This window comes from Streptomyces sp. NPDC104106 (assembly GCF_055584345.1).
Genome location: NZ_JBVJMF010000008.1, coordinates 115,343 through 228,721, shown reverse-complemented (window position 1 = coordinate 228,721; position 113,379 = coordinate 115,343). Strand labels below are relative to the sequence as shown.

The 113,379-nt window shown below is 72.1% G+C and carries 106 protein-coding genes and 1 pseudogene (2 of these 107 only partly in view); 72 read left to right on the top strand and 35 right to left on the bottom strand.

Annotation, left to right across the window (positions count from 1 at the left end; all coding sequences use genetic code 11):
- The 4 genes from leuC to ACZ60X_RS21015 all read left to right on the top strand — a co-directional run.
- Nucleotides 1-1,402: the 3' portion of a 3-isopropylmalate dehydratase large subunit gene (gene leuC, locus ACZ60X_RS21030; RefSeq protein ID WP_469600475.1), read on the top strand. It extends 23 nt beyond the left edge of the window; only the last 1,402 of its 1,425 coding nucleotides appear in the window; its start codon lies beyond the left edge, outside the window; its stop codon occupies nucleotides 1,400-1,402.
- A gap of 6 nt (nucleotides 1,403-1,408) precedes the next feature.
- Nucleotides 1,409-2,002, top strand: a complete 594-nt coding sequence (gene leuD, locus ACZ60X_RS21025; RefSeq protein ID WP_469600473.1) for a 3-isopropylmalate dehydratase small subunit — start codon at nucleotides 1,409-1,411, stop codon at nucleotides 2,000-2,002.
- Between the two features lie 241 nt (nucleotides 2,003-2,243).
- Nucleotides 2,244-2,474: an SCO5555 family protein gene (locus ACZ60X_RS21020; protein WP_158925195.1), complete on the top strand. Its 231-nt coding sequence runs from the start codon at nucleotides 2,244-2,246 to the stop codon at nucleotides 2,472-2,474.
- Nucleotides 2,475-2,610: 136 nt separating this feature from the next.
- Complete coding sequence (locus ACZ60X_RS21015; RefSeq protein WP_469600471.1) at nucleotides 2,611-3,267, top strand: HU family DNA-binding protein; 657 nt, start codon at nucleotides 2,611-2,613, stop codon at nucleotides 3,265-3,267.
- A gap of 70 nt (nucleotides 3,268-3,337) precedes the next feature.
- Here ACZ60X_RS21015 and ACZ60X_RS21010 read toward each other — a convergent pair whose 3' ends face one another.
- Together ACZ60X_RS21010 and cofC are read right to left on the bottom strand one after the other, a co-directional pair.
- Nucleotides 3,338-3,541 carry a hypothetical protein gene (locus ACZ60X_RS21010; protein ID WP_469600469.1) on the bottom strand — a complete coding sequence of 68 codons (204 nt, stop codon included), beginning with the start codon at nucleotides 3,539-3,541 and terminating at the stop codon, nucleotides 3,338-3,340.
- A 10-nt stretch (nucleotides 3,542-3,551) separates the two neighbouring features.
- Nucleotides 3,552-4,187 (bottom strand): 2-phospho-L-lactate guanylyltransferase, encoded by a 636-nt coding sequence (gene cofC, locus ACZ60X_RS21005; protein WP_469600466.1) that lies wholly within the window; start codon nucleotides 4,185-4,187, stop codon nucleotides 3,552-3,554.
- A gap of 154 nt (nucleotides 4,188-4,341) precedes the next feature.
- Between cofC and ACZ60X_RS21000 the strand changes: the two genes are divergently transcribed.
- The 3 genes from ACZ60X_RS21000 (at nucleotide 4,342) to ACZ60X_RS20990 (ending at nucleotide 7,380) form a co-directional block, all read left to right on the top strand.
- Nucleotides 4,342-5,112, top strand: a complete 771-nt coding sequence (locus ACZ60X_RS21000) for a lysophospholipid acyltransferase family protein (RefSeq protein WP_469600463.1) — start codon at nucleotides 4,342-4,344, stop codon at nucleotides 5,110-5,112.
- Nucleotides 5,109-6,119, top strand: a complete 1,011-nt coding sequence (locus ACZ60X_RS20995; protein ID WP_469600461.1) for an NAD(P)H-dependent glycerol-3-phosphate dehydrogenase — start codon at nucleotides 5,109-5,111, stop codon at nucleotides 6,117-6,119. Before ACZ60X_RS21000 ends, ACZ60X_RS20995 begins: the two co-directional genes overlap by 4 nt.
- A 103-nt stretch (nucleotides 6,120-6,222) precedes the next feature.
- Nucleotides 6,223-7,380 carry a D-alanine--D-alanine ligase family protein gene (locus tag ACZ60X_RS20990; RefSeq protein WP_469600459.1) on the top strand — a complete coding sequence of 386 codons (1,158 nt, stop codon included), beginning with the start codon at nucleotides 6,223-6,225 and terminating at the stop codon, nucleotides 7,378-7,380.
- Nucleotides 7,381-7,392: 12 nt separating this feature from the next.
- Here the strand turns inward: ACZ60X_RS20990 and ACZ60X_RS20985 are convergent, their stop codons facing one another.
- Complete coding sequence (locus ACZ60X_RS20985) at nucleotides 7,393-7,914, bottom strand: DUF3515 domain-containing protein (RefSeq protein ID WP_469600457.1); 522 nt, start codon at nucleotides 7,912-7,914, stop codon at nucleotides 7,393-7,395.
- Nucleotides 7,915-7,935: 21 nt separating this feature from the next.
- A complete protein-coding gene (locus ACZ60X_RS20980; RefSeq protein ID WP_307622642.1) occupies nucleotides 7,936-8,169 on the bottom strand; it encodes an Lrp/AsnC family transcriptional regulator in 234 nt (77 codons plus the stop codon).
- A gap of 271 nt (nucleotides 8,170-8,440) precedes the next feature.
- On the opposite strand from ACZ60X_RS20980, the gene ACZ60X_RS20975 reads away from it, so the two are divergent.
- Nucleotides 8,441-9,406: a thiamine-phosphate kinase gene (locus ACZ60X_RS20975; RefSeq protein WP_469600452.1), complete on the top strand. Its 966-nt coding sequence runs from the start codon at nucleotides 8,441-8,443 to the stop codon at nucleotides 9,404-9,406.
- Complete coding sequence (gene thiD, locus ACZ60X_RS20970) at nucleotides 9,406-10,197, top strand: bifunctional hydroxymethylpyrimidine kinase/phosphomethylpyrimidine kinase (RefSeq protein ID WP_469600753.1); 792 nt, start codon at nucleotides 9,406-9,408, stop codon at nucleotides 10,195-10,197. The genes ACZ60X_RS20975 and thiD overlap by 1 nt, the downstream gene beginning before the upstream one ends.
- Nucleotides 10,198-10,286: 89 nt before the next feature.
- Here thiD and rpmB read toward each other — a convergent pair whose 3' ends face one another.
- Nucleotides 10,287-10,472 carry a 50S ribosomal protein L28 gene (rpmB, locus tag ACZ60X_RS20965; protein ID WP_009190838.1) on the bottom strand — a complete coding sequence of 62 codons (186 nt, stop codon included), beginning with the start codon at nucleotides 10,470-10,472 and terminating at the stop codon, nucleotides 10,287-10,289.
- A 250-nt stretch (nucleotides 10,473-10,722) separates the two neighbouring features.
- On the opposite strand from rpmB, the gene ACZ60X_RS20960 reads away from it, so the two are divergent.
- Nucleotides 10,723-12,507, top strand: coding sequence for a DAK2 domain-containing protein (locus tag ACZ60X_RS20960; RefSeq protein WP_469600449.1), 1,785 nt, complete (start codon nucleotides 10,723-10,725; stop codon nucleotides 12,505-12,507).
- A gap of 56 nt (nucleotides 12,508-12,563) precedes the next feature.
- Here the strand turns inward: ACZ60X_RS20960 and ACZ60X_RS20955 are convergent, their stop codons facing one another.
- Together ACZ60X_RS20955 and ACZ60X_RS20950 are read right to left on the bottom strand one after the other, a co-directional pair.
- Entirely contained in the window at nucleotides 12,564-15,587 is a 3,024-nt protein-coding gene (locus tag ACZ60X_RS20955; protein WP_469600446.1) for a tetratricopeptide repeat protein, read from the bottom strand.
- Entirely contained in the window at nucleotides 15,587-17,437 is a 1,851-nt protein-coding gene (locus ACZ60X_RS20950) for an HSP90 family protein (RefSeq protein WP_469600444.1), read from the bottom strand. Before ACZ60X_RS20950 ends, ACZ60X_RS20955 begins: the two co-directional genes overlap by 1 nt.
- A gap of 170 nt (nucleotides 17,438-17,607) precedes the next feature.
- Between ACZ60X_RS20950 and ACZ60X_RS20945 the strand changes: the two genes are divergently transcribed.
- The 8 genes and pseudogenes from ACZ60X_RS20945 (at nucleotide 17,608) to mutM (ending at nucleotide 25,975) form a co-directional block, all read left to right on the top strand.
- The gene (locus ACZ60X_RS20945) at nucleotides 17,608-20,850 is read left to right on the top strand and encodes a helicase-related protein (protein WP_469600441.1); all 3,243 of its coding nucleotides are present in this window, start codon (nucleotides 17,608-17,610) and stop codon (nucleotides 20,848-20,850) included.
- 76 nt (nucleotides 20,851-20,926) lie between these two features.
- Nucleotides 20,927-21,523, top strand: a pseudogene (gene rsmD, locus ACZ60X_RS20940) (16S rRNA (guanine(966)-N(2))-methyltransferase RsmD); the annotation flags it as partial.
- Between the two features lie 26 nt (nucleotides 21,524-21,549).
- Nucleotides 21,550-22,029, top strand: coding sequence for a pantetheine-phosphate adenylyltransferase (gene coaD / locus ACZ60X_RS20935; RefSeq protein ID WP_469600750.1), 480 nt, complete (start codon nucleotides 21,550-21,552; stop codon nucleotides 22,027-22,029).
- A gap of 57 nt (nucleotides 22,030-22,086) precedes the next feature.
- A complete protein-coding gene (locus tag ACZ60X_RS20930; RefSeq protein ID WP_469600438.1) occupies nucleotides 22,087-23,211 on the top strand; it encodes an ATP synthase F0 subunit B in 1,125 nt (374 codons plus the stop codon).
- Between the two features lie 132 nt (nucleotides 23,212-23,343).
- Nucleotides 23,344-23,988: a YceD family protein gene (locus ACZ60X_RS20925; protein ID WP_469600748.1), complete on the top strand. Its 645-nt coding sequence runs from the start codon at nucleotides 23,344-23,346 to the stop codon at nucleotides 23,986-23,988.
- Between the two features lie 2 nt (nucleotides 23,989-23,990).
- The gene (gene rpmF, locus ACZ60X_RS20920; protein ID WP_003951102.1) at nucleotides 23,991-24,164 is read left to right on the top strand and encodes a 50S ribosomal protein L32; all 174 of its coding nucleotides are present in this window, start codon (nucleotides 23,991-23,993) and stop codon (nucleotides 24,162-24,164) included.
- 8 nt (nucleotides 24,165-24,172) lie between these two features.
- Nucleotides 24,173-25,012, top strand: coding sequence for a ribonuclease III (rnc, locus tag ACZ60X_RS20915; RefSeq protein ID WP_469600436.1), 840 nt, complete (start codon nucleotides 24,173-24,175; stop codon nucleotides 25,010-25,012).
- Nucleotides 25,013-25,114: 102 nt separating this feature from the next.
- Nucleotides 25,115-25,975, top strand: coding sequence for a bifunctional DNA-formamidopyrimidine glycosylase/DNA-(apurinic or apyrimidinic site) lyase (mutM, locus tag ACZ60X_RS20910; protein WP_469600434.1), 861 nt, complete (start codon nucleotides 25,115-25,117; stop codon nucleotides 25,973-25,975).
- Here mutM and ACZ60X_RS20905 read toward each other — a convergent pair.
- The gene (locus ACZ60X_RS20905) at nucleotides 25,948-26,349 is read right to left on the bottom strand and encodes a winged helix-turn-helix transcriptional regulator (RefSeq protein WP_469600430.1); all 402 of its coding nucleotides are present in this window, start codon (nucleotides 26,347-26,349) and stop codon (nucleotides 25,948-25,950) included. The two genes, mutM and ACZ60X_RS20905, sit on opposite strands and share 28 nt — an antisense overlap.
- A 128-nt stretch (nucleotides 26,350-26,477) precedes the next feature.
- On the opposite strand from ACZ60X_RS20905, the gene ACZ60X_RS20900 reads away from it, so the two are divergent.
- Together ACZ60X_RS20900 and ACZ60X_RS20895 are read left to right on the top strand one after the other, a co-directional pair.
- On the top strand, nucleotides 26,478-27,062 hold the full coding sequence (locus ACZ60X_RS20900) for a flavodoxin family protein (protein WP_469600427.1): 585 nt from the start codon (nucleotides 26,478-26,480) through the stop codon (nucleotides 27,060-27,062).
- Nucleotides 27,063-27,117: 55 nt separating this feature from the next.
- Nucleotides 27,118-27,597, top strand: coding sequence for a GNAT family N-acetyltransferase (locus tag ACZ60X_RS20895; RefSeq protein ID WP_469600425.1), 480 nt, complete (start codon nucleotides 27,118-27,120; stop codon nucleotides 27,595-27,597).
- Between the two features lie 12 nt (nucleotides 27,598-27,609).
- On the opposite strand, the gene ACZ60X_RS20890 is transcribed toward ACZ60X_RS20895, so the two are convergent.
- The gene (locus ACZ60X_RS20890) at nucleotides 27,610-28,998 is read right to left on the bottom strand and encodes a CAP domain-containing protein (RefSeq protein ID WP_469600422.1); all 1,389 of its coding nucleotides are present in this window, start codon (nucleotides 28,996-28,998) and stop codon (nucleotides 27,610-27,612) included.
- Nucleotides 28,999-29,180: 182 nt separating this feature from the next.
- Between ACZ60X_RS20890 and ACZ60X_RS20885 the strand changes: the two genes are divergently transcribed.
- The 4 genes from ACZ60X_RS20885 to ACZ60X_RS20870 all read left to right on the top strand — a co-directional run bounded on the left by ACZ60X_RS20885 (nucleotide 29,181) and on the right by ACZ60X_RS20870 (nucleotide 35,582).
- Nucleotides 29,181-29,462, top strand: a complete 282-nt coding sequence (locus tag ACZ60X_RS20885) for an acylphosphatase (protein WP_469600420.1) — start codon at nucleotides 29,181-29,183, stop codon at nucleotides 29,460-29,462.
- A gap of 383 nt (nucleotides 29,463-29,845) precedes the next feature.
- On the top strand, nucleotides 29,846-30,049 hold the full coding sequence (locus tag ACZ60X_RS20880; protein WP_023546484.1) for a hypothetical protein: 204 nt from the start codon (nucleotides 29,846-29,848) through the stop codon (nucleotides 30,047-30,049).
- Between the two features lie 245 nt (nucleotides 30,050-30,294).
- A complete protein-coding gene (smc, locus tag ACZ60X_RS20875; protein WP_469600417.1) occupies nucleotides 30,295-33,900 on the top strand; it encodes a chromosome segregation protein SMC in 3,606 nt (1,201 codons plus the stop codon).
- Nucleotides 33,901-34,163: 263 nt separating this feature from the next.
- Nucleotides 34,164-35,582 (top strand): sugar porter family MFS transporter, encoded by a 1,419-nt coding sequence (locus tag ACZ60X_RS20870; protein ID WP_469600414.1) that lies wholly within the window; start codon nucleotides 34,164-34,166, stop codon nucleotides 35,580-35,582.
- Between the two features lie 134 nt (nucleotides 35,583-35,716).
- Here the strand turns inward: ACZ60X_RS20870 and ACZ60X_RS20865 are convergent, their stop codons facing one another.
- On the bottom strand, nucleotides 35,717-36,688 hold the full coding sequence (locus tag ACZ60X_RS20865; RefSeq protein WP_469600410.1) for an LLM class flavin-dependent oxidoreductase: 972 nt from the start codon (nucleotides 36,686-36,688) through the stop codon (nucleotides 35,717-35,719).
- A gap of 317 nt (nucleotides 36,689-37,005) precedes the next feature.
- Entirely contained in the window at nucleotides 37,006-38,457 is a 1,452-nt protein-coding gene (locus tag ACZ60X_RS20860; protein WP_469600407.1) for a cytosine permease, read from the bottom strand.
- Between the two features lie 170 nt (nucleotides 38,458-38,627).
- Here ACZ60X_RS20860 and ftsY point away from each other — a divergent pair, with 170 nt between their 5' ends.
- Complete coding sequence (gene ftsY, locus ACZ60X_RS20855; RefSeq protein ID WP_469600405.1) at nucleotides 38,628-39,833, top strand: signal recognition particle-docking protein FtsY; 1,206 nt, start codon at nucleotides 38,628-38,630, stop codon at nucleotides 39,831-39,833.
- A 92-nt stretch (nucleotides 39,834-39,925) separates the two neighbouring features.
- On the opposite strand, the gene ACZ60X_RS20850 is transcribed toward ftsY, so the two are convergent.
- Nucleotides 39,926-40,588 (bottom strand): bifunctional DNA primase/polymerase, encoded by a 663-nt coding sequence (locus ACZ60X_RS20850; RefSeq protein WP_469600402.1) that lies wholly within the window; start codon nucleotides 40,586-40,588, stop codon nucleotides 39,926-39,928.
- Between the two features lie 470 nt (nucleotides 40,589-41,058).
- Between ACZ60X_RS20850 and nsdA the strand changes: the two genes are divergently transcribed.
- The 6 genes from nsdA to ftsH all read left to right on the top strand — a co-directional run bounded on the left by nsdA (nucleotide 41,059) and on the right by ftsH (nucleotide 50,815).
- On the top strand, nucleotides 41,059-42,537 hold the full coding sequence (gene nsdA, locus ACZ60X_RS20845; protein ID WP_469600400.1) for a transcriptional repressor NsdA: 1,479 nt from the start codon (nucleotides 41,059-41,061) through the stop codon (nucleotides 42,535-42,537).
- Between the two features lie 318 nt (nucleotides 42,538-42,855).
- A complete protein-coding gene (locus ACZ60X_RS20840) occupies nucleotides 42,856-44,199 on the top strand; it encodes an ammonium transporter (RefSeq protein WP_469600397.1) in 1,344 nt (447 codons plus the stop codon).
- Nucleotides 44,196-44,534 carry a P-II family nitrogen regulator gene (locus tag ACZ60X_RS20835; protein WP_071370669.1) on the top strand — a complete coding sequence of 113 codons (339 nt, stop codon included), beginning with the start codon at nucleotides 44,196-44,198 and terminating at the stop codon, nucleotides 44,532-44,534. The genes ACZ60X_RS20840 and ACZ60X_RS20835 overlap by 4 nt, the downstream gene beginning before the upstream one ends.
- Nucleotides 44,535-44,564: 30 nt before the next feature.
- Nucleotides 44,565-47,012: a [protein-PII] uridylyltransferase gene (locus ACZ60X_RS20830; RefSeq protein ID WP_469600395.1), complete on the top strand. Its 2,448-nt coding sequence runs from the start codon at nucleotides 44,565-44,567 to the stop codon at nucleotides 47,010-47,012.
- Nucleotides 47,013-47,228: 216 nt separating this feature from the next.
- Complete coding sequence (gene ffh, locus ACZ60X_RS20825) at nucleotides 47,229-48,779, top strand: signal recognition particle protein (RefSeq protein WP_469600393.1); 1,551 nt, start codon at nucleotides 47,229-47,231, stop codon at nucleotides 48,777-48,779.
- Between the two features lie 98 nt (nucleotides 48,780-48,877).
- Nucleotides 48,878-50,815: an ATP-dependent zinc metalloprotease FtsH gene (gene ftsH / locus ACZ60X_RS20820; RefSeq protein WP_469600391.1), complete on the top strand. Its 1,938-nt coding sequence runs from the start codon at nucleotides 48,878-48,880 to the stop codon at nucleotides 50,813-50,815.
- A gap of 5 nt (nucleotides 50,816-50,820) precedes the next feature.
- Here ftsH and ACZ60X_RS20815 read toward each other — a convergent pair whose 3' ends face one another.
- Nucleotides 50,821-51,741, bottom strand: a complete 921-nt coding sequence (locus tag ACZ60X_RS20815; protein WP_469600389.1) for a class I SAM-dependent methyltransferase — start codon at nucleotides 51,739-51,741, stop codon at nucleotides 50,821-50,823.
- A gap of 513 nt (nucleotides 51,742-52,254) precedes the next feature.
- Here ACZ60X_RS20815 and ACZ60X_RS20810 point away from each other — a divergent pair.
- From ACZ60X_RS20810 to ACZ60X_RS20730, 17 genes are all read left to right on the top strand, one after another.
- On the top strand, nucleotides 52,255-52,851 hold the full coding sequence (locus ACZ60X_RS20810) for a hypothetical protein (RefSeq protein ID WP_055704355.1): 597 nt from the start codon (nucleotides 52,255-52,257) through the stop codon (nucleotides 52,849-52,851).
- Between the two features lie 314 nt (nucleotides 52,852-53,165).
- Entirely contained in the window at nucleotides 53,166-53,585 is a 420-nt protein-coding gene (gene rpsP, locus ACZ60X_RS20805; protein WP_171152431.1) for a 30S ribosomal protein S16, read from the top strand.
- A gap of 5 nt (nucleotides 53,586-53,590) precedes the next feature.
- On the top strand, nucleotides 53,591-53,830 hold the full coding sequence (locus ACZ60X_RS20800) for an RNA-binding protein (RefSeq protein ID WP_003973401.1): 240 nt from the start codon (nucleotides 53,591-53,593) through the stop codon (nucleotides 53,828-53,830).
- A 106-nt stretch (nucleotides 53,831-53,936) separates the two neighbouring features.
- The gene (gene rimM, locus ACZ60X_RS20795) at nucleotides 53,937-54,557 is read left to right on the top strand and encodes a ribosome maturation factor RimM (RefSeq protein WP_469600386.1); all 621 of its coding nucleotides are present in this window, start codon (nucleotides 53,937-53,939) and stop codon (nucleotides 54,555-54,557) included.
- Nucleotides 54,557-55,390, top strand: coding sequence for a tRNA (guanosine(37)-N1)-methyltransferase TrmD (gene trmD, locus ACZ60X_RS20790; protein ID WP_469600383.1), 834 nt, complete (start codon nucleotides 54,557-54,559; stop codon nucleotides 55,388-55,390). Before rimM ends, trmD begins: the two co-directional genes overlap by 1 nt.
- Nucleotides 55,391-55,525: 135 nt before the next feature.
- The gene (rplS, locus tag ACZ60X_RS20785; RefSeq protein ID WP_070022289.1) at nucleotides 55,526-55,876 is read left to right on the top strand and encodes a 50S ribosomal protein L19; all 351 of its coding nucleotides are present in this window, start codon (nucleotides 55,526-55,528) and stop codon (nucleotides 55,874-55,876) included.
- A 45-nt stretch (nucleotides 55,877-55,921) separates the two neighbouring features.
- Nucleotides 55,922-56,632 (top strand): signal peptidase I, encoded by a 711-nt coding sequence (gene lepB, locus ACZ60X_RS20780; RefSeq protein WP_469600380.1) that lies wholly within the window; start codon nucleotides 55,922-55,924, stop codon nucleotides 56,630-56,632.
- Nucleotides 56,625-57,716 (top strand): signal peptidase I, encoded by a 1,092-nt coding sequence (lepB, locus tag ACZ60X_RS20775; protein WP_469600378.1) that lies wholly within the window; start codon nucleotides 56,625-56,627, stop codon nucleotides 57,714-57,716. The genes lepB (ACZ60X_RS20780) and lepB (ACZ60X_RS20775) overlap by 8 nt, the downstream gene beginning before the upstream one ends.
- The gene (gene lepB / locus ACZ60X_RS20770) at nucleotides 57,604-58,617 is read left to right on the top strand and encodes a signal peptidase I (protein WP_469600376.1); all 1,014 of its coding nucleotides are present in this window, start codon (nucleotides 57,604-57,606) and stop codon (nucleotides 58,615-58,617) included. Before lepB (ACZ60X_RS20775) ends, lepB (ACZ60X_RS20770) begins: the two co-directional genes overlap by 113 nt.
- Before the next feature lie 100 nt (nucleotides 58,618-58,717).
- On the top strand, nucleotides 58,718-59,503 hold the full coding sequence (gene lepB / locus ACZ60X_RS20765; RefSeq protein ID WP_469600372.1) for a signal peptidase I: 786 nt from the start codon (nucleotides 58,718-58,720) through the stop codon (nucleotides 59,501-59,503).
- Nucleotides 59,493-60,017 (top strand): NUDIX hydrolase, encoded by a 525-nt coding sequence (locus tag ACZ60X_RS20760; protein WP_469600369.1) that lies wholly within the window; start codon nucleotides 59,493-59,495, stop codon nucleotides 60,015-60,017. Before lepB (ACZ60X_RS20765) ends, ACZ60X_RS20760 begins: the two co-directional genes overlap by 11 nt.
- Nucleotides 60,018-60,073: 56 nt before the next feature.
- Nucleotides 60,074-60,382 (top strand): DUF2469 domain-containing protein, encoded by a 309-nt coding sequence (locus tag ACZ60X_RS20755; RefSeq protein WP_004924843.1) that lies wholly within the window; start codon nucleotides 60,074-60,076, stop codon nucleotides 60,380-60,382.
- Between the two features lie 134 nt (nucleotides 60,383-60,516).
- Nucleotides 60,517-60,879 (top strand): YraN family protein, encoded by a 363-nt coding sequence (locus ACZ60X_RS20750; RefSeq protein ID WP_469600364.1) that lies wholly within the window; start codon nucleotides 60,517-60,519, stop codon nucleotides 60,877-60,879.
- Entirely contained in the window at nucleotides 60,880-62,505 is a 1,626-nt protein-coding gene (locus ACZ60X_RS20745; RefSeq protein WP_469600361.1) for a YifB family Mg chelatase-like AAA ATPase, read from the top strand.
- Nucleotides 62,502-63,659 carry a DNA-processing protein DprA gene (gene dprA, locus ACZ60X_RS20740; protein WP_469600360.1) on the top strand — a complete coding sequence of 386 codons (1,158 nt, stop codon included), beginning with the start codon at nucleotides 62,502-62,504 and terminating at the stop codon, nucleotides 63,657-63,659. Before ACZ60X_RS20745 ends, dprA begins: the two co-directional genes overlap by 4 nt.
- 338 nt (nucleotides 63,660-63,997) lie before the next feature.
- The gene (gene whiG / locus ACZ60X_RS20735) at nucleotides 63,998-64,840 is read left to right on the top strand and encodes an RNA polymerase sigma factor WhiG (RefSeq protein WP_469600357.1); all 843 of its coding nucleotides are present in this window, start codon (nucleotides 63,998-64,000) and stop codon (nucleotides 64,838-64,840) included.
- A gap of 91 nt (nucleotides 64,841-64,931) precedes the next feature.
- Entirely contained in the window at nucleotides 64,932-65,489 is a 558-nt protein-coding gene (locus ACZ60X_RS20730) for a TetR/AcrR family transcriptional regulator (RefSeq protein ID WP_469600745.1), read from the top strand.
- 71 nt (nucleotides 65,490-65,560) lie between these two features.
- Here ACZ60X_RS20730 and ACZ60X_RS20725 read toward each other — a convergent pair whose 3' ends face one another.
- Entirely contained in the window at nucleotides 65,561-66,112 is a 552-nt protein-coding gene (locus ACZ60X_RS20725; protein ID WP_469600353.1) for a peptidoglycan DD-metalloendopeptidase family protein, read from the bottom strand.
- Between the two features lie 302 nt (nucleotides 66,113-66,414).
- Between ACZ60X_RS20725 and rpsB the strand changes: the two genes are divergently transcribed.
- The 5 genes from rpsB to ACZ60X_RS20700 all read left to right on the top strand — a co-directional run bounded on the left by rpsB (nucleotide 66,415) and on the right by ACZ60X_RS20700 (nucleotide 71,229).
- Entirely contained in the window at nucleotides 66,415-67,335 is a 921-nt protein-coding gene (gene rpsB, locus ACZ60X_RS20720; RefSeq protein WP_469600351.1) for a 30S ribosomal protein S2, read from the top strand.
- Between the two features lie 184 nt (nucleotides 67,336-67,519).
- Nucleotides 67,520-68,356: a translation elongation factor Ts gene (gene tsf / locus ACZ60X_RS20715; RefSeq protein ID WP_469600349.1), complete on the top strand. Its 837-nt coding sequence runs from the start codon at nucleotides 67,520-67,522 to the stop codon at nucleotides 68,354-68,356.
- Nucleotides 68,357-68,584: 228 nt separating this feature from the next.
- The gene (gene pyrH / locus ACZ60X_RS20710; protein WP_469600347.1) at nucleotides 68,585-69,343 is read left to right on the top strand and encodes a UMP kinase; all 759 of its coding nucleotides are present in this window, start codon (nucleotides 68,585-68,587) and stop codon (nucleotides 69,341-69,343) included.
- 174 nt (nucleotides 69,344-69,517) lie between these two features.
- Nucleotides 69,518-70,075 (top strand): ribosome recycling factor, encoded by a 558-nt coding sequence (frr, locus tag ACZ60X_RS20705; RefSeq protein ID WP_469600344.1) that lies wholly within the window; start codon nucleotides 69,518-69,520, stop codon nucleotides 70,073-70,075.
- Between the two features lie 137 nt (nucleotides 70,076-70,212).
- Nucleotides 70,213-71,229 carry a phosphatidate cytidylyltransferase gene (locus ACZ60X_RS20700; RefSeq protein WP_469600341.1) on the top strand — a complete coding sequence of 339 codons (1,017 nt, stop codon included), beginning with the start codon at nucleotides 70,213-70,215 and terminating at the stop codon, nucleotides 71,227-71,229.
- Between the two features lie 279 nt (nucleotides 71,230-71,508).
- Here ACZ60X_RS20700 and ACZ60X_RS20695 read toward each other — a convergent pair whose 3' ends face one another.
- Nucleotides 71,509-72,174, bottom strand: coding sequence for a YceI family protein (locus ACZ60X_RS20695; protein WP_469600338.1), 666 nt, complete (start codon nucleotides 72,172-72,174; stop codon nucleotides 71,509-71,511).
- A 157-nt stretch (nucleotides 72,175-72,331) separates the two neighbouring features.
- Here ACZ60X_RS20695 and rlmN point away from each other — a divergent pair, with 157 nt between their 5' ends.
- From rlmN to ACZ60X_RS20670, 5 genes are all read left to right on the top strand, one after another.
- Nucleotides 72,332-73,438 carry a dual-specificity RNA methyltransferase RlmN gene (rlmN, locus tag ACZ60X_RS20690; protein ID WP_469600335.1) on the top strand — a complete coding sequence of 369 codons (1,107 nt, stop codon included), beginning with the start codon at nucleotides 72,332-72,334 and terminating at the stop codon, nucleotides 73,436-73,438.
- Between the two features lie 212 nt (nucleotides 73,439-73,650).
- Nucleotides 73,651-74,730, top strand: a complete 1,080-nt coding sequence (locus ACZ60X_RS20685) for a thiamine ABC transporter substrate-binding protein (RefSeq protein ID WP_469600331.1) — start codon at nucleotides 73,651-73,653, stop codon at nucleotides 74,728-74,730.
- A gap of 47 nt (nucleotides 74,731-74,777) precedes the next feature.
- Complete coding sequence (locus ACZ60X_RS20680; RefSeq protein ID WP_469600743.1) at nucleotides 74,778-76,379, top strand: ABC transporter permease; 1,602 nt, start codon at nucleotides 74,778-74,780, stop codon at nucleotides 76,377-76,379.
- Nucleotides 76,380-77,423, top strand: coding sequence for an ABC transporter ATP-binding protein (locus ACZ60X_RS20675; protein WP_469600329.1), 1,044 nt, complete (start codon nucleotides 76,380-76,382; stop codon nucleotides 77,421-77,423).
- 24 nt (nucleotides 77,424-77,447) lie between these two features.
- Nucleotides 77,448-78,248, top strand: a complete 801-nt coding sequence (locus ACZ60X_RS20670) for a maleylpyruvate isomerase N-terminal domain-containing protein (RefSeq protein WP_469600326.1) — start codon at nucleotides 77,448-77,450, stop codon at nucleotides 78,246-78,248.
- Between the two features lie 86 nt (nucleotides 78,249-78,334).
- Here the strand turns inward: ACZ60X_RS20670 and ACZ60X_RS20665 are convergent, their stop codons facing one another.
- The 11 genes from ACZ60X_RS20665 to ACZ60X_RS20615 form a co-directional block, all read right to left on the bottom strand.
- Nucleotides 78,335-79,030 (bottom strand): LAETG motif-containing sortase-dependent surface protein, encoded by a 696-nt coding sequence (locus ACZ60X_RS20665; protein WP_469600324.1) that lies wholly within the window; start codon nucleotides 79,028-79,030, stop codon nucleotides 78,335-78,337.
- Between the two features lie 163 nt (nucleotides 79,031-79,193).
- Complete coding sequence (locus tag ACZ60X_RS20660; protein ID WP_469600321.1) at nucleotides 79,194-79,943, bottom strand: GNAT family N-acetyltransferase; 750 nt, start codon at nucleotides 79,941-79,943, stop codon at nucleotides 79,194-79,196.
- A gap of 308 nt (nucleotides 79,944-80,251) precedes the next feature.
- Complete coding sequence (locus ACZ60X_RS20655) at nucleotides 80,252-81,502, bottom strand: MFS transporter (RefSeq protein WP_469600319.1); 1,251 nt, start codon at nucleotides 81,500-81,502, stop codon at nucleotides 80,252-80,254.
- 2 nt (nucleotides 81,503-81,504) lie between these two features.
- Complete coding sequence (locus ACZ60X_RS20650) at nucleotides 81,505-82,497, bottom strand: 2-methylaconitate cis-trans isomerase PrpF family protein (protein WP_469600316.1); 993 nt, start codon at nucleotides 82,495-82,497, stop codon at nucleotides 81,505-81,507.
- On the bottom strand, nucleotides 82,494-84,284 hold the full coding sequence (asnB, locus tag ACZ60X_RS20645; RefSeq protein ID WP_469600741.1) for an asparagine synthase (glutamine-hydrolyzing): 1,791 nt from the start codon (nucleotides 84,282-84,284) through the stop codon (nucleotides 82,494-82,496). The genes ACZ60X_RS20650 and asnB overlap by 4 nt, the downstream gene beginning before the upstream one ends.
- A gap of 36 nt (nucleotides 84,285-84,320) precedes the next feature.
- Nucleotides 84,321-85,415: a glutamate-cysteine ligase family protein gene (locus ACZ60X_RS20640; protein WP_469600312.1), complete on the bottom strand. Its 1,095-nt coding sequence runs from the start codon at nucleotides 85,413-85,415 to the stop codon at nucleotides 84,321-84,323.
- 99 nt (nucleotides 85,416-85,514) lie between these two features.
- The gene (locus tag ACZ60X_RS20635; protein WP_469600309.1) at nucleotides 85,515-86,735 is read right to left on the bottom strand and encodes an ATP-grasp domain-containing protein; all 1,221 of its coding nucleotides are present in this window, start codon (nucleotides 86,733-86,735) and stop codon (nucleotides 85,515-85,517) included.
- Entirely contained in the window at nucleotides 86,732-87,973 is a 1,242-nt protein-coding gene (locus tag ACZ60X_RS20630; RefSeq protein WP_469600307.1) for an ATP-grasp domain-containing protein, read from the bottom strand. Before ACZ60X_RS20630 ends, ACZ60X_RS20635 begins: the two co-directional genes overlap by 4 nt.
- Before the next feature lie 120 nt (nucleotides 87,974-88,093).
- Nucleotides 88,094-89,137: an LLM class flavin-dependent oxidoreductase gene (locus ACZ60X_RS20625; protein WP_469600304.1), complete on the bottom strand. Its 1,044-nt coding sequence runs from the start codon at nucleotides 89,135-89,137 to the stop codon at nucleotides 88,094-88,096.
- Nucleotides 89,134-90,039: a Fe(II)-2OG oxygenase family protein gene (locus ACZ60X_RS20620; RefSeq protein WP_469600302.1), complete on the bottom strand. Its 906-nt coding sequence runs from the start codon at nucleotides 90,037-90,039 to the stop codon at nucleotides 89,134-89,136. Before ACZ60X_RS20620 ends, ACZ60X_RS20625 begins: the two co-directional genes overlap by 4 nt.
- Nucleotides 90,040-90,043: 4 nt before the next feature.
- Entirely contained in the window at nucleotides 90,044-90,187 is a 144-nt protein-coding gene (locus ACZ60X_RS20615; RefSeq protein WP_469600300.1) for a hypothetical protein, read from the bottom strand.
- A 172-nt stretch (nucleotides 90,188-90,359) separates the two neighbouring features.
- Here ACZ60X_RS20615 and ACZ60X_RS20610 point away from each other — a divergent pair, with 172 nt between their 5' ends.
- On the top strand, nucleotides 90,360-91,388 hold the full coding sequence (locus ACZ60X_RS20610) for a helix-turn-helix transcriptional regulator (protein WP_469600298.1): 1,029 nt from the start codon (nucleotides 90,360-90,362) through the stop codon (nucleotides 91,386-91,388).
- A gap of 4 nt (nucleotides 91,389-91,392) precedes the next feature.
- Here the strand turns inward: ACZ60X_RS20610 and ACZ60X_RS20605 are convergent, their stop codons facing one another.
- The 5 genes from ACZ60X_RS20605 to ACZ60X_RS20585 form a co-directional block, all read right to left on the bottom strand.
- Nucleotides 91,393-91,800, bottom strand: coding sequence for a VOC family protein (locus ACZ60X_RS20605; protein ID WP_469600296.1), 408 nt, complete (start codon nucleotides 91,798-91,800; stop codon nucleotides 91,393-91,395).
- A 98-nt stretch (nucleotides 91,801-91,898) separates the two neighbouring features.
- Entirely contained in the window at nucleotides 91,899-93,311 is a 1,413-nt protein-coding gene (locus ACZ60X_RS20600) for a hypothetical protein (RefSeq protein WP_469600294.1), read from the bottom strand.
- Complete coding sequence (locus tag ACZ60X_RS20595) at nucleotides 93,293-94,033, bottom strand: ABC transporter ATP-binding protein (RefSeq protein ID WP_469600292.1); 741 nt, start codon at nucleotides 94,031-94,033, stop codon at nucleotides 93,293-93,295. Before ACZ60X_RS20595 ends, ACZ60X_RS20600 begins: the two co-directional genes overlap by 19 nt.
- Before the next feature lie 206 nt (nucleotides 94,034-94,239).
- Nucleotides 94,240-95,622 carry an aspartate aminotransferase family protein gene (locus ACZ60X_RS20590; RefSeq protein ID WP_469600290.1) on the bottom strand — a complete coding sequence of 461 codons (1,383 nt, stop codon included), beginning with the start codon at nucleotides 95,620-95,622 and terminating at the stop codon, nucleotides 94,240-94,242.
- Nucleotides 95,607-96,128, bottom strand: coding sequence for an Lrp/AsnC family transcriptional regulator (locus ACZ60X_RS20585; protein ID WP_469600288.1), 522 nt, complete (start codon nucleotides 96,126-96,128; stop codon nucleotides 95,607-95,609). Before ACZ60X_RS20585 ends, ACZ60X_RS20590 begins: the two co-directional genes overlap by 16 nt.
- A gap of 170 nt (nucleotides 96,129-96,298) precedes the next feature.
- Here ACZ60X_RS20585 and ACZ60X_RS20580 point away from each other — a divergent pair, with 170 nt between their 5' ends.
- Together ACZ60X_RS20580 and ACZ60X_RS20575 are read left to right on the top strand one after the other, a co-directional pair.
- Entirely contained in the window at nucleotides 96,299-97,738 is a 1,440-nt protein-coding gene (locus ACZ60X_RS20580) for a gamma-aminobutyraldehyde dehydrogenase (protein WP_469600286.1), read from the top strand.
- 240 nt (nucleotides 97,739-97,978) lie between these two features.
- Nucleotides 97,979-99,172, top strand: coding sequence for an ABC transporter substrate-binding protein (locus ACZ60X_RS20575; RefSeq protein ID WP_469600284.1), 1,194 nt, complete (start codon nucleotides 97,979-97,981; stop codon nucleotides 99,170-99,172).
- Nucleotides 99,173-99,261: 89 nt separating this feature from the next.
- On the opposite strand, the gene ACZ60X_RS20570 is transcribed toward ACZ60X_RS20575, so the two are convergent.
- The gene (locus ACZ60X_RS20570) at nucleotides 99,262-99,696 is read right to left on the bottom strand and encodes a VOC family protein (RefSeq protein ID WP_469600282.1); all 435 of its coding nucleotides are present in this window, start codon (nucleotides 99,694-99,696) and stop codon (nucleotides 99,262-99,264) included.
- A 76-nt stretch (nucleotides 99,697-99,772) separates the two neighbouring features.
- On the opposite strand from ACZ60X_RS20570, the gene ACZ60X_RS20565 reads away from it, so the two are divergent.
- Nucleotides 99,773-100,297: a hypothetical protein gene (locus ACZ60X_RS20565; protein WP_469600280.1), complete on the top strand. Its 525-nt coding sequence runs from the start codon at nucleotides 99,773-99,775 to the stop codon at nucleotides 100,295-100,297.
- Nucleotides 100,298-100,536: 239 nt separating this feature from the next.
- Nucleotides 100,537-101,049 (top strand): hypothetical protein, encoded by a 513-nt coding sequence (locus ACZ60X_RS20560; protein WP_469600278.1) that lies wholly within the window; start codon nucleotides 100,537-100,539, stop codon nucleotides 101,047-101,049.
- A gap of 81 nt (nucleotides 101,050-101,130) precedes the next feature.
- Here ACZ60X_RS20560 and ACZ60X_RS20555 read toward each other — a convergent pair whose 3' ends face one another.
- On the bottom strand, nucleotides 101,131-101,817 hold the full coding sequence (locus ACZ60X_RS20555; RefSeq protein WP_469600276.1) for a glycerophosphodiester phosphodiesterase: 687 nt from the start codon (nucleotides 101,815-101,817) through the stop codon (nucleotides 101,131-101,133).
- A gap of 36 nt (nucleotides 101,818-101,853) precedes the next feature.
- A complete protein-coding gene (locus ACZ60X_RS20550; RefSeq protein WP_469600274.1) occupies nucleotides 101,854-102,924 on the bottom strand; it encodes an adenosine deaminase in 1,071 nt (356 codons plus the stop codon).
- A 201-nt stretch (nucleotides 102,925-103,125) separates the two neighbouring features.
- On the opposite strand from ACZ60X_RS20550, the gene ACZ60X_RS20545 reads away from it, so the two are divergent.
- A complete protein-coding gene (locus ACZ60X_RS20545; RefSeq protein ID WP_469600272.1) occupies nucleotides 103,126-103,917 on the top strand; it encodes a DUF4190 domain-containing protein in 792 nt (263 codons plus the stop codon).
- Nucleotides 103,918-104,091: 174 nt separating this feature from the next.
- Here the strand turns inward: ACZ60X_RS20545 and ACZ60X_RS20540 are convergent, their stop codons facing one another.
- Entirely contained in the window at nucleotides 104,092-104,649 is a 558-nt protein-coding gene (locus tag ACZ60X_RS20540) for an NADAR family protein (protein WP_469600270.1), read from the bottom strand.
- Nucleotides 104,650-104,856: 207 nt separating this feature from the next.
- On the opposite strand from ACZ60X_RS20540, the gene ACZ60X_RS20535 reads away from it, so the two are divergent.
- The 8 genes from ACZ60X_RS20535 to ACZ60X_RS20500 form a co-directional block, all read left to right on the top strand.
- Complete coding sequence (locus tag ACZ60X_RS20535) at nucleotides 104,857-106,389, top strand: gamma-aminobutyraldehyde dehydrogenase (RefSeq protein ID WP_469600268.1); 1,533 nt, start codon at nucleotides 104,857-104,859, stop codon at nucleotides 106,387-106,389.
- 49 nt (nucleotides 106,390-106,438) lie between these two features.
- Nucleotides 106,439-107,686 (top strand): ABC transporter substrate-binding protein, encoded by a 1,248-nt coding sequence (locus ACZ60X_RS20530; protein ID WP_469600266.1) that lies wholly within the window; start codon nucleotides 106,439-106,441, stop codon nucleotides 107,684-107,686.
- Entirely contained in the window at nucleotides 107,683-108,843 is a 1,161-nt protein-coding gene (locus ACZ60X_RS20525; protein WP_469600264.1) for an ABC transporter ATP-binding protein, read from the top strand. The genes ACZ60X_RS20530 and ACZ60X_RS20525 overlap by 4 nt, the downstream gene beginning before the upstream one ends.
- Nucleotides 108,843-109,772: an ABC transporter permease gene (locus ACZ60X_RS20520; RefSeq protein WP_469600262.1), complete on the top strand. Its 930-nt coding sequence runs from the start codon at nucleotides 108,843-108,845 to the stop codon at nucleotides 109,770-109,772. Before ACZ60X_RS20525 ends, ACZ60X_RS20520 begins: the two co-directional genes overlap by 1 nt.
- Nucleotides 109,773-110,576 carry an ABC transporter permease gene (locus ACZ60X_RS20515; protein WP_469600260.1) on the top strand — a complete coding sequence of 268 codons (804 nt, stop codon included), beginning with the start codon at nucleotides 109,773-109,775 and terminating at the stop codon, nucleotides 110,574-110,576. It begins immediately after the preceding gene.
- A 48-nt stretch (nucleotides 110,577-110,624) separates the two neighbouring features.
- A complete protein-coding gene (locus tag ACZ60X_RS20510) occupies nucleotides 110,625-112,055 on the top strand; it encodes an NAD(P)/FAD-dependent oxidoreductase (RefSeq protein WP_469600258.1) in 1,431 nt (476 codons plus the stop codon).
- Nucleotides 112,056-112,189: 134 nt separating this feature from the next.
- Nucleotides 112,190-112,651, top strand: a complete 462-nt coding sequence (locus ACZ60X_RS20505) for a bifunctional DNA primase/polymerase (RefSeq protein ID WP_469600256.1) — start codon at nucleotides 112,190-112,192, stop codon at nucleotides 112,649-112,651.
- Nucleotides 112,652-112,732: 81 nt separating this feature from the next.
- On the top strand, nucleotides 112,733-113,379 hold the start of the coding sequence (locus ACZ60X_RS20500) for a chitinase (protein WP_469600254.1). 1,168 nt of this gene lie beyond the right edge of the window; only the first 647 of its 1,815 coding nucleotides appear in the window; the start codon lies at nucleotides 112,733-112,735; its stop codon lies off the right edge, out of view.

Genomic DNA, 113,379 nt, shown 5'->3' with positions numbered 1-113,379 from the left:
GGTCTGGGACGACCATGTCGTCCGGCGCGCCGAGGGCGAGCCCGACCTCCTCTACATCGATCTGCACCTGCTGCACGAGGTGACCAGCCCGCAGGCCTTCGACGGGCTGCGCAAGAGCGGCCGCCGGGTGCGCCGCCTCGACCTCACCATCGCGACCGAGGACCACAACACCCCCACCCTCGACATCGACAAGCCCATCGCCGACCCGGTCTCCCGCGCCCAGCTGGAGACGCTGCGCAAGAACTGCGCCGAGTTCGGCGTGCGCCTGCACCCGCTCGGCGACGTCGAGCAGGGCGTCGTCCACGTGGTGGGCCCGCAGCTGGGCCTGACCCAGCCGGGCACGACCGTCGTCTGCGGCGACTCGCACACCTCCACCCACGGCGCCTTCGGCGCGCTGGCGTTCGGCATCGGCACCTCGCAGGTCGAGCACGTGCTGGCCACCCAGACGCTGCCGATGGCCCGCCCGAAGACCATGGCGATCACCGTCGAGGGCGAGCTGCCCGAGGGCGTCACCGCCAAGGACCTGATCCTGGCGATCATCGCGAAGATCGGTACGGGCGGCGGCCAGGGCTACGTCCTGGAGTACCGCGGCTCCGCCATCGAGAAGCTCTCGATGGAGGCCCGGATGACGATCTGCAACATGTCGATCGAGGCCGGCGCCCGCGCGGGCATGATCGCCCCCGACGAGACCACCTTCGCCTACCTCAAGGGCCGCCCGCACGCTCCCGAGGGCGCCGACTGGGACGCCGCGGTGGAGTACTGGAAGACGCTGCGCACCGACGAGGACGCGGTCTTCGACGCCGAGGTCGTCATCAACGCCGCCGAGCTGTCCCCGTTCGTCACCTGGGGCACCAACCCCGGCCAGGGCGCGCCGCTTTCGGCGTCCGTCCCCGACCCGGCTTCGTACGAAGACGCCTCGGAGCGCCTCGCCGCCGAAAAGGCCCTGGAATACATGGGGTTGGAGGTCGGCCAGCCGCTGCGCACCATCAAGGTGGACACCGTCTTCGTAGGCTCCTGCACCAACGGCCGCATCGAGGACCTGCGCGCCGCCGCCGACATCCTGCGCAGCCGCAAAGTCGCCGACGGCGTACGGATGCTGGTCGTCCCGGGCTCCGCGCGCGTGGGTCTGCAGGCCGTCTCCGAGGGCCTGGACGTGGTCTTCAAGGAGGCCGGCGCCGAATGGCGGCACGCGGGCTGCTCGATGTGCCTCGGCATGAACCCCGACCAGCTGGCCCCCGGTGAGCGCTCCGCGTCCACCTCCAACCGCAACTTCGAGGGCCGGCAGGGCAAGGGCGGTCGTACGCACCTGGTGTCGCCGCAGGTCGCGGCGGCCACCGCCGTCCTGGGCCACCTGGCCTCCCCGGCCGACCTGACCGACGTCGTCACGCCCGCTGGAGTCTGAGAAATCATGGAAGCCTTCACCACGCACACCGGCCGGGCCGTGCCGCTGCGCCGCAGCAACGTCGACACGGACCAGATCATCCCTGCTCACTGGCTCAAGAAGGTGACCCGGGACGGGTTCGAGGACGGGCTGTTCGAGGCCTGGCGCAAGGACCCCGAGTTCGTCCTCAACCGCCCCGAGCGGCAGGGCGCGACCGTCCTGGTCGCCGGCCCCGACTTCGGCACCGGCTCCTCCCGTGAGCACGCCGTCTGGGCGCTGCAGAACTACGGCTTCAAGGCCGTGATCTCCGCCCGCTTCGCGGACATCTTCCGGGGCAACTCGCTGAAGAACGGCCTGCTCACGGTGGTCCTGGACCAGAAGGTCGTGGACGCGCTGTGGGAGCTGACCGAGGCCGATCCCACGGCCGAGATCACCGTCGACCTGGAGAGCCGTGAGGTGCGAGCCGAGGGCGTCACCGCCTCCTTCGAGCTGGACGAGAACTCCCGCTGGCGGCTGCTGAACGGCCTGGACGACATCTCCATCACGCTGCAGAACGAGACCGACATCGCCGCCTACGAGGCCAAGCGGCCGGGCTACAAGCCGCGCACGCTCCAGGGCTGATTTCGGCCACCGCAACACCCCCTCTGTACCCCCGATCGCCACGATTGGGGGTACAGCCATGTCCGGCCCCGGACCGACCTGCGGGATTCTTACGGTCTGCTCAACTTCCCACGTTAGACAGGGCGTTGACCGGGTAGGTGAGTGCAGTGATCGCGCCCTCCGCAAGTGCCTGGAAGGCCATTTGAGGCGGCAGTTGCCCCCTGCGCAGGCGACAACTCGCCCCAGATGGCACAATCTGTGCATGGAACACGACGGCCAACTCCAGCTCTATGCGGCGGTCGCGAACCAACTCAAGGAAGCGCACGCAAGGGTGCGCGCACTGCAAGTCCCGGAGGGCGTACGGATGGCGCTGACCCGGAAGCTGCTGGTCATTACGGCCGCGGCCAAACACGATCTCGCCGCTGCGGCGAGGCGGCTCGAGCGGTTCAACGCGGACCTCGACGAGGGACGGATCCCCGAAGAGGACCGCTGAACAGCCCGGGAGCGCCGAATCCGTTGCGGCACAAGGGTGATAAGCCCGTTTCGTGTTTGATTTGCGGTATATATCTGCCTAACGTGCGAAAAAGCTTGAACACTTTCGTTCTGGCGATGTCTCCGAAGGGGAAGACGTGAACAAGGCGCAGCTCGTAGAAGCGATTGCCGACAAGATGGGTGGCCGCCAGCAGGCTGCCGATGCTGTCGATCATGTCCTGGACGCCATCGTCCGCGCGGTCGTCGCGGGCGAGCGGGTCTCGGTCACCGGCTTCGGGTCCTTCGAGAAGGTGGACCGCCCCGCCCGTTACGCCCGCAACCCCCAGACGGGCGAGCGGGTTCGGGTCAAGAAGACCTCCGTGCCGCGCTTCCGCGCCGGTCAGGGCTTCAAGGACCTGGTCAGCGGCTCGAAGAAGCTGCCGCGCGGCGGCGAGGTCGCCGTCAAGAAGGCGCCCAAGGGCAGCCTGACCGGCGGTGCTTCCGTGACGGTCAAGAAGGCCGCCGCGAAGAAGACCACCAAGGCGGCCGCGAAGAAGACCACGGCCAAGAAGGCGGCTCCGGCGAAGAAGACCACCACCGCCGCCGCCGCGAAGAAGGCGGCCGCGAAGAAGGCGCCCGCCAAGAAGACCACGACGGCCGCCAAGACCACCGCGGCGAAGAAGACCACCGCCAAGAAGGCGACGGCCAAGAAGGCCCCGGCGAAGAAGGTCACCGCGAAGAAGGCGCCGGCCAAGAAGTCGACGGCCCGCAAGACCACGGCGAAGAAGACCGCCGCCCGCAAGGCGACGTCGTAAGTCCACCAGGGCACTCACGCGCCGGGCCGGACTCCCTCGGGAGTCCGGCCCGCGGCGTGTGCGGGGGCGGTCACAGCGTCTGCAGGGTGACGAGCGTGATCCGCAGGGCCTCGCCCTCGCCCTCGGTCTCGATCCGTACGCGCTGCCCGGGGCGCAGCAGCCGCAGGCCCCCCGCGTCGAACGCCGCCGTGTCGTACGGCACCGGGGTGCCGTCGTCGAGCAGCACCTGTCCGCTGCGGGTCTCGGGGTCGTAGGTGTATGCGGTGGCCTGCATGGACTTCAGCCTACGGGGCGATCGGCAAACCCGCCGCGGCGGCCGCCGAGTAGCGCCCGACCCCCAGCGCCAGCGCCGCCCGCAGATCGTCCCCGGTGTCCACGTCCTGCCGTACGGAATCCACCTCCGCCAGCGTCAGTTCCGTCGCGCCCGAAGCCCGGTGCCGGGCGCGGGAATCGATACCGAATGCCGGCCGCAATTCCTGTTCCGGCGCCGCCGCCAGCAACGTCGTGCCGATCCCCGCCGCGTCCGCGAGGAATGCGCGCGGGAAAAGCGCCGCGGCGTCCAGGACCCGTGCCAGTTCCCGTGACCGCAGCGCCGGCAGATCGGCGTTCAGGGCCGCGACGGCGCCGCCGGGGCGCATTGCGCGTACCGCCGCCGCACCGTGCGCCAGAGCGGCGTTCAGGCCGTCCGCCGGGGTGTCCGGCACGATGCGGGCGCCCAGCGCCGCCAGCTCGCGCCCGGCCCGTTCGTCGTCCGTGACGACCGCCACACCCGCCACCGCCTCGCAGCCGAGCGCCGCGGCCACGGTGTCCTGCGCGAACGCGAGGGCCAGCCCCGGGCGCACCCCGTCCGCGGCCGTGTCCGACAGCCTGCTCTTGGCCCGCGCCAGGGGCTTCAGGGGGATGACCAAGGTCCACTGCACCGGCGTACCGCCCCTCTCTCGTCGCGCCCATTGTCGCCCGGCCCCTGCGGGGACACGGGGGCCGGGGCGTACGGTGTCCTCGACAGACCGGCGGCCCGGGGCGACACTTGTGCGGCCCCCCGCCGGGGGTGGCGTCCTAGAGGAAGGTGTCCTTGTGCCCCGCCGCAGAATCGGCTTCTGGTACCGCTTCGCCGCGGTGATCTGCAAACCGCCGCTGGTGGTTCTGATCAAGCGGGACTGGCGCGGAATGGAGCACATTCCGGCCGAGGGCGGATTTATCACCGCGGTGAACCACAATTCCCACGTGGACCCCTTCGCGTACGCGCACTATCAGTACAACACCGGGCGGGTTCCGCGATTCCTGGCGAAGAGCGGGCTTTTCAAGAAGGGATTCGTCGGCGCCGCCATGCGCGGTACCGGGCAGATCCCCGTCTACCGCGAGTCCACCGACGCGCTCAGCGCCTTCCGGGCCGCGATCGACGCCGTGGAGCGCGGCGAGTGCGTCGCCTTCTACCCCGAGGGCACCCTCACCCGCGACCCGAACGGCTGGCCCATGACCGGCAAGACGGGCGCCGCGCGCGTGGCCCTGCAGACCAAGTGCCCGGTCGTCCCGGTCGCCCAGTGGGGCGCCAACGAACTGCTGCCGCCGTACGCCAGGAAACCGGACCTCTTCCCGCGCAAGACCCATCACGTGCTCGCGGGGCCGCCCGTGGATCTCTCGCGCTTCTACGGCAAGGAGATGACGCCGGAGGTGCTGAAGGAGGCCACCGAGGTCATCATGGCGGCCATCACCCGCCTGCTGGAGGAGATCCGCGGCGAGAAGGCGCCGGAGACGCCCTACGACCCGCGCCGCGAGCGGATCGAGCAGCGGCGCCGCACCCAGGCGCAGACGCAGGGCAAGGAACCGGAGGGGCAGGGCAAGTGAGCAAGGCGGTCAAGACGGCGGTCTTCAGCGCCGGTTCGTGGGGCACGGCCTTCGCGATCGTGCTCGCCGACGCCGGGTGCGAGGTCACCCTGTGGGCCCGGCGCGCCGAGGTCGCCGAGGCGATCAACACCACCCGTACCAACCCCGACTACCTGCCGGGCGTCGAACTCCCCGAGAACGTCCGGGCGACGACCGACCCCGCCGAGGCCCTCGCCGGCGCCGACTTCACGGTCCTGTCCGTGCCCTCCCAGACCCTGCGCGAGAACCTCGCCGAGTGGGCCCCGCTGCTCGCCCCGGACACCGTGCTCGTCTCCCTGATGAAGGGCGTCGAACTCGGCTCCGCCATGCGGATGAGCGAGGTCGTCCAGGACGTCGCCAAGGTCGGCCCCGAGCGCATCGCCGTCGTCACCGGGCCCAACCTGGCCCGGGAGATCGCCGCCCGGATGCCCGCCGCAGCCGTCGTGGCCTGTGCCGACGAGGCCGTCGCCCGGCGCCTGCAGGCCGCCTGCCACACGCCGTACTTCCGGCCCTACACCGAGACCGACGTGGTGGGCTGCGAGCTGGGCGGTGCCGTGAAGAACGTCATCGGGCTCGCCGTCGGCATCGCGGACGGCATGGGCCTCGGCGACAACGCCAAGGGCTCGCTCATCACGCGCGGGCTCGCCGAGACCGCGCGGCTCGGGGTCGCGCTCGGCGCCGACCCGCTGACCTTCTCCGGCCTCGCGGGCCTCGGTGACCTGGTCGCCACCTGCTCCTCGTCGCTCTCGCGCAACCACACCTTCGGCTTCAACCTCGGCAAGGGGATGAGCCTCGCGGAGACCATCGCGGTCACCAAGCAGACCGCCGAGGGCGTCAAGTCCTGCGAGTCCGTGCTGGATCTGGCCCGCCGGCACGGCGTCGACATGCCCATCACCGAGACGGTCGTCGCCATCGTGCACGAGGGCAAGTCGCCCGTGACCGCCGTCAAGGAGCTGATGTCGCGCAGCGCGAAGCCCGAGCGACGCTGAGCGAACCCGCTCGCCTCTGTCCGTTCCCGTCCGGGACTTTGTCCGTTCCCAGGCGGAGTCGACGCTGTATCCGGGCTCTACCAACGGGTACCCTCAAGCCGATATGAGCACCGAGAACCTTCCCCAGAGCCCTGAGCAGCCGTCGCGGAAGCCGCGCGTGGCCGTCGTGTTCGGCGGGCGCAGCTCCGAACACGGGATCTCCGTGGTCACCGCCGGCGCCGTCCTCAAGGCCATCGACCGGACGAAGTACGACGTCCTGCCGATCGGCATCACCCGGGACGGCCGTTGGGCCCTCACCGCCGACGAACCGGAGCGGATGGCGATCACCGACCGCCGTACCCCCGCCGTCGAGGAACTGGCCGAGTCGCACGAGGGCGGCGTGGTGCTCTCCGTGGACCCCGCGAACCGCGAGGTCGTCTACAGCGAGCCCGGCTCCGTGCCCAAGGCGCTCGGCGAGGTCGACGTGGTCTTCCCGGTGCTGCACGGCCCCTACGGCGAGGACGGCACCCTCCAGGGCCTCCTGGAGCTGTCCGGCGTGCCGTACGTGGGCGCCGGGGTGCTCGCCTCGGCCGTCGGCCAGGACAAGGAGTACATGAAGCGGATCTTCACCTCGTTCGGGCTGAAGGTCGGCCCCTACCTGGTGATCCGCCCCCGCGAGTGGGCGCAGGACGAGTCCGCCGCCCGCAAGAGGATCGTCGACTTCGCCGGCGAGCACGGCTGGCCGCTGTTCGTGAAGCCCGCGCGCGCGGGCTCGTCCATCGGCATCACCAAGGTCGAGGACCTGTCCGGCCTGGACGAGGCGATCGCCACCGCGCAGGCCCACGACCCGAAGATCCTGATCGAGGCCGCCGTAAGGGGCCGCGAGATCGAGTGCGGCGTCCTGGAGTTCGAGGACGGCCCGCGCGCCTCCGTACCGGCCGAGATCCCGCCGCCGGACGCGCACGCCTACTACGACTTCGAGGCCAAGTACATCGACTCCACGCCCGGAATCGTCCCGGCGCCGCTGACGGCCGAGGAGACCGCCGAGGTGCGCAGGCTCGCGGTCGAGGCGTTCGAGGCGGCCTCCTGCGAGGGCCTGGTCCGCGCGGACTTCTTCCTCACCGAGGACGGCGAGTTCGTGATCAACGAGATCAACACCCTGCCCGGCTTCACGCCGATCTCGATGTACCCGCAGATGTGGCAGGCCACCGGCGTCGGCTACCCCGAGCTGATCGACCGCCTGGTGCAGGCGGCGCTGCGCCGCCCGACCGGCCTTCGCTGACCGGCCGGCCGGTCACCCGCGCATGGAGGCGATCCCCGTGGGGATCGCCTTCCTGACGGCCCCCGCGAGGCCCGTGAGCACGACCGTGCCCTGGTCCTGCGCGGACATCCCCTTGGGCAGGCCGATCTGCACATAGGCCACGCGGCCCGCCGTGGTGAACCGCCAGGTGCCGTCGGCCTGCTTCTCCATCAGCCAGTCGACGCCGTCCACCTCGCCCGCGATCGCGTCCGGGTCGGCCCCCTGGGCCACCTTCGGGTCGACCATCTTCGGCGGCCGTACGACACCGCAGCGCAGTATGATCGCCGGGCTTCCCCAGCCCGCCGTGTAGGCGGACCGGGGTGCGGGGTCGTTACGGCTCCGTCCGTCGAGCTTCCGCGGCAGCAGCTTGTGCAGGTCCCGGCACACCGGGGCCGTCTTCGCGTCGGGGGTGGGAACCGCCACCGAGGCGCTGTCGTCCCCCGCGGAACAGCCCGCGACCGCGATCAGCAGCGCGGGCGCGAGCAGGGCGAGGGGCCGGTGACGGAAGAAGTTCACCGGGCCAAGCGTAGACGGGGGCTAGATGTGCACGACCGGACAGGTCAGGGTGCGCGTGATGCCGTCCACTTGCTGGACCTTGGCGACCACCATCCGGCCGAGGTCGTCGACCGTGTCGGCCTGGGCGCGCACGATGACATCGTACGGACCCGTGACGTCCTCGGCCTGGATCACTCCAGGGATCTTGCTGATCGTCTCGGCGACGGTCGACGCCTTGCCGACCTCCGTCTGGATCAGGATGTACGCCTGTACCACGGAACCTCCAGAGCGGCCACGAGGATCATGTGGGGAAAAGGAACGCCACGGTATCGCGTCGCCGCTCCCCGAGGGGAGACCCGCGGGCACCGGGCTTGCGCGCCAGGGTGCAGGCACGACGGAAGTTGACGGTCGTCCTCGACCGCAACGGACGGTCGTCCCGGCCGGACGGCGGCCGAAGGCGACCGCGCCGACGGTCATCTCGACCGTATCGGGGACACTGATGACGCGCGACCGGGCACGACCAGGGAGAGAAGGGGAGCCAAGGGAAATGAAGGGCACTGTTGGTGAGCTCGGGGAGTTCGGGCTCATCAGGGAGCTCACCTCCCGTCTCACCACCACCCCGGCGGTCCGGATCGGCCCCGGCGACGACGCCGCGGTGGTCGCCGCGCCCGACCGGCGTGTGGTGGCCAGCACCGACATCCTGCTGGAGGGCCGGCACTTCCGCCGCGACTGGTCCACGGCCTACGACGTCGGCCGCAAGGCCGCCGCCCAGAACCTCGCCGACATCGCCGCCATGGGCGCCGTGCCGACCGCGCTGCTGCTCGGCCTGGTGGTCCCGGCCGAACTCCCGGTGACGTGGCCCAGCGAGCTGATGGACGGCCTGCGCGACGAGTGCCAGGTCGCCGGCGCCTCCGTGGTCGGCGGGGACGTCGTACGCGGTGACACGATCATGGTGTCGATCACCGCGCTCGGCGATATGCGGGGCCAGGAGCCCGTCACGCGGGCGGGCGCCCAGCCCGGCGACCTGGTGGCCGTCACGGGCTGGCTGGGCTGGTCCGCGGCCGGCTACGCGGTCCTGTCCCGGGGCTTCCGCTCCCCGCGCGCGTTCGTGGAGGCCCACCGCCGCCCCGAGCCGCCGTACCACGCGGGACCGGCCGCCGCCGGGCTCGGCGCGACCGCCATGTGCGACGTGAGCGACGGGCTGATCGCCGACCTCGGGCACATCGCCGAGGCCAGCAAGGTCCGCATCGACATCCGCTCCGGCGCGATCGACATCCCGACCCAGATGAACGACATCGGCCAGGCCGTCGGCGTCGACCCGCTGCAGTGGGTGCTGACCGGGGGAGAGGACCACGCGATCGTCGCGACCTTCCCGGCGGACACCAAGCTCCCGGCCCGCTGGAAGGTCATCGGCGAGGTCCTCAACCCCTCCGCGCTGCCCCAGGTGACCGTCGACGGGGCGCCCTGGACCAGCAAGGGCGGCTGGGACCACTTCGGGGACATCGAGTCGTGATCCCGCCCAGGGTCCTGACGGTGGCGGGCTCCGACTCCGGGGGCGGGGCCGGCATCCAGGCCGACCTGAAGACGATGGTGGCGCTCGGCGTGCACGGGATGAGCGTGATCACGGCCGTGACCGCGCAGAACTCGCTGGGGGTGCAGGGCGCCTGGGAGCTGCCCGTGGAGGCGGTACGCGCCCAGTACCGCAGCGTGGTGGACGACATCGGCGTCCAGGCGGTCAAGACCGGCATGCTGGGCTCGGCGGAACTGGTCGAGGCGGTCGCCGAGTTGATCTCCGGCACGGACGCCCCGGCCGTGGTGGACCCGGTGGGCGTCTCCAAGCACGGCGATCCGCTGCTGGCCGCCACCGCACTGGACTGCGTGCGCACGCAGCTGCTGCCGGCGGCGACCGTGGCGACCCCGAACCTGGACGAGGTGGCCCGACTCACGGGGGTGCGCGTCGCATCAGAGGCCGATCTGCGGCGGGCGGCGGCCGCGGTGCTGGCGTACGGGCCCCGGTGGGCGCTGATCAAGGGTGGTCATCTGCCCGGCGCCTCGGACGCCGTGGACCTGCTGACGGACGGCTCGGCGGAGTACTGGCTGCGCGCCCCGCGCCACGACAACCGGCACACGCACGGCACGGGCTGCACACTGGCCTCCGCGATCGCGTCGGGGCTGGCGAAGGGGCTCGGCGTGCCCGAGGCCGTCGCGCGGGCCAAGGAGTACGTCACGGGCGCGATCGCCCACGGCTTCGCCCTGGGGGCGGGGATCGGGCCGGTGGACCACGGCTGGCGCCTGCGGGACTGACGACGGGCTACGGCAAAAAGCCGGCCCACCCTCGGGTGGACCGGCTCAGTGCAGCGAACCAGCAGTGGCCGCGCGCTCAGCTGTTGGCGTCAGCGCGAGACCTTGCCGGCCTTGATGCACGAGGTGCAAGCGTTCACGCGCTTCGGCGTCCCGCCGACCACGGTACGCACACGCTGGATGTTCGGGTTCCAGCGGCGGGACGTACGGCGGTGCGAAAACGAGATGTTGTTGCCGAAGCCCGGCCCCTTGCCGCAGACGTCGCAGTTGGCAGCCACGGGTCACTCCAAAGACTTCAGATGCACTTACGGTTGATCCCGGCATGCCGGGATCGAGATCTGAGATCTGAGTGGCGCTGCCAGGGGAATGGCCCGATCTGGATCGGGCAACCGGAGCAGCATACAACGACTGCGTCCGTGCAACGAAACTACCATGGCGGCCCGGACCCCCGCCCGCGGCCCTCTTCCGCCGGGGACCGGCTCGGGGTCTACGCTGCGTCCCACGTACGGCCGGCTCAGGGAGGCGCAGGTGGCGCAGGTGCCGCAGACATTCTTCGATGCTCTCGCGGTGCGCACCTGGTGCGGTCTGGCGCTCGGCGCGCTGGGGCGGGCGCGCGAGGAGATCGACGCGATCAACGTCTACCCGGTGGCCGACGGGGACACCGGCACGAATCTCTACCTCACCCTGGAGTCGGCGGCGACGGCCGTGGAGGCCGTGTTCGCCGGGTACGAGACGGGCTTCGGCGCGGGTACGGGTCCGCACGCCGCGCCGGGCGCGGGCTCGGGGTCCCAGGCGGCCGGCTCCGGTGCCGGCCCGGGGAGCGCGGAGCCGTCTCTCGCGGACGCCGTGCACGCGATGGCCCACGGAGCGCTCATCGGGGCCCGGGGCAACTCGGGGACGATCCTGGCGCAGCTGCTGCGGGGGATGGCCCAGGTGCTCGCGCGGGGCGACGAGGCGTCGCGCGTCGACGGCGCCGGGCTGCGGCTGGCGCTGCGGCGGGCCGCCGACTCCGCCCGGCAGGCGGTGGCGCACCCCGTCGAGGGCACCGTGCTGACCGTCGCGTCGGCCGCCGCCGACGCCGCCGAGGCGGCCGAGGGCGACTGCGGGGCGGTCGCGCGGGCGGCCTACGAGGGCGCGCGAGCGGCCCTGGCGGCCACTCCGGACCAGCTGGAGGTGCTCGGCAGGGCAGGGGTGGTCGACGCCGGCGGACGCGGCCTCGTGGCGGTGCTGGGCGCGCTGGTGGAGGCGTTCACGGGCGAGGCGGTACGGGAGCCGCCGGGGGCCTCGGGCGTCACGGGAGCCTCGGGTGTCTCAGGGGCCGTGGGCGAGGGGCACGCGCGCGGGGCGGTCGTCTCCCAGGCCGGGCCGTGCGCGGACAGTACGGGCACGGACGGGCCCGCGTACGAGGTGATCTATCTCCTGGAGGCCGACGACAGGGCCGTGGCCCGGCTCCGGGAGCGGCTCGACGCCCTCGGCGACTGCCTGGTCGTGGTCGGCGGCGACGGGCTGTGGAACGTCCATGTGCACGTCGACGACGCGGGCGCCGCCGTGGAGGCGGGCGTGGAGGCCGGGCGGCCGTACCGGATCCGGATCACGCACTTCGGGCTCGGGGACGTGCACACCGGGCGGGGGCGGCCCCCGCGCGAGCGCGTGCAGCGGGCCGTCGTCGCCGTCGTGCCCGGCGAGGGCCTGGCCGGGCTGTACACCGAGGCCGGCGCCACCACCGTCCTCGCGCGCCCCGGGGAGCCGCCCGCCAGCGGTGAGCTGGTCCAGGCGCTGCGGCGGGCCCACGCGCGCGAGGTCGTCCTGCTGCCCAACGACACCGAGCTGCGCCACACGGCCGCCGCGGCCGCCGAGCAGGCCCGGACCGAGGGCATCCGCGTGGCCCTGATCCCGACCCGCTCGGCGGTCCAGGGCATCGCCGCGCTCGCCGTGCACGAGCCGGGGCGCCGGTTCGACGAGGACGTCGTGCAGATGACCTCGGCGGCGGGCGCCACCCGGTACGGCGAGGTCGTCGTCGCCGAGCACGAGTCCTGGACGACGGCCGGGGTCTGCCAGGCCGGGGACGTCCTCGGGCTGATCGACGGGGACGTGGCGGTGATCGGCCCCGACGTCTGCGCCACCGCCGGCACGGTCCTGGACCGCATGCTCCAGGCCGGCGGCGAGCTGGTCACCCTTGTCGTCGGCGACGAGGCCCCCGAGTCCGTCGCCGACCACCTGCGGGGCCGGGTCCGGGACTCCTACCTCGCCGTCGACACCGTGGTGTACCGGGGCGGCCGGCAGGGGGCGCTGCTGCTCATCGGCGTGGAGTGACCCACGCACGCGGCAGCGGGCACGCGCGCGGGGTCACCGCTCCGGCCCCGGTGGGGTCACCGCTCCGGCTCCAGCAGCCGCGCCGCCTGCGCCCGCCGCTCCCGCACCGCCTCGTCCCCGTCGTCGGCGCCCTCGTAGGCCGCGAGCACGGCACGCGCGCGTGCGACCGCCGAGGCCCGCCTGCCGAGGCCGGCCTCCAGCCGCGCGGCGGCGAGTTCGGCACCGGTACGGCCGTGCAGCCCGTCCGTGCCGAGGGCGCCGAACAGCGCGGCCGCCCGGTCCATCTGTGCCAGCGCGGCCTCGCACGCCGCCCGGACTTCGCCGTCCGCGTCCGCCGCGCCCTGCGGGCCGGTCCCCTCGGCCGCCGCGCGGACCAGCAGATCGCCGAACTGGCGGTGGGTGGTGGCCAGTTCGGCCACCAGCTCGTCCCTGGCCTCCGGCTCCGCCGCAGCCTCCAGGGCGCCCTCGCAGGTGCGCACCGCCCGCGCCATCAGCTCCCGCGCGTCCTGGGTGCCGGACTCCGCGCGCAGCGCCAGCCATGCGCGGGCGCGCAGCGAGCGGACGAGGAACGGGGCGTTGCCCAGGGTCCGCCACAGCTCGCCCGCGCGCGCGTAGGCCCGCTCCGCCTCGTCCAGCAGGCCGGCGTTGCCCAAGGACTCGGCGGCGAGATGGGCGAGCGTGGCATGGTCCTGCTGCTCGGGCCAGTGCCGGGCGATCTCGGCGGCCCGTAGCCGGCGTTCCGCGGCCGCCCGGTGGTCGCCCAGCTCGCTCAGGCAGTCGCCGAGCCACCACATCGCCTGGACGACGGGCCCGTCGCCGTGCGTGTCGACGGACAGGTCCGCAAGCGCCGACTCCAGCACCTCGGCGGCTTCCGCGCACCGCCCCTGGCGCAGCAGGAACCCGCCGAGCTGCTGGCGCGCCCACGCGCCCAGCGTGCCGCTCTCACCGGCCTCGTCGGCCCAGTGCGCGGCCTCCAGGGCCTGCTCGGCTGCCTCGACGGCGCCGCCGCGCCCGCCGACGACCTCGGCGAGCTGGAGGTGCAGCTGGGCCCGGCCGACCGGCTCCACGTACGGCCCGCCGTGCTCCAGGGCGGCCCGCAGCGCCCGCTCGGCCCCGGCCGCGTCACCGGCCTGGTGCACCAGCGCCGCGACCTGCACCTCGTACTCGACGGCGAACCACGGCAGTCCGGCGCCCACATACGCGTCGGCGGCCTCGCGGAACAACTCGGCGGCCCGCCCGGCGTCACCGCGCACCCCCGCCAGCTCGGCGAGCATCGCCCGGCCCTCCGCGCCCCGCGCCGCCAGCCGCACGTCCTGCGCGCCCCGCCCGTCCACCAGGGCCAGCACCTCCCGTACGCCCCGCTCGGCCCGCGCCACGGCCGCCGTCCGGGCCCCCTGAGCGGGTCGTGCCGGAGTCGTGCTCCCGGACCCCGGCGTCTCGAACACCGCCCCCTCGTGCACGCCCCGCATCAGCACGCGCGCCCGGCTCATCGCCACCGAGGCGGTCTGGCGCACCCCGGTGCCCCCGCCGGCGTACAGGGCGAGGATCTCGTCGTACAGCTCCGTGACCGCGGCCAGGGCCGGGGCGACCTCGCCGGTGAGCGCGCGGACGTACGCGGCACGCGCGCGTGCGGCCAGGGCCTCGCCGGGGTCGCCGGCCTGCGCGTAGAGGGCCGCCGCCCGCTCGAACAGGGGGATGCCCCCGGGGCCGCGGGACATCGCCTCGTGGTCGAGGATCTCCGCGCGGTCACGCGGCTCCAGTGCCACGCCCTGCGCCGCCCGCGCGGCCGCCGCCCAGGCCTGCAGCGCGTGCGGGCGCAGCGTCTCCGACAGGCGGCGGGCCTCGGCCAGCAGGGTGGGGAGGCCGGGTGCGGGGCCCGCCTCAGGGGGTGCGGAAGGGGCCGTCGGGGCCGGTGCCGTGCGCGGCGTGCGGACGCCCAGGGGCAGGCGGTCCACCAGCGGCCGCTGCGCCATACGCGCGCGTGCCCGGTCGCCGACGTACGACGTCCCGTTGCGGCGGTCGAACCGCTCGGCCAGTTCCAGGGCCTCCACGCGCGCGTGGCCGGCGAGTTCGCCCGCCGTCCAGCTCCGCCCGGCCGGTCCCGGCACCGGCTGTGCGCGAAGGCCCCGCTCGGTCAGCCGGTCCATCAGCAGCGCGACGACCGTCAGGAACTCCAGCCGGCTGCGCGGATGCCCGGTGTCCGTGAAGTACGCCGGCCGCTCGGCGAGCAGCTCCAGGCCACGCGCCTCGTTGCCGGTCAGCGCGCAGAACTCCACGTGGTCGGCGTAGGCGCCGCGCATCGACTCCATCGGGCGTACGAGCCGCAAGCCCCGCAGGTGATGCGCGCGGGCCTCGGCCAGGCGGCCCACGCGCAGCAGCGGGGCCAGCGAGGACGCCAGCACGGTGTGCGGTTCGTGCGCGCAGGAGAACTCGCCCTCCAGCACCGGCCGCCACAGTTCCAGGGCCTCGGCGTCCCGGCCGAGCGTGGCCTGCCAGTCGCCCTGCCCGTGCAGCTCGCACGCGTGGCAGTCGGCCGTCTCGTCCCGGTCGGCGGCGAGCCACGCGGCGTACGCGCGCTCCGCGCGCGCGTGGTCGCCGATGTGCGCGGCCACACTGAACTCGGCGCTGCGCACTGCCCGTTCGGAGTGCCCGGCGAGCCGGTAGCGGTGCGCCATCTCGCCGAGCCAGGTCTCGATCGAGGCGAGCGGGATGTGCGGCTGGTCCAGCATGCCCGCCGACACCCACTTGAAGACCCAGTGCAGCGCGTGCGCCTCGTACGCGTCGAAGTCCGCCGGCCGCTCGTCCCACATGCGCAGCAGCCGCGCGAACGGGACGAACATCCTGTCCTTCTCGGAGCTGTAGTTGTACACCTTCAGCTGGTGCCCGAGCGCCTCGATCACGGCGAGCGGGGTGTCCAGCCGCTCGGCCGCGGCGAGCAGCCGCTCCGCGCGCGCGTTGCGGGCCGGTCCCTCCGGCTGTTCGCCGTTCTCCGCGATGGCCCGGCGCAGCGCGTCGATCCCGTCGATCCCGTCGATCCCGCCGGTTCCGTCGATCCCGCCGGACCCGTCCGTCCCGTCCATCAGTGATCGCCCTCCCCGGCGGCGCGCTCCCCGTGCGTGGCCCATTCCAGGAGGCCGATGAAGGCGCGGTTGAGCAGCGCCGTGTCGGCCGGCCTGAGCGGGCGCTGCGCCATCAGCAGGGCCTGGCCGTACAGCGACTCGGTGGCGGTGCCGATCAGTTCCGGGTCCCGCAGCGAACCGATGCGCCGCACCAGCGGGTTGAGATGGTTCAGTACCAGCCGGGCGCGCGGGGCGCTGCCGCGCAGCGAGCCCAGGATGCCCGCCCACAGGTCGTCGGCCTGCTCCTCGGCGGCCGCCCGGGCCTGCTCGTGCCGGGTGGTCCGGTCGTCCAGGTGCAGCGCGGGCACGGAGAGCGGGTGGAAGGCCCGCAGCACGACGTCACAGCCCAGCGGGTCGAGCTTCGCCCGCGCGGCCGCGAGGAAGCCCGACAGCGCCAGCTCCTCGGCCGCGTCCACCGGGTCCAGGTGCGCGGTCACGGTGTCCGCGTCCAGCTCGGCGACCACCGTCCCCGGCCGCGCCGACGGCAGCGCCTCGACCAGCTCGCTGTCGTAGGTGTAGCCGCCGTTGACCACGCCCACGCCCTGCGCGGAGGCGATCGCCGCGACCTGCCGGTACTCCTCGACCGTCCGCGTGAAGTGCACCACCGGGTGCCGCCGCGCGAACTCCTCCAGGGACAGCGGTCCGTCGGTGGTCTCGAACGGAAGCCACGGCAGCATCGTGCGCAGCATCCCGCCGTCGTGCCGGGCCAGGGACTTGACCCCCAGGTGGTGCACGGCGAGGAAGGCCCGCAGCCGCTCCGGATCACCGGCCGCGAGCCCCGTGAGCCAGGAGCGAATCCTTTCGCCGAGCGCGTCCCGGACGGCGGCCAGCGTCTCGTCCTCGTACAGCGACTCGCGCGAGGCCGTGGGCCGCAGGCTGTCGGTGTCCAGTACACAGCGCACGAAGAACGCCCAGTCCGGCAGCAGCTGTTCGGCCCGCTCGGTCAGCAGCATGCCCTTCAGATGCACCCGGTGACGCGCCCGCTGGGCCGGGCCGACCGCGGCCGGCAGCACGTACGCCACCCCGCGGATCCCGGCCAGCGGCACGTCCAGCCCGATCGAGTCCAGCGGCGTGAACCCGAACAGCTCGTGACAGTGCCGGGCCAGCGCCAGCCGCCGGGCCGCCGGGCTCGGATACGGCCGGTCCCAGGGCGCCGGCAGCTCGGTGACGGACTGCTCGCCGACCCGGACGTCGTACGGCAGCAGCGAGCCGAAGTCCCGGGCCAGGGCGAGCACCCGCTCGGGCGCGAGCCACTCGGCGGCGCCCGCGCGCGCGGTGAGGTACACGGTGGTGCCCGGCTCGGGCCGCGCCGAGCCGTCGAGCGTGCGCACGGTGTACGACCCGTCGTCGCGCGCCGTCCACTCCACCGGCGGGGCGTCGCGCGTGCGGGCGCTGCGGCTGACCACGCGGATCCGCTCGGCGACCACGAAGCACGCGAGCAGGCCGATGCCGAACTGGCCGAGGAAGCCGGAGCGCGCCTCCCGCAGGCCCTCGGCCCGCTTCGAACTGCGCCCGATGGTGGCCAGCAGCTCGTGCACGTCCGCCTCGGTGAGCCCGATGCCGCTGTCCTCGACGCGCAGTGCGCCGTCCGCCGGGTGCAGCCGGACCAGCGCCGGGGCGTCCGGCTGCTCGGCCCGCCGGGCGGTGACCGCGTCGACCGCGTTCTGCAGCAGCTCGCGCAGATAGACCTTGGGGCTGGAGTAGAGGTGATGGGAGAGCAGGTCCACCAGACCGCGCAGGTCGACCTGGAACGTGTGGGGTGGATGGGGTGACCGGGATGCCTGGGATGACTGCGAGGTCTGGGAGTCCATCGTCACTGCGCCGCAGGGGGAAGCGCGTACGGCGCGGGGTCGGGCGGTCCCGGAGGGGCGGTGACCGCGGGTAGAGGGGGGGCCGGAGCGCGCCATCCTAGGGCCCGGACGACCCGCCTGACCAGGACTTTCCCAAGACATTTACGGCATTGTCGGTGCCGTGGTGTGCAATGGATCTCGTGCCCGCACTGGAAGAACCACTGAAGCAGCCCCTGAAGTCAGTGCTCGGCCCCGCCACCGCGAAGGTGATGGCCGAGCACCTCGGCCTGCACACCGTCGGCGACCTGCTCCACCACTACCCGCGCAGATACGAGGAGCGCGGCCAGCTCACCCACCTCGCCGACCTCCCGATGGACGAGCACGTCACGGTGGTCGCCCAGGTCGCCGACGCCCGGCTGCACAGCTTCGCCTCCGCCAAGGCCCCGCGCGGCAAGGGCCAGCGCCTGGAGGTCACGATCACCGACGGCAGCGGCCGGCTCCAGCTGGTCTTCTTCGGCAACGGCGTGCACAAGCCGCACAAGGAGCTGCTGCCGGGCACCCGCGCGATGTTCGCAGGCAAGGTCTCCGTCTTCAACCGGCGCCTCCAACTCGCCCACCCCGCCTACGAGTTGCTGCGCGGTGACGGTGACGAGACGGTCGAGGCCTGGGCCGGCGCCCTGATCCCGATCTACCCGGCCACGGCCAAACTGGAGTCCTGGAAGATCGGCAAGGCGGTCCAGACGGTGCTGCCGACCGCCCAGGAGGCCGTCGACCCGCTGCCGCCGTCCCTCCGTGCGGGCCGCGCCCTCCTCCCCCTCCCCGAGGCCCTGCTCAAGATCCACCGCCCGCACACCAAGCAGGACATCGCCGACGCCCGCGCCCGCCTGAAGTGGGACGAGGCCTTCGTCCTCCAGGTGGCCCTGGCCCGCCGCCGTCACACGGACACCCAGCTCCCGGCCGTTGCCCGCGTCCCCGGCCCCGACGGGGTCCTCGCGGCCTTCGACGACCGCCTCCCCTTCACCCTCACCGAGGGCCAGCAGAAGGTCTCCCGCGAGATCTTCGACGACCTCGGAACGGAACACCCGATGCACCGCCTGCTCCAGGGCGAGGTCGGCAGCGGGAAAGCCCAGCCACTGGACTCGCTCGTGCTCACGCCTGGCGGTTTTCGGCGGATGGGCGACCTGGAGGTGGGCGACGAGGTCATCGTGCCGGCCGGCGAGAGGGCTGTGATCGACGGGGTGTTTCCCCAAGGCGACCGAGACGTCTGGCGCATGGTGCTCTCCGACGGAAGTTCGGTGGAATGCGATGACGAACACCTCTGGATCGTCGGCACGAGCTGTGGTCCCGACCGCGGTCAGCCCCCCGACGTCCTCACCACGCGGGAAATCCGGCACGACCTGTTGAAGCCCGACGGATCGTCGAAGTGGTACATCCCGGCGGCAGCCCCCGTGGACCTCGGTGACGACTCCGGGCTCCCCCTGGACCCCTATCTGCTCGGACTCCTGCTGGGTGCCGGCTCGTTCCGGCACGATCTGCGCTTCTCGACCGTCGACGCGGAACTCCGCGACGCGTTGGCGGCTCTGGTGTCTGCGGAGTGCCGCCTCGTTCCCGTGACCGGTTCGCGGTGCGACTACACGATTCAGCCGGCCCACCGCTCGGGCGCCGCGCGTCATCCCGTCATGCGGACCCTCCGCGAGCTGGGCCTGTGGGGACTGACGTCCCACGACACGTTCGTCCCCGAGCGGTACAAGAACACCTCGATCAAGAACCGCCTCGCCCTCCTGCAGGGACTCATGGACACCGGCGGCACGGTGGACCACGACGGCACGAGCATGTCCGTGTGCCCGGCATCGCGGACGTTGGCGGACGACGTGGCCTGGCTTGTCCGTTCCCTGGGGGGCCAGGCACGTGTACTGCCCGGGAAAGCCGCCTTCGACGTCTCCGTGGCGCTGCCCGACGGCTGCCCCCCGTTCCGGCTCACCCGCAAGGCCGAACGCGTACGCCCGCGGCCGAAGGACCACACCTTCCGCCGTGGCATCCGCTCCGTGGAGCACGTGGGCCGCAAGCCGGTCCAGTGCATCAGCGTCGCCCACCCCGCTCACGCCTACGTCACCGATCACTTCACGGTGACTCACAACACGATGGTGGCCCTGCGCGCCATGCTCGCCGTGGTCGACGCGGGCGGACAGGCGGCCATGCTCGCGCCCACCGAGGTCCTCGCCCAGCAGCACCACCGGTCGATCACGGAGATGATGGGCGAGCTGGCCGAGCCGGGCATGCTGGGCGGCGCCGAGCGGGCCACCAAGGTCGTGCTGCTCACCGGCTCCATGGGCGCCGCCGCCCGCCGCCAGGCCCTGCTCGACCTCGTCACGGGCGAGGCCGGCATCGTCATCGGCACGCACGCGCTCATCGAGGACAAGGTCCAGTTCCACGACCTGGGCCTGGTCGTGGTGGACGAACAGCACCGGTTCGGCGTCGAGCAGCGCGACGCCCTGCGCGGCAAGGGGAAGCAGCCGCCCCACCTCCTCGTCATGACCGCGACGCCGATCCCGCGCACGGTCGCCATGACCGTCTTCGGCGACCTGGAGACGTCGGTCCTCGACCAGCTCCCGGCCGGCCGCTCGCCCATCGCCACCCATGTCGTCCCCGCCGCCGACAAGCCCCACTTCCTGGCCCGCGCCTGGGAGCGGATCCGCGAGGAGGTGGCGAACGGCCACCAGGCCTACGTCGTCTGCCCCCGCATCGGCGACGACATCGAGGAGGCGGCCGGTCCCCAGAAGGCGGGCAAGCAGAAGTCCCCGGAGGACGAGGCGGAGAAGCGCCCGCCGCTGGCCGTGCTGGACGTGGCCGGCCAGCTGGGCAAGGGCCCCCTCCAGGGCCTCACGGTGGAGGTGCTGCACGGCCGTATGCACCCCGACGACAAGGACGCCGTCATGCGCCGCTTCGCGGCCGGCGAGACCGACGTCCTGGTCGCCACCACGGTCATCGAGGTCGGCGTCAACGTCCCCAACGCGACGGCCATGGTCATCATGGACGCCGACCGCTTCGGCGTCTCCCAGCTGCACCAGCTCCGCGGCCGTGTCGGCCGCGGCTCGGCCCCCGGCCTGTGCCTGCTGGTCACCGAGATGCCCGAGGCCAGCGCGGCCCGACAGCGCCTGAACGCGGTCGCCGCCACCCTCGACGGCTTCGAACTCTCCCGCATCGACCTCGAACAGCGCCGCGAGGGCGACGTCCTCGGCCAGGCCCAGTCCGGCGCCCGCTCCTCCCTGCGCGTCCTCGCCGTCATCGAGGACGAGGAGGTCATCGCGGAGGCGAGGCAGGAGGCGACGGCGCTGGTGGCGGCGGATCCGGAGCTGGCCAGTCTCCCGGGCCTGCGCACGGCGCTGGACGCCCTGCTGGACGAGGAGAGGGAGCAGTACCTGGACAAGGGATGAGGGCCCTGCCCGGACGAAGTTGAGAGTTCGCGGGCGCGAGCGGCCACAATGAACCGTAAAGCCGCCCACGCAGAAGGACCTCCCCATGACCCGCGTGATCGCCGGCGCAGCCGGCGGACGTCGCCTCGCAGTCCCGCCGGGGACCGGCACCCGCCCCACCTCGGACCGCGCACGCGAAGGTCTCTTCTCCACCTGGCAGTCCCTGCTCGGCGGCCCCCTGGACGGCGAACGCGTCCTCGACCTCTACGCCGGCTCGGGCGCCGTGGGCCTGGAGGCGCTCTCCCGGGGCGCGAGCCACACACTCCTGGTCGAAGCGGACGCCCGAGCGGCCCGCACCGTCAGGGAGAACGTGAGAAACCTCGGCCTGCCCGGCGCCGAGGTCCGCGCGGGCAAAGCGGAACAAGTCATCAGAAGCGCACCGCCCGCCGAGCCGTACGACCTGGTCTTCCTCGACCCCCCGTACGCCGTCACGGACGACGATCTTCGCGAGATTCTGCTCACACTCCGCTCGGAACGCTGGCTCACCGAAGAAGCCCTCGTCACCGTGGAGCGCAGCACCAGAGGCGGGGAATTCCGCTGGCCCGACGGATTCGCACCACTGAGGTCCCGTCGCTACGGCGAGGGAACGTTTTGGTACGGTCGCGCCGCCTCTACGTGCGAAGACGCACGATGACCGGACCGGAGAGCGAGGGATCACAAGTGCGCCGCGCCGTCTGTCCCGGGTCGTTCGACCCGATCACCAACGGACATCTCGACATCATTGCCCGCGCCTCCCGGCTGTACGACGAGGTGTACGTCGCGGTGATGATCAACAAGGCCAAGAAGGGCCTGTTCGAGATCGACGAGCGGATCGAGCTGATCCGCGAGGTCACCGCCGACTACGCCAACGTCCGGGTCGAGGCCTTCCACGGCCTCCTCGTCGACTTCTGCAAGCAGCGCGACATCCCCGCCATCGTCAAGGGCCTGCGTGCCGTCAGCGACTTCGACTACGAACTGCAGATGGCCCAGATGAACAACGGCCTCACCGGCGTCGAAACGCTCTTCGTGCCCACCAACCCCACCTACAGCTTCCTGTCCTCCTCCCTGGTGAAGGAGGTCGCGGCCTGGGGCGGCGACGTCTCCCACCTGGTGCCCGCCCCGGTCCTTCAGGCCCTCAACAAGCGTCTGCGCAAGGACTGATGGGGCTACAGTCGTCCCGTCCGTCTCCAACCCGGCTGTAGAGAGTGGCGAGCACAGGTGGACGTGCAGAAGAAGCTCGACGAGATCGTCTCCGCGGTCGCCGGCGCCCGGGCCATGCCCATGTCGGCGTCCTGCGTGATCAACCGCGCCGAGCTGCTCGCGATGCTGGAGGAGGTGCGCCAGGCGCTGCCCGGCTCCCTCGCGCAGGCACAGGAGGTGATCGGCGACCGTGAGCAGATGGTCGAGCAGGCCCGCATGGAGGCCGAGCGGATCATCGAGAGCGCGCACGCCGAACGCGGCTCGCTGATCTCCGACACCGAGATCGCCCGCCGCTCCCAGGCCGAGGCCGACCGGATCCTCGCCGAGGCCCGCCAGGAGGCCGAGGAGGTCCGCGCCGAGGCCGACGACTACGTCGACTCCAAGCTCGCCAACTTCGAGGTCGTCCTCACCAAGACCCTCGGCTCGGTCGGCCGCGGCCGCGAGAAGCTGCTCGGCACCGGCCCCGGCCTGGACGAGCACGGCTACGAGGACGAGGACGCCCCCGAGCGCAGCCAGGACCCCGAGACCCTGCGCCACAACGCCGACGCCTACGTCGACGCCAAGCTGGGCGCCTTCGAGGCGGTCCTCGCCAAGACCCTGGAGGCCGTCGGCCGCGGCCGGCAGAAGCTGCACGGCCGGACCGCCACGGACGACCTCGGCGCCCTCGCCGACGACACCACGACCTTCCAGCACTCCAGCGACGCCGACTACCTCGCCGACCTCGCGGCCCTCGCCGAGCGGGACGCCCCGGCCGAGCGCCCGGACCGGCCCGCGCAGACCCCGCGGCAGCCGTCGTACGAGCCGCAGCCGGCCTACGCCTACGACCAGCAGCAGCCGGACCCCTACGGCGGCTTCCCGCAGCAGCCGGCCTACGGCCAGCAGGACTCGTACGGCTACCAGCAGGCCGACCCTTACTCCCCCGCCTTCAACTACGCTCAAACAGGAGGGGCCCCCACCCAGAACCCGTACGACCCCCAGCAGGGCGCCTACGACCCCCAGCGGGCCGCCTACGACCCTCAGCAGGCCCATCAGCAACAGCAGCCCCAGCACCAGGGCTATGCGCTGGACGAGACCAGCCTCTTCGACACGAGCATGATCAGCGCGGAGCAGCTGCGGGCGTACGAACAGGGCCGGGGCCTGTAGGAAGGCACCCAATTGGGCCGAGAGCGAAAGGTCCAGTATCCTGGCTCTTCGGTCGCGCGTATGTCGGCGATCACCGCTGCCCGGGAACACCGACGGGTGGCGTCCCTTCGAGTTCGAAGATCGAAAGCAGGAATGGCTCCCAACGCCCGCCTCGACCACCGCAAGCCTCTCGTGTTCGACACACACGAGCTGGGGCGGCGTCCTGGCGCGCTCCAGCGCCTGACCCGCACGATCGACGCCCCCGCGGATCTCGGCATCCAGGGAGTCATCGGAGTGCCGGAAGGCGCCCCGCTGGAGCTCGAACTCCGCCTTGAGTCGGTCATGGAAGGGGTGCTCGTCACAGGCACCGCCCGTGCACGGGCCGCGGGGGAGTGCGTAAGGTGTCTGGAGCCGGTCGAGCAGCAGCTCGAAGCGGACTTCCAGGAGCTGTTCTCGTACCCTGACGCCGACGACCGGGGCCGCGTGATCGCGGAACCGGGCGACGACGCCGAGGACGACGAGGACAGGTTCTTCCTCGAGGACGGACTCTTCGACCTCGAACCTCTGCTGCGTGACGCGGTGGTGCTCGCACTGCCGATGCAGCCGGTGTGCCAGGAAGACTGTCCGGGCCTGTGTTCCGAGTGCGGAGCGCGGCTCGCGGACGACCCGGACCACCACCACGACGCCGTCGACATCCGTTGGGCGGCTTTGCAGGGACTCGCCGGTTCACTCGAAGACGGCGAGAAGGACGAGATGAGCGGCGCCGAAGCGGGCGTCGACGAGAAGCAGGAGAAGTAGCCGTGGCTGTTCCGAAGCGGAAGATGTCGCGCAGCAACACGCGCCACCGCCGGTCGCAGTGGAAGGCTGCGGTCCCCACCCTGGTTGCGTGCGAGCGCTGCCACGAGCCCAAGCAGCAGCACATCGCGTGCCCGTCTTGCGGCACCTACAACAAGCGCCAGGTCCTCGAAGTCTGAGCGGGCTGGTGAGAGGCACTGTGTCCACGCCCAAGAAGAACTCCTCCCGCGCGAGCGGGGGCCCGGCGGACAACCAGGCCTCGTCCCACACGCTTCTGGAAGGGCGGCTCGGCTACCAGCTCGAGTCCGCCCTTCTGGTGCGCGCGCTGACCCACCGTTCCTACGCGTACGAGAACGGCGGTCTGCCGACGAACGAGCGGCTGGAGTTCCTCGGGGACTCCGTGCTCGGCCTCGTCGTGACGGACACGCTGTACCGCACCCACCCCGACCTGCCCGAAGGCCAGCTGGCCAAGCTGCGGGCCGCGGTGGTCAACTCGCGTGCGCTGGCGGAGGTCGGCCGTGGCCTCGACCTGGGCGCCTTCATCCGGCTCGGCCGTGGTGAAGAGGGCACAGGCGGCCGGGACAAGGCGTCCATTCTCGCCGACACCCTGGAAGCGGTGATCGGCGCGGTCTACCTCGACCAGGGCCTCGACGCGGCGTCCGAGCTGGTCCACCGGCTCTTCGACCCGCTGATCGAGAAGTCCTCCAACCTCGGTGCCGGCCTGGACTGGAAGACCAGTCTCCAGGAGCTGACCGCGATCGAGGGGCTCGGCGTGCCCGAGTACCTGGTCACGGAGACCGGCCCCGACCACGAGAAGACCTTCACTGCTGCCGCCCGCGTCGGAGGCGTCTCGTACGGCACCGGCACCGGCCGCAGCAAGAAGGAGGCGGAGCAGCAGGCCGCCGAGTCCGCCTGGCGGTCCATCCGGGCCGCGGCGGACGAGCGCGCCAAGGTGGCCAAGGAGCCCGTCAAGGAGACGGCCGACGAGGCCGTCGAGAACGACGAGGCGTCCTCCGCTCCCGCCTGACCCACAGCAGCACCGAGCGCCCGCCCCCGCCGGGATCCACCGGGGGTGGGCGCTCGGCTCATCCACCGCCGCGCCGCACGAGCGCTCCGTACGGGGGTCCTGATGCCCGAGTTGCCCGAGGTCGAGGTCGTCCGGCGCGGTCTTGAGCGCTGGGTCGCCCACCGCACCGTCGCCGATGCCGAGGTGCTGCACCCGCGCGCCGTACGCCGGCACCTCGCGGGCGCCGACGACTTCACGCACCGGCTCAAGGGCCGGCACATCGCCGCCCCCCGCCGGCGCGGCAAGTACCTGTGGCTGCCGCTGGAGGAGACGAACCAGTCGGTCCTCGCCCACCTCGGCATGAGCGGCCAGCTGCTGGTGCAGCCGCACGAGGTGCCGGACGAGAAGCACCTGCGGATCCGCGTCCGGTTCGCCGACTCCCTCGGCACGGAACTGCGCTTCGTGGACCAGCGCACCTTCGGCGGGTTGTCGTTGCACGACAACACCCCCGAGGGGCTGCCCGACGTCATCGCGCACATCGCCCGTGACCCCCTCGACGAAGTGTTCGACGACGAGGCCTTCCACCAGGCGCTGCGCCGCAAGCGCACCACCATCAAGCGGGCGCTGCTGGACCAGTCGCTGATCAGCGGCGTCGGCAACATCTACGCGGACGAGGCGCTGTGGCGCTCCCGCATCCACTACGAGCGCCCGACGGCGAACTTCACCCGCCCGGTCACGGCGGAACTGCTCCGCCACATCCGCGACGTGATGAACGCGGCGCTCGCCGTCGGCGGCACCAGCTTCGACAGCCTGTACGTCAACGTCAACGGCGAGTCGGGCTACTTCGACCGGTCCCTGGACGCGTACGGCCGTGAGGACGAGCCGTGCAAGCGCTGCGGTACGCCGATCCGCCGCCGGCCGTGGATGAACCGGTCCAGCTACTTCTGCCCGACGTGTCAGAGGGCGCCGCGCGTCTCGTCGTAACGCGCGCGGGCCGCGAGGACGTCGTCCATCGCACCCTCCACGCAGTGGATGAGCGCCAGCAGCCGCTCGGCCACCTGGCGGCCCAGGGGAGTCAGTTCGTAGTCGACGCGCGGCGGGTTCGTCGGCTGCGCCTCGCGGTGCACCAGCCCGTCGCGCTCCAGCGCGTGCAGCGTCTGGGACAGCATCTTCTCGCTCACCCCGTCGACCCGGCGGCGCAGCTCGTTGAAGCGCAGCGACCCCTCGTACAGCGCGCCGAGCGTCAGCCCGCCCCAGCGGCCGGTGACGTGCTCCAGCGTGCCGCGCGACGGGCAGGCCTTGGCGAAGACGTCGTACGCGAGGTTGTCGAGGTCCTGGTCCGGGGTGGTGGCGGTCATGGCACAAGGGTACGCCCGCGCAGCGCTAACCGCGAGGTTGCACTAACTGGAAGTTAGTGCTTTCCTGAGGTCACTGCTTTTGAGCTGCTCACTCGCTTTCCAAGGGCCGTCCGATCGAGGAGTCTTCTGTGACCACCCCTGTCGTTTCCATCGCCTACCACTCCGGCTTCGGCCACACCGCCGTCCTCGCCGAGGCCGTCCGCGCCGGTGCCGCCGACGCGGGTGCCGAGGTGCACCTGATCAAGGTCGACGAGATCACCGACGAGCAGTGGGAGACGCTGGACCGCTCCGACGCGATCGTCTTCGGCTCGCCCACCTACATGGGCACCGCCTCGGGCGCCTTCCACGTCTTCGCCGAGGGCACCTCGAACCGGTGGTTCACCCGCGCCTGGCAGGACAAGCTGGCGGCCGGCTTCACCAACTCGGCCTCCAAGAGCGGCGACAAGCTGCACACCCTGCAGTTCTTCCAGACCCTCGCCGCCCAGCACGGCATGACCTGGGTGAACCTCGGCCTGCTGCCCGGCTGGAACGCCAGCACCGCCTCGGAGAACGACCTCAACCGCCTCGGCTTCTTCTCCGGCGCCGCCGCGCAGAGCAACAACGACCAGGGCCCCGAGGGCGTCCACAAGGCGGACACGGCCACCGCCGAACACCTGGGCCGCCGGGTGGCGCAGACCGCGCGGGCGTTCGCGCTGGGCCGGGCCGCCGCCTGACGTCCGCGGAAAAAACCGGGGGACGCGGGCATGCCGGGGCGCCTACAGTCCCGGCATGCCCGAGCTGTGTCTGCTCCACCCGGACCACGCCGCCGCGCTCCTCGTCTTCGAGCGGCAGAACCGGGCGTACTTCGCCGCGTCGGTCCCGGACCGGGGCGAGGACTACTTCGCCCGGTTCACCGAGCGACTGCACGCCCTGCTCGCCGAGCAGGAAGCGGGCATCTGCTACTTCCACGTGGTGACCGGCGCCGACGGCGAGGTGCTCGGGCGGGTCAACCTCGTGGACGTGGCGGACGGCGAAGCCGCCCTCGGCTACCGCGTCGCCGAGCGCGCGGCCGGACGGGGACTCGCCACCTGGGCCGTGCGGGAGGTGTGCGCCCTGGCCGCCGAGCGGTACGGACTCACCGCCCTGAGGGCCGCCAGCAGGCTTGAGAACGCGGCCTCGCGGGCCGTGCTCGCCCGCACCGGCTTCACCGTCGTAGGCGAGACGCGGCTCAGCGGCCGCCCCGCACTGACGTACCGGCGCGCACTGTGACGCCCCGCGGCGTCAGTACCCGAAGTCCTGCGTCCACCAGGGGCCGCCCGAACCGAAGTGGACGCCGACACCGAGGGTCTTGAAGTCGCAGTTCAGGATGTTGGCCTTGTGGCCGGGGCTGTTCATCCAGGCCTGCATCACGGCCGCCGCGTCCGCCTGGCCGCGGGCTATGTTCTCGCCGCCCAGGTTGCTGATCCCGGCAGCCGCAGCCCGGTCCCACGGCGACTTGCCGTCCGGGTCGGTGTGGTCGAAGAAGCCCCGCGCGGCCATGTCGTCGCTGAACACCTCGGCCAGCTTGGTCAGCGAGGAGTTCGCCGCCAGCGGGGTGCACCCGACCTTCGCGCGCTCCTCGTTGACGAGTTTGAGCACCTCGGCCTCGGCGGCGGTGGCCTGCGCCGACACCGGCGCGACGCCCGCCGCGGGCGCCCTGCCCGCCGTACCCGACGGGGTGCCCGGCGGCTGCGAGGCGGTGTCCGCGGGCGCCGGCTTCGCGGACGCGGACTTCGGCGGGGTGGGCGTCGGGGAGGCCGACGCCGAGGGGGAGGCGGTGGGGGACGTGGAGGCGGACGCGGAGGCCGACGGGCTCGGGGACCCCGGGCGGGTGGCGGTCCGGTCGGCGCCGGAGCCGCCCTCGCGGACGCCCGCGCTGCCCGACATCCCGCCCTGCTCGGTCGCCGTGTCGCTCGGCACGTCCGCCGCCTGCACCCGCTCGCCGCCGGTGGTGTCCGTGCCGCCGCCGAGCCGGTAGTGCTCCAGGCCCGGCACCACACCGGTGGCCACGGCCGCCGTGCCGAGCGCGAGGGCCGCGGCCGTACCGAGGAGCCCCGCCCGCACCGGCCGGCCGCCCTTCCTGCGGCGCCGGTGGCCGGGGGCGTCGCCGGACGGGGTGAAGCCGCCGCCCGCGCGGGGGTAGCCCGGGCTGTCGTCGTCGGCGAAGAGATAGGCGTGCGCCCTGGTGTCCCCGTCGGTGTACGCCGTGGAGTACGCCTCGGGGTTCAGGTACGGCGCTATGCCCCGGGGTGCCCGGTCATCCCGGTAGACGTCCAGCGCGTACGGGTCCCGCGGCCGCGGGTCACCGGGGGAGGAGTCCGCCGAGGAGGACCGCACGTACGAGCCCTGCAGGTACGAACCCTGCACGTACGAGCCGCGCGGCGGCGGGTCCTCGGGGTACGGGGTCTGCGAGGCCGGGTCCTGCGGGTACGGGTCCTGCGGCTGCGGGCGCTGCACGACGTACGAGCCCCGCAGGTACGTGCCTCGCTGCGGGGAGTCCGGTATGTGCGCGTCCCGGGGGTGCGGGACCTGCGGCCCGTCGCTCCCGGCGGCGGAGCCGCTCGTCTGCGTACCCCCCGCGGCGCGGCCCGTGGCGGCGCGGCCGGCGGCGGAGCGTCGGTGCCGTCCCATGTCCTTGCCCTCTTCCTCGTCCTCGCGGGCGACCCGGCGGCTGGTGGCGAGCGCCTCCCTCTGGCCAACCCGACTTCACTCGATCGAGTGAGTTTCATATGAGATTCATCGGGTGCGGACGCTACCCCATGGCGCCCGACGGCGATGTGTTCCGCACGACATCGGCCGGTTAGGTTGCACCCATGAGCGAGGATGTACGGCTGGTCGCCTGGGTGCGTGGACACGTGCAGGGCGTGGGATTCCGCTGGTTCACGCGAGCCAAGGCGCTGGAGATCGGCGGCCTGAGTGGTTTTGCTCTCAATTTGGCCGACGGCCGGGTCCAGGTGGTCGCGGAAGGGCCGCGCGAGGGCTGCGAGGGGCTGCTCGACTGGCTCCTGGGCAGCGACACGCCCGGGCGTGTGGAGGGCGTCACCGAGATCTGGGACACACCCCGCGGCGGCTACGACGGCTTCGCCATTCGCTGACCCGGGGCACGCGGTGTCGCACGAGTGGGCGTACGGGGAGCCGCCGGGGGCGTGCGCGGAAAGCGGAAACGGCCTGGTGGTTGCCAAGAAGAGCCCGGCATGGCAGGCTCCCCTGCTACGACTGATCGACACGCCCCGAGGCACCGGAAGAGTCGCCGCGCCGCCGATTTCCCGGCCGCGTGCCCCCGGTTCGCCCACCAATACGGGGCGTGATCGTGTTGACCGTCAAACTTTTTGGTGAGACGCTGAAAGCCCCGCGCACCTTAGCTGTTTGGCATGAAGCAACAGCAGAGCAACACCCGGATGTGCCAAGCACCGCGGGTGCGAATCCCTCACGACCCACACCGCATCGGTCGGTCACTCAGTGTGGAGGACCATCCATCATGGCAAAGGCGCTTCTCGGTTACGTCGGCGGCTCCGACCCTCGACTCCTCGCCGAGATGCGACGGTTGCAGCAGCGCGTGCAGGACCTGGAGTCCGAGCTGGTACGGATCCAGGCGGAGAACGACGCGCTGACGGCTGCCGCCTCTCAGGACAGGATCATGGAGAGCATCGACGCACACCAGGCGGAGCCTGCGCTCACCTGATTACTGCATCGCTCCACGACAGCAGTCGCAGTGATCGGGCTGCCGTATCAACCGCTCAGTTGATCGGACGGCTGCGACCCAGCCGTCTCAGAGTTGCAAGGGACGCTTCGGCGTCCCTTCGTTCTTTTCCCCCGCATCCTTTCACCCTCTTCAACGTACGGTGTGCCCTGCATGTTCACCGGCGAAACCGCGCGGCCCGGAGGGTTCATGGAGCGAGACAGCGGCGCCCGGTAGAGTCCGGCGGCGTGCACCTCAAGGCCCTGACCCTCCGTGGGTTCAAGTCGTTCGCCTCGGCGACCACACTCCGGTTCGAACCGGGCATCACGTGTGTCGTCGGACCGAACGGCTCGGGCAAGTCCAATGTCGTGGACGCGCTCAGCTGGGTCATGGGCGAACAGGGCGCCAAGTCGCTGCGCGGCGGCAAGATGGAGGACGTCATCTTCGCCGGCACCACCGGCCGCCCGCCGCTGGGCCGCGCCGAGGTGTCGCTGACCATCGACAACAGCGACGGCGCCCTCCCGATCGAGTACGCCGAGGTCACCATCACGCGGATCATGTTCCGCAACGGCGGCAGCGAGTACCAGATCAACGGTGACACCTGTCGGCTCCTCGACATCCAGGAACTCCTGTCGGACTCCGGCATCGGCCGCGAGATGCACGTCATCGTCGGCCAGGGCCAGCTCGACTCCGTCCTGCACGCCGACCCCATGGGCCGCCGCGCCTTCATCGAAGAGGCGGCCGGCGTCCTCAAGCACCGCAAGCGCAAGGAGAAGGCGCTGCGCAAGCTGGACGCGATGCAGGCCAACCTCGCGCGCGTGCAGGACCTGACGGACGAACTGCGCCGCCAGCTCAAGCCACTCGGCCGCCAGGCGGCGGTGGCGCGCCGCGCGGCCGTCATCCAGGCGGACCTGCGTGACGCCCGGCTGCGCCTGCTCGCCGACGACCTCGTACGCCTCCGCGAGGCCCTCAAGACCGAGATCGCCGACGAGGCGGCGCTGAAGGAGCGCAAGGAGGCCGCAGAACAGGACCTCAGGAAGGCCCTGCAGCGCGAGGCCCTCCTGGAGGACGAGGTACGGCAGCTCGCGCCCCGCCTGCAGCGCACCCAGCAGAGCTGGTACGAGCTGTCGCAGCTGGCCGAGCGCGTGCGCGGCACGGTCTCGCTGGCCGACGCGCGCGTGAAGAGCGCGACGTCCGCGCCGCCCGAGGAGCGGCGCGGGCGCGACCCCGAGGACCTGGAGCGCGAGGCCGCCCGCGTCCGCGAGCAGGAGGCCGAGCTGGAGGCCGCCCTGGACGCGGCCCAGCACGCCCTGGACGACACGGTCGCCCACCGCGCCGAGCTGGAGCGGGAACTGGCCGTCGAGGAACGCCGGCTGAAGGACGTGGCCCGCGCCATCGCCGACCGCCGGGAGGGCCTGGCCCGGCTGTCCGGCCAGGTCAACGCGGCCCGCTCACGCGCGGCCTCCGCCCAGGCCGAGATCGACCGGCTGGCGGCGGCCCGCGACGAGGCGCGGGAGCGGGCGGTCGCCGCGCAGCAGGAGTACGAAGCCCTCAAGGCCGAGGTGGACGGCCTCGACGCCGGCGACGCGGACCTCGCCGAGCAGCACGAGGCGGCCAAGCGGCGACTGGCCGAGGCGGACACCGCCCTGAGCACGGCCCGCGAGGCACTCACCGCGGCCGAACGCCGCCGCGCCGCGACCCAGGCCCGCCGGGAGGCATTGGCCCTGGGGCTGCGCCGCAAGGACGGCACCGGCATACTGCTGGGCGCCCGCGACCGCCTGACGGGCGTCCTCGGGCCGGCGGCGGAACTCCTGACCGTCACGCCGGGCTACGAGATCCCCCTCGCCGCGGCGTTCGGCGCGGCGGCGGACGCGATCGCCGTATCCACCCCGGCGGCGGCGGCCGAGGCGATCCGCCTGCTGCGCAAGCAGGACGGAGGCCGGGCGGCACTGCTGCCGGCGGGGGACGCGGGCAACGGCGCCGCCGCCCCCGACGCGCCCGCGGAGGCAGACCTCCCCGCCACGGCCCTCCCCGCCACGGCCCTCCCCGCCGAGCGACTCGTGCGCGGCCCCGCCGATCTCATGCCCGCCGTCCACCGCCTCCTGCGGGGCATCGTCGTCGTCGGCACCCTCGAAGACGCCGAAGACCTGGTCTACGCCCACCCTCACCTCACCGCCGTCACCGCCGAGGGCGACCTCCTCAGCGCCCACTTCGCCCACGGCGGCTCCGCGGGCGCGCCCAGTCTGCTGGAGGTGCAGGCCTCCGTCGACGAGGCCGCCGCCGAGCTGGCCGAGCTGGCGCTGCGCTGCGCGGAGCTGACCGAGGCGCAGCGGGCGGCGGCCGGGCGGCGCACCGAGGCCGCCGCCCTCGTGGAGGAACTCGGCGAGCGGCGCCGGGCCGCCGACCGGGAGAAGTCGGCCGTCGCCCAGCAGCTCGGCCGGCTCGCCGGGCAGGCGCGCGGTGCCGCCGGGGAGGCCGAGCGGTCCGCCGCCGCTGCCGCGCGTGCGCAGGAGGCGCTGGACAAGGCCGTACAGGAGGCGGAGGAGCTGGCCGAGCGGCTGGCCGTCGCCGAGGAGGAAGCCCCTTTCGGGGAGGACGGTGCGGAGGAGCCCGACACCTCGGTGCGCGACCGGCTCGCCGCCGACGGCGCCAACGCGCGGCAGACCGAGATGGAGGCCCGGCTCCAGGTCCGCACCCACGAGGAGCGGGTCAAGGGGCTCGCCGGGCGGGCCGACTCGCTCGACCGCGCCGCCCGCGCCGAGCGCGAGGCACGCGCGCGTGCCGAGCGGCTTCGTGCCCGGCTGCGGCACGAGGCGGCCGTCGCCGGGGCCGTCGCCTCCGGCGCCCGCCAGCTGCTCGCCCACATCGAGGTGTCCCTCGCCCGCGCCGAGCGGGAACGCTCCGCCGCCGAGGCGGCGAAGGCGCGGCGCGAGCAGGAGCTGACCGCCGCGCGCACCGCAGGCCGCGAACTGAAGTCGGAACTCGACAAGTTGACGGATTCGGTGCACCGCGGCGAGGTACTCGGCGCCGAGAAGCGGCTGCGGATAGAGCAGCTGGAGACCAAGGCGCTGGAGGAGCTGGGTGTCGAGCCGGCGGGACTGGTGGCGGAGTACGGGCCGCATCTGCCCGTGCCGCCCTCGCCCCCCGCCGACGGCGAGGTGCTGCCCGAGGACCCGGAGCATCCGCGCAACCAGCCCCGGCCCTTCCACCGGGCCGAGCAGGAGCGGCGGCTCAAGGCGGCCGAGCGGGCCTACCAGCAGCTGGGCAAGGTCAACCCGCTGGCGCTGGAGGAGTTCGCGGCGCTGGAGGAGCGGCACAAGTTCCTCAGCGAGCAGCTGGAGGACCTGAAGAAGACCCGCGCCGATCTGCTGCAGGTGGTGAAGGAGGTCGACGAGCGCGTCGAGCAGGTCTTCACCGAGGCCTACCGGGACACCGCCCGCGAGTTCGAGGGCGTCTTCAGCCGGCTCTTCCCGGGCGGTGAGGGGCGGCTGATCCTGACCGACGCGGACAACATGCTCGCTACCGGTGTCGACGTCGAGGCCCGGCCGCCGGGCAAGAAGGTCAAGCGGCTCTCCCTGCTGTCCGGCGGCGAGCGCTCGCTGACGGCGGTCGCGCTGCTGGTGTCGATCTTCAAGGCCCGGCCGAGCCCCTTCTACGTCATGGACGAGGTCGAGGCCGCGCTCGACGACACGAACCTGCAGCGGCTGATCCGGATCATGCAGGAGCTGCAGGAGGCCTCGCAGCTGATCGTGATCACCCACCAGAAGCGCACGATGGAGGTCGCCGACGCGCTCTACGGCGTGTCGATGCAGGGCGACGGGGTGTCGAAGGTCATCTCCCAGCGGCTGCGGTAGCGGCTGCCCCGACCGCTTCAAGATCCATTCAGAGATCAACTCACCTCGTGTTCACTTCTTGAACAGGAGGTGAGCGGGCATATCTGAAAACTCACAGCCGTTGAACTATTGACTTCGAAACTTGAAGGCATAGTCTCTGCAACGTTGCTTTTACCTTCAGGTGTAAGCGGCGTGAACGTATGCGCCACTGGAACCCAGAGATCCGGACACCTGGAAGGGCTCGCCCCCACCCGGCAGCGTTGCCGTGGCCCGAGGAGATTCACGTGACCAGCACAGCGCAGGCACCTCAGTCAGGAGCCGGAACGGCTCATCCCGATCACCTCGGGCACGTCATCTTCATCGCGGCGGCTGCCGCCATGGGCGGCTTCCTCTTCGGCTACGACAGCTCCGTGATCAACGGCGCGGTCGAGGCCATCCGCAGCCGCTACGACATCGGCTCCGCCGCCCTCGCCCAGGTCATCGCGATCGCACTGATCGGCTGTGCCGTCGGCGCCGCCTACGCCGGCCGCATAGCCGACCGGATCGGCCGCATCCGTGTCATGCAGATCGCCGCCGTCCTGTTCACGGTGAGCGCCATCGGCTCGGCGCTGCCCTTCGCGCTGTGGGACTTCGCCCTGTGGCGCATCGTCGGCGGCTTCGCCATCGGCATGGCCTCCGTCATCGGCCCCGCCTACATCGCCGAGGTCGCCCCGCCCGCCTACCGCGGCCGGCTCGGCTCCTTCCAGCAGGCGGCGATCGTCATCGGCATCGCCATCTCGCAGCTGGTCAACTGGGGTCTGCTCAACGCGGCGGGCGGCAACCAGCGCGGCCACCTGATGGGCCTGGAGGCCTGGCAGGTCATGCTCGGCGTGATGGTCGTCCCCGCCGTCCTGTACGGCCTGCTCTCCTTCGCGATCCCCGAGTCCCCCCGCTTCCTGCTCTCCGTCGGCAAGCGTGAGCGCGCCAAGGGGATCCTCGCCGAGGTCGAGGGCAAGGACACCGACCTGGACGCCCGCGTCGCCGAGATCGAGCACGCGATGAGGAGCGAGCACAAGTCCACCTTCAAGGACCTGCTCGGCGGCGGCTTCTTCTTCAAGCCGATCGTCTGGATCGGTATCGGCCTGTCGGTCTTCCAGCAGTTCGTCGGCATCAACGTCGCGTTCTACTACTCCTCGACGCTGTGGCAGTCGGTCGGCATCAACCCGACGGACTCGTTCTTCTACTCCTTCACGACGTCGATCATCAACATCATCGGCACCGTGATCGCGATGATCTTCGTGGACCGCATCGGCCGCAAGCCGCTCGCCCTGATCGGCTCGGTCGGCATGGTCGTCGGCCTCGCGCTGGAGGCCTGGGCGTTCAGCTACCACCTGGTCGACGGCAAGCTGCCGAGCACCCAGGGCTGGATCGCCCTGATCGCCGCCCACCTGTTCGTGCTCTTCTTCGCCCTGTCGTGGGGCGTGGTGGTCTGGGTCTTCCTCGGCGAGATGTTCCCCAACAAGATCCGCGCCGCCGCCCTGGGCGTGGCCGCCTCCGCGCAGTGGATCGCCAACTGGGCCATCACCGCGAGCTTCCCGTCGCTGGCCGACTGGAACCTGTCCGGCACGTACGTGATCTACACCGTCTTCGCGGCGCTCTCCATCCCGTTCGTCCTGAAGTTCGTCAAGGAGACGAAGGGCAAGGCGCTGGAAGAGATGGGCTGATCCTCCCCGAGGACGCCCTCCCGGACCGAGGAGAAGGGGCCAAGTCCCCGCTGCCCCTCTCCTCGTACCATCCGCCGCCCCCGCCCCGGCCACTGCCCGGAGCGGGGGCGGCGGTGTCGTACCCGCGTACCGGGTCAGCCGCCGAGCGCGGGCAGCACCCGCTGCGCGAACAGCCGGAGGCTGCGCCACCCCTCGTCCACCGGCATCCCGCCCGCCAGCGGATGCAGGACGAGGTTGTCCAGCCCCTGCGCCAGGCACTGCTCCGGCGTGAGGACGCGGTACACGCCCTCCGCGCGCAGCTCCGCCACCGTCGTGGCCGCCGACCGCACCGCCGAGCGGATCCGCCCCGACTGCCAGGAGGCGTACGTCCGCGCCTCGTGCAGGAAGTGCTCGCCGTACCGGGCCCACGCCCGGTCCGGGTCCTCGGCCAGGTGCAGCAGGGGCGTCTGCGGCCCGGGCATCATGACCCAGCCCTGCGTGCCGTACTCGGTGAGCTTCTCCTTGTAGTACGCCTCCAGCTCCGGCAGGTGCGCGCTCGGGAAGAACGGCAGGCCCAGCCGGGCGGCCCGGCGGGCCGCGGCCTTCGAGGAGCCGCCGACCAGCAGCAGCGGGTGCGGCTCGGTGAACGGGCGCGGGGTGAGCCGTACCGTACGGCCCCGGTACGTGAACTCCTCGCCGGACCAGGCCGCCAGCAGGGTCCGCAGCAACTCGTCCTGGAGCCCGCCCCGGCGCGTGAAGTCCACGCCGAACAGGGCGTACTCCTCGGGCCGGTAGCCGATCCCGGCCACCGTCACCAGTCGCCCACCGCTCAGCAGATCCAGTACGGCGATCTCCTCGGCCAGCCGCAGCGGGTCGTGCAGCGGACCGATCACCGCCGACACGGTCACCGCGATGTTCCGCGTCGCGCCGAACACCGCGCCCGCGAAGACGAACGGCGACGGCAGCCAGTTGTTCCCGGCGCCGTGGTGCTCCTCGGTCTGCACGGAGCTGATCCCGTGCTCGTCGGCGTAGGCGGCCATCTCCACGGCGGCCCGGTACCGGGCGCTGAGGGCGGCGGGCGTGGCGCCCGGGGCGACGAGGTTGAAACGGACGACCGTGACGGGCATGGAAAAGTCCCCCTCCGGTGCGATGCGGTGGAGGGGGACGCTAGCTGACGTGGCGTCAGATGGCCATGGGCGGGCGGAGGCAGGCTCGCGGGACGACCGAGACCGGATCCAGAGCCGAATCCGCACCCACCGGTCCCCGGGCGGAGTCCGAGCGGGGCCGGATCGCCCTGTGGCTCGTGCCGGAGGACCTGCGGTGGCTCGCCGGCCACTGCTGCTGTCCGGACGATGCCGGCCAGGAGGCGAAGGACCGCTGCTCACGCCTCCGGTTCCGGGCGAGCGCGGCCCTGCAGCAGAGCGGCCGGCCGGGCTGAGAGGCGTCAGACGCCGACGGTCGCGCGTTCCCCGGCGGGCTCGGCGGCCGGTACCGGCTTCGCCGCCGCAGGCTTCGGCAGAACCAGGTACAGCAGGCCCGAGATCACGATCGTGGCGACCCAGCCGAGGCCGTACTGGCCGATCACGTTGTTCTTCGCGAGCGGGCCGGTGAACCAGTCCGAGGTGGTGAACATCAGGCCGGCGACCAGGCCGATCGCCCAGGCGGCCACGGCCGCGGGGGAGAAGCCGCCCTTGTACCAGTAGGCGCTGGTGCGGGTCGTGTCGGCCATCGCCCGGCCGTCGTACTCGGTACGGCGCAGCATGTCCGCGCCGAACACGCCGACCCACGCGGAGAAGGCCACCGCGAGCAGGGAGAGGAAGGCGATGAACGATCCCATGAAGCTCGTCGCCACCAGCATCAGCACCCCGCCGAAGGCCAGCGAGATCACCGCGTTGACGGAGACGGCCCAGTGCCGGGGCACCTTGAAGCCGAGGGTCTGCGCGGTGAAGCCCGCCGAGTACATCGACATCGAGTTGATCAGCAGCATGCCGATCAGCGCGATGCACAGGTACGGAACCGCGATCCAGGTCGGCAGGATCTCGCCGAGGAAGGACACCGGGTCGGTCGCCGAGGCCAGGTCCGGCGTGGAGACCGCCATCACCGCGCCCATCAGGACCATGGGCAGCACGACGATGCCGGCGCCGCCCACCGCCGTACCGACGATCGCCTTCGAGGACGCCGTGCGCGGCAGGTAGCGGGTGAAGTCCGGCGCGGTCGGGATCCAGCTGACACCGCCCGCCGCGATCATGCCGACACCGGTGATCACCGCGGCCGTGGAGCCGCCGCCGTGGTGCAGCACCTTCGACCAGTCCGTGTTCGCCACCAGGTAGACGAGGACGAGCACCGAGAAGACGCCGAAGAGGTAGGTCGCGTACTTGTTGCACTTCTGCACGGCGTTGATGCCGAGGCCCGAGATCGCGAAGGTGGCCACCACGAACACCAGCAGCGTCACCATGTCCAGCACGCTGTTGGCCTTGATGCCGAACAGGATGTCCAGGATGGTGAGCATCGCGTAGGCGCCGGTGACCGCGTTGATCGTCTCCCAGCCCCAGCGCGCGACCCAGATCAGTGAACCGGGCAGCAGATTGCCGCGCTGGCCGAACACCGCGCGCGACAGCGCCATGCCGGGCGCACCGCCCCGCTTGCCCGCGATGCCGATCAGGCCGACCAGGCCGTACGACACGATCGGCGCCGCCGCCGCGACCACGAGCGCCTGCCAGATGTCCAGGTGGTAGGCCACGACGAGGCTCGCGCCCATCGTCAGCAGCAGCACGCTGATGTTGGCGCCGACCCAGGTCGGGAACAGCTCACGGGTCTTCGCGGTGCGCTCGTGATCCGGGACCTGCTCGATGCCTCGGGTCTCGAGAGCGCCTTCGGTCTCGACGGTTTTGCTCATGGAAAAGGGGCCTGCCATGGGGGGAAGGGGAACGGTCGGGACTCTACGCGCGTCAATGGAGTCGCCACCATCGTACTTTGCTCCGACTCCACGCCGTATGTGGCGTTTGTCTCTGGGAGGAAGCCACAAACGGGGTCCCGCCGCGACCCATGGCTGATACTGGAGCCGTTATGGAAACCGTCATCCTTGCTGTAGTCATCGCCGTGGTCGTGCTCGGCGCGCTCGGCGGGCTGATCGTGGGCACCCGGCGCCGCAAGCCGCTGCCTCCGCCGCCCCCGAAGACGCCCGACATCACCGCGCCCCCGGCCGAGCCGCACGTCGGCGACGAGGCCGAGACACCGCGCGACGAACCGCGCCGGACCATTGAGGAGGTGGATCTCCCCGGCGGCCCCGCACCGGTCGCCGTGGAGGAGCCCCCTGCCGCCGTCGAGGCCCCCGAGATCGAGATCCCGGAGCCCACCGCGGGCCGGCTCATCCGGCTGCGCGCCCGCCTGTCCCGCTCCCAGAACGCCCTCGGCAAGGGCCTGCTCACGCTCCTGTCGCGCGAGCACCTGGACGAGGAGACCTGGGAGGAGATCGAGGACACGCTGCTCACCGCCGATGTCGGCGTGCAGCCCACCCAGGAACTGGTCGAGGGCCTGCGCGAGCGCGTGAAGGTCCTCGGCACCCGCACCCCCGAGGAACTGCGCGGCCTGCTGCGCGAGGAGCTGCTCAAGCTCGTCGGCACCGAGGTCGACCGCACGGTCAGGACCGAACCCGAGGACCGCAAGCCCGGCATCGTGATGGTCGTCGGCGTCAACGGCACCGGCAAGACCACCACCACCGGAAAGCTCGCGCGCGTGCTCGTCGCCGACGGCCGCAGCGTCGTCCTCGGCGCCGCCGACACCTTCCGCGCCGCCGCCGCCGACCAGCTCCAGACCTGGGGTGAGCGCGTCGGCGCCTACACCGTGCGCGGCCCCGAGGGCGGCGACCCCGCCTCCGTGGCCTTCGACGCGGTCAAGGAGGGCAAGGAGATGGGGGTCGACGTGGTCCTCATCGACACCGCCGGCCGTCTGCACACCAAGACCGGCCTCATGGACGAGCTGGGCAAGGTCAAGCGGGTCGTGGAGAAGCACGCGCCGCTCGACGAGGTGCTCCTGGTCCTCGACGCCACCACCGGCCAGAACGGCCTCGTCCAGGCCCGGGTCTTCGCCGAGGTCGTGGACATCACCGGCATCGTGCTGACCAAGCTCGACGGCACCGCCAAGGGCGGCATCGTCGTCGCCGTCCAGCGCGAGCTGGGCGTGCCGGTCAAGCTCGTCGGACTCGGCGAGGGCGCGGACGACCTGGCGCCGTTCGAGCCGGAGGCGTTCGTGGACGCGCTGATCGGCGACTGACCGCACACGACGTCCGCCGTGCCGCGAGAAGCGCCCGACCCCAAGGTGCAGTGGGGGGCGGGCGCTTCGCCTTGTGCGCGGGGGAGGAACTGCTACGCCCGTGCCCGCGACCGGTGCGCGACATACGCCAGCGTGCCCAGCACCAGCCGGGCCGCCGGAGGGGCCGTCGCCGAGTCCAGCGCCGGCGGGCGCAGCCAGCGCACCGGGCCCAGGCCGCCCCGGTCGGAGGGCGGCGCCGTGATGGCCGTACCGGGGCCGAGACCGCGCAGGTCCAGGGCCGAGGGGTCGTCCCAGCCCATGCGGTAGAGCAGCCGGGGCAGGTCGGCGGCGGCGCCGGGCGCGACGAAGAAGTGGGCGCGGCCGTCGGGGGTCGCGGCCACGGGGCCGAGCGGGAGTCCCATGCGCTCCAGCCGGGCCAGGGCGCGCCGGCCGGCCGCCTCGGAGACCTCGATGACGTCGAAGGCCTGGCCCACCGGCAGCATGACGGCCGCGCCCGGGAACTCCGACCAGGCCTTGCTCACCTCGTCCAGCGTCGCCCCGGCGGGCACCTGGGGTGCGAAGTCCAGTGGATGGGCCCCCGGTGCCGGGCAGTCGGCACGCCCGCAGGAGCAGGCGCCCGCCGCGGCCCGCGCGCCCGGCACCACGTCCCAGCCCCACAGTCCCGTGAACTCGGCGACGGCCGTGCACTCCGAGGACCGGCCGCGCCGGCGCGCGCCGGAACGGATCTCGCGGATGCCGCCGATCGTGAAGCCCATGCCCCCTCCAACGGGTCCGGCGCGCCGGTGGTTACGACACGGAACGGGACGAAAGCGGAACGTGACGTCAAGCCTCCGCCTTCCCGCCCCGGCCGTCGATCAAGCGCGAGGTCAAGGCAGCGCCTGGAAGCGCTCGAGGTGGCGCAGCAGGGCATGTGCGCCCCCGGCATGCTTCACTCCGCCCACTTCCGGCCGTCCTATGTCAAGTGAATCGTGTTCTGGGGATCGCGAGTTCATTCGAAGGGGTGGCGAATGGTGGCGATTCCTGGATCGCCATGGCTGGACCAGTGATCGTAGGATTACTGTGAGTGTACGAGCCCTCCGGGCATATGCATCCATGGGTATGCCGGAGGCGAGTCGTCAACTCGTTCGAAGGGTGACAAGTGGCGGGCGAGAGGCCGTATTTACCGGCATTCTGATAGGGCTTGGCGCACGCGGCGGCAAGTGGTCTCAGGGATGGGGGCGTTCCAGTGAGCGGCAACGACGGTAGCGGGACGAACGCTGACAAGCGCCCCAACGAGCTGCTCGGCTCGTGGTTCGTGCGCAGTGGCTGGTCCAAGGGCGAGTTGGCCCGACAAGTGAACCGCCGGGCACGCCAGTTGGGCGCCAACCACATCTCCACCGACACCTCGCGCGTACGGCGCTGGCTGGACGGCGAGAACCCCCGCGAGCCGATCCCGCGCATCCTCTCGGAGCTGTTCTCCGAGCGCTTCGGCTGCGTGGTCTCCATCGAGGACCTCGGCCTGCGCGCCGCCCGCCAGTCACCCTCCGCGACCGGCGTCGACCTCCCCTGGACCGGCCCGCAGACGGTCGCCCTGCTCAGCGAGTTCTCGCGCAGCGACCTGATGCTCGCCCGGCGCGGCTTCCTCGGCACCTCCCTCGCCCTGTCCGCCGGTCCCTCCCTCATCGAGCCCATGCAGCGCTGGCTCGTGCCGAGCCCCGCCTCCCCGGTCCCCGCCGAGCCCCAGCCCGTCCTCGACGCCCGCCGCCCCGGCAGGCTGTCCAAGCCCGAGCTGGACCTGCTGGAGCACACCACGCGGATGTTCCGCCAGTGGGACGCCCAGTGCGGCGGCGGCCTGCGCCGCAAGGCGGTCGTCGGCCAGCTCCACGAGGTCACCGACCTGCTCCAGGAGCCCCAGCCCGAGGCCACCACCCGCATCCTGTTCAAGGTCGCCGCCGAACTGGCCGAGCTGGCCGGCTGGATGTCGTACGACGTGGGACTGCAGCCCACCGCGCAGAAGTACTTCGTGCTGGCCCTGCACGCCGCCAAGGAGGCCGGTGACAAGCCCCTGGGGTCCTACATCCTGTCCAGCATGAGCCGCCAGATGATCCACCTCGGCCGGCCCGACGACGCCCTGGAGCTGATCCACCTCGCCCAGTACGGCAGCCGCGACTGCGCGAGCCCGCGCACCCAGGCCATGCTGTATGCGATGGAGGCGCGCGCGTACGCCAACATGGGCCAGCCCGGCAGGACCAAGCGCGCCGTCCGCATGGCCGAGGACACCTTCGCCGAGGCCGACGAGTGGGACGAGCCGGACCCCGACTGGATCCGCTTCTTCTCCGAGGCCGAGCTGTACGGCGAGAACTCCCACTCCTACCGCGACCTCGCCTACGTCGCCGGGCGCAGCCCCACCTACGCCTCCCTCGCCGAGCCGCTCATGCAGCGCGCGGTGGACCTGTTCGCCCAGGACGAGGTGCACCAGCGGTCGTACGCGCTGAACCTGATCGGCAAGGCCACGGTGCATCTGCTCCAGCGCGAGCCCGAGCAGGGCACGGCATACGCCTCCCAGGCCATGGAGATCGCCAAGAAGGTCCGCTCCGAGCGTGTGAACACCCGTATCCGAAAGACGGTCGACACGGCCGCACGGGACTACGGCGACCTCGCCGTCGTCATAGACCTCACCGACCAGCTCGCCGTGGACCTCCCCGAGACCGCCGAGGCCGTCTGACCCACCCGGCACCCAAGCCCCGGCCGCGGCCGGGCCTCCCGAACTGCCCGACTCGGCTCCCCCACGCCAGGTCATCGAGAGGTCCGCCGCGGCCGGCCCCGTGCCGGTCGCGGCACGGCGGCGATCGGCACCACCGAGATCCCGCAGTTCATCCATGCGTAACACGCACGGCGCCTTCGTCACCCCGGCGAAACAACGAGGGGCTTTCACCGAAACCGCGCTGCGCCAGTCTCTGGCGCATAACCGGCCGGCCCCTCACACGACCGGACCGCCCAGGCACCGCCCGCACGGGGCCGTAGAACCGACGAGGAGACGCCGATGGCCCCAGCCATCACGCTTGCCGCGGAGGCACCCAAGCTGTCGTCCGCGAACACAGGCTTCATGCTCATTGCTTCCGCCCTGGTGCTGATCATGACCCCGGGTCTCGCCTTCTTCTACGGAGGCATGGTCCGGGTCAAAAGCACCCTCAACATGCTGATGATGAGCTTCATCAGCATGGGCATCATCACCATCCTCTGGACGCTCTACGGCTTCTCCCTCGCCTTCGGCACGCACAACGGCCTCATCGGCTGGAACTCGAACTGGTTCGGCCTCAGCCACATCGGCCTGACCGAGCTGTGGCCCGGGTACACCATCCCGATCTTCGTCTTCATGGTGTTCCAGATGATGTTCGCCATCATCACCCCGGCCCTGATAAGCGGCGCCCTCGCGGACCGCGTGAAGTTCTCGGCCTGGTGTCTGTTCATCGCCCTGTGGGCCACGATCGTGTACGTCCCGGTCGCCCACTGGGTGTGGGGCTCCGACGGCTGGGCCTTCAAGCTCGGCGTGATCGACTTCGCGGGCGGTACGGCGGTCCACATCAACGCGGGCGCGGCGGCGCTCGGTGTCATCCTCGTCATCGGCAAGCGCGTCGGCTTCAAGAAGGACCCGATGCGCCCGCACAGCCTCCCGCTGGTCATGCTCGGCGCCGGGCTGCTGTGGTTCGGCTGGTTCGGCTTCAACGCGGGCTCCTGGCTCGGCAACGACGACGGCGTCGGCGCGCTGATGTTCGTCAACACCCAGGTCGCCACGGGCGCCGCCATGCTGGCCTGGCTCGCCTACGAGAAGATCAAGCACGGCGCGTTCACCACGCTGGGCGCCGCCTCCGGCGCGGTCGCCGGTCTGGTCGCGATCACCCCCTCCGGCGGCGCGGTCTCCCCGCTCGGCGCCATCGCCGTCGGTGCCATCGCCGGTGTCGCCTGCGCCGCGGCCGTCGGCCTGAAGTTCAAGTTCGGCTACGACGACTCCCTCGACGTGGTCGGCGTGCACATGGTCGGCGGCATCATCGGCTCCCTGCTGATCGGCTTCTTCGCCACCGGCAAGGGCCAGTCCACCGCGACCGGCGTCTTCTACGGCGACCACTCCTTCACCCAGCTGTGGAAGCAGTGCGCCGGTGTCGGCGCCGTCCTCGCCTACTCCCTCGTCGTCTCCGCGGTCCTCGCCCTCCTTCTCGACAAGACGATCGGCATGCGGGTCACCGAGGACGAGGAGATCTCCGGCATCGACCAGGCAGAGCACGCCGAGAGCGCCTACGACTTCAGCGGCACCGGCGGCGGTGTCATCGGCTCCGCCGCCCACGCCTCTGCCCTGGCCGCCGTACAGACCAAGAAGGTGGACGCATGAAGCTCATCACCGCCGTCGTCAAGCCCCACCGGCTGGACGAGATCAAGGAGGCCCTGCAGGCCTTCGGTGTCCACGGGCTGACGGTCACGGAGGCCAGCGGTTACGGTCGGCAGCGGGGACACACCGAGGTCTACCGGGGTGCCGAGTACACCGTCGACCTGGTGCCCAAGATCCGCATCGAGGTGCTGGCCGAGGACGACGACGCCGAGCAGCTGATCGAGGTCATCGTGAAGGCGGCCCGCACCGGCAAGATCGGTGACGGCAAGGTCTGGGCCCTGCCGGTCGACACGGCCGTACGGGTCCGCACCGGCGAGCGCGGCCCCGACGCGCTCTGATCCGACCATTGTGAGAACGGGAGTCGCCGGGTGACGGGAACGGACATGCGGACCGGAGCAGAGGACTCGGGACCCAGCGGCTACGCGGCGGCCCGGCTGCGCCTCCTCACCGAGGGGGCGCGGTCCGGGCCGCCGCGCCGTGCCGCCCTCGCGGAACTGACCGACGACTGGCTCACCGGGCTGTTCACCGCGGCGGCCGAGGGGCGCACGGGCGTCTCGCTGGTCGCGGTCGGCGGCTACGGCCGCGGCGAGCTGTCCCCGCGCAGCGACCTGGACCTGCTCCTGCTGCACGACGGTGGTGACATCGAGGCGGTGGCCGCGCTCGCCGACCGCCTCTGGTACCCGGTCTGGGACCTGGGCCTGGCCCTCGACCATTCCGTGCGGACACCCGGAGAGGCGAGGAAGACCGCCGGCGACGATCTGAAGGTCCAGCTCGGTCTCCTGGACGCCCGGCACCTCGCCGGCGACGCCGGCCTCACCGCCTCTCTGCGCACGGCCGTCCTCACCGACTGGCGCAACCAGGCCCCCAGGCGCCTGCCCGAACTCCAGGATCTGTGCGTCGAACGCGCCGAGCGGCAGGGCGAGTTGCAGTACCTGCTGGAACCCGACCTGAAGGAGGCGCGCGGAGGGTTGCGCGACGCGACCGCCCTGCGCGCCGTCGCCGCCTCCTGGCTCGCCGACGCCCCGCGCGAGGGCCTCGCCGACGCACGCCGGCGCCTGCTCGATGTCCGCGACGCCCTGCACCTGACGACGGGCCGCGCGACGGACCGGCTGTCGTTGCAGGAACAGGACCAGGTGGCGGCCGAGCTGGGGCTGCTGGACGCCGACACGCTGCTGCGGCAGGTCTACGAGGCGGCCCGCGTCATCTCGTACGCCAGTGACGTCACCTGGCGCGAAGTGGGGCGCGTCCTGCGCTCGCGCGCCGTACGGCCGCGGCTGCGCGCCATGTTGGGCGGTGGCAAGCCGGTCACCGAGCGCTCGCCGCTCGCCGAGGGCGTGGTGGAGCAGGACGGCGAGGTGGTGCTCGCCCGTGCCGCGCGCCCCGAACGCGACCCCGTGCTGCCGCTGCGCGCCGCGGCCGCCGCCGCCCAGGCCGGCCTCCCGCTCTCCCTGCACGCCGTCCGGCGCATGGCCGCCCTCGCGCGCCCTCTGCCCACCCCCTGGCCCGCCGAGGCCCGTGAGCAACTGGTCACCCTGCTCGGCTCCGGCCGCCCGACCGTCGAGGTCTGGGAGGCGCTGGAGGCCGAGGGCCTGATCAGCCGCCTGCTGCCGGACTGGGAGCGGGTCCGCTGCCGCCCCCAGCGCAACGCGGTCCACATCTGGACCGTCGACCGGCACCTGATCGAGACGGCGGTCCGCGCCTCCGAACTGACCCGCCGCGTCAGCCGCCCCGACCTGCTCCTGGTCGCCGCCCTGCTGCACGACATCGGCAAGGGCTGGCCCGGCGACCACTCGGTGGCGGGCGAGATCATCGCCAAGGACGTGGCCGCGCGGATCGGCTTCGACCGCGCGGACGTGGCTGTGCTGTCGGCACTGGTCCGCCACCACCTCCTCCTCATCGAGACGGCCACGCGCCGCGACCTGGACGACCCGGCCACGGTCCGCTCGGTCGCCGAGGCGGTCGGCACGCAGAGCACCCTGGAACTGCTGCACGCGCTGACGGAGGCCGACGCCCGCGCCACCGGCCCGGCCGCCTGGTCCTCCTGGCGCGGCTCCCTCGTCGCCGACCTGGTCCGGCGGGTGTCGGCCGTCCTGGCCGGGGACACGCCCGACGAGCCCGAGCCGGCTGCCGCGCCCACCGCCGAGCACGAGCGCCTCGCCATCGAGGCCTACCGCACGGGCGGCCCGGTCCTCGCGCTGCGCGCGCAGCCGGAACCGGTCGCCGAGGACGAGCCCGTCCAGGAACCGCTGGGCGTCGAGCTGCTCATCGCCGTACCCGACCAGCCCGCGGTGCTCCCCGCGGTCGCCGGGGTCCTCGCCGTGCACCGCCTGACCGTCCGCACGGCCGAGCTGCGCACCCTGCGCCTGCCGGACGACGTCGAGGACGGCGCGGTCCTGCTGCTCAACTGGCGGGTCGCCGCCGAGTACGGCTCCCTGCCCCAGGCCACCCGGCTGCGCGCCGACCTCGTGCGCGCGCTCGACGGCACCCTGGACATCGCCGGCCGCCTCGCCGAACGGGACGCGGCCTACCCGAGGCGCCGCGGCTGGCCGGCCCCGCCGCCCCGGGTGACCGTCGCCCCGGCCGCCTCCCACCACGCCACGGTGATCGAGGTCCGCGCCCAGGACGCGCCGGGCCTGCTGCACCGCATCGGCACGGCCCTGGAGAAGGCGGGGGTGCGGGTGCGCAGCATGCACGTCAGCACGCTCGGCTCGAACGCGGTGGACGCCTTCTACGTCACGACGGGAACGGGGGCGCAGCTGCCGGCGCGGGACGCGTCGTCGCTGGCGCGGGTGCTGGAGGAGACGTTGCGGGCGTGACCGCGCGGGTGACACGCCGTTGACAGGGCGTGGCCTGCGCAGACGTGGAGGTGACGCGGGACGGCTCTCCACGGCCGCCACGCACGCCACATGGTCCCTGCCCCCGCGCGGAGCGTCCCGCTCGCCGGATGCGCCGGGCGGGGACCGTCGCCTTGCCGGGCCAGATACCCTGGAGGGCAGCCCAGACCACTTCCGACCCCGAGGACCGACGCCGCCGTGTTCGATACTCTCTCCGATCGCCTTTCAGCGACCTTCAAGAACTTGCGCGGCAAGGGGCGCTTGAGCGAAGCGGACATCGACGCCACGGCGCGCGAGATCCGCATCGCGCTCCTCGAAGCCGACGTGGCCCTCCCGGTCGTCCGTACGTTCATCAAGAACGTCAAGGAACGGGCCCTCGGCGCCGAAGTCTCGCGCGCGCTGAACCCCGCCCAGCAGGTCCTGAAGATCGTCAACGACGAGCTGGTCACCATCCTGGGCGGCGAGACCCGCCGGCTGCGCTTCGCCAAGCAGCCGCCCACCGTGATCATGCTGGCCGGTCTCCAGGGTGCCGGTAAGACCACCCTCGCGGGCAAGCTCGGCCGCTGGCTGAAGGAGCAGGGCCACTCCCCGCTGCTGGTCGCCTGTGACCTCCAGCGCCCGAACGCCGTCAACCAGCTGAGTGTCGTCGCCGAGCGCGCCGGCGTCGCCGTGTACGCCCCCGAGCCGGGCAACGGCGTCGGTGACCCGGTGAAGGTCGCCGAGGACTCCATCGAGTTCGCCAAGGCCAAGGTCCACGACATCGTGATCGTGGACACCGCCGGCCGCCTCGGTATCGACCAGGAGATGATGCAGCAGGCCGCGGACATCCGCGACGCCGTCTCCCCGGACGAGATCCTCTTCGTCGTCGACGCGATGATCGGTCAGGACGCGGTCAACACCGCCGAGGCCTTCCGCGACGGCGTCGGCTTCGACGGCGTGGTGCTCTCCAAGCTCGATGGCGACGCCCGCGGTGGTGCCGCCCTGTCGATCCGGCAGATCACCGGCAAGCCGATCATGTTCGCGTCGAACGGCGAGAAGCTGGACGACTTCGACGCCTTCCACCCGGACCGGATGGCCTCCCGCATCCTCGACATGGGTGACCTGCTCACCCTGATCGAGCAGGCGGAGAAGACCTTCAGCCAGGAAGAGGCCGCCAAGATGGCCTCGAAGCTGGCGTCCAAGAAGGGCCAGGACTTCACCCTGGACGACTTCCTGGCCCAGATGGAGCAGGTCCGGAAGATGGGCAGCATCAGCAAGCTGCTCGGCATGCTCCCGGGCATGGGCCAGATCAAGGACCAGATTCAGAACATCGACGAGCGGGACGTCGACCGCACCGCCGCGATCATCAAGTCGATGACCCCGGCCGAGCGCCAGGACCCGACGATCATCAACGGCTCGCGCCGCGCCCGTATCGCCAAGGGTTCCGGTGTCGAGGTCAGCGCCGTGAAGAACCTGGTCGAGCGGTTCTTCGAAGCCCGCAAGATGATGTCCCGCATGGCCCAGGGCGGCGGCATGCCGGGCATGCCGGGGATCCCGGGCATGGGCGGCGGCCCCGGCCGGCAGAAGAAGCAGCAGAAGAAGGCCAAGGGCAAGCAGCGCTCCGGCAACCCGATGAAGCGCAGGCAGCAGGAGCTGGAGGAGGCCCAGCGCCGCGAGGCGGCGGCCCAGGGCGGGAACGCCTTCGGGCTGCCGCAGCAGGCCGGCCAGGACTTCGAGCTGCCGGACGAGTTCAAGAAGTTCATGGGCTGAGCCGGGGCGAGGGCTGTCTCACCAAGCCCTCGCACGGGGTTCGCCCTGGTTTCACCGCTGCGCATGCCACGGGTTGGTCATTGTCGTAACGTCCGGATATGACCAACCCCGCGCCGCCGCGCAAGTCGCCCGACCAGCCCTGGCGTACCGAAGGCGCCCCCGAGGAGCCGCCGAAGCAGCCGCCCGGTGGCCCTCGGCTGCGCGGGGGCTGGTGGCGGCTGATCCTCACCGCGTTGATCGTGTACCTGATCGCCAACCTGGTGCTGTCGTACGTCGACCAGGCCAACGAGCCGACGATCTCGTACACCGAGTTCAGCAGGCAGGTCAACGACGGCAATGTCGCCAAGATCTACGCCAAGGGCGACTCGATCCAGGGGCAGCTCAGGAAAGAGCGGAAGAACCCCGGCGGCGGCACGTACACCAAGTTCAACACCGAGCGGCCGTCCTTCGCGAACGACAATCTCTGGTCGAACCTGACCAAGCACAACGTCACCGTCACGGCCCAGCCCGTCGTGCAGCACCGTAGCTTTCTCGCCAATCTGCTGATCTCGCTGGCGCCGATGCTGATCATCGTCGCCCTGTGGATCCTCGTCGCGCGGCGGATGAGCGCGGGTCTCGGCGGCGCGGGCGGCATGCTCGGCCGCAAGGCGCCGCCCAAACCGGTCGAGCTGGTGGCGGGGGAGAAGCGCACGACCTTCGCCGACGTGGCCGGCATCGACGAGGTCGAGGGCGAGCTGAACGACGTCGTCGACTTCCTGAGGAACCCCGACGCCTACCGCCGCATGGGCGCCAAGATGCCCCGCGGCGTGCTGCTCGCGGGCCCGCCCGGCACCGGAAAGACGCTGCTCGCGCGCGCGGTCGCCGGCGAGGCGGGCGTGCCCTTCTTCTCGGCGTCCGCGTCCGAGTTCATCGAGATGATCGTGGGCGTGGGCGCCTCGCGCGTGCGGGAGCTGTTCGCCGAGGCCCGCAAGGTCGCCCCGTCGATCATCTTCATCGACGAGATCGACACCATCGGGCGGGCCCGCGGCGGCGGCGCGTCCATGGGCGGGCACGACGAGCGCGAGCAGACCCTGAACCAGATCCTGACCGAGATGGACGGCTTCTCCGGCTCGGAGGGCGTCATCGTCATCGCGGCCACCAACCGCGCCGACATCCTCGACCCGGCACTGACCCGCCCCGGCCGCTTCGACCGGATCGTCCAGGTCGCGCCGCCGGACCGGGGCGGCCGCGAGGCCATCCTGGAGATCCACACCCGCGACATCCCGCTCGCCGAGAACGTCGACCTCGCCCAGGTGGCCCGTACCACCCCGGGCATGACCGGCGCCGAGCTGGCGAACCTCGCCAACGAGGCCGCGCTGCTCGCGGTCAAGCGCAAACAGCAGGCGGTGACCCAGTCCGACCTCTCCGAGGCACTGGAGAAGATCCAGCTCGGCGCCGAGCGCGCGCTGGTCATGCCCGAGGAGGAGCGCCGGCGCACCGCCTACCACGAGAGCGGGCACGCGCTGCTGGGCATGCTCCAGCCGGGCGCCGACCCCGTCCGCAAGATCACCATCGTGCCGCGCGGCCGGGCCCTCGGCGTCACGCTCTCCACGCCGGACGCGGACAAGTACGCGTACACCGAGGAGTACCTGCGCGGCCGGATCATCGGCGCGCTCGGCGGAATGGCCGCCGAGCAGGTCGTCTACGGGGTGATCACGACCGGTTCCGAGAGCGACCTCGAACAGGTCACCAACATCGCGCGCGGGATGGTGTCGCGCTGGGGCATGAGCCGTGAGGTCGGCCGGCTCTCCGCGCTCCCGAACGACGCCCAGCAGGCCTACGGCCTCGCCGCCGCCCCGCAGACGCTGGACGCCATCGACACCGAGATGCGCCGGATCGTGGACGAGTGCTACGAGGAGGCCTGCCGCAAACTCCGCGACCACCGCGACCAGTTGGACGCCCTCGCGCAGGCGCTGCTGGAGAACGAGACGCTGGAGGAGGCGGACGCGTACCGGATCGCCGGGATCACGCGTCTGGCGAAGGACGTCGATTCCTAGGGTCCTCAGGGCACGCGCGCGATGAGGTACCGGAACACGTTCGGCATCCACACGGTCCCGTCCGGGCGCCGGTAGGGGTGCAGCGCCTCGGCCAGCTCCTTGTCGACCTGCTTGGCGTCCGTCGCCGCGATCGTCGCGTCGAACAGGCCCGTCGACAGCAGGCCGCGTACGGCGCTGTCGAGGCCGGCGTACCCGAAGGGGCAGGCGACCCGCCCCGAGCCGTCCGGCTTGAGCCCGGCGCGCTGCGCTGTCTCCTCCAGGTCGTCCCGCGCGGCGGGCCGCCAGCTGCCCGCGCCGTACAGCGGATCGGCCAGCTTCGCCGCCACCCGCAGCACCGAGGAGGTGGCGCACCGCTCCGGCGGCCCCCACCCGGCGAGCACCACGGCGGCTCCCCGCACGGCCGACGGCAGGGCCTGCGCCAGCACCTCCCCGAGCCCCTCGAAGTCCCCGGCCAGACATCCGGCCGGCTCGAAGGCGGTCACCAGGGTGTACGTGCCCGCGGTGCCGTCGGCCGTGGCGGCGGGCGGTTCGGCGATGAGCCGGACGCGGGCGCGCGCACGCGAACGCGCGTGTTCCGGGCGCCCGTCACGGCTCGCGCGGAGGCCGGGCAGGCCGCCGTCCGCGCCGCGCGGGGCGGGCGGCAGGAGACGCTCGCGGGCCAGGGCGAGGCGTTCGGGGCAGGTGGCGTCGCATCCCGTGACCGCGGCCCCTCTGGCGGCGGCCATCAGCAGGGCGAGCCCCGAACCGCAACGCAGGCCCAACAGCCGTGTGTCGGGGCCCACTTCAAGTCGTTCGTAGACGGCTTCGTAGAGCGGGACCAGCATCCGCTCCTGGATCTCGGACCAGTCACGCGCGCGTGCGCACAGGTCCACGCGGGGTGCGCAGTCCGCGTGGTCCAGGTGCTGCCGCACGAGCACAGGTGTCATAGGTAAGCGCCCCAATCCGCCGACAGTTCGCCGCCGCGCCCGGTCGCCTGGCCCCCGTGCCGTGCGCGGGCACGTCCCACGTATGCCAGGTAACTCCCGGCTCGCGGTGGCGTCCAGGGGTCGTGGAGCCCCGCTTGGGCTCCGGGCGCCTGTGTGGCGAGATTTCACGTCCCGGCAATCTGAGTGGCCGTACGGTGTGCGCTCCCGGCGACGGGGCCGGTGCCAGGGGGTCGGGCGGTGCGCGGTAACGTCACGACCGCCACGGACGCTGTTCACGGTGTGGCGGTGCGCCGAGCGCGGCCGAAACGCCTCTTGCGCACCCGCCGCCCGGGGCACTACTCACCGGGTCGTACGGCGGACTACGCACCAGCTTGGTACGAGCTGTGCGCCTTCTCCGCAGATCAGCGCACCCGCCCTCGTCAGGGCGCATCAGCGGCAACTGACGGGTACGTGCAAATTATTTGAGATGACCCGGAATAGGAACACATTCGTGCTCCCGCTCGTTGTCATTACGTGAGCACGACACAGACACCACCTGTTCTCGCCGCGGAGCTGGCACAGGCGTGGGCCGACATTCAGCGGTACCACCCCGAGCTGCCGGATCTCGCCGCGCCAGAGTCCCTGATCGGAGAGTCGTCGTCCGCGTGCGGACACGAGCTCTCCTTCGAGCGACTGCTCCATGAGGCAGTCCACGGCATCGCCGCCGCCCGCGGGATCCGCGACACCTCCCGCGCCGGCCGCTACCACAACCGCCGCTTCCTGGCGATCGCCGAGGAGCTGGGCCTGGACCACCCCGAGGAGCCGCACCCGAGCAGCGGCTTCTCCCTGGTCACGCTCAACCCCGAGGCGAAGCGGCGCTACCGCCCGACCATCGAGCGGCTCCAGCGCGCGCTGAAGGCCCACACGGCGGCCACGTCCTCCGACACCACCCGCAGCTTCCGCGGCCCCGCCGCCCGGCACGGCTCCTCCGGCGGAGGTGTCCGCGTCAAGGCGGTCTGCGACTGCGGCCGCAACGTCCGGGTGGTCCCCTCGGTCCTGGCCCAGGCCCCGATCGTCTGCGGCGGCTGCGGCAAACCGTTCAGAATCCCGGAGGTCGCCGGGGCGGCGTGATCGCGTTCGGCCACGGAACACCGGCATCTCGTGGGTGCCGGTAGGAGGCCTCCGGGCCGGCGCGCAGCACCGGGGCAGCACCCGACGTACGGTCACCTCCGCGCCGGGTGCCTCCCAGGCATGCCCAGCCGCAGCTCACTCCACCCTCGGCCAAAAGCGACCCGTGGGGTGTGGCACAATGGCTAGCTGTACTCGACAGCCGCACAGGACCCCTCTCTCCTCCGGCTGACGCGTCCATCGGGCACTCGGGTACCGCAACCCCACGCGGCAGCTCGCCGTGCCCAACCACGTCAAATCCAGGAGAACCCACTCCCGTGGCAGTCAAGATCAAGCTGAAGCGTCTGGGCAAGATCCGTTCGCCTCACTACCGCATCGTCGTCGCCGACTCCCGTACCCGCCGTGACGGCCGGGCCATCGAGGAGATCGGCAAGTACCACCCGACCTACAACCCGTCGGTCATCGAGGTGGACGCCGAGCGCGTGGCGTACTGGCTGGGTGTCGGCGCGCAGCCGACCGAGCCCGTCCTCGCCATCCTGAAGAAGACCGGCGACTGGCAGAAGTTCAAGGGCGAGCCGGCTCCCGCGCCGCTGCTCGTCGCCGAGCCGAAGGCCGCGCGTCCGTCGTTCGAGGCTCTCGGCGGTGACGACGAGGGCAAGGGTGAGGCGATCACCCAGAAGAAGAAGGCTGAGAAGAAGGACGAGGCGGCTGCCGAGTCCGAGTCGACCGAGGCCTGAGCAGCATGCTCGAAGAGGCGCTTGAGCACCTCGTGAAGGGCATCGTCGACAACCCTGACGATGTGCAGGTCGCCTCGCGCAACCTGCGCCGCGGGCGCGTGCTGGAGGTCCGGGTCCACCCCGACGACCTCGGCAAGGTGATCGGCCGCAACGGCCGTACCGCGCGCGCTCTGCGCACCGTCGTGGGCGCCATCGGCGGCCGCGGTGTCCGTGTCGACCTCGTCGACGTGGACCACGTCCGCTGACGCTTCATCGCAACCGGCTCGGGCCGGGGAGGGCCACTGGGCCGTCCCCGGCCCGCAGTCGTATGAGCCTCGCGGCTCTCGTCGTTCCGACAGGAGATCAAGCACAGTGCAGCTGGTAGTCGCACGGATCGGCCGCGCCCACGGCATCAAGGGCGAGGTCACCGTGGAGGTACGTACCGACGAGCCGGAGCTGCGGCTCGCCCCCGGCGCCGTCCTGGCCACCGACCCGGCCTCCACCGGACCGCTCACCATCGCCTCCGGCCGCGTCCACAGCGGCCGTCTCCTCCTGCGTTTCGAGGGCGTCACCGACCGCAACGCGGCCGAGGCCCTGCGCAACACCCTCCTGATCGCCGACGTCGACCCCGAGGAACTGCCCGAGGACGAGGACGAGTACTACGACCACCAGCTCATCGACCTCGACGTGGTCACCGCCGACGGGCTGGAGGTCGGCCGGATCACCGAGATCTCGCACCTGCCCTCGCAGGACCTGTTCATCGTGGAGCGCCCCGACGGCAGCGAGGTGCTGATCCCCTTCGTGGAGGAGATCGTCACCGAGATCGACCTGGAGGAGCAGAAGGCCGTCATCACGCCCCCGCCCGGTCTGATCGACGACCGCGCCGTGATCGCCTCCGCCCGGGAGGACGAGGGCCCGCAGGACGAGGGCCCGCAGGACGAGCGCCCGCAGGACGAGGGCCCGCAGGACGAGGGCCCGGAGGACGCGTCGTAATGCGCCTCGACGTCGTCACGATCTTCCCCGAGTACCTGGAGCCCCTGAACGTCTCCCTCGTCGGCAAGGCACGCGCGCGTGGGCAGCTCAACGTCCAGGTGCACGACCTGCGCGAGTGGACGTACGACCGGCACAACACGGTCGACGACACACCGTACGGCGGCGGCCCCGGCATGGTCATGAAGACCGACCCCTGGGGCGACGCCCTCGACACGGTCCTCGCCGACGGCTACGAGACCGGCGCCCGGCGCCCCGCGATCATCGTGCCCACGCCCAGCGGCCGCCCCTTCACCCAGGAGCTGGCCGTCGAGCTGTCCGAGCGCCCCTGGCTGATCTTCACGCCGGCCCGCTACGAGGGCATCGACCGGCGCGTCATGGACGAGTACGCGACCCGCGTGCCGGTCTACGAGGTCTCCATCGGCGACTACGTCCTCGCGGGCGGCGAGGCGGCCGTCCTCGTCATCACGGAGGCCGTGGCTCGGCTGCTGCCCGGTGTCCTCGGCAACGCCGAGTCCCACCGTGACGACTCCTTCGCGCCCGGCGCCATGGCAAGCCTGCTGGAGGGCCCCGTCTACACCAAGCCGCCCGTCTGGCGCGGCCGGGAGATCCCGGACGTGCTGCTCAGCGGCCACCACGGCAAGATCGCCCGGTGGCGCCGCGACGAGGCGCTGAGGCGCACGACCGCCCACCGGCCCGACCTGATCGAGCGCTGCGCACCCGAGGCCTTCGACAAGAAGGACCGCGAGATGCTCTCCATCCTGGGCTGGGAACCGGACCCCGAGGGGAAGCCGTTCGGCCGATTTTGGCGGCGGGCCGGGGGCATGGAACAATAGACCGCTGTTGTGCGCCCGTCCGGCGTGCGCCCCTGCCACAGGGGGACACGACGCCCGCCCCGACCCGCACGGCAGACCTCTTGTACACCTAGTTTCCGTTGATGACCTGTGGCATCAGCGAAGAAAGCAGACGAAATGTCTCACCTGCTCGACACCGTCGACGCCGCGTCGCTGCGCAGTGACATCCCGGCCTTCCGCCCGGGTGACACCGTCAACGTCCACGTCCGCGTCATCGAGGGCAACCGCTCCCGTGTGCAGCAGTTCAAGGGCGTCGTGATCCGCCGCCAGGGCTCCGGCGTCCGCGAGACCTTCACGGTCCGCAAGGTCTCGTTCTCCGTCGGCGTCGAGCGCACCTTCCCGGTGCACACCCCGATCGTCGAGAAGATCGAGCTGGTCACCCGTGGTGACGTGCGCCGCGCCAAGCTGTACTACCTCCGTGAGCTGCGCGGCAAGGCCGCGAAGATCAAGGAGAAGCGCGAGAGCTGAGCGCTTGCCGGGGTCCACAGCCCGGCGGGATAGCATCTCGCCCCGATGGACACCGAAGCACAGCCGACGGAACGCGACCGCTCCTCCCACCCGGGGTCCCCGGGGCCGGGGGAACGGTCGCGTTTCGCGTTGGTGTCGCGGTTCACCGAGTGGCTGCCGGGCGGCCGGATCACCCTCACCCTCGCCGCCTGCCTGGCCTTTCTGCTGGTCCTCAACGCCTTCGTGGTGCAACCGTTCCAGATTCCGAGCGGATCCATGGAAGAGGGCTTGAGGATCGGGGACCGCGTTCTCGTAAATAAGTTGGCGTACCGTTTCGGTGCCCAGCCGCAGCGCGGCGACGTGATCGTCTTCGACGGATCGGGGTACTTCGGGGACGCCGACTACGTCAAACGCGTGGTCGGGGTGGGGGGCGACCATGTGGTCTGCTGCGACAAGAAGGGACGGATCGAGGTGAACGGCCGCGCGGTCGACGAGTCGTCCTTCCTCTACGCCGGGGACAGCGCCTCCAGCGTGCCCTTCGACATCGCCGTGCCCGAGGGGCGCCTGTTCGTCCTCGGCGATCACCGCAGCGACTCCAGCGACTCCCGCGACCATCTCGGCTCGCCCGGCGGCGGCATGATCCCCGTCGGCGACGTCATCGGCCGGGCCGACTGGATCATCTGGCCGTACGGCCACTGGACGCATCTGACGCGGCCTTCCGCGTACGCGCGCGTGCCGTCCGCGGAGCGGTCCGCAAGGGCCGGTGAGCATGGGTAACCGCGGCAAACCCCGCGGGGTGCCCGCCGCCCCCGCCGACAACCTGCTGCCCACCGGGGCACGCCGCACCTCGGCGCCCGGCGGCGGCCGCACGCGCGCGGAGCGGCGCAAGCTCCAGCGCAAGGTCAAGCGCAAGCGCAGGCGGTCAGCCGTTCGTGAGATCCCTCTTCTGGTCGGTGTCGCCGTCCTCATCGCGCTCGTCCTGAAGACGTTCCTCGTCCAGGCATTCGTGATCCCGTCCGGCTCCATGGAGCAGACGATCCGGATCGGCGACCGGGTCCTGGTCGACAAGTTCACCCCGTGGTTCGGCGCCGAGCCGCAGCGCGGGGACGTCGTCGTCTTCCACGACCCGGGCGGCTGGCTCGCGGACGAGAAGACCACCAAGAAGAACGACCCCATCGTCGTCAAGCAGTTCAAAGAAGGCCTCACCTTCATCGGCCTGCTGCCCTCGGACAACGAGAAGGACCTGATCAAGCGGGTCATCGGGGTCGGCGGCGACCACGTCAAGTGCTGTGACGCACAGGGACGGATCACCGTCAACGGCACCCCGCTCACCGAGGGCAACTACATCTACCCGGGCGACGCCCCCTCCGCCATGCGCTTCGACATCACCGTGCCCAAGGGCCGGCTGTGGGTGATGGGCGACCACCGGGGCAACTCCGCGGACTCCCGGTTCCACATGAACACGCCCTACGGCGGCACGGTCTCCATGGACTCCGTCGTCGGCCGCGCCGTCGCCATCGGCTGGCCCTTCGACCACTGGACCCGCCTGCAGGAACCTAAAACCTTCGCAAGCGTCGCCCACCCCGTGTCGGGGACGGCCGCCGCTCCCCGGCTGTCGCATAGGGTTGCCCCCGAGAATCCGAACGCAATGACCCGGCTCCCGACCCCTGCGGAACTCCCGCTCGTTATGGGAGTGGTGGGCCTGCGCCGTGTCACGGGCAGGCGGCGACACAGAGTAAGGAGTTGGCGTGGGGGATGTGGCGGTTGGCGCACGGTCGGGACACGACGGCGAGGAGCACCGCGGGCACCCCGTGGAAGCGAACGCCGACGACCCGGACGGGGCCATGACCTCCGGGAATGAGAAGATGACGGGCGACGACGACACACCGGGCGACGAGCAGCGGCCCCCGGTCGGCGACGCGGGCACGGGCGAGAGCGCCGGCCCGCCGAAGAAACCGCGCTCCTTCTGGAAGGAGCTGCCGATCCTCATCGGCATCGCCCTGGTCCTGGCGCTGCTGATCAAGACGTTCCTGGTGCAGGCGTTCTCGATTCCGTCCGACTCGATGCAGAACACCCTTCAGGTGGGTGACCGCGTCCTCGTCGACAAACTCACCCCCTGGTTCGGCTCCGAGCCCGGACGCGGCGAGGTCGTCGTCTTCCACGACCCGGACAACTGGCTGGCGGGCGAGCCGGCGCCGAACCCGAACCCGGTGCAGAAGGTCCTCAGCTGGATCGGCCTGATGCCGTCGGCGGAGGAGAAGGACCTGATCAAGCGCGTGATCGGGGTCGGCGGTGACACGGTCGAGTGCAAGAACTCGGGCCCGCTGCTGGTCAACGGCCACCCGCTGAACGAGCCGTACGTCTACCCCGGCAACACGCCCTGCAGCGTGGACGACCAGGGCGGACAGTTCAAGGTGACGGTCCCCAAGGGCTACATCTGGGTGATGGGCGACCACCGCCAGAACTCCCGCGACTCGCGCTACAACCAGACCGACAAGCACCACGGCATGGTCCCGGTCGGCGACGTCGTGGGCCGTGCGATCGTCAAGGCCTGGCCGATCAACCGCTGGGGCACTCTGCCGATCCCGGACACCTTCGACCAGCCCGGCCTGGACAAGCAGGCCTCGGCGTCCGCCGCCCTGACGGTGGCCCCGCAGGGTGTGGCCGTCGCGGCGGTGCTGCCGGTGGTGGTGTGGCGGCGCGGCCGCAGGGACCGGCTGGAGTCCAAGGTGCGGCGGACGGAGTCCGCGGTGAGCCGGTGAGCGGCTGGTGAGCGTCCGGTGAAGAGGGCCGGGGCGGCCACCGGTCCTTTCCGGAACAGGGGCTGCCGGGCCTCGGTACCGCCGGGTAGGGTGCGGGTCCATGAGCGGCGAGAGCACGACGCGTACGGCCCCGCGCAGCGGCGGGGCAGGCACGGCACAGACCGGCGGCGGCCGGCTCGGGCAGCGGTTGTCCGGGGTGGTCGTGGCACTCGGTCTGGTGCTGTTCCTCGGCGGGTTCGCCTGGGCAGCGGTGACCTACCGGCCGTACACCGTGCCCACCGGCTCCATGACGCCCACCATCGACGCCGGCGACCGTGTGCTCGCCCAGCGCGTCCAAGGCGCCGACGTGCGGCGCGGTGACGTCGTCGTCTTCGAGGACAAGACATGGGTCTCGGGCTCCAAGCTCGTCAAGCGGGTCGTCGCGGTCGGCGGTGACACCGTGTCCTGCTGCACGGACGGCAAGCTGACCGTCAACGGCAAGCAGATCGACGAGCCGTACCTGCCCAAGGGCAGCCTGGCGGAGATGCAGAACTTTCCGAAGGTGACCGTCCCACCGGGCCGGCTGTTCCTGCTCGGTGACGAACGCCAGGGCTCGCTGGACTCCACGGCCCACCTCACCGACGTGGCGAAGGGCACGGTCTCGCGCGACGCCGTCTCCGCGCGCGTGGACGCCGTCGTCTGGCCCTGGAAGGGCATGCTGGGGCGCCCCACCGGCTTCGAGGCCCTCGGATCCCTCTCCCAGCCGGGTCCGCTGCGCACCATCGAGCTGCTGATCGCCGCCGGCGCCGTCCTGGTCCTGGCCGGTGGCGCCTACGGCCCGATCGCCGCCCGCGCGGGCCGCTCCCGCGCCCGTACCGCCCGCCCGGAGGCGGCCGGTGCCCGCTGAGGCCGCGCGGCCGGGCGAGGACGCCTGCGAGGGCGGTCTGCGCAAGGTGGCCCGGGTGGTCCTCCTGGACCCGGACGACCGCATCCTGCTCCTGCACGGCCATGAGCCGGGGAACCCCGCCGACGACTGGTGGTTCACCCCCGGCGGCGGTCTGGAGGGCGCCGAGACGCGCGAGGAGGCCGCGCTCAGGGAACTCGCCGAGGAGACGGGCATCACCGAGGTCGTACTCGGCCCGGTGCTGTGGCGGCGCACGTGCTCCTTCCCCTTCGCGGGCCGTCGCTGGGACCAGGACGAGTGGTACTACCTGGCCCGTACGGCGCAGACGGCGACCTCGCCGGCCGCGCTGACGGAGCTGGAACGGCGCAGTGTCGCCGGAGCGCGCTGGTGGACGTGCCAGGAACTGACCCGGGCACATGAGACGGTGTATCCGACCAGACTCGCCGAGCTGCTCCAGCGGCTGCTCGACGAGGGTCCCCCGGCCAGGCCCGTGACCCTCGACACGGAAATCGTCTGAGGACACCCGGGACTGGCGCACAATGGTGGGATCGCACGGCTGAAGGGGAACATGCCATGAGCGCCGAGGACCTCGAAAAGTACGAGACCGAGATGGAGCTGAAGCTCTACCGGGAGTACCGAGATGTCGTCGGTCTGTTCAAATTCGTGATCGAGACCGAGCGGCGCTTCTACCTCACCAACGACTACGAGATGCAGGTGCACTCGGTCCAGGGCGAGGTCTTTTTCGAAGTGACGATGGCCGACGCCTGGGTCTGGGACATGTACCGGCCGGCTCGCTTCGTCAAGCAGGTCCGCGTCCTGACGTTCAAGGACGTGAACATCGAGGAGCTGAACAAGAGCGACCTGGAGCTTCCGGGCGGCTGATGACCCGGGTGTTCCCGGCATGGCCGGGCCCACTCGATCGGGTGACGAAGTTTTCCACAACCGCCGAGTAGCTCACCAAGATCAACAACGTACGGCCGGATGCGTGACCGTTGGCGCCGAAAGGTGGTGCCGACATGAACGCACGATCAGCACTCGGCAAGTACGGCGAGGACCTGGCCGCCCGGCGGCTCGCCGAGGCCGGAATGACGATCCTGGAGCGCAACTGGCGCTGCGGGCGGTCCGGCGAGATCGACATCGTGGCGCGCGACGGGGACGCGCTCGTCGTCTGCGAGGTCAAGACCCGCAGGGGCGGCGACTACGAACACCCGATGGCCGCCGTGAGCCCCGAGAAGGCGGCACGCCTGCGCGAACTGGCCGAACACTGGATCGAGGCCCACGGCGGCGCCCCGCCGGGCGGCGTCCGCATCGACCTGATCGGCGTCCTGCTGCCCCAACGCGGCGCGCCGTCCGTCGAGCACGCCCGGGGGGTGGCCTGAATGGGTTTCGCCCGTACCTGCTCGGTCGCCCTGGTCGGCGTCGAAGGAGTGGTCGTCGAGGTCCAGGCCGACCTCGAACCGGGCGTCGCCGCCTTCACCCTGGTAGGCCTCCCGGACAAGAGCCTGACGGAGAGCCGGGACCGGGTGAGGGCGGCGGTGGTGAACTCCGGCGGCGAGTGGCCGCAGAAGAAGCTCACCGTCGGACTCAGCCCGGCATCGGTGCCCAAGGCGGGCTCCGGCTTCGACCTGGCGGTCGCCTGCGCGGTGCTCGGCGCCGCCGAACGGATCGATCCCCGCGTCCTCGCCGACATCGTCATGATCGGGGAGCTGGGCCTCGACGGCCGGGTGCGGCCCGTGCGGGGCATCCTGCCCGCGGTGCTGGCAGCGGCCGACGCCGGATACGAGCAAGTGGTCGTGCCCGAGTGCGCCGCCGCCGAAGCCTCGCTGGTCCCCGGCGTGTCCGTGCTCGGCGTACGCAGTCTGCGCCAGCTCGTCGCCGTCCTCAGCGAGGAGCCCGTGCCGGTAGAGCAACCGGATGAACAGGGGCGCCCCGATCCGCTCCTGGCAGGCCTGCGCATGCCCGGCACCGGCGCGGCCACCGGCATGCACAGCATCGGCGCCGCGCAGCACGACCACGATCACGACCTGGCGGACGTCGTCGGCCAGGCGCCGGCTCGCACGGCCGTGCAGGTGGCCGCCGCCGGCGGGCACCACCTGTTTCTCGAAGGGCCGCCCGGCGCGGGCAAGACCATGCTCGCCGAACGGCTGCCGGCCGTCCTTCCCAGGCTCACTCGGGAGGAATCACTGGAGGTCACAGCGGTGCACTCCGTGGCCGGTCTGCTGCCACCGGGCAAACCGCTCATCGACGTCGCCCCCTACTGCGCCCCCCACCACTCGGCCACGATGCAGTCACTCGTCGGCGGCGGCCCCGGTGTCGCCCGCCCCGGCGCGGTGTCCCTGGCCCACCGCGGCGTGCTGTTTCTTGACGAGGCGCCCGAGTTCCACAGCCGGACCCTCGACGCACTGCGCCAGCCCCTGGAGTCCGGCCACGTGGTGATCGCGCGCAGCGCGGGCGTCGTCCGCTTCCCGGCACGCTTCCTGATGGTCCTCGCGGCCAACCCCTGCCCCTGCGGACGCTTCTCGCAACGCGACTCGCTGTGCGAGTGCCCGCCGTCGGTGATCCGCCGCTACCAGTCCCGGCTCTCCGGCCCGCTGCTGGACCGGGTGGACCTGCGGGTCGAGGTCGATCCGGTCACCCGGTCCCAGCTCACCGAGCCCGGGGCCCGGGGCGAGTCCACGGCGACCGTCGCCGAGCGGGTACGGCAGGCGCGGGCGCGGGCGGCGGCGCGCCTCACCGGGACCCCGTGGCGCACCAACAGCGAGGTGCCCGGCCGGGAGCTGCGCAGCCGCTATCAGGCGGCGCCCGGCGCGATGGACGACGCCGAGCGGAACCTCGAAAGAGGCGTGCTCACCGCCCGCGGCATCGACCGGGTCCTGCGCGTCGCCTGGACGGTCGCCGACCTCGTCGGGCACGACCGGCCCGACGCGACCGACGTCGCGCTGGCCCTGCAATTGCGCACCGGGGTCCCGCGCGGGGTCCCGATGGCCATCGGGGCGCTGACGTGAGCGCGGACCAGGACCCCGACGGCGAACTGCTCGGGCGGGTCCTTCTCGGACGGGTCGTCGAGCCGGGGGATGAGGCCGGCGGGCGGTGGGTGCGGGAGCTCGGGGTGGGGGAGGTGGTGCGGCGGTTGCGGGAGCGGGAGACCCTGCCAGGGGTGAGTGAGACGCGGTGGGCGGGCCTCGTCGCCCGGGCCGGTCGGGCCGAGCCCGAGCGGGATCTGGAGACGGCCCGGGCGCTCGGAGCACGGTTCGTGGACCCGCGCAGCGCGGAGTGGCCCCGGCAGCTCGACGATCTCGGCGACGCACGACCGCTCGGCCTGTGGGTGCGCGGGACGCCGAGCCTGCGGATGTGGGCGCTGCGCTCCGTGGCCGTCGTGGGCGCCCGCGCCTGCACGGAGTACGGCGCCCACGTGGCCGCCACCCTCGCCGGCGGGCTCGCCGAGCGGGGGTGGGTGGTGGTGTCCGGCGGGGCGTACGGCATCGACGGCGCCGCCCACCGAGGCGCCCTCGCCGCCCGCGGAGCCACCGTCGCCGTCCTGGCCTGCGGAGTCGACCGGCCGTACCCGCGCGGCCACGCTGCCCTGATCGGCAGGATCGCGGAGCAGGGGCTGGTCGTGGGCGAGCTGCCGCCGGGCGACCATCCCACGCCGAGCCGGTTCATCCTGCGCAACCGGGTCATCGCCGCTCTGACCCGAGGCACGGTCGTCGTGGAGGCCGCCCACCGCAGCGGCTCCCTGTCCACCGCGCGGGCCGCACAGCGCCTCGGCCGCCACACCATGGGCGTGCCCGGCCCCGTGACCAGCGCACTCTCCGCCGGCGTGCACGAGCTGCTGCGCGGCGAGGCCACCCTCGTCACGGACGCCGCGGAGGTCGTCGAACTCGTCGGCGACATGGGTGAACTGGCACCGGCGCGGCGGGGGCCCGTACTGCCGCGGGACCTGCTGGAGCCCGCCGCCCGGACCGTGCTCGCCGCCCTGCCCGGCGATCGCGCGGTCACCGCCGCCGACATCGCGCTCGGCGCCCGGACCACACGGGACGAGGCGATCGCGAGACTGTACGAACTCCGAGCACTTGGTTACGTCGAACGACACGGCGACGGCTGGAAGTTGACACGCCAGGCGGTGATGTCGGTCCGCGCCCGCCGCGACCACCGCTGACCGAGGCTGTTCGGCCGTCCGGGGGAATCCCCGACGCCCTTGGCGTTCACCGGAGTTGGCGCCGGCGCCGGTCGCACGGCGCGCGTCGCGGGACGCGCCCCCCGGGACGGGAGGCGCGCCCCGCGCAGGGGTGGAGCCTCGCTGTTCGCACACCGCGACACCTCAGTCACGCTACGCTCACGAAAGCGTTGATACAGATCGCACCAACTCGACATCAGACCGACAGCTCACCCAGGCAGCCCATTCGCCCCCCAAACCCACCCAGCCCACTCGACGGCCGACCGCGGCAGACGACGGCACTTCTCAGCACTTCACGGCAGAACGGCACTAGGCGACGAATGCCCCAGCACACCTCCGGGTCCGACCGGGCGGCGATCCCCCCAACCGCCCGCGACGGTGGCAGCGTGCGGCCGCCCGCTCCCTCGACGCTCGACGAGCTGTGGCGGTCGTACAAGGCGACGGGGGACGACCGGCTGCGGGAGCAGCTGATCCTGCACTACTCGCCGCTCGTGAAATACGTCGCGGGCCGGGTGAGCGTCGGTCTGCCGCCCAACGTCGAGCAGGCCGACTTCGTCTCCTCCGGGGTCTTCGGGCTGATCGACGCGATCGAGAAGTTCGACATCGACCGGGAGATCAAGTTCGAGACGTACGCGATCACCCGGATCCGGGGCGCGATGATCGACGAGCTGCGCGCGCTGGACTGGATCCCGCGGTCGGTACGGCAGAAGGCGCGCAACGTGGAGCGGGCCTACGCCACCCTCGAAGCCAGGCTGCGGCGCACGCCCAGCGAGTGCGAGGTGGCCGCCGAGCTGGGCATGGAGATGGACGAACTCCACGCCATTTTCAGCCAGTTGTCGCTGGCCAACGTGGTCGCCCTGGAGGAGCTGCTGCATGTCGGCGGGGAGGGCGGCGACCGGCTCAGTCTCATGGACACGCTGGAGGACACCGCCGCGGACGACCCCGTGGAGGTGGCCGAGGACCGCGAGCTGCGAAGATTCCTCGCGCGGGCCATCAACACCCTGCCCGAGCGCGAGAAGACCGTGGTCACCCTGTACTACTACGAGGGGCTCACGCTCGCCGAGATCGGCAATGTGCTCGGGGTCACCGAGAGCCGCGTCAGCCAGATCCACACCAAGTCGGTGCTCCAGCTGAGGGCCAAGTTGGCGAGCTTCGGGCGGTGAGGCCACAGGCTCGCACGCGGGCGAGTGACCCTCCCGTTCGGGCCGGGGCGTCCGTAGAGTGGTGGGCGTGCCAAGGATTCGAGCGGCCTCCGTGGCCGAGCACCGGTCGATGCAGCGAGCCGCCCTGCTGGACGCGGCTCGCTCGTTGCTGTCCGAGGGTGGGACGGAGGCGCTGACCTTCCCGGCTCTCGCCGAGCGCACGGGGCTGGCGCGATCGTCGGTGTACGAGTACTTCCGCTCGCGGGCCGCCGTGGTCGAGGAGTTGTGCGAGGTCGACTTCCCGCTGTGGGCGGCCGAGGTGGCCGCCGCGATGGAGCGGGAGGAGTCGGCCGAGGGCAAGGTCGAGGCGTATGTGCGCCGGCAGCTGTCGCTGGTCGGCGACCGGCGACACCGGGCGGTCGTGGCCATCTCCGCCAGCGAGCTGGACGCCGGAGCCCGGGAGAAGATCCGCGCGGCCCACGGCGGGCTGGTCGCACTGATCGTCGAGGCGCTCGGGGAGATGGGGCGCGAGGAGCCCCGGCTGGCGGCGATGCTGGTGCAGGGCGTTGTCGACGCGGCGGTGCGGCGGATCGAGCTGGGGGCGGCGGAGGATCCTTCGGCCATCACCGACGCCGCCGTGGCCATGGTGCTGCGAGGCGTGAAGGGCTGAGGCCGGCGGGCCCCCCTCCCCTCCCTCCACCCCCCTCCCTCCACCCCCTCCCGACCGCCGCGTCCCACCGGCTATCCCGTCGGGACCGGCACTCCCAGGACCGGGAGCAGTCTCGACGGGCCTTGGTGCGTCAGCCATGGGGGCAGGAGGAGCAGGGGGTTCAGGTACGTGTCGGCGCGCAGCAGTCCCCAGTGGAGGCATGCGCGCGGGCAGTGGGTGTCCGGCGGCGGCTCGGTCGTGCCCACGACGTCGCCGGCTCCCACCTCGTCCCCCTTCCGTACCGACGGGGTCACCGGTTCGTACGTCGTCCGCAGGTCCGTGCCCGACAGTTCCACCGCCACCACGCCCCGGCCCGCCACCCGGCCCGCGAAGGACACCCGGCCCGGTGCCACCGCCCGTACGGGGGAGCCGGCCGGTGCCGACAGATCCACGCCCCGGTGGCCGGGACCGTACGGGGTCGCCGGGGGCAGCCAGCCGCGCAGGACCGGGGGACGTACGCCCACCGGCCAGACGCGGGCGATCCGCGGCACCGGGGCCTGCGGCGCCGGGGGTGGCGGGGGAGTGGGGGCCGCCCGTGGCCACGGGGCCGGCGGGGCCGCCGCCAGGGTCAGGAACAAGCCCATCCATACCAGGACACGTCGCATCGCTCGTCGCATGCGGAAACAGTCCCGCACCCCGCCGACCACGGCCGGAGCCTGTGGACAACTCCCCGGTTGTGGACACGGCGTCACCCGGTGCCCCGGCGGTCCCGTACACTTCTTCTGGCGATCCGGGTCACCGGGTCGACTTCGCACGCCCCGACACCGGGCCGCCACGCGGTCGGTGTCAGCGCCTCTCGGTCCTTCGCGGCACGGCGCATCGGGCGTCAGGCGCGGCCGCCGTCCGGCGGACGCGGCACAACCGAGAAACTCAAGGAGAAACGGCCATGGCCGTCGTCACGATGCGGGAGCTGCTGGAGAGCGGCGTCCACTTCGGTCACCAGACCCGTCGCTGGAACCCGAAGATGAAGCGCTTCATCTTCACCGAGCGCAACGGCATCTACATCATCGACCTGCTCCAGTCGCTGTCGTACATCGACCGCGCCTACGAGTTCGTCAAGGAGACCGTCGCCCACGGCGGCACGGTCATGTTCGTCGGCACCAAGAAGCAGGCGCAGGAGGCCATCGCCGAGCAGGCCACCCGCGTCGGCATGCCTTACGTCAACCAGCGCTGGCTGGGCGGCATGCTCACCAACTTCTCGACCGTCTACAAGCGTCTGCAGCGTCTCAAGGAGCTCGAGCAGATCGACTTCGAGGACGTCGCCGCGTCCGGTCTGACCAAGAAGGAGCTTCTCGTGCTCTCGCGCGAGAAGGCCAAGCTGGAGAAGACCCTCGGTGGTATCCGCGAAATGCAGAAGGTGCCGAGCGCCGTCTGGATCGTGGACACCAAGAAGGAGCACATCGCCGTCGGTGAGGCCCGGAAGCTCAACATTCCGGTCGTCGCGATCCTCGACACCAACTGCGACCCCGACGAGGTCGACTACAAGATCCCGGGCAACGACGACGCGATCCGCTCCGTCACCCTGCTCACCCGTGTGATCGCCGACGCCGTCGCCGAGGGCCTCATCGCCCGTTCCGGCGTCGCCGCCGGTGAGAAGGGCGAGAAGGCCGCGGGCGAGCCGCTCGCCGAGTGGGAGCGCGACCTGCTCGAGGGTGAGAAGAAGGCCGACGAGGCCGAGAAGCCGGCCGAGGCCGCCGCCGAGGCTCCGGCCGCCGAGGCTCCGGCTGCCGAGGCTCCGGCTGCCGAGGCTCCGGCCGCCGAGGCTCCGGCCGCGGAGGCCCCGGCCGCCGAGGGCGAGCAGGCCTGACGCCGGTCCGTCAGCGATCGACGGCGGGGGCGGTACCCCGTTCACCAGCGCCACCGGCGCGGTGAATTCCGCCCCCGCTGTTCACCCGTAGGTCGGCACGACGTATGCGTCCGCGACTACATGTGGCATGCAAAACCGTGCTGACCTGAAGATCTTCCAGACTTCGAGAAAGACTCACAGACTCATGGCGAACTACACCGCCGCCGACGTCAAGAAGCTCCGTGAGCTCACGGGCGCCGGCATGATGGACTGCAAGAAGGCGCTGGACGAGGCCGAGGGCAACGTCGACAAGGCCGTCGAGGCGCTGCGCATCAAGGGCCAGAAGGGCGTCGCCAAGCGCGAGGGCCGCTCCGCCGAGAACGGCGCCGTGGTCTCCATCATCGCCGACGACAACTCCTCCGGCGTCCTCGTCGAGCTGAAGTGCGAGACGGACTTCGTCGCCAAGGGCGAGAAGTTCCAGGCCGTCGCCAAGGCCATCGCCGAGCACGTCGCCAAGACGAACCCGGCCGACCTCGAGGCCCTGCTCGGCTCCGAGATCGAGCCCGGCAAGACCGTCCAGGCGTTCGTGGACGAGGCCAACGCCAACCTCGGCGAGAAGATCGTCCTGGACCGCTTCGCGCAGTTCTCCGACGGCTTCGTGCTCGCCTACATGCACCGCACCATGCCCGACCTGCCCCCGCAGATCGGTGTCCTCGTCGAGTTCGACAAGCCGAACGCCGAGGTTGCCAAGGGCATCGCCCAGCACATCGCCGCCTTCGCGCCGAAGTACCTCGCCAAGGAGGACGTGCCGGCGGACGTCGTCGAGTCCGAGCGTCGCATCGCCGAGGAGACCACCCGCGCCGAGGGCAAGCCCGAGGCCGCGATCGCCAAGATCGTCGAGGGGCGTCTCAACGGCTTCTTCAAGGACGCCACGCTGCTCGGCCAGCCGTACGCGCTGGACAACAAGAAGTCGGTCCAGAAGGTCCTGGACGAGGCCGGTGTCACCCTGAAGCGCTTCTCGCGCATCAAGGTCGGCATCTGAGTCCGTACCGCGATCGACGCACGACCTCCGGAGGACTCCGGGGAACAATCCCCGGAGGAATCCCGATAGGGTCGTAAGCAGTCGTCCGCGTACACCGCCCCACCCCGGCGTGAGGCGGACGGCAGCAGATCTGACGAGGAGGCCATTGCCGCGCATGGGAGCGAAAAGCGACCCCACCGGCAATGGCCTTCTTCGTATGTGCAACACGTGAAAGAGGCGGGATCTCCCATGACCACCAAGGCCCAGAAGAGCGACGACGGCAAAGTACGCGGCCGGTTTCTGCTGAAGCTGTCCGGAGAGGCCTTCTCCGGCGGCGGGGGCCTGGGCGTGGACCCGGACGTGGTGCACAAGATCGCCCGGGAGATCGCGGCCGTCGTCCGGGACGGCGCGCAGATCGCGGTCGTCATCGGCGGCGGCAACTTCTTCCGCGGCGCGGAGCTCCAGCAGCGCGGCATGGACCGGGCCCGCTCCGACTACATGGGCATGCTCGGCACCGTGATGAACTGCCTCGCCCTGCAGGACTTCCTGGAGAAGGAAGGCATCGACAGCCGGGTGCAGACCGCCATCACCATGGGCCAGGTCGCCGAGCCGTACATCCCGCTGCGTGCCGTGCGCCACCTGGAGAAGGGCCGCGTGGTCATCTTCGGCGCCGGTATGGGCATGCCGTACTTCTCCACGGACACCACCGCCGCCCAGCGCGCTCTGGAGATCGACGCCGAGGCGCTGCTCATGGGCAAGAACGGCGTGGACGGGGTCTACGACTCCGACCCGAAGGCCAACCCGGACGCGGTCAAGTTCGACGCCCTCGGCTACGGCGAGGTCATCACCCGCGACCTGAAGGTCGCCGACGCCACCGCCATCACGCTGTGCCGTGACAACAAGCTTCCGATCCTGGTCTTCGAGCTGCTCGCGGAGGGCAATATCGCTCGGGCCGTCAAGGGTGAGAAGATCGGCACGCTGGTCGGCGACCAGGCCAGCCGGGACTGATCCCGCACCGACCCGGCCGGTGGTGCACGGCCCTGTGAGGGGCCGGCCCCTGGCCGGGGGATGGACAATGTCCTGCCGGTCGGGAACCGTGCAGGAAGAAGACGCGACGCAGCCGGCCGCCGCCCCGACGAGGAACCGCAGCCGGGCCTTACTCAAGACACGCAGGAGCAAGTGGTGATCGAAGAGACCCTCCTCGAGGCCGAGGAGAAGATGGAGAAGGCCGTCGTGGTCGCCAAGGAGGACTTCGCCGCGATCCGCACCGGCCGTGCGCACCCGGCGATGTTCAACAAGATCGTGGCCGACTACTACGGTGCCCTGACGCCGATCAACCAGCTGGCCTCGTTCTCCGTGCCGGAGCCGCGGATGGCGGTCGTGACGCCGTTCGACAAGAGCGCGCTGCGCAACATCGAGCAGGCCATCCGCGACTCCGACCTGGGCGTCAACCCCAGCAACGACGGCAACATCATCCGGGTGGTGTTCCCCGAGCTGACCGAGGAGCGCCGCCGCGAGTACATCAAGGTCGCCAAGCAGAAGGGCGAGGACGCCAAGGTGTCCATCCGCTCCGTGCGCCGCAAGGCCAAGGACGCCATCGACAAGCTCGTCAAGGACGGCGAGGTCGGCGAGGACGAGGGCCGTCGTGCGGAGAAGGAGCTGGACGACACCACGGCGAAGTACGTCGCCCAGGTGGACGAGCTGCTGAAGCACAAGGAAGCGGAGCTGCTCGAAGTCTGATGAGCGACTCTTCCTGGGGGGCGCCGCCGTCGGCGGGTCAGGCCGGCTACTGGGGGCCCACCGGCGGTGGGCCGCTCAAGGGGGCCGCCCCGGCGGGTCCCGCGTACGATGCGCCCGAGGCGCAGCACACTCGCCCCATGCCCGTCGTGCCCGGCGTGCCCGCGTACGGCGGAGACCAGGACGACCACCGGGGGGCCGCGCGCCCGAGCGGCCCCTCGTCCCACGACTTCCACGACGAGGTACGGACCGCCCCCGCACCGGCCGGGGCCCTCCCGGCCGTGAACCAGAATCCGGAGCCCATGCCCGACGCCCCCCAGCCGGCGCCAGCGCCGCAGAAGAAGAGCGCGGGCCGTGACCTGAGCGCGGCCATAGGGGTCGGAGTGGGGCTCGGCGCGGTGATCGTCGCGTCCCTCTTCATCAAGAAGGCCGTGTTCGTCGGCGTGATCGCGGTCGCCGTGGTCGTGGGCCTGTGGGAGCTGACGAGCAGGCTGCGGGAGCGCAGGGGCATCAACGCACCGCTCGTGCCGCTCGCCGTGGGGGGCGCGGCGATGGTCGTCGCCGGGTACGCGCGCGGCGCCGAGGGCGCGTGGGTCGCGATGGCGCTGACCGCGCTCGCGGTGCTGGTCTGGCGCATGACGGAGCCGCCGGAGGGCTACCTCAAGGACGTCACGGCGGGCGTCTTCGCCGCGTTCTACGTGCCGTTCCTCGCCACGTTCGTCGCGATGATGCTGACGGCGAACGACGGCCCCTGGCGCGTGCTGACCTTCCTCCTGCTCACGGTCGTCAGCGACACCGGCGCCTACGCCGTCGGCTGGCGCTTCGGCAGGAAGAAGCTGGCCCCGCGCATCAGCCCCGGCAAGACCCGCGAGGGCCTGCTGGGCGCGGTGGCCTTCGCGATGGTCGCGGGAGCGCTGTGCATGCAGTTCCTGATCGACCACGGCACCTGGTGGCAGGGCCTGCTGCTCGGCCTCGCGGTAGCGGCCAGCGCCACCCTGGGCGACCTCGGCGAATCCATGATCAAACGCGACCTGGGCATCAAGGACATGGGCACCCTCCTCCCGGGCCACGGCGGCATCATGGACCGCCTGGACTCCCTGCTGCCGACGGCTCCGGTGGTGTGGTTGCTGTTGGTGGTGTTCGTCGGTTCGGCGTGAGGTTCGCTTTGTGGGGGCCGGCTTCCGGGTCCCGTCCTCGTGGTGGGGCGGGGCCCGTCGTGTTGTCGGTGGCGGGGGTGGAGGTCACGGCGCCGCGCCGCGGTAGCGGCTGATCGATGCTGCATGGACCGCCTGGACTCCCTGCTGCCGACGGCTCCGGTGGTGTGGTTGCTGTTGGTGGTGTTCGTCGGTTCGGCGTGAGCCGGCGGCCGCGAGGATGTCGTAGGCGCGTGCCCCCGCCCTGGACGCAGGGCGGGGGCACGCGGGGTTTGCGCAGGGTCAGGTCCCGGGGTTGGTGCGGATCGCGGCGATGTCGAACTGGAGGCGGACCGTCTCGCTCACCATGGTTCCGCCCTGGACCAGGCGCGCGTCGTAGGTCAGGCCCCAGTCGGAGCGGTTGATCGTGGTGGTGCCGTCGAAGCCGACCCGCTCGTCGCCGAAGGCGTCGGTGACGTGACCGATGTAGGTGAGGTCGAGGTCGACCGGGCGGGTGGTGTCCTTGATCGTGAGGTCGCCGGTCATGCGGTAGACGTCCTTGTCCACGAGCCGCACGGCGGTGCTCGTGAACGTCATGCGCGGATAGGCCGCGGCGTCCAGGAACTGGCGGCCGGCCAGGTGCGCGTCACGCTGCTCGACACCGGTGTCGACGCTGGAGGTGTACAGCACGATGTCGGCCCGGGAGCGGGACGGGTCGCGGCCGTCGAAGTACAGCCGGCTCTCGTACTGCGGGAACGCACCGCGCACCGTCGTCACCATCGCGTGCCGCACCGAGAACCCGATCCTGCTGTGCGCGGGATCGATCAGCCACTCGCCGGTGAGGGCCGCCAGCGCGGGATCGGGCAGTACGGCGGTGGCGGTGGCACCGCCCACCGGCGCGGCGGTCGCCACGGACGCGGCGGACGGCTGCGCTCGCCGGTGAAAGGAGTTGCGGCCGAAAAGGTTCATGGCGCCAGTTGTTACGGCACGGCAAAGGACGGGACAAGGGCTGACCAGGAAACCCGACCGTTCGTCGGCAGACTTTCACAGGCCACCCGCCGTTCTCTTCACCCATTGCTCCCGCCCCGGCGGGCCACCCCATTCGATCTGCGACACTGGTAAGGCCATGCCTAAGCCCGGAGAACTCACTTTCGTCGCGCCGCGCGGAGCCAAGAAGCCGCCGCGGCATCTCGCCGACCTCACGCCCGCCGAGCGCAAGGACGCGGTGGCCGGGATCGGTGAGAAGCCGTTCCGTGCCAAGCAGCTCTCGCAGCACTACTTCGCGCGGTACGCGCACGACCCGGAGCAGTGGACCGACATCCCCGCCGGGTCGAGGCAGAAGCTGCGCGAGGCGCTGTTCCCGGAGCTGATGACCGTCGTACGGCATCTGTCCACCGACCAGGGGACGACGCGCAAGACGCTGTGGCGGCTGTTCGACGGCACCCTCGTCGAGTCCGTGCTGATGCGGTACCCGGACCGGGTCACCATGTGCATCAGCTCGCAGGCCGGATGCGGCATGAACTGTCCGTTCTGCGCCACCGGGCAGGCCGGTCTCGACCGGAACCTGTCCACCGCGGAGATCGTCCACCAGATCGTGGACGGCATGCGGGCGCTGCGGGACGGGGAGGTGCCGGGCGGTCCGGCCAGGCTCTCCAACATCGTCTTCATGGGCATGGGCGAGCCCCTCGCCAACTACAAGCGGGTCGTGGGCGCGATCCGCGCCCTCACCGATCCGGCCCCGGACGGGCTCGGGCTCTCCCAGCGCGGCATCACCGTCTCCACCGTCGGACTCGTGCCGGCCATCCACCGGTTCGCCGACGAGGGCTTCAAGTGCCGGCTCGCGATCTCCCTGCACGCCCCCGACGACGAGCTGCGCGACACCCTCGTCCCCGTGAACACGCGGTGGAAGGTACGCGAGGTGCTGGACGCCGGGTTCGAGTACGCCGAGAAGAGCGGGCGCCGGCTGTCGATCGAGTACGCGCTCATCCGCGACATCAACGACCAGGCCTGGCGCGGTGACCGGCTCGGCCGGCTGCTCAAGGGCAGGCCCGTGCACGTCAACCTCATTCCGCTGAACCCGACTCCGGGCAGCAAGTGGACCGCCTCACGGCCCGAGGACGAGAAGGCCTTCGTGGAGGCCATCGCCGCCCACGGTGTGCCCGTCACCGTCCGGGACACCCGTGGCCAGGAGATCGACGGAGCCTGTGGTCAGCTGGCCGCCACCGAGCGGTAATCTGGCCCGGTCCACATATCTTCATATTCCGACAGGGGAGCGCCACAGCGCTGAGAGTGCGGCGGACAGGGCCGCAGACCCTCTGAACCTCGCCCAGGTCATTCTGGGTAGGGAGTTCGGTCATCACTCAAGCTGTTGCGCCCTGCCCGGCCGCCGTTGGCGCAGGCCGGGCGGGGCCGCGTTCTTCCTGGCCAACCCCAGGAGGACATCCAGTGCACCACAAGACCCTCGTGGCCGTCGCGGTCGGCCTCGGCCTCTTCGGCCTGTCCGCGTGCGGTTCCGGTGACGGCAATACGACGTCGTCCGCCGGCTCCAAGACCGTCACCCTGGTCAGCCACGACTCATGGGCCGTCTCGAAGAACGTGCTCGCCGACTTCGAGAAGAGGACCGGGTACAAGGTCAGGGTCCTCAAGGACGGCGACGCCGGGCAGGCCGTCAACAAGGCGATCCTCACCAAGGACAACCCGCAGGGCGACGTCTTCTTCGGTGTCGACAACACCCTGCTCTCCCGCGCCCTCGACAATGGCCTCTTCCAGCCGTACACCGCCCGGGGCCTCGACCAGGTCGGCGCCGCCTACCAGCTCGACAAGGACAAGCACCGGGTCACGCCCGTCGACTACGGCGACATCTGCGTCAACTACGACAAGGCCTACTTCAGCAAGCACAGGCTGACCCCGCCCCAGACCTTCGCCGACCTGGCCCGGCCGCAGTACAAGAACCTCCTCGTCACCGAGAACGCCGCCACCTCCTCGCCCGGCCTGGGCTTCCTGCTCGGCAGCGCGGCGCAGTTCGGCGACAAGGGCTGGCAGGACTACTGGCAGAAGCTCAAGGCCAACGGCGTGAAGGTCGTCGACGGCTGGGAGCAGGCGTACTACCAGGAGTTCTCCGGTTCCTCGGAAGGCAAGAAGGCGGGTGGCGACCGGCCGCTCGTCGTCTCGTACGCCTCCTCGCCGCCCGCCGAGGTGATCTACGCCAAGAAGCGGCCCAGCACCGCCCCGACCGGGGTGGCGAGCGGTACCTGTTTCCGGCAGAGCGAGTTCGCCGGAGTGCTGAGCAACGCCAGGAACACCAAGGGCGCCCAGGCGTTCGTCGACTTCCTGGTCTCCAAGCAGTTCCAGGAGGACATGCCGCTGAACATGTACGTCTACCCGGTGGTGAAGGGCGCCGCGGTGCCCGCCGAGTTCACCGAGTACGGTCCGGCCGCCCAGCACCCCGAGACCATGGCCCCCGGCACGATCGCCGCCAACCGTGATCAGTGGGTCAAGGCGTGGACCTCGCTCGTACTGAAGTAGGCGCCCGCACACGGGACATGCGCGGGAGCGCGGCGCGGCTGGGGCTGATGGCCCTGCCCGTCGCGTTCTTCGCCGTGTTCTTCGCCTGGCCCGTCGCCGCGATCGTCGCGCGCGGTCTGCGGGTGGGCGGCGCCTGGCGGTTCGGGCGGATCGCGGACGTGGTGACGCAGCCGGACATCCGGCACGTGCTGTGGTTCACCACCTGGCAGGCGCTCGCCTCCACCGCGCTCACCCTGCTCCTCGCGCTGCCCGCCGCCTACGTCTTCGCCCGCCTGGACTTCCCGGGCAAGCAGGTGCTGCGGGCCGTGGTCACCGTGCCGTTCGTGCTGCCGACCGTCGTCGCCGGCAGCGCCTTCCTGGCGCTCGTCGGCCACGGCGGGCTGCTGGACCGGCTGTGGGGCGTACGGCTGGACACCACGGTGTGGGCGATCCTGCTGGCGCACGTCTTCTTCAACTACGCGGTCGTCGTACGGACCGTCGGCGGCCTGTGGACGCAGCTCGACCCCCGGCAGGAGGAGGCGGCCCGCATGCTGGGCGCCTCACCGCTCGGCGCCTGGCGCAGGGTCACCCTGCCCGCCCTCGCGCCCGCCGTGGCGGCGGCCGCGCTGATGGTGTTCCTGTTCACCTTCACCTCCTTCGGAGTCGTGCAGATCCTCGGCGGCCCGGCCTTCTCCACCCTCGAAGTGGAGATCTACCGGCAGACCTCCGAGGTCTTCGACCTCTCCACGGCCGCCGTCCTCACCCTCCTGCAGTTCGCCGCCGTCGGCGCGATCCTCGCCGTGCACGCCTGGACGGTACGGCGCCGGGAGACGGCGCTGCGGCTGGTCGACGCCCGGGCGGCCGCCCGCCGGCCGCGCGGCGCCGGGCAGTGGGCGCTGCTCGCCGGCGTCCTCGGCACCGTCGCGCTGCTGCTCGTGCTGCCGCTCGCCGTCCTCGTCCAGCGTTCTCTCGACGCACCCGGCTTCGGCTACTACCGGGCGCTGACCAGCTCCGACGGCGGTACGTTCCTGGTGGCACCGGTCCACGCGGTGTGGACGTCGCTGCAGTACGCCGTCGTCGCCACCGCCATCGCCGTCGTGATCGGCGGCCTCGCCGCCGCGGCGCTCGCCCGCCGGGACGCCGGACGGCTGGTCCGCGGCTTCGACGCGCTGCTGATGCTGCCGCTCGGCGTGTCCGCCGTGACCGTCGGCTTCGGCTTCCTGATCGCCCTCGACAAGCCGCCGCTGGACCTCAGGCAGTCCTGGATCCTCGTCCCGCTCGCCCAGGCGCTGGTCGGCGCCCCCTTCGTCGTACGGACCATGCTGCCCGTGCTGCGCGCGGTGGACGGGCGGCTGCGGGAGGCCGCCGCCGTGCTCGGGGCCTCGCCGTGGCGCGTGTGGCGGGAGGTGGACCTGCCGATGGTGCGCCGGGCGCTGCTCGTCGCGGCCGGGTTCGCGTTCGCCGTCTCGCTCGGCGAGTTCGGCGCGACCGTGTTCATCGCCCGGCCCGACAACCCCACGCTCCCGGTCGCCGTGGCCCGGCTGCTCAGCCGCCCAGGTGACCTCAACTACGGCCAGGCGATGGCCCTTTCGACCATTCTGATGGTGGTGTGCGCCGCCGCGCTGCTGCTCCTGGAGCGGCTGCGCACCGACCGGACGGGGGAGTTCTAGATGCCGACCGACACGAGCCGGAAGCTGCTGGGCCTCGACGCCGCGACCGTGCGCTTCGGCGGGCGGGCCGTGCTCGACGCGGTCGGCCTCGACGTCGCCGAGCACGAGGTGGTGTGCGTGCTCGGGCCCAGCGGCAGCGGGAAGTCCACGCTGCTGCGGGCGGTCGCCGGGCTCCAGCCCCTGTCCGGCGGCCGGATCCTGCTCGACGGCCGTGACCAGGCGGGCGTGCCCGCGCACCAGCGGGGCGTCGGCCTGATGTTCCAGGACCACCAGCTCTTCCCGCAGCGGGACGTCGGCGCCAACGTGGCCTTCGGACTGCGCATGCGCGGCACGGCCAAGGGCGAACGGGACGCCGAGGTCGGGCAGTTGCTGGAGCTGGTCGGGCTGCCGGGTGCCGACCGGCGGGCCGTGGCCTCCCTGTCCGGCGGCGAGCAGCAGCGCGTGGCCCTCGCCCGCGCGCTCGCGCCCCGGCCCCGGCTGCTGATGCTGGACGAACCGCTCGGCCAGCTCGACCGCTCGCTCCGCGAACGCCTGGTGGTCGAACTGCGGGAACTGTTCGGCCGGCTGGGCACGACGGTGCTCGCCGTGACCCACGACCAGGGCGAGGCGTTCGCGCTGGCCGACCGGGTGGTGGTGATGCGCGACGGTCGGATCGCCCAGACCGGTACGCCCCTTCAGGTGTGGCAGCGGCCCGCGGACGCGTTCGTGGCCCGCTTCCTCGGCTTCGACAACGTGGTCGAGGTGACCGTCGCCGGGACGAGCGCCGACAGCCCCTGGGGCAAGCTGCCGGTGCCCGACGGCTCGCCCCAGGGCGCGCGCACCGTGCTGGTGCGGCCCGCCGGAGTGCGGCTCGTGGCCGCCGGCGAGGGCCTGCCCTGCACGGTGAGCGCCCGCACCTTCAAGGGCACCCATGTGGCCGTCCACCTCCAGCCGGGCGACGGACAGCCGCGCCTGGAGGCCGCCTGCGCGCTGCGGGACGCGCCCGGGGTCGGGGACGCGGTGGGCGTGGAGTTCGACGTGGCCGAAATCGTCGTCCTCGGCTGATCGCCGGGACCTAGGGTGAGCGGCATGACTGTGCTCACACATGACCGCTACTGCGACGAGATCGCCCACCAGGTCGAGCAGTTGAGGGCGGTGCTGGCCTCCGGTGCCGACCTCGCCGCGACGGTGCCCACCTGTCCCGACTGGTCCCTGGAAGACCTCGTACGCCATATGGGCGGAGCCCTGCGGTGGGTGGAGGCGACGGTGCGCACCCGGGCGCAGGACGCCGTCCCCCACGAGCAGGTGCCGCTCGGCGCCGGGCCCGAGGAGCGGGGCGACGTGGCGGCGCTCGACAAGTGGCTGGCGGAGGCCGGTGAGCTGGTCGTCGCGGCGCTGCGCGAGGCGGGCCCGGACACCCAGGTGTGGACCTTCATGCCGGGGCAGACCGTCTCCGGCTTCTGGGCCCGCCGGATGACCCACGAGATCACCGTCCACCGCGCCGACGCGGCCCTCGCCGCCGGGCTCGACTACGAGCTGGCGCCGGAGATCGCCGTCGACACGATGGACGAGTGGCTGGACTTCGCCGTCTTCCTCCAGCAGATCCGGGGCGATGAGGAAGCCTTGCGCCTGACCGGCCCCACCCGCTCCATCCACCTCCACGCCACCGACGCGGACCCGGAGCTGCACGCCGAATGGCTGCTGGAGTTCGGCGCGGAGGGTGTGCGCTGGCGGCGCGGGCACGAGAAGGCCACGGTCGCCCTGCGCGGTCCGCTCACCTCCGTGCTGCTCGCCTTCTACCGCAGACTGCCCCTGGACAGGCCCGAGTTGGAGGTCCTCGGCGACCGGGAGCAGCTGGAGTCCTGGCTGGCGCGCGCGACGTTCGGCTGAGCGGACGTCCCCGGCGTACGACCGCGGCCCGCCCCCGGCGAGGATCAGGGGGACGGGCCGCGTGGACCGCAGCGAAGGGCGCGGCGTCAGCCGTTGCCGCGCGCCCCGCGGCGGCGCATGCCGAACCAGACCGCGCCGCCGCCGACGACGACGAGCGCGCCCGCGACACCGGCGATCAGCGGCGTGTTGGAGTTCGCACCGGTCTCGGCGAGGTTGGAGCTGCCGGCCGCCGGGGACGGGGCGTTGCTCGGGGCGGTGCCCGCCGGGGCGGATCCGGTGGCGGAGTCCGACGGGGTCGGGGCCGGCGACTGGGCCGGGGTGGACGCGGACGGCGACGGCTTCGGGGTCGGGGAGGCCGACGGTGTCGGGGTGGCGCTGCCGGCCGTGCAGGCGGTTGAGGGAGTGCTGAGGTCGGGGCTGATGTCCGCGTCGAGGATGTTGGCCGCCTTGACGTGGACGACGTAGGTGGCGCCGGGCTTCCAGTCCTCCGGGATGGTCACCGCGGTGCCCGTGGCCGAGCCCTTGACGTTCTGCTCGCCCACCTTCGTCTGGACACCGCTGGCGTCCTGGCGGAACAGGGTGATGTGGGCCGGGGTGCCGAAGGCGTCCTTGTCGGTGACGACGATGACGCCCTTGCCGCCGTCGCACTTTGCTTCGGCCTTGAAGTCCTGGATGGTGCACGCGAACGCGGAGCTGGACAGCCCCAGCACCGCGGCGGCCGAAGCGGACGCGACACCCAGGATGCGCGCGGAACGACGTACGTTACGGCGTTTTATGGACAACGTTTGTCCTTTACAGAGTGCATAACTGCGGGGGGTGGAAGGGGGAGCGGGGGTGGCGGTCGAGGCGCGGCCCCGGCATCCCCAGGAGGCTCACAGGTCTATAAGCGCTCCATAAGCAGTGTCAACGGCTGTGCGGCCGAGGGGCGTTGGCTTTACCCGCATATTAACCGACGGTATGTTTGGCGACGCGTGCGGCGGCGAGCGGACGCCAGGACAGGCCGAGCCGCCGGTAGAGGTGTACGGCGGCGGTGTTCCAGCCGTCGACCATCAGCGCGGCCGTGCCGTGGTCGGCGACGAGGGCGTCCAGGACGAAACCGCACACGTCGGTGCCGATGCCGCGCCCGCGCGCCCGGCGGGCGGTGGCCACGCCGGAGAGGAAGCCGACGCGGGGCGCGCTCCAGGCGTCGGCCGCGCAGGCCAGCAGCGCTCCGGACGCGTCCCGGACCCCCGCCCAGCGGCGCACACCCGTCCGGCCGGGCCGGGCGTACGAGTCCGCGAACGCCTCGTCCAGCAGCCCGGCGACGTCGGTGGTGTCCGCCGCGCCGAGCCATCCGGCTCCGCCGCGCCGGCCGGTGGGGGTGCCCGTCTCCATCCAGCCGAAGGCGTCGACGAGTTCGAGCTGCGGAACACGTGCCACCAGGTTCCGTACGAGATCCTCGTCGCCGACGGGCCGGAAGGCGGGCCCGACCTGCGGCAGCACCGCGCGGACCAGGGCCGCGGCGGCTTCCGGTGGCCCGCTCACGGCCAGTCGGTCGCGCCCCGACAGCGCCGGTGCGGCCACGGCCGCGGCATCCCCGAGAGCGAAGGCCCGCGCGCCCCGCGTGAGATCCCCGGCGGCCCACCACAGCAACGCGTCCCCGCCCACCGCGCTGTGGACGTCGGCAACGGAACGGAGTTCACGCAGGGCGGCCATGGACGCAGGGTAGTCGGCGCTGGTGCCCGGGCAGGCGACGTTCGCCCCGTCGCGACGCCCGGCACGCTCCCCCGCTGCGCGGGAGGTGCCCCCACTCGCCGCACCGGCCGAAAGCCCACGTACGCCCAGTACGAGGACTTCCGGCCGGCACGCCGACAGCACGCACCGGACGCCGCTCCCTGACGGGCGAACGTCGCCTGCCGGGGCACCAGCGGCGGTGACCGGATCAGGTACGGCACCGGTGCCCGTGATGTCCGCGCCGGGCCGGGGACGCCGCCCTGCCCGAACCGTCCGCGACGCCCCCGCAGTCACCGATCCGCGGCCGTGTCGAGGGGTGTCCGCGTCGTGGACGCCGCTGCCGTCGCCCGGGTTCTGCGTTCGGCCCAGCCGATCACCGTCGGGCTGATGGCTCCGGTGAGGGCGAAGGCGGCGGCGAGTGCCGTGAGGGCGGCCGGGCCCGCGGCGAAGGTCCAGCCGATCAGGGCCGGTCCCGCCGCCTTGCTCGAACCGTCGGCGACGAGCTGCCACACGCCCTGGTACTGGCCGAGGATCTCCTCGGGCGCCAGCTCGTAGGAGAGGGTCCAGCCCGCCGCGGAGCCCAGGATCTCACCGAGCGCGAGGACGAGGCAGGCCAGGACGAACAGCGGCCAGATCACCAGCGGCCGGTCCCGCTCCCCGCCGGCGACGGCCAGCGCGGCGCAGCCCGCCGCGGTGAGCAGTCCCGCCCACAGCAGCGACCGCCGCGAGCGCGCGGTGTCCCTGGCCTGGCCGCTCAGCGGCACCTGGAGCACGATCACGGCGCAGGTGTTGAGGATCATGGCCCCGGACACCGTCCAGCGGGGCAGCCCGGAGGCGTAGACGACCCACAGGGGGATGCCCAGGGAGACCAGCGAACGGTTCAGCGTGTGGGCCGCGTTGAGCAGGCTCACGGTCACGTAGCCGCGGTCGCGCAGCGCGTCCCCGGCCAGCCCCGGCCGCCGTACGCCGTGGCCGGCCCCGGGCAGCCGGGCGGTGGCGAACGCGCTGAAGCAGAACGTCGCGGCGTCCAGCAGGACCAGCCCGTACAGCGCGAGCGGGCTGTCCACCGTCATGGCGGCGGCCGAGATCAGGGCGCCCAGCGAGAACCCGGCGTTGGTGACGGAGCGCTGGTAGGCGCGCAGGGCCGAGCGCTGGTCCGGCGGGACGATACGTCCCATGAGGGTGGCGCGGGCCGCCGTGTTGCCGCTCGTCGCGAGCTGGCGCACGGCCAGGCACAGGGCGCACCCCCAGGCGCCCGGCGCGACCGTCAGCGCGGCCACCGCGGCGGCGCAGACCAGCTCCGTCACGACGGCGACGCCGCGGGCGCCGTACCGGTCGCTGATCTGCCCCAGGGGCACGGCCCCGACCACCCCGACCAGACCGCTCGCGGTGAGCAGCGCGGCCGCCTGGCTCAGCGGCAGATGCCGGACCTGGGCGAGGAAGACGACGAGCGCGGACAGGGTCGCCCCGGTGCCCGTCATGTTGACGAGGTTGCCGACGGCCAGCCACCGCTGGTCGCGGTTCGCGGGCAGCAGGGGCACGGTCAGCCTCCCAGCCGCCGCGGGTCCAGGCGCACCACACGCCGGCCCGTCACGCTCAGGGCCCGGCCGCCGTCGGGCCGCTCCCGCAGGCCGACCGTGGCGATACCGCCGGGGTGGTGGATGGCGAGGTCGGTGTCGCCGGGTGCGGTGCCCGCCACCAGGGTCGCGACGGCGACCTGACCGGTGAGCGCGAGCCCCGGGTGCCAGTCGTCCGTCGACAGGGCTCGCGCGTACAGCGTGCCGTCGCCGGTGCGCAGCAGCAGCGCCGGCTTCGGCAGCACGGCGGAGACCGCCATGCCGAGCCGGGGCGCCAACTGCCGCCGTACCTCGGCGAGTACGTCCCGGGCGGCCGCGCCCGCCGGGCCGAGCAGCGCCGCTCCGTCGGTGAGGCCGAGCGCCGCCGCGTCCACGAAGGCGTACGGGTTGCCGCTGTCGACCACGGTCACCGGGACCCGCAGCGCGCCGACGGACACGGACAGCGGGCGCCCGCCGAGCGGGAACGCGCCGCCGAGGTCGTCCAGCGGGAAGCTGAGGCCCGCCTCGTGGACGCCGCGCACCGGGTCCAGCGTACGGATGGCGCAGCTCACGACGCGCCGCCGGCCGGAGCGGTGGGTCAGCAGCCGCAGGGGTCCCCGGCCGGACGGGACGTGGCCCTGGGCGACCAGATGGGTCGCGGTCGCGAGCATCGAGTGGCCGCACTCCGGGGTCAGATCCAGCACCTGGCTGCCGTCCCGCTCCACGACCTGCGCGAACACGTACTCGGCGGCGACGTCGGGCGCGCCCTCGGCCGGATGGGCGAGCGCGACCTTGGCGACGGGGCGGCCCACGGTGGCCACGGCGGTCTCCAGGACGGGCAGCGGGTCGGTGACCCGGCGGGAGCTGGTGACGACCAGGGTCGGCGCGGCGGCACCGCCCACGCTCCACAGGCCGGTGTCGACGCCGACGGCCCGCACACGCTCCGTGGGCGCGGGGGTCACGGCGGTCACGGCGCTCACAGCGAGCCTCCGTCGGTCTGCCCCAGCCACAGCTCCAGCACCAGCAGCGCCCATACCGTGTGCGCGAGTGGCTCGGTACGGCGCTCCTCGAACTCGGCCAGCAGCTTCTCCACACGGCCCGGGTCGAACAGGCCCCGCCGGGCCGCGGACGGGTCGGTCAGGACCTGCCGCGCCCAGCCCAGCGCCACCGCGTCCTCGTCGAGGAGATGGTCGGCCAGGCGGAACGTGAACGGCTGCTTGGGGCGCTGGAGGATCTCCGCCGGCGCCCACGCGTGCCGGGCGGCGGTCCGTGCGAGGGCCACCTTGACGGTGCCGTCGGGTCCGATCTTCCGGTCGGCTCCCAGGGAACGGCCGAGGGCCGTGACCCCGTTGCGGCAGAACGGCACACGGGCCTCGACGGCGTGCGCGGCGCTGAGGTGGTCCACCCGCTGCAGGTGGTAGACGGGCAGCCGGTGCCGCAGCTCGAACTCGGCGGCGGCGTGCGCCGGGTCGGCGACGCCGGGGACCGCCCAGGGCCCGGCGTCGGCGCGCCGTGCCGCCTCCAGGTGCTCGCGCGCCTCGCCGGTGTAGAGGGAGCGGTGCAAGGAGACCGGCATGCCGGACAGCGCGTCGCGGTACGCGGCGCTGTCGCCGCCGTGGACCAGCGCCCGGAACCGGTCGTAGCCGCCGAAGAGTTCGTCGCTGGCGTCACCGGTGAGCGCCACCGGGAAGCCGGCCGCACGGACCGCCTGGAACAGCCGGTAGGTGCTGACGGTGATCGGGTCGGAGTTGGGCTGGCCGAGGCTGTGCACCACGGCAGGCAGCAGCTCTGGGATGTCGCGGCCGCCGACCCGCACCTGCTCCAGGCGGGCGCCGTTGGCCTGCGCCGCCGCCTGCGCGAAGGGCAGTTCGTCGTAGGCGGACGGGGTGCGGGGCACGACGGTGAAGGCGGTCAGCGGGCCGCCCGCGCGGGTGGCGAGCGTCGTGACGACCGTCGAGTCCAGCCCGCCGGAGAGGACCGCGCAGTACGGCACGTCCGTGGGCAGCATGTCGGCGACCAGGTCGGGGAGCAGGCCGGCCAGGTGCTCCTCGGGGTCGGCGTACCGGCCGGGGACCACGGCGGCGACCTCGGTGAGCCGGGGTGCGGCGTCGGGACCGACCTCCAGCGCGTGCCCGGGCGGCAGCGCGTACGCCCCCGCCACGAGCGTGGGATCGCCGAGCGCGCCGGGCGCGGGCACCGCCCCGAACGGCGCCTTGAAGCGCAGGTAGCGGTCCAGAGCGTCGGCGTCGAGGCGGACGGCGGCGCCGCGCAGCTTGAGCAGGGCGGGCAGTTCGGAGGCGAAGCCGACCCGCCCTTCGTCGGCGAACAGGTAGAGCGGCTTGACGCCGGCCTGGTCGCGGACGAGGGTCAGGCGCCGGGTGCGGTGGTCGTAGGCCGCGATGGCGAACATGCCGTCCAGCAGCCCGGCGGCGGCCGTGCCGTGCCGGGCGAACAGCGGCGCCAGCACCTCGCCGTCGCACTCCGTGCGGAACCGCACGCCCTCGGCGGCCAGCCGGCGGCGCAGCTGCGGCGCGTTGTAGATCTCGCCGTTGTAGAACACGGTGACGCCGTCCGAGGTGAACGGCTGCCACCCGTGCGCGGGGTCGGAGATGGCCAGGCGGGTGCCGCCGACCAGACTTCCGTCGAAGACCCGGTGGGCGTGCCCGTCCGGGCCGCCGTGGTGGAGGAGCCTGGCCGTCTCCTCGCCCAGCCGGTGCAGCTCGTCATGGGTCAGGCGGGGGTCGAGCAGGCCGAAGACGCGGCACATGGTGCGCACTCGTCCTTTCGTCTGGTGCGTCGGGCGTCAGTGACCGGTCAGCTCGGCGTGGGCCTTCAGGAACGACGCCCAGTCCGGCCGGGCGTACCAGGTGTCCAGGGTGTCGTCGGCGGGGCAGCGGCGCCGGTCGGCCAGGGCCCGCAGGGGGTCGAGCGGCGCGGTGTCCAGGCCCTGGTCGGCCAGGCCCTTGGCGGCGCGGGCGAGGGCGTCGTCGACGAGCGCGCCACCGTCGACGGGCTCGAAGTGGCGGTTCAGCAGCGGCGCCTGGTAGCCGTGCAGGGCGGCCTCGCGCATGTTGCGGTCGGCGAAGGGGCTCGCCACGTGGTCGAAGTCGCCCTTCTCCAGCATCAGTCCGGCCACCAGGGCGGTGTAACCGCGCACGAGGTCGAGCCGGTGGGTGATGTCGATGCAGGTGACCTCCTTGCGGAAGTACTGGTCGTCACGGAAGTACAGCGGGCGCCGGGTGAAGCTGCGCCGCCAGGAGCGCTCCGACTTGCCGACGACGCCGTCCACGGTCCACGGTCCGTCCCCGCGCACCGGGGTGTTGGCGCTGAGCAGGATCAGGGCCGGGCCGAACCAGTCGAACTTCGCGTGCAGGTACTCCCGGTCGAGCCCGGCCTCGACGGCCTCGGGGAAGCTGACGTTGACGTGGATGCCCCACGTCATCATCGCGGTCTCGGCCGCGGCCCAGCCCTCCACGCCCCGGCCGCCGCGCGGGCCCCGGTACTCCTCGGCCGAGGCGTGGGCGCCGTAGGCGCTGCCGCTCAGGCCGACCCCGGCGAGCAGGTCCTGCATCTCCTGGTAGTGCTGGACCAGGTACTCCTGCTGCTCGTACACGTCGCCGGCGATGGGCGTGCTGATCTCGATGCCCTTGACGTGCAGGTCGACGATCTCGCCCTGCTCGTCGGTCAGGTCGTAGCCCTCCAGGTAGAAGCTGCGCCGGTCGGAGCCGGGGTACTTCATCGCCATGTAGTCGTTGCTCGGCGCGTTGGACCGGGCGATGAGGTCCTTGAGCTGGGGGAAGGACAGCTCGCGCCAGTGCTGCGGCCGGCCGTCGGCGGTGACGAGCTGGTACTCGAACTCCACGCCCATGCGGAAGCTGTTCGGGTCGTATCCGGGCATGACGGAATCGCCTTTCGTGCGAGGGACCTCGGGAAGGAGGAAGGGAAGCGAGGAAGGGGAAGGGAGGAAGCGGAAAGGGGAGGGGGAAGGCGGGATGGGTCAGGACTCGGTGACGGAGCCGAGGAACCACTCGTACAGGGCGAGCAGCCGCCGGCGGGTCTGGTCGCGGCCGTCACCGAGCGCGACCCCGCTGAGCAGATAGGCGCAGGAGGCGACGTCGGCCGCCGCGCCCGTGGCGGGCGGCAGCACCGTCTCGTAGTGGCTGATGCCGTCGAGCGGGCAGGCGGCGGGGGCGGTGCCGCGGGCGCCCTGGGTGTCGTAGAGCAGCAGGAAGCCCCCGGTGGGCGCGGCGCGGTGCGGCGCGAGCGCCTCGGGCGAGGAGCGCGTCTGGTGGCGGGCCGCCAGTTCGACCAGGTCGACGCCGTGCAGGCGGCGCAGCGTGGGCTGGATACGACCGCCGCCCACACGGCTCGCGGCCTCGTTCACGACGATGCCGGCGGCCGTGTCGAAGAACTCGATGTGGAAGGCGGTGGCCCGGGGCGTGGGCAGGGCGCGCAGGGTCCGCTCGGCCAGCCGCACCACCTCGTCCCTGCGCGGGTCACCGGCGTCGAGGGTGATCGCCATGGTCGGCACCGGGCGGTCGCGGACGTCCAGCATCGTGGTCGACCAGGACCACACCTCGCTGAAGACGGCCCGCCCGTCGACGAACACGCCGTCGCAGTGCAGCAGTTCGTGCGGGGTGAACGCCTCGGCCAGGTAGCCGTCCAGCTCCGCGCCCCGCTCGGCGGCGAACGCCCGGGCCTCCCCGTCGTCCGCCAGGCGCACGATGCCCTGCGAGCCGGTCCCGGTGCGCGGCTTGGCGAGCACCGGATAGCCCACCTCCGCGGCGAACTTCTCCAGGTCACCCGGCCCGCGCGGCGCCGCGAACGGGACGACGGGCAGGCCGGCGGCGGCCAGGAGCCGCTTCATGCGCAGCTTGTCGCGGTAGGCGTGCGCGCTCTCGCTGCCCTGGCCGTCGAGGCCGAACTCGTCGCGCAGCCGGGCCGCGCGGAGCACGTCGTGCTCCGAGAACGCGATGACGGTGTCGATGCCGTGTGCGCGGATCCACTCCCGCGCGGTCTCGTACACCGCGGGGTTGGTGACGTAGTCCTCGAACTCGGCGACGCGCGCGTACCGTTCGCGGATCGCGGCGGCCTCGGGGTGCCGGTCGACAGCGCGCGTCGCACAGTTGAGGAGGTACAGCTCGTGCTCCGGATCGAGCCAGCGGTGGAAGGCCGCGGACTGGAGCCGGTAGCGGTTCAGGACCAGGACCTTGCTCATGCTTCCCCCTCACGGGCCGGCGCGGCGGTGCGGATGACGAGGTTCGCGGCCAGGGCGTCCGCGGCGGCCACGGCACCCTCCCGGTCCTCGGCGAACGCGACGACCGCGGCGCGCATCTCGTTGCCGTTCTCGATCGGGGCGAGCCGGTCGCCGGGGTGGACGAAGCAGCGGGTGAGGACGTGGCGCCGGGCCAGCTCGGCGGGCAGCGGCCCGACGTCCACCGCCTCGACCAGGCCGGCCGCCTCCGACAGGCAACGGCGCACCGCGACCCCGCGCCGCTCGACGTCCAGCCGGGGCGGGCGGCCGTGCAGCACGTCGTACCAGGCCTGGTAGAGGTCCACCCCGGTGACGGCACGCACCATGTGGCTGATGAACACCCCGCCGATGCGGCCGTTGACCTCGACGATCCGGGGCCCGTCGGCGGTGAGCCGGACCTCGGTGTGCGCGGGGCCGTCGAGCAGCCCGCAGGCGAGGACGGCGTCCGCCGCGACCCGCTCGACGGCGCCGCGGTCGGCGGCGGGCAGCGGGGCGGGGATCTCCGCGTCCAGTTTGAGGACCCCGGTGCGCCCGCCGATGCCCTTCCCGGTGACGGCGACGGTCGTGACCCGGCCGTCGGCGACGACCGCCTCGACGCTGAACTCCGGCCCGTCCAGGTACTCCTCCACGATCACGTCCCGCTCCCAGGACTCGGCGAGGGCGGCGGCGACGGCCGCGTCCAGCGCGGCCTCGTCGGACACGACGGCGACCGCACAGCTCGCCGCCCGGTCGGCGGGCTTGACCACGACGGGCCACCCGGCGGACTTCACGAAGTCCCGTGCCGCCGCTGCGTCCTGACCGGAGATCCAGCGCGGCTGCGGTACGCCGGCCCGGTCCAGGGCGGCGCGCTGGAGCCGCTTGTTGGAACAGGCCAGTCCGGACCGTTCGGTGTGCCCGCGCAGGCCCGCCCGCTCGTTGATCCGGCCGACCAGGGGCAGCAGATAGTCGAAGTCGGCCATGACGGCGGTGAAGGGGCGCTCGGCGTGGAAGTCGAGGATGCGGGCCTGGAGTTCGCCGACGGCGCCGGTGCGGAACGCGGTGGGGACGCGCGGCAGCGGCAGCTGGACGTCGGCGAAGCCCGAGAGGTCGTTGTCCGGATGGTCGGCCACGACGATCTCCGCGCCGGTCCGCGCGAGGGTGCGCAAGGCCGCCTCGCGCTCCTTGGCGGGGCGTATCACCAGCACCCGGGGGTCGTGCGTCATGTGTAGGTCTCCTTGCGGCCTTCGAGAACGGCAGGGCAGGCCCGAGAGGTACGGCGGAACGTCGGAGGTACGGGCGGATGCCCCCGGATACGGGCGGATGCCCCCGGATACGGGGGGATGTCACAGGTGGGGCAGGACGTGCTCGGTGAGCAGGGCCACGGACTCCAGGGCCTCCGCGAGGGGCGCACCGGCCCAGTGCACGCGCAGGATCAGCTCGGTGGCGTCCGTGCGCCGGGTCCACTCGCGCAGGGCGGCCAGGCAGTCGGCGGGGTCGCCGACCGCGAACCGGTCCTGGGAGAGGGCGGCGAGGTCGGGGTCGAACCGGTCGCCCCGGGGCAGGACGGTGTCCTGTCCCCAGGCCTTGTACGTGGCGTACTTGGCCGCGAGATGCCGGCGGGCCCGCGCGCGGGCGGTGGCCCGGTCCGGGGCGCAGACGACCTCGCGCATCAGCGGTACGTCGGCCGGTGCGGGCAGCCCGGCCTCGGCCCTGGCCTGCCGGTACAGCCCCAGCTGGCGTTCGACGGTGGTCATCGCGGCATGCGGGTTGATCATCCAGGCGTCGCCGAGCCGTGCCGCCCGGCGGACCGCCTTGTCGCTGTTGGCGGCGAGCCACACGGGCGGCCCGGGCCGCTGCACGGGCAGGACCGTGAGCCGGGCGCCGTCCAGGCGGCACCAGGGCAGGTCCGCGTCGACGCTCTCCCCGGCCCACAGCCGGCGCACCAGGTCGAGGTTGCGGGTCAGCCGGGTGACCCGGCCCGTGGTGCCGATGCCGAAGGCCTCGTACTCGGTGTCGCGGTACCCGAGGCCCGCGCCGAAGACCAGCCGGCCCCCGCTCAGCACGTCCGCCGTCGCGTAGGCCTCGGCCGCGTCGACCGGATTCTGCAGGGCGAGCAGGCAGATGCCGGAGCCCAGCCGCATCCGGCCGGTGACGGCCGAGAGGCGGCCGAGCAGCGGCAGCGGCTGCAGGTGGGCCAGCTCCTCGCTCAGGTAGTGCTGCGCGACGAACACCGAGTCCCAGCCGGCCTCCGCGACGGCGGCGACGAGCGTGAGGTGGTCGTCGAGCGCCCGGCCCGGATCCTCGCCGGGCAGGTACTGGAGCGTGAGGTTGAGCCCCACGCGCGGGGCGCCGCCGCCGCGCGCGGCGGCGGCGCTGGTGTCGTTCATCGGTGGTCGTCCCCCACGTCCACGAGAGCCGGGGCCGGCCCGGCCCCGGACCGCGGCCCGCGCAGCCGGCGCAGGTCACGGATGAGCAGGATCGTCTTCAGCCAGCCGCCCGGGACCGCCGGTCCCGCCGTGAGCGCCTGGAAGTTGTCCACGAACAGCAGGTCACCGGGGTGCAGGACGATCTCCTGACGGCAGCGGCCGAGCCCGTCGCGCAGCGCGTCGAGCGCGCCGGCGGCCTCCCGGTCGCCGTCCCGGGCAGCGGCGCGGAACGGGTCCAGGCGCAAGCCGGGCGCCTCCGCCGGCCCGGCCAGTACGGCACCGGGCCGCCCCGCCGCGTGATAGCGCCGCTGCCGCAGCACCTCGGCCTGGTCACCGGCGAGCCCGACGTCCCGGACGGCGGCCAGCTCCAGTGGCGTGCCGGACGGTCCGCCGCGCAGGGAGAGCAGGCCCAGGTAGTCGCAGCGGTCCGGGCCGGGCCCGTCGGCGGTGCCCAGGGCCCGGTCCCCGGCGGCCGTCGCCGGCAGCAGGTCGTCGATGATGCGGTCCCCCCGGGAGAAGGCCTCGGCCAGGCCCATGGAGACCACGGCGAGGTACAGCTCCTCCTGGCGGGTCCGGGTGAAGCCGCGGCCGGCGGGCCGGCCGGCGGGCGGTGGGCCCAGGGCCGTGTCGTCGACGTACATGCCGCGGATCAGGCAGGCGGGCGCGCGGGCTTCGGTGCGCAGTTCGTACAGCGTCCGGCGCAGGGCGCTCGGCAGCAGGCCCGGCAGTTCCCAGCCGAGGCGGTACAGCGTGCTCTCGGCCGGGTCGAGCCGGGTGTCCAGCAGGTCGTCCACGAGGCCGGCGATCTGCCGCAGCTCCGCCACGCCGAGTTCGTAGCCCAGGACGGTGCCCGGCCGCGCCACTGCCTCAGCCCCAGCCGAGGTCGTTCGCCGGGACGGCCCGCGCCGCCGCCACGGTGGACGGTGCGGCGGTGCCGGGGCCCGCCTGGAGCAGGAGCGGCAGGGCCAGGGCGGCGAGTCCCAGGACGAGGGCGGTGGTGCGTCGCTTCATTTCTCCCCCAGTTGCGTGTGTGATGTGCGCGGTGCTCCGCCACCGGCTCGTCACGCCGTTGTGCCGATGGTGGTTCCGGCGAAGCGGCACGGTCCGATCATGGCAGCGGGACCAGTGGATATTCATCCGGTATCACGTATCTTTTTGCGTAAGCGTGAATTCGGACGGGTGGATGAACATGGATGAAAAGGGGCAATCCCCGGTCGGCGACCTGCCGGATCTGGGTGCGACCGAGCGACGTGTGTACGGCTGTGCCGCTCAGCTGATCCGTTTCTCCCTCGACGACCTCGCGGAGAGAGTGCGCCTGCCCCGGGCGGACCTGGAGCGTGCCGCCGCGCACCTGGTCGAACTGCGGCTGCTGCGGCGCAGCGCCGACGACCCCGGGCTGCTGACGACGGTCTCGCCCGACAGCGCCCTCGACCAGCTGACGCGCCCGGTGCGGCGGCAGATGTCGGCGCTTCAGGAGACGGCGGACCGGCTGCGGGACGAACTCGCCCACCTCGTCCCGCTCTACGACGAGGGCGCGGCGCACCGGATGCGCCGCGAGGGCGTCGAGGCGCTCCCGGACCTGGAGGACGTGCGCAAGCGGCTCACCGAGCTGTCCGAGAACGTACGCACCGAGGTGCTCACCTCACAGCCGGGCGGCGCGCGTCCCGAGGAGGTGCTGACGGAGGCGATGGAGCGGACCAAGGCGGTCCTCGCCCGCGGCATCAGCATGCGCACGCTCTACCAGCACACCGCCCAGTTCAGCCAGACCACCGTCGCCTACGTGGACCAGGTCACGCCGCTCGGCGCGGAGGTCCGCACGCTGGGGGACGCCTTCTCGCGGACCATCGTCTTCGACCGGGACGTCGCGGTGGTGCCGCTGCGGGGCAATCCGCGCGGCGCCGCGCTCATCCGGGACCCGCACGTGGTCGACTTCGTCGTGGCGACGTTCGAGCGCGCCTGGGCGGCGGCCGTGCCCTTCCCCGCGGAGCACGGCCGGGCGCAGGCGATCGCGGCCTCCGAGGACATCAAGGCGGACATCGTCCGGCTGCTGGCGGCGGGCCACGACGACAAGGCCGTGGCCCGCCGGATGGGCATGACGATCCGCACCTGCCAGCGCCACATCACCGAGATCATGAACCGCCTCGGCGCCCGCAGCCGTGTGCACCTGGGTTGCCTCATCCAGCAGCAGGGGCTGCTCGACGAGGAGGGATGACGGGTCAGCCCTGGATCGCGGCCGGGTCCATCCACATGACCTCCCAGGTGTGGCCGTCCAGGTCGTCGAAGGCGCGGCCGTACATGAAGCCGTGGTCCTGGGTCGGGCCGGTCTCCGTGCCGCCCGCCGCGATCGCCCGGTCCACCAGCTCGTCGACCTTCGCGCGGCTCTCGGCGCTCAGACAGACCAGCACCTCGCTGGTCTTCGTGGCGTCGGCGATCTCCTTCTTGGTGAAGGTCGCGTAGAACGGCTTGGTGAGCAGCATCGCGACGATGGTGTCGCTGATCACCACGGAGGCCGCCTTCTCGTCGCTGAACTGGGCGTTGATCGTGTAGCCCAGCTCCGTGAAGAACTTCTTGGAGGCGTCGAGGTCGTTCACGGGCAGGTTCACGAAGATCATCTGCTGGTACATCAGGGTCTCTCCCGTAGGTATGCGTCGCTGCGGTCAGCGTGTTCGACAAGGTAGACCCCGGGCCCGCCTCGAACTCATCGGCGATCGCGGAACTTTTCTCAGCGGCTCGCGGGGAGGGCCGCGAGGGCGGCGACGGCGAGGGTGAGCGGGCCGAACAGCGCGAGCAGGGCCGCCGCGCGCACGGCCGCCGCGGCGCGCAGCATCGTGGCCCGGGCGCCGAGGCGCAGCAGCGCGGAGGTGGTGGCCGCCCGGCACTGGCGGGCCTCCACGGCGGCGGTGAGCAGGGTGGCGACCGTGCAGCCGCCCACGACCAGCGCGCCGAGGGCGGCCAGGGGGCCGAACGCCGCCCCCGAGCCCGCGTACAGCGAGGTCATGGCGTAGCCGGCGGACGCGACCGCGCACACGACGCCCAGGGGGCGGCCGATGCGGGTGGCCTCCGCCATCAGCACCCGGCCGGCGAGGAGGCGCAGGGCGCCGGGGCGTACGGACTGCAGCAGACGGCCGCACAGATGGGCGAGGCCGGGGGCGGCGAGGACGAGGCCGCCGGCGATCAGGAGCCAGCCGAGGAGGACGACGCGGTCGTCCCGCTCGGCATAGGCGTGGGCCGCGAGGCCGCCGGTGACGAGGGTGATGCCCCAGGGCAGGCCGACCGGGGTGTCCCCGGGCGGCCGGAGGGCGCCGCCGGTCCAGTCGGCTTCCGGGGCCGGTGACCCGGGCCGGTGTTCGCCCCCGCCGGCCGGCGGCTCGGGACGGGACTCGCCGTCCGGGGCCGGTGCCAGGGAGCGCAACTCGCCTTCCGGAGCCGGGCGTTCGGCGTGCGGGCCGCCTTCCGTGGCGGCGTGCGGCGCGCCATCCGGCGCCGTGCCGACGCCGCCGTTCCCCGGTGCGCGGTCCCGGCGCGACCCGAACCTCCCGTACGTCCCGAACGTCTCGCGTGCCGGCGCGTAGCCGTACGCCCCGAAGCGGCCGAACCGGCGCCGGCCCGGGGCGGCGGGGCGGGGGTCCCTCGGGCGCAGGGCCAGCGCCACCGTCGTGGCCGCCGCGGCCGGGGCCAGGGTCAGCAGGGTCAGGGTCGCCGCGACCGGGAGGGACTCGCCGGCGGCCAGGAAGTCGGCGGCCGCGCGGCCGAAGGGCAGACCCCTCGGGTCGCCGCGCAGGTGCAGGAAGACCAGCAGGGCCAGCAGCGAGCCCAGCGTGCAGGACAGGGCGGTGGTCAGGGCGGAGATCGCCATCAGGCGGGCCGGGCCGAGCCCCACCGCGGACAGCCCGGTGCGCGGCCGGGTACCGGGGTCGGTGCGGGCGACCGCCAGGGCGAGGTGCACCGTGGCGGCGAGCGGCACCGCGCACCAGAGCAGGCGCAGCGCGGCGGCATCGGCCGACTCGGGGTGGTTCAGGGCGTAGCCGAGGCAGGACAGCAGCAGGAATCCGGTGCCCGCCGAGGCTGCGGCCACCAGCAGGCGGCGCAGCTGGACGGCGGGCCGGGCCGCGCGGGTCAGGCGGAGAGCGAGCACGCGGCCCGGCCTTCCGTCTCCGGGGTCTCCGGCAGGTTCAGCGTGTGCACGCGCCGGCCGTCCAGCAGGGAGACCGTGTGGTCCGCGCCGGCCGCGGTGTCGGGGTCCGCCGTGGCGAGGACGACCGTGATGCCGTGCGAGCGGGCGGCCGTGGTGAGGGTGCGCAGCACCTGGGTGCGGTCGGCGCGGTGCAGCGGGGCCGTCGGCTCGTCGGCGAACAGGACCGTGGGGGCGGGGGCGAGGGCCCGGGCGATGGCGACGCGCTGCCGCTCGGCCTGCGTCAGCCGGTGCGGGCGGGCGCGGGACGCGGCGCCGACGTCGAGCCGCTCCAGCCACTCCAGCGCGGCCACCTTGGCCCGGCGGCGTCCGACGCCGCGCAGCATCAGGGGCAGCGCGGCGTTCTCCCAGGCGTTCAGCTCGGGCACCAGGACCGGCGCCGGGTCGATCCAGCCGAACCGTTCCCGGCGCAGCCGCTCCCGGGCCATCGGGCCCAGGGTGTGCATGGGCGTGCTGTTGAACCAGACCTCGCCCTCGCGCACCGGCACCAGTCCGGACAGGCACGACAGCAGGGTCGTCTTGCCGCTGCCGCGCGGGCCGGTGACGGCGAGGATGTCGCCCTCGCGCACCCCGAGCGAGATCCCGGCGAGCCCGGGGGAGCCGTCGCGGTGCCTGAACTGCAGCGAGCGTGCCCACAGCACATCGTTGTCCGGCGGGGCCTCCATGGGCGTACACCTCGGTTCTGCTCCGTTTTCCCGCGTCCGTTCCCCCGTACGGGCGAACGACGGCTGGGCCGATCGGTCACTGGAACGCTAGGCAGCCGGTGCCGGGAGGCCGGACAGCACACGGCCCCGGGCCGCCGTTCCCACTCGAACGGACGGCACCGGGGCCGGGGTCGGTCATCCGGTCGGATGATCGCAGCTTCGGCTGGTCAGAGCTTCGTCCACGCCTCGGTCAGCGTCGCGCGCAGGATCTGCTCGATCTCGTCGAAGGTCTCCTGGTCGGAGATCAGCGGCGGGGCCAGCTGGACGACCGGGTCGCCGCGGTCGTCGGCACGGCAGTACAGGCCGTTGTCGTACAGCGCCTTGGAGAGGAACCCGTACAGGACGCGCTCGGTCTCCTCGTCGTTGAAGGACTCCTTGGTGTGCTTGTCCTTCACCAGCTCGATGCCGTAGAAGAAGCCGTTGCCGCGGACGTCGCCGACGATCGGCAGGTCGTGCAGCTTCTGCAGGGTCTGGAGGAAGGCGCCCTCGTTGTCGAGCACGTGCTGGTTGAGGTTCTCGCGCTCGAACAGGTCGAGGTTGGCGAGGCCCACGGCCGCGGAGACCGGGTGACCGCCGAAGGTGTAGCCGTGCAGGAAGGTGTTGTCGCCCTTGTAGAACGGCTCGGCGAGCCTGTCGGAGATGATGCACGCGCCGATCGGGGAGTAGCCCGAGGTCATGCCCTTGGCGCAGGTGATCATGTCGGGGACGTAGCCGAACTTGTCACAGGCGAACATCGTGCCGAGGCGGCCGAAGGCGCAGATGACCTCGTCCGACACGAGCAGCACGTCGTACTGGTCGCAGATCTCGCGGACCCGCTGGAAGTAGCCGGGCGGCGGCGGGAAGCAGCCGCCGGCGTTCTGCACCGGCTCCAGGAAGACCGCGGCGACGGTGTCCGGGCCCTCGAAGAGGATCTGCTGCTCGATCTGGTCGGCGGCCCAGCGGCCGAAGGCCTCCGGGTCGTCGCCGAAGATCGGGGCGCGGTAGATGTTGGTGTTCGGCACCTTGTGCGCGCCGGGCACGAGCGGCTCGAACGGCGCCTTCAGACCGGGCAGGCCCGTGATGGACAGCGCGCCCTGCGGGGTGCCGTGGTAGGCGACCGCGCGGGATATGACCTTGTGCTTGGTGGGCTTGCCGACCAGCTTGAAGTACTGCTTGGCGAGCTTCCACGCGGTCTCGACGGCCTCGCCGCCACCGGTGGTGAAGAAGACCTTGTTCAGGTCGCCCGGCGCGTAGTCGGCGAGGCGCTCGGCCAGCTCCACGGCCTTCGGGTGGGCGTAGGACCAGACCGGGAAGAAGGCCAGCTCCTGCGCCTGCTTGAAGGCGGTCTCGGCGAGTTCCGTGCGGCCGTGACCGGCCTGGACCACGAACAGCCCGGCGAGACCGTCGAGGTAGCGCTTGCCCTTGTCGTCGTAGATGTAGGTGCCCTCACCCCGGACGATCGTCGGGACGGGGGAGTTCTCGTACGAGGACATGCGGGTGAAGTGCATCCACAGGTGGTCGTACGCGGTGCGGCTGAGGTCCTTCTGGGTCACGGTTATCGGGTTCCCCACATGTAGGTCTGCTTCTTCAGCTTCAGGTAGACGAAGCTCTCGGTGGAGCGCACCCCGGGCAGCGCCCGGATGCGTTTGTTGATGACGTCCAGCAGGTGGTCGTCGTCCTCGCAGACGATCTCGGCGAGGATGTCGAACGAGCCCGCGGTCATCACCACGTACTCGACTTCCGACATGCCGGTCAGCGCGTCCGCGATCGACTCGACATCGCCCTCGACGTTGATCCCGACCATCGCCTGCCGGCGGAAGCCCACGGTGAGCGGGTCCGTGACGGCGACGATCTGCATCACGCCCTGGTCCAGCAGCTTCTGGACGCGCTGGCGCACGGCCGCCTCGGACAGGCCGACGGCCTTGCCGATCGCGGCGTACGGCCGGCGGCCGTCCTCCTGGAGCTGCTGGATGATGGCGAGGGAGACGGCGTCCAGCTGGGGGGTGCCGCCGTTCCTGGACTCGCGGGTGGAGTCCCTCTGGTCTGCGCTTCGACTGGCCACCAGCTCACTGTGCACGACGTCTCGACAGTTTTGCAAGGCCTGATCGATGAAATTCGTTGTTTGAGACTTCGTAGCTTGCGGATTTCGCAGAACTGATGCCGATGGGGGTGTTGAAAACGTGGGCCTGACGGCTAGGGTGGGTGTCTCAGCAGTCGGACAGTGAGAACCAGATCAGGAGGCCGGCAGTGAGCACCGAGCTGCGTCGTCTGCGCAACTACATCGACGGTGAGTTCCGGGACGCCGCCGACGGACGGACCACCGAGGTGGTCAACCCGGCGACGGGCGAGGCGTACGCGACCGCGCCGCTGTCCGGGCAGGCGGACGTCGACGCCGCCATGGAGGCCGCCGCCCGCGCCTTCCCGGCCTGGCGCGACACGACCCCGGCCGAGCGGCAGAAGGCGCTGCTGAAGATCGCGGACGCGTTCGAGGAGCGCGCCGAGGAGCTGATCGCGGCCGAGGTGGAGAACACGGGCAAGCCGGTCGGGCTCACCCGCTCCGAGGAGATCCCGCCGATGGTCGACCAGATCCGCTTCTTCGCGGGTGCGGCGCGGCTGCTGGAGGGCCGCTCGGCCGGTGAGTACATGGAGGGGATGACCTCGATCATCCGCCGTGAGCCGGTCGGCGTCTGCGCCCAGGTCGCCCCCTGGAACTACCCGATGATGATGGCCGTGTGGAAGTTCGCCCCGGCGATCGCCGCGGGCAACACGGTCGTCCTGAAGCCCTCGGACACCACCCCGGCGTCGACGGTCCTGATCGCCGACATCATCGGCTCGATCCTGCCCAAGGGCGTCTTCAACGTCATCTGCGGCGACCGCGACACCGGCCGCCTGATGGTCGAGCACGACACCCCGGCCATGGCGTCCATCACCGGCTCGGTCCGCGCGGGCATGTCCGTCGCCGAGTCCGCGTCCAAGGACCTCAAGCGGGTCCACCTGGAGCTGGGCGGCAAGGCCCCGGTCGTGGTCTTCGACGACGTGGACATCCCCAAGGCCGTCGAGGACATCTCCGTCGCGGGCTTCTTCAACGCCGGCCAGGACTGTACGGCCGCCACCCGGGTCCTCGTCCAGGAGTCCGTCCACGACGAGTTCGTGGCCGCGCTCGCCAAGGCCGCCGCCGAGACCAGGACCGGGCAGCCGGACGACGAGGACGTGCTCTTCGGCCCCCTGAACAACCCCAACCAGCTCAAGCAGGTCTCCGGCTTCATCGAGCGCCTGCCCGCCCACGCCAAGGTCGAGGCGGGCGGCCAACGGGTCGGCGACAAGGGCTACTTCTACGCCCCGACCGTCGTCTCCGGCCTGAAGCAGGACGACGAGATCATCCAGAACGAGGTCTTCGGCCCGGTCATCACCGTCCAGTCCTTCACGGACGAGGACCAGGCCGTCGAGTGGGCCAACGGCGTGGACTACGCCCTCGCCTCCTCGGTGTGGACCAAGGACCACGCCCGCGCGATGCGCATGTCCAAGAAACTCGACTTCGGCTGCGTGTGGATCAACACGCACATCCCGCTCGTCGCGGAGATGCCGCACGGCGGCTTCAAGAAGTCCGGCTACGGCAAGGACCTGTCGGCGTACGGCTTCGAGGACTACACGCGGATCAAGCACGTGATGACGTCCATCGGCGAGTAGCCACCGCGCACAGCGGCGCGGCCCCCGGACGGGTTCACCTCCCCGTCCAAGGGCCGCGCCGCGTCGTCCCCCGGCCGCGAACTCCGGTTCCTGCTTCGGCAGTTCGGGTTCGGCGCAGCGGTCGGCCGGGACAGCGGGGGCTGCTCCGCCGGCCCTGGTCGACAAGGTGTCGGCTCCGGTGCGAGGGTCTGGACGCAGCGTCGATTGTCGCCGCGCCCGGCGGGCGGGCATCCTTCCGGGGTGCCCCAGACTTCTTCTCGTACGTCCGCTCTGTCCCGCCGCTCCCTCCTGCGCGCCCTCGGCGGCACCGCCGCGCTGGGCGCCCTGGCCGGCTGCGGGGTGCCCGCCGCCTACGTCGAGCCGGGTGACCGCGCCGTGCCGGACGAGTCCGCCGCCGACCGGAAGCTGATCTGGGCGAACTGGCCGCTGTACATCGACGCCGATGACGCGAACCCCGACCGGCGGCCCACGCTGGAGGCGTTCGAGAAGCGCACGGGCATCTCCGTCGACTACGTCGAGGAGATCAACGACAACGACGAGTTCTTCGGCAAGATCAGCCCCGCGCTGATGAACCACCAGCCCACCGGCCGCGACCTGATCGTCATCAGCGACTGGATGTGCGCCCGGTTCGTCCGCCTGGGCTGGGTGCAGCGGATGGACCGCGCCCACCAGCCGAACGTCGCGAAGTACCTCGACCCGCTGCTGCGCTCACCGGCCTTCGACAAGGGCCGTCTGTCCACCGTGCCCTGGCAGTCGGGCATCACCGGCATCGCCTACAACCGCAAGAGGCTCGGCCGCGAGATCCGGCGGGTGAAGGACCTCTGGGCGAACGACCTCAAGGGCCGCGTGACCCTCCTGTCCGGCCTGGACGAGTCGTTCGCGCTGCTCATGCAGGGCAACGGCGTGGACATCAGGAAGTGGACGGCGGACGACTTCCACCGGGTCTGCGACGAGGTCGAACGGCAGGTCCACCGCGGCCAGATCCGCCGCTTCACCGGCAACGACTACACCAAGGACCTGGTCAGCGGCGACGTGCTCGCCTGCCAGGCCTACTCCGGCGACGTCATCCAGCTCCAGGCGGACAACCCCGACATCCGCTTCGTCGTCCCCGAGGAGGGCGCCGAACTCTGGTCGGACTCCCTGATGATCCCCGACCGCGCCCGCCACAAGGCCGACGCCGAGCGCCTGATCGACTACTACTACGACCCCGAGGTCGCCGCGAAGCTCGCCACCTGGGTCACCTACGTCTGCCCGGTCCCCGCGGCCAAGGAGGTCCTTGCCTCCGCCAAGGACAAGGACACTGCCGCCCTCGCCGACAACCCCCTGATCTTCCCCGACACAACGATGCGCGAGCGCCTCGCCGTCGCCCGGGACATCACCTCCGCGGAGCGGGTGGAGTTCGCGAAGCGGTGGAACGAGATCGTGGGTCTGTGATCCGGGGTGACCGCGACGGCGGACGCACGGCGGGGTCCTGGCTCCCGTGCGGGGCCGGCCCGCCGTCGACGCGACAAGAGCGGGGACGTTCAGTCGAGGCAGAACTCGTTGCCCTCGATGTCCTGCATCACGATGCACGACTCGTTGTAGTCGTCGGCGAGCAGCACGCGTTCGCGTACCGCGCCGAGCGCGACCAGCCGTGCGCACTCGGCCTCCAGCGCGGCGAGGCGCTCTTGCCCCACGAGCCCGGTGCCGGCCCGCACGCACAGATGCACCCGGTTCTTGACGACCTTCCCCTCGGGGACGCGCTGGAAGTACAGCCGCGGACCCTCGCCCGAGGGGTCACCGCAGACGAACCCCGCGCCCTGGCGCTCCGGCGGCAGCGAGCGCTCGTAGTCGTCCCAGGTGGCGAAGCCCTCCGGCGGCGGCGGTACGACGTACCCCAGCACCTCGCACCAGAAGCGGGCGAGGCGCTCCGGTTCCGCGCAGTCGAAGGTGACTTGGAACTTCTTGATCGATGACATCGCCGCACCCTAGCAAGGCAGACCCTGCCGCGAGAAGTCTTTTGAACGTGTTCAATTGACGGCGTACGCTGCTGCCATGAGCGACAGAGCCGCCCTGCTCCGGGGCATCCGCGTCTGGTTGGTCCTCTTCGTGGTGTGTCTCGTGCTCAGCGGGGCCACCGCCTTCCCCCTGGTGCACGAACTGCGCTGGAGCGAGAGCGCGTTGCGCGCGCTGTCCGTGCCGGACCTGCTGCCGGGGCTGACGGACTGGATCGTGCGGGTACGCCACGGGCTCGACACCGCCGACGCCGACTACCCGTTCCTCCTCTACGGCACCGACTGGCTGGCCTTCGCCCACCTCGTCATCGCGGTCGCCTTCTACGGTCCGTACCGCGACCCGGTCCGCAACATCTGGGTCGTCGAGTTCGGGATGATCGCCTGCGCCGGGATCATCCCCCTCGCCCTGATCTGCGGGCCCATTCGCGCAATCCCCTTCTGGTGGAGCCTGATCGACATGTCCTTCGGGTTCTTCGGGGTCGTCCCGCTGTACGTCGTACGGCGGAAGATCAAGCGGCTGGCGGCGCTCGGCACGCCGAACGCCGCCCCGGCCGCGGCCCTGTGACGGCCGCCCGGACGATGCGGGCGGCGACCGGGTTCACGGACTCGCCGTCGGCGTCCGTGGCGCCGGCCGAGCGGACGAGGATGCGGCGCAGATCCACCCGGCACCTCCCCGGCCCGGACGGCCGGCCGGTACGGCCCGGTCGTCGTCACCGCCGACCGGGCGCCGGACCCCGACACGCCCCCGGCCGCCCTGCCCCACCGGCCCGAGAGGGGCGTCACAAGCCCGCAGGCGCGCACGCCGTGCTCAACCACCGCGGGGACGGCGTGACGCTGCGCGGCACGGGCTATGTGCTGGTCCGCTGGCAGCTCTCACCGCGGTACCGCTCCGGCAGCCTGGTCATGCCGGCCTGGACGGGGCTGCGGGGCAGGCTCTTCCACGTGGCCTCCGGCGGCGGCCGACGCATGGACGACCCCGTCAGCCCCACCGACCCCACCGCCACCGACACGGGCGGCAAGGCCACCGGATACGACGTCCTGCCGCCCGGCACCCAGCAGATGTGGCAGAACGAGTACTTCTGCCTCGACGGCGCCGTCACCCTCACCGTGAACGAACGCGGCGCCGACTACGGCCTGACCGTCTTCCCGAGCAGCTGGGAGGCAGCCGAGAAGGACATCACGACCGGCCCCGCCCAGGGCGCCAGGCGCTACGGCCTGGTCCGGGACACCGGCGGGGACGACACCCCGGTCCCGCAGTACCTCACCCGCGCCACCCCGGCCGACCCCGCGACGGTCGCCCAGCGCTCCCGCGTCTGACGGGTCCGGGGGAACCGCGCGACCGGCCGGGGCCGACCCGCGGCCGCCCGACGTCACGCCGCGGCGCCTGCGGCGCAGCGCTCAGCCGCGCGAGCGCAGGGCGTGCAGGACGTCGACCCGGTTCGTGGTGATCGAGTCGACGCCCAGGTCCAGCAGCCGGCTCATCGACCTGCGGGTGTCCGGGGTCCAGACGGAGACGAGGTGGCCGTCGTGGTGGACCCGGGCCACCAGCTCCCGGCTGACCAGCGAGAAGCGGTAGTTGAGCCAGCGCGGCCTGATCGCGTCGAGCAGCACGGGCCGGGGCGGGGCCAGCGTCGTCCGGGTCAGGGCGATCTCGGCGGCCGGGTCGGCGGCGCGCACGGCGAGCATCGCCTCGGCGCCCGCGCAGTAGTAGACGCGCTCCCGGGCGCCGCCCTGGCGGACCACGTCCATGATCCGGTCCACCGTCCGCCGCTCGACCCGCCCGCACAGATCCAGCATCACCCGGGCCTCGCCGGTCGCGGCCAGCGCCTCCGCGAGCGTGGGCACGCCGCCCGCCGTGAGCTCGCGCAGCTCCTCGGCGGACAGCGCGGCGAGCGGCCGGTCGACGCCCCACAACCGCTTCAGCGTCTCGTCGTGCAACAGCACGGGCACGCCGTCACGGGTGAGCCGTACGTCGATCTCGACCACGTCCGCGCCCTGGTCGAGCGCGGAACGCAGCGAGTCGGTCGTGTTCTCGCGGAAGCGGTAGGGGTCGCCGCGATGGGCCACGGCGGTCACGGTCTGCATGGCCCCATTGTGGCGGGGCCGGACGAACGGCAGGCGTCAGCGGGTGAGCCAGGCGGCGGTGTAGGCGTCGATCTCCGCCGCGATCCGCGCCTTGCCCGCCGCGTCCAGGAAGGACGCCTCGACGGCGTTCTTGGCGAGGTCGGCGAGCCCGCGCTCGTCCAGCTCCAGCAGCCGGGCCGCCACCGCGTACTCCGTGTTGAGGTCGGTGCCGAACATCGGCGGGTCGTCGGAGTTGACCGTGACCAGCACCCCGGCCTCGGCGAACGCCCTGATCGGGTGCTCGTCCAGGGTGTCGACCGCGCGGGTGGCGATGTTGGAGGTCGGGCAGACCTCCAGCGGGATCCGGTGCTCGGCGAGATGCGCGAGCAGCTCCGGGTCCTGCGCGGAGCTGGTGCCGTGCCCGATGCGCTCGGCGCGCAGCTCGGTCAGCGCGTCCCACACCGTCTGCGGTCCGGTCGTCTCCCCGGCGTGCGGCACCGAGTGCAGACCGGCCGCTATGGCCCGGTCGAAGTACGGCTTGAACTGCGGGCGGGGGACACCGATCTCCGGCCCGCCGAGCCCGAACGACACCAGGCCCTCCGGCCGGATCCGGTCGTCCGTGGCCAGCCGCGCGGTCTCCTCGGCGGACTCCAGCCCGGCCTCGCCGGGAATGTCGAAGCACCAGCGCAGCACGGTCCCGAACTCGGCCTCGGCCGCCTTGCGGGCGTCCTCGATGGCCGCCATGAAGGCCGGCGCGTCGATGCCGCGCCGGGTGGAGGAGAAGGGGGTGATGGTCAGCTCGGCGTACCGCACCTGCTGGCGGGCCAGGTCGCGGGCCACCTCGTAGGTCAGCAGCCGGACGTCCTCGGGGGTGCGGATCAGGTCCACCACCGACAGGTAGACCTCGATGAAGTGCGCGAAGTCGGTGAAGGTGAAGTACTCGGCCAGGGCCTCGGGGTCGCTCGGGACCCTGGAGTCGGCGTGCCGGGCGGCCAGCTCCGAGACGATGCGCGGGGAGGCCGAGCCGACGTGGTGGACGTGCAGTTCGGCCTTGGGGAGGCCGGCGATGAAGGGCCGCAGGTCGGGGTCGGCGGTGCCGGCGGCGGGCGCGGAGCTGTGGTCGGTCAAGGGGTCCTCCCCGGGACGGGCGCCCGCGGCGACCCGGCCGGTGGGACCGGGTCCGTGGAACCCGCCGGTGGCGGCAGGGGGTCCGTGGTGCGGGCGCGGTGATCGGCTGATCGGTGCGCGGGATCATCGTAGGCCCCGGCCCGTGCCGTCCGGAGCGGCCCGTAGCATGAGGCACATCCAGCAGAGGGGGGCACGTCCACCATGTCCGACGAGGGGCCGCAGTTCACACCACCGGAGCAGCCGCCCGCCGGCGAGCGGCCCGCGGCACCCGGGGTGTCCCTGGGCAAGACCGCGCAGGACAGCGCAGCGGACGCCGCCCCGCAGGCCCCGGCTGCCGGCCACGCCCCCGGTTTCGGCTCCGTGCACGACCAGCAGACGGTGACCTCGCTGCCCACGGACGCCGTACCCGCCTCCTGGGCAGCACCGGCCACCGGCCCGACGCACCCGGCGAACCCCTTCGCGCCGCCGGCCGATCCGTACGCCGCGCCGCCCGCGAGTCCGTACGCGCCCCCGGCCGCCCCGCCGAGCCCGTTCGCCCCGCCGGTCGCCACGGCGCAGCCGTACGCCGCCCCGCACCCGGCGGCCGAGCCCGTGCCCCCGCCGCCCATCGCCCCCGACGGCCCCGGCCAGGTGCCGTACGGCTATCCCGGCGCGCCGTCGTCCTACGGGTATCCGGGCGGACCGCAGTCGCCGTACCCCGCCTATCCGGCCGCGAACCTCTACGGCTGGCCCGGCATGCAGCCGGCCCCGAGCAACGGCCTCGGTACGGCCGCCCTGGTCTGCGGCATCCTGTCCGTGGTCGGCTTCGTGGCGTATCCGGTCGCCCTGGTGCTGGGCATCCTCGCGATCATCTTCGGCGCCATCGGCCGCGGGAAGGCGAAGCGGGGCGAGGCGACGAACCCCGGGATGGCCCTGGCGGGGCTGATCTGCGGCGCGGCGGGCATCGCGCTGGTGGTGGCGTTCATCGGTTTCTTCGTGGCCATGGCCACCTGAGCGCTCCGCCGGCAGCGCGCGACATGCCGTCGGTCGGCCGCGGGTCCGCCGCGGCTCATCGCGCGGTTCCCCGCGCCCCTTCGGGGCGTTGCCGAAGCGCACCCGGACTTCGCCGAACCCGCTGAGCCCGCGAGGCGGGGCACCGAGCAGAGCCCGGCGTCCCCTGTCGCCGGGTCAGGCCTTTGCGAGCCTGTCGCGGGCCGCCATCAGCGCGAAGCCCAGCAGGTTCAGCCCTCTCCAGCGCTCCGGGTCAGCCGCCGCCTCGTCGCCCGCCGCGAGGCCGATGCCCCAGACCCGGTCCACCGGGCTCGCCTCCACCAGCACACGGTCACCGGTGCCGAGGAGGTACGCGCGCAGGGCGTCGTCCGCCGCGAACTTGTGCACGCTGCCCTCGACCACGATGCGGTACCGCTCCCGCTCCCATATCGCCTCGTCGAAGCCCCGGACCAGCCGGCCGGCCTTCTTCGCCTGCGAGGGATGCCCGGCGGCGAGGACCTTGCGCTCGGCCTCCGCGTCCTCGAAGAGCCGCGCCTTGCCCGCCATCATCCAGTGCTCGGCCGTCGCGTACTCCACCCCGCCCACCACGAACGGCGACGGCCACCACTGGCTCAGACAGCCCGCGCCGACGCCGCCGTCCTTGCGCGGCCGGTGCCCCCAGAAGTGCAGGTACCTGATGTGCGTGCCCGCGCGGACCTCGCTGATCAGGGCTTCCACCCCGTCGATCTTCCCCATGCACGCGAGTCTGGCACGCACCACTGACACTCCGTCCGCCCTTTTCCGGTACGACTCGACACCTGGTCGACAGATTCCGTCGCGTAACCAAAAGGCAACAACGGAATCACTTGTTGGAGTCCCGTAGCTCTGTCAGGATCGGCACTCAATTCGAGCTGGAGCTACGCCACCCACCCCCGGACGGGGCACACGGCGGAGGAGGGCGACATGCACAACCCGGGTACCGTCCCGGAACGGTTTCCCGCGCGGGACCGGTTCGCCGAGGGCGCGCAGTTCATCGCGGGCCGCCTGACGAAGGGCACCTCCGGCCGCACGCACGCGGTGGTCGATCCGGCGAACGGCGCGGAGGTGTACACCTACGAACTGGCCGGCACCGAGGACGTCGACGCGGCCGTGGCCGCCGCGCGGGAGGCGTTCCGGGACTGGTCCTCGGCCACGCCGGGCGAGCGTTCCGACGCCCTGCACCGGTTCGCCGCCGTAATCGCCGACCGGGCCGAGGAGTTCGCCCGCGCCGAGTCCCTGCAGTGCGGCAAGCCGCTGAAGCTCACCCGCGAGTTCGACGTGCCGGGCACCATCGACAACACGGCCTTCTTCGCGGGCGCCGCCCGGCACCTGGCCGGCCAGTCCGCCGGCGAGTACTCCGGTGACCACACCTCGTACGTCCGCCGGGAACCCATCGGAGTCGTCGGCTCCATCGCCCCCTGGAACTACCCCCTCCAGATGGCCGCGTGGAAGATCCTCCCGGCGATCGCAGCGGGCAACACGATCGTGCTGAAGCCCGCCGAGCCGACGCCGCTCACCTCGCTGTTGTTCGCCCAGGCGGCCACGGACGCCGGTCTGCCGGACGGTGTGGTCAACATCGTCACCGGGACCGGGAAGGAGGCGGGGGAGCACCTCGTCGGGCATCCCGGCGTCGCCATGACCTCCTTCACCGGGTCCACGGCCGTCGGCAGGCGCGTCGCCGAGGTCGCCACCGCGACCGTCAAGCGCCTGCATCTGGAACTGGGCGGCAAGGCACCCTTCGTGGTGTTCGACGACGCCGACCTGGAGGCCGCGGCCCACGGCGCCGTCGCCGGCGCGCTCATCAACACCGGGCAGGACTGCACGGCCGCCACGCGCGCGTACGTGCAGCGCCCGCTGTACGAGGCGTTCGTGGAGCGGACGGCCGCGCTGATGGAGACCGTGCGGCTGGGGGATCCCTTCGCGCCCGGTACCGACCTCGGGCCGCTCGTCTCGCACGTCCAGCGCGACCGGGTCGCCGGCTTCGTGGACCGTGCGCGTGCCTACGCGCGCGTGGTGACCGGCGGCGAGGCCCCGCGAGGGGACCTGGCGAGCGGTGCCTACTACCGGCCGACGCTGATCGCCGACGCGGCCCAGGACAGCGAGATCGTCCAGTCCGAGATCTTCGGCCCGGTCCTGGTCGTCCTGCCGTTCGACAGCGACGACGACGGCATCCGGTTGGCCAACGACACCCCGTACGGCCTCGCCGCCTCCGCCTGGAGCCGCGACGTGTACCGGGCGGGCCGGGCCACCCGCGAGATCAGGGCGGGCTGTGTGTGGATCAACGACCACATCCCGATCATCAGCGAGATGCCGCACGGCGGCTACAAGGCGTCCGGCTTCGGCAAGGACATGTCCGTGTACTCCTTCGAGGAGTACACGCAGGTCAAGCACGTAATGTTCGACAACACCGCGGTGGCCGCGAAGGACTGGCACCGCACCGTCTTCGGGGACCGATAGCCGATCGGGCCCCGACCCGGCCCACCCCTCCCGAAAGGGCACCACGCGCATGGAGAGTCACGAGCCCGGCCCTGTGACGCCGGTCGAATTCGCCGCCGTACGGCGCGGTCTCCGTCAGGGCCGGGCCGCGTTGACCCGCCGGTCGCTGCTGCGCGCCTCCGCGGGCGGCGCGCTCGCGGCCGGCGGACTCGGGGGCCTGAGCGCCTGCGGGATCCCCGCGGCGACCAAGACCCAGGGCGGTGTCTCCGCCGACGACCACTCCGCCACCGAGAAGATCGTCAACTTCTCCAACTGGCCCCAGTACATCGACGTGGACGCCAAGGGCAAGGGCCGTCCCACGCTCGATCACTTCGCGCGGCAGTCCGGCATCAAGGTCACCTACACCGAGGACATCAACGACAACGACGAGTTCTTCGGCAAGCTCCAGCCCGAGCTGGCCGCCGGCCACGACACCGGCCGCGACCTCGTCGTGCTCACCGACTGGCTGGCCGCCCGCATGATCCGGCTCGGGTACGTCCAGAAACTGGACCCGGCCAACCTGCCGCACGCCTTCGCCAACCTGTCGGACCAGTTCCGCGCCCCCGACTGGGATCCGGGCCGCGCCTACTCGTACCCCTGGCAGGGCATCTCGACCGTCATCGCCTACAACAAGAAGGCGCTCGACGGCGTCGAGGTGAAGTCGGTCTCCGACCTGCTGGACAACCCCCGGCTCAAGGGCCGCGTCGGCTTCCTCACCGAGATGCGCGACAGCATCGGCATGACCATGCTCGACATGGGCAAGGACCCGGCGAAGTTCGCCGACGACGACTTCGACCAGGTGATCGCCCGCCTGCAGAAGGCCGTGGACAAGGGCCAGATCCGCCGCTTCACCGGCAACGACTACACCTCCGACCTCACCAAGGGCGACTTCGCCGCCTGCCTTGCCTGGGGCGGCGACATCGTCCAACTCCAGGCGGACAGCCCGGACGTCGGCTACCTCATCCCCGACAGCGGCTACATGTCCTCGACCGACAACCTGCTCATCCCCAACAAGGCCCGCCACAAGACCAACGCCGAGCGGCTCATCGACTACTACTACGAGCCCGAGCCCGCCGCCGAGCTGGCCGCCTACATCAACTACGTGAGCCCCGTCGCCGGAGTACAGCCCTACCTTGCGAAAATCGACGCCTCGGCGGCGAAGAACCCGCTGATCATTCCCGACAAGGCCATGCAGGCGAAGTCCCATGCCTTCCGCGTGCTGAGGCAAGCGGAAGAGACGGCCTACCAGCAGAAGTTCTCGAAGCTCACAGGGGCGTGACGACGATGACGACACCAGACAACAGCGGCGACGTCCGCCTCTCCGGTATCAGCAAGACCTACGACAACGGCTTCACCGCCGTGCACCCGCTGGACCTCACCGTGCCGCAGGGCTCCTTCTTCGCCCTGCTCGGCGCCTCCGGCTGCGGCAAGACCACCACCCTGCGCATGATCGCGGGCCTGGAGGAACCTTCCTCCGGCACCGTGCGCCTCGGCGACCAGGACGTCACCCACCTGCCGCCGTACAAGCGGCCGGTGAACACGGTCTTCCAGTCCTACGCCCTCTTCCCGCACCTGGACATCTTCGAGAACGTCGCCTTCGGCCTGCGCCGGCGGGGCATCAAGAGCGTGAAGAAACAGGTCGAGGAGATGCTGGACCTCGTCCAGCTCGGCGAGCAGGCGCGCAAGAAGCCGCACCAGCTCTCCGGCGGCCAGCAGCAGCGCGTCGCCGTCGCCCGCGCCCTCATCAACCACCCCAAGGTGCTGCTCCTCGACGAGCCGCTCGGTGCCCTCGACCTCAAGCTGCGCCGCCAGATGCAGCTGGAGCTCAAGCGCATCCAGACCGAGGTCGGCATCACCTTCGTCCACGTCACGCACGACCAGGAGGAGGCCATGACCATGGCCGACACGGTCGCCGTGATGAACGCGGGCCGCGTGGAGCAGCTGGGCTCGCCCACCGACCTCTACGAGAACCCGAACACCACCTTCGTCGCGAACTTCCTCGGCACCTCCAACCTCATCGAGGCCGAGGTCGACACCAAGAGCGGGGACGACATCGTCCTCAAGGCCGGCGGCGGCAAGCTCGTGCTGCCCGGGTCGCGATGTTCGGCGCCCACGCCGGCCGGCGGCAAGGTGCTGGTCGGCATCCGCCCCGAGAAGATCTCCCTCACCCACGCCGACGACGCGGGCGGGATACCGCAGGGCCGCAACCGGCTCACCGGCACGATCGCCGACGCGAGCTTCATCGGCGTCTCCACGCAGTACGTGATCGACAGCCCGGTCTGCGCCGAACTCTCGGTCTACGTCCAGAACGTCGAGCGCGACGGCCGGCTCGTGCCCGGCGCCGACGTCGTCCTGCACTGGAGCCCCGCGCACACCTTCGGCCTGGACGCGGCGCAGGACATCGACGCCGGCACCGAGGAAGAGGCGGCCGCCTGATGTCGACGATCACCGAGGCACCACCCCCGCTCGCCCCCGCCGAGCCGGAGGCCGAACCCCCGCGCAGGCGCGGCCGCTTCACGCCGTACTGGCTGCTGCTGCCCGGCCTGCTCTGGCTGGTCGTCTTCTTCGCGCTGCCGATGATCTACCAGGCCTCCACGTCCGTGCAGACGGGTTCGCTGGAGGAGGGCTACAAGGTCACCTGGCACTTCGCGACCTACTGGGACGCGCTGAGCGAGTACTGGCCGCAGTTCCTGCGCTCCGTCCTCTACGCCGCCGCCGCGACGGTGCTGTGCCTGCTGCTCGGCTACCCGCTGGCGTATCTCATCGCGTTCCGCGCGGGCCGCTGGCGGAACCTGATCATGGTCCTGGTGATCGCGCCGTTCTTCACCAGCTTCCTGATCCGCACGCTCGCCTGGAAGACGATCCTCGCGGACAACGGCCCGGTCGTGCACACCCTGAGCTCGCTGCACGTCCTGGGCCTCACCGACTGGCTCGGCTGGACGGCGGGCGACCGTGTCCTCGCCACACCGCTGGCGGTGGTGTGCGGACTGACGTACAACTTCCTGCCGTTCATGATCCTGCCGCTGTACACCTCGCTGGAGCGGATCGACGGGCGGCTGCACGAGGCGGCCGGCGACCTCTACGCCAGGCCCTGGACGACCTTCCGCAAGGTGACCTTCCCGCTGTCGATGCCGGGTGTGGTCTCCGGCACGCTGCTGACGTTCATCCCGGCGGCCGGCGACTACGTCAACTCCGAACTGCTCGGCTCCACCGACACGCGCATGATCGGAAACGTGATCCAGACGCAGTTCCTGCGCATTCTGGACTATCCGACGGCCGCGGCCCTCTCCTTCATCCTCATGGCCGCCATCCTGGCCATGGTCACGATCTACATCCGCCGGGCCGGGACGGAGGATCTGGTCTAAATGCCCTTCGTCAACTGGCTCAAGCGCCATCTCGTCGTGCTGGCGGGACTGCTGACGCTCGCCTACCTGCTGCTGCCGAACGTCATCGTCACCGTGTTCTCCTTCAACAAGCCGAAGGGGCGCTTCAACTACGCGTGGCAGCAGTTCTCGCTGGACGCCTGGAAACAGCCGTGCGGCGTCGCCGACATGTGCGGGTCGCTGTCCGTCAGCCTCCAGATCGCGGTCTGGGCGACGATCGGCGCCACGATCCTCGGCACGATGATCGCCTTCGCGCTGGTCCGCTACCGCTTCCGCGCGCGTGGTGCCGTCAACTCGCTGATCTTCCTGCCGATGGCGATGCCCGAGGTCGTCATGGCCGCCTCGCTGCTCACCCTGTTCCTCAACATGGGCGCCCAGCTCGGCTTCCTGACGATCCTGATCGCGCACGTCATGTTCTGCCTCAGCTTCGTCGTCACCGCGGTCAAGGCGCGCGTGATGTCGATGGACCCGCGCCTGGAGGAGGCCGCCCGGGACCTGTACGCCGGTCCCGCGCAGACCTTCCTGCGGGTCACCCTGCCCATCGCGGCACCCGGGATCGCCGCGGGCGCGCTGCTGTCGTTCGCGCTGTCCTTCGACGATTTCATCATCACCAATTTCAACGCCGGCTCGACCGTCACCTTCCCGATGTTCGTCTGGGGTTCGGCCCAGCGCGGAACCCCGGTGCAGATCAACGTGATCGGTACGGCCATGTTCCTCGTGGCCGTCCTCATCACGCTGTTCTCGATGCTCGTCACCAACCGCCGCAACAACAAGCAAAAGGCGTGAGCCGTTCCGGGCAGCCTTTCAGGAAAACCCTCGTAGGGAGTTGAAATCATGGCCCCGAGCGCCATGAGCCGTGGCAGAGACAACTGGATCGCCTCTCTCTCCGAAGCCCAGCCGGTCCCGTACTGGCTGGAAGACCCCGGAAAGCCCCACGCCGAGCCGGCCCTCACCGGCACCGACACCTGCGACCTGCTGGTGGTCGGCGGCGGCTACAGCGGGCTGTGGACCGCGCTGAACGCCAAGGAGCGCGACCCGCGGCGCGACGTGGTGCTGGTGGAGGGCCGCGAGGCGGGCTGGGCCGCCTCCGGCCGCAACGGCGGCTTCTGCGCCGCCTCCCTCACCCACGGCCTGCCCAACGGCCTGACCCGCTGGCCCGGTGAGATCGGGAAACTGCAGGAGCTGGGTCGGCGCAACCTCGACGAGATCGAGGCCGCCGTCGCCCGGTACGGCATGGACTGCGACTTCGAGCGCACCGGCGAGATCGACGTCGCCACCGAGACCTACCAGGCCTGGGAACTCAAGGACTGGCACCGGGAACTCGAGGCGAAGGGCCTCGCGGAGGGCATCGAGTTCCTGGACGCCGACGCCGTGCGCGCACAGGTGCACTCGCCCACCTTCGAGGCGGGCCTGTGGGACCGGCGGGGCGTGGCCATGCTGCACCCCGCGAAGCTGGCCTGGGGCCTGAAGAAGGCCTGCCGCGCGCTCGGCGTGCGGGTGTACGAGCACACGCCCGCCCTGACACTGAGGCCGTACGGCGCGGGCATGGCCGTGACCACGCCCTACGGTCAGGTCCGCGCCCGCCAGGTCGCCCTCGGCACGAACATCTTCCCGAGCCTGCTGCGCCGGGTACGCTCCTACACCGTCCCGGTCTACGACTACGCCCTGATGACCGAGCCGCTGAGCGAGGGCCAACTCGCGTCCGTCGGCTGGCAGAACCGCCAGGGACTCGGCGACTGCGCCAACCAGTTCCACTACTTCCGGCTGTCCGCCGACAACCGGATCCTTTGGGGCGGCTACGACGCCGTGCACCACTACGGCGGCCGGGTGCGCGCCGAGTACGACGACCGCCCCGAGACCTACGCCAAGCTCGCGGGCCACTTCTTCACCTGCTTCCCGCAGTTGGAAGGCGTCCGCTTCACCCACGCCTGGGGCGGCGCGATCGACACCTGCTCGCGTTTCTCGGCCTTCTTCGGCACCGCGCACCAGGGCAGGGTCGCGTACGCGGCCGGGTACACCGGGCTCGGCGTCGGCGCGACCCGGTTCGGCGCGGACGTGATGCTGGACCTGCTGGCCGGCGAGCGCACCGAGCGCACGGAGCTGGAGATGGTCCGCAGGAAGCCGCTGCCGTTCCCGCCGGAGCCGTTCGCCTGGACCGGGATCGCCCTGACCAAGTGGTCCCTGGCCCGCGCGGACGCGCACGGTGGCCGGCGCAATCTCTGGCTGCGCGCGATGGACCGGCTGGGGCTCGGCTTCGACAGCTGAGCCGACGTGATGCCGATGTGTGACGCAGATCACTCCCAAGGGGCCGCGGAACCCGCGTAATGCCCCCGGAAGGCCTCCCTCTCTCCTGCTGACGCGATCGACCGCGTCGACAGGAGAAGAAGGAGGCCTTCTTGATGACTGGGGCGAAGACGGCCGTCGAATGGCTGGCATCCGTCGCACCGGACCCCGACGCCTGCCGCCGGGAGTGGGAGCGAAACCCCTCGGGGGTCGCGCTGCTGCCCGCCGGCAGGGCCTGGGACGTGCTCATCGTCCCCGGTGAGCTGGGGTATCCGACCCTGGACGTGCTCACCCGCGTCCTCGGCCGGCCCGGCCCGGTGCTCGCCGGCTTCGGCGACGGCCGGGTCGGGTTCTTCGTGTCGCCGGGCACCGCCGCCCGCTGGGTGGGCACCGGTATCCGCACGGCGGGACCCGGCACCTGGATCGTCGTGCCGTACCCGGGCCGGACGACCAGGGGGGTGCGCTGGCTGGTGCCACCGGACGGCTCGGGCACGCTCACCGATCCCGCGCTGCTGGAACTGGCGATGCACGAGGCGGCCGCGGGGCTCGCCGCCGGCCGGGGTGGCGGGACGCCTTGACAAGGATATTGGTCTGGACCAAATTGAGGGTGCGCCCGGAACAGCCGCTCCGCCCCAACTCCCCCCGCCCCGGAGGCCCTTGTGGACCGCGCCAGACGCCCCGGACTCCTCCTCGCCCTGCTGGCGGCCGCCCTGCCGGCCGTGCCCGGCATCACCGCGCTCTCGTCGGCCGCCCGTGCGGCCGACGCGGACGTCCTGACCAACGGCGGCTTCGAGTCCGGCCTCGACGGCTGGACCTGCACCGCCGGTACCGTCGTCAACTCGCCTGTGCACAGCGGGAGTTCCGCGCTCCAGGCGACCCCGGTGGGCAGCGACGACGCCCAGTGCGCACAGACCGTCGCCGTCCGGCCCGGCTCGACGTACACCCTGTCCGGTTACGTCCGCGGCTCCTACGTCTACCTCGGCGCGAACGGCACCGGCACCACCGACGTCTCCACCTGGACCCCGTCCGCCCCCGACTGGCAGAAACTGAGCACCACCTTCACCACCGGTGCCACCACCACGCAGGTGACCGTCTACACCCACGGCTGGTACGGCACCGGTGCCTACGACGCCGACGACCTCTCCCTCGTCGGCCCCGGCGGCAGCGGCACCGGACAGCCGCCCGCCGCACCCGCGGGCCTGACCGTCGGATCCGTCACCGCGTCCTCCGTCACCCTGTCCTGGTCGGCGGTGACCGGCGCCACGGGCTACACGGTCTACCGCGACGGGACGAGGGCGCGGACGGT

Bases quoted from the DNA above. Each gene is read 5' to 3' on its own strand.
- rpsB (WP_469600351.1), top strand. From the start codon at position 66,415: ATGGCCGTCGTCACGATGCGGGAGCTGCTGGAGAGCGGCGTCCACTTC.
- ACZ60X_RS20565 (WP_469600280.1), top strand. From the start codon at position 99,773: ATGAGCGACAGAGCCGCCCTGCTCCGGGGCATCCGCGTCTGGTTGGTC.
- ACZ60X_RS20750 (WP_469600364.1), top strand. From the start codon at position 60,517: ATGAACGCACGATCAGCACTCGGCAAGTACGGCGAGGACCTGGCCGCC.
- ACZ60X_RS20700 (WP_469600341.1), top strand. From the start codon at position 70,213: ATGCCCGTCGTGCCCGGCGTGCCCGCGTACGGCGGAGACCAGGACGAC.
- ACZ60X_RS20695 (WP_469600338.1), bottom strand. From the start codon at position 72,174: ATGAACCTTTTCGGCCGCAACTCCTTTCACCGGCGAGCGCAGCCGTCC.
- ACZ60X_RS20675 (WP_469600329.1), top strand. From the start codon at position 76,380: ATGCCGACCGACACGAGCCGGAAGCTGCTGGGCCTCGACGCCGCGACC.
- ACZ60X_RS20725 (WP_469600353.1), bottom strand. From the start codon at position 66,112: ATGGGCTTGTTCCTGACCCTGGCGGCGGCCCCGCCGGCCCCGTGGCCA.
- ACZ60X_RS20605 (WP_469600296.1), bottom strand. From the start codon at position 91,800: ATGTACCAGCAGATGATCTTCGTGAACCTGCCCGTGAACGACCTCGAC.
- ACZ60X_RS20680 (WP_469600743.1), top strand. From the start codon at position 74,778: ATGGCCCTGCCCGTCGCGTTCTTCGCCGTGTTCTTCGCCTGGCCCGTC.
- rlmN (WP_469600335.1), top strand. From the start codon at position 72,332: ATGCCTAAGCCCGGAGAACTCACTTTCGTCGCGCCGCGCGGAGCCAAG.
- ACZ60X_RS20535 (WP_469600268.1), top strand. From the start codon at position 104,857: ATGCACAACCCGGGTACCGTCCCGGAACGGTTTCCCGCGCGGGACCGG.
- ACZ60X_RS20955 (WP_469600446.1), bottom strand. From the start codon at position 15,587: ATGGACGGGACGGACGGGTCCGGCGGGATCGACGGAACCGGCGGGATC.
- lepB (WP_469600380.1), top strand. From the start codon at position 55,922: ATGGACACCGAAGCACAGCCGACGGAACGCGACCGCTCCTCCCACCCG.
- ACZ60X_RS20895 (WP_469600425.1), top strand. From the start codon at position 27,118: ATGCCCGAGCTGTGTCTGCTCCACCCGGACCACGCCGCCGCGCTCCTC.
- ACZ60X_RS20630 (WP_469600307.1), bottom strand. From the start codon at position 87,973: ATGACGCACGACCCCCGGGTGCTGGTGATACGCCCCGCCAAGGAGCGC.
- trmD (WP_469600383.1), top strand. From the start codon at position 54,557: ATGCGCCTCGACGTCGTCACGATCTTCCCCGAGTACCTGGAGCCCCTG.
- ACZ60X_RS20640 (WP_469600312.1), bottom strand. From the start codon at position 85,415: ATGCCCGGATACGACCCGAACAGCTTCCGCATGGGCGTGGAGTTCGAG.
- ACZ60X_RS20905 (WP_469600430.1), bottom strand. From the start codon at position 26,349: ATGACCGCCACCACCCCGGACCAGGACCTCGACAACCTCGCGTACGAC.
- leuD (WP_469600473.1), top strand. From the start codon at position 1,409: ATGGAAGCCTTCACCACGCACACCGGCCGGGCCGTGCCGCTGCGCCGC.
- lepB (WP_469600372.1), top strand. From the start codon at position 58,718: ATGAGCGGCGAGAGCACGACGCGTACGGCCCCGCGCAGCGGCGGGGCA.
- ACZ60X_RS20515 (WP_469600260.1), top strand. From the start codon at position 109,773: ATGCCCTTCGTCAACTGGCTCAAGCGCCATCTCGTCGTGCTGGCGGGA.
- ACZ60X_RS20860 (WP_469600407.1), bottom strand. From the start codon at position 38,457: ATGAGCAAAACCGTCGAGACCGAAGGCGCTCTCGAGACCCGAGGCATC.
- ACZ60X_RS20540 (WP_469600270.1), bottom strand. From the start codon at position 104,649: ATGGGGAAGATCGACGGGGTGGAAGCCCTGATCAGCGAGGTCCGCGCG.
- ACZ60X_RS20800 (WP_003973401.1), top strand. From the start codon at position 53,591: ATGCTCGAAGAGGCGCTTGAGCACCTCGTGAAGGGCATCGTCGACAAC.
- ACZ60X_RS20625 (WP_469600304.1), bottom strand. From the start codon at position 89,137: ATGAACGACACCAGCGCCGCCGCCGCGCGCGGCGGCGGCGCCCCGCGC.
- ACZ60X_RS20975 (WP_469600452.1), top strand. From the start codon at position 8,441: ATGAAGGGCACTGTTGGTGAGCTCGGGGAGTTCGGGCTCATCAGGGAG.
- tsf (WP_469600349.1), top strand. From the start codon at position 67,520: ATGGCGAACTACACCGCCGCCGACGTCAAGAAGCTCCGTGAGCTCACG.
- ACZ60X_RS20925 (WP_469600748.1), top strand. From the start codon at position 23,344: ATGGCTCCCAACGCCCGCCTCGACCACCGCAAGCCTCTCGTGTTCGAC.
- mutM (WP_469600434.1), top strand. From the start codon at position 25,115: ATGCCCGAGTTGCCCGAGGTCGAGGTCGTCCGGCGCGGTCTTGAGCGC.
- ACZ60X_RS20615 (WP_469600300.1), bottom strand. From the start codon at position 90,187: ATGAAGCGACGCACCACCGCCCTCGTCCTGGGACTCGCCGCCCTGGCC.
- ACZ60X_RS21020 (WP_158925195.1), top strand. From the start codon at position 2,244: ATGGAACACGACGGCCAACTCCAGCTCTATGCGGCGGTCGCGAACCAA.
- ACZ60X_RS20545 (WP_469600272.1), top strand. From the start codon at position 103,126: ATGTCCGACGAGGGGCCGCAGTTCACACCACCGGAGCAGCCGCCCGCC.
- ftsH (WP_469600391.1), top strand. From the start codon at position 48,878: ATGACCAACCCCGCGCCGCCGCGCAAGTCGCCCGACCAGCCCTGGCGT.
- ACZ60X_RS20990 (WP_469600459.1), top strand. From the start codon at position 6,223: ATGAGCACCGAGAACCTTCCCCAGAGCCCTGAGCAGCCGTCGCGGAAG.
- ACZ60X_RS20850 (WP_469600402.1), bottom strand. From the start codon at position 40,588: ATGGGCTTCACGATCGGCGGCATCCGCGAGATCCGTTCCGGCGCGCGC.
- ACZ60X_RS20555 (WP_469600276.1), bottom strand. From the start codon at position 101,817: ATGCAGACCGTGACCGCCGTGGCCCATCGCGGCGACCCCTACCGCTTC.
- ACZ60X_RS20530 (WP_469600266.1), top strand. From the start codon at position 106,439: ATGGAGAGTCACGAGCCCGGCCCTGTGACGCCGGTCGAATTCGCCGCC.
- ACZ60X_RS20950 (WP_469600444.1), bottom strand. From the start codon at position 17,437: ATGGACTCCCAGACCTCGCAGTCATCCCAGGCATCCCGGTCACCCCAT.
- ACZ60X_RS20745 (WP_469600361.1), top strand. From the start codon at position 60,880: ATGGGTTTCGCCCGTACCTGCTCGGTCGCCCTGGTCGGCGTCGAAGGA.
- ACZ60X_RS20880 (WP_023546484.1), top strand. From the start codon at position 29,846: ATGGCAAAGGCGCTTCTCGGTTACGTCGGCGGCTCCGACCCTCGACTC.
- ACZ60X_RS20890 (WP_469600422.1), bottom strand. From the start codon at position 28,998: ATGGGACGGCACCGACGCTCCGCCGCCGGCCGCGCCGCCACGGGCCGC.
- ACZ60X_RS21010 (WP_469600469.1), bottom strand. From the start codon at position 3,541: ATGCAGGCCACCGCATACACCTACGACCCCGAGACCCGCAGCGGACAG.
- ACZ60X_RS20595 (WP_469600292.1), bottom strand. From the start codon at position 94,033: ATGGAGGCCCCGCCGGACAACGATGTGCTGTGGGCACGCTCGCTGCAG.
- ACZ60X_RS20755 (WP_004924843.1), top strand. From the start codon at position 60,074: ATGAGCGCCGAGGACCTCGAAAAGTACGAGACCGAGATGGAGCTGAAG.
- ACZ60X_RS20570 (WP_469600282.1), bottom strand. From the start codon at position 99,696: ATGTCATCGATCAAGAAGTTCCAAGTCACCTTCGACTGCGCGGAACCG.
- ACZ60X_RS20670 (WP_469600326.1), top strand. From the start codon at position 77,448: ATGACTGTGCTCACACATGACCGCTACTGCGACGAGATCGCCCACCAG.
- ftsY (WP_469600405.1), top strand. From the start codon at position 38,628: ATGGAAACCGTCATCCTTGCTGTAGTCATCGCCGTGGTCGTGCTCGGC.
- ACZ60X_RS20520 (WP_469600262.1), top strand. From the start codon at position 108,843: ATGTCGACGATCACCGAGGCACCACCCCCGCTCGCCCCCGCCGAGCCG.
- ACZ60X_RS20865 (WP_469600410.1), bottom strand. From the start codon at position 36,688: ATGCCCGTCACGGTCGTCCGTTTCAACCTCGTCGCCCCGGGCGCCACG.
- rplS (WP_070022289.1), top strand. From the start codon at position 55,526: ATGTCTCACCTGCTCGACACCGTCGACGCCGCGTCGCTGCGCAGTGAC.
- pyrH (WP_469600347.1), top strand. From the start codon at position 68,585: ATGACCACCAAGGCCCAGAAGAGCGACGACGGCAAAGTACGCGGCCGG.
- whiG (WP_469600357.1), top strand. From the start codon at position 63,998: ATGCCCCAGCACACCTCCGGGTCCGACCGGGCGGCGATCCCCCCAACC.
- ACZ60X_RS20840 (WP_469600397.1), top strand. From the start codon at position 42,856: ATGGCCCCAGCCATCACGCTTGCCGCGGAGGCACCCAAGCTGTCGTCC.
- lepB (WP_469600378.1), top strand. From the start codon at position 56,625: ATGGGTAACCGCGGCAAACCCCGCGGGGTGCCCGCCGCCCCCGCCGAC.
- ACZ60X_RS20505 (WP_469600256.1), top strand. From the start codon at position 112,190: ATGACTGGGGCGAAGACGGCCGTCGAATGGCTGGCATCCGTCGCACCG.
- asnB (WP_469600741.1), bottom strand. From the start codon at position 84,284: ATGTGCCGCGTCTTCGGCCTGCTCGACCCCCGCCTGACCCATGACGAG.
- ACZ60X_RS20885 (WP_469600420.1), top strand. From the start codon at position 29,181: ATGAGCGAGGATGTACGGCTGGTCGCCTGGGTGCGTGGACACGTGCAG.
- ACZ60X_RS20945 (WP_469600441.1), top strand. From the start codon at position 17,608: ATGGATCTCGTGCCCGCACTGGAAGAACCACTGAAGCAGCCCCTGAAG.
- ACZ60X_RS20635 (WP_469600309.1), bottom strand. From the start codon at position 86,735: ATGAGCAAGGTCCTGGTCCTGAACCGCTACCGGCTCCAGTCCGCGGCC.
- ACZ60X_RS20660 (WP_469600321.1), bottom strand. From the start codon at position 79,943: ATGGCCGCCCTGCGTGAACTCCGTTCCGTTGCCGACGTCCACAGCGCG.
- ACZ60X_RS20510 (WP_469600258.1), top strand. From the start codon at position 110,625: ATGGCCCCGAGCGCCATGAGCCGTGGCAGAGACAACTGGATCGCCTCT.
- ACZ60X_RS20835 (WP_071370669.1), top strand. From the start codon at position 44,196: ATGAAGCTCATCACCGCCGTCGTCAAGCCCCACCGGCTGGACGAGATC.
- ACZ60X_RS20815 (WP_469600389.1), bottom strand. From the start codon at position 51,741: ATGACACCTGTGCTCGTGCGGCAGCACCTGGACCACGCGGACTGCGCA.
- ACZ60X_RS20610 (WP_469600298.1), top strand. From the start codon at position 90,360: ATGAACATGGATGAAAAGGGGCAATCCCCGGTCGGCGACCTGCCGGAT.